The organism is Neobacillus cucumis (assembly GCF_016908975.1).
GTDB lineage: Bacteria > Bacillota > Bacilli > Bacillales > Cytobacillaceae > Neobacillus > Neobacillus cucumis.
Map to the genome: position 1 here is coordinate 172585 of NZ_JAFBEX010000007.1, position 110294 is coordinate 282878.

114 protein-coding genes, 5 pseudogenes and 3 riboswitches are annotated in these 110294 nt (G+C 38.7%); of the genes and pseudogenes, 30 read left to right on the forward strand and 89 right to left on the reverse strand.

The features are described from left to right. Positions 1 to 2: 2 nt before the first annotated feature. Both JOC76_RS11205 and JOC76_RS11210 read right to left on the reverse strand, forming a co-directional pair. Positions 3 to 797, reverse strand: a complete 795-nt coding sequence (locus JOC76_RS11205) for a hypothetical protein (RefSeq protein WP_239557698.1) — start codon at positions 795 to 797, stop codon at positions 3 to 5. Between the two features lie 139 nt (positions 798 to 936). Beyond that, complete coding sequence (locus JOC76_RS11210; protein ID WP_160718861.1) at positions 937 to 1137, reverse strand: cold-shock protein; 201 nt, start codon at positions 1135 to 1137, stop codon at positions 937 to 939. Positions 1138 to 1663: 526 nt separating this feature from the next. Between JOC76_RS11210 and tgl the strand changes: the two genes are divergently transcribed. Next, a complete protein-coding gene (gene tgl, locus JOC76_RS11215; RefSeq protein WP_205177697.1) occupies positions 1664 to 2392 on the forward strand; it encodes a spore coat transglutaminase TGL in 729 nt (242 codons plus the stop codon). Positions 2393 to 2461: 69 nt separating this feature from the next. On the opposite strand, the gene JOC76_RS11220 is transcribed toward tgl, so the two are convergent. From JOC76_RS11220 to JOC76_RS11315, 20 genes are all read right to left on the reverse strand, one after another. Next, on the reverse strand, positions 2462 to 3469 hold the full coding sequence (locus JOC76_RS11220; RefSeq protein WP_205177808.1) for an ABC transporter substrate-binding protein: 1008 nt from the start codon (positions 3467 to 3469) through the stop codon (positions 2462 to 2464). Between the two features lie 18 nt (positions 3470 to 3487). Continuing rightward, a complete protein-coding gene (locus tag JOC76_RS11225) occupies positions 3488 to 4258 on the reverse strand; it encodes an ABC transporter permease (RefSeq protein WP_205177698.1) in 771 nt (256 codons plus the stop codon). Beyond that, positions 4248 to 4985: an ABC transporter ATP-binding protein gene (locus JOC76_RS11230; RefSeq protein ID WP_205177699.1), complete on the reverse strand. Its 738-nt coding sequence runs from the start codon at positions 4983 to 4985 to the stop codon at positions 4248 to 4250. Before JOC76_RS11230 ends, JOC76_RS11225 begins: the two co-directional genes overlap by 11 nt. Before the next feature lie 7 nt (positions 4986 to 4992). After that, entirely contained in the window at positions 4993 to 5664 is a 672-nt protein-coding gene (gene tenA / locus JOC76_RS11235; protein WP_205177700.1) for a thiaminase II, read from the reverse strand. 10 nt (positions 5665 to 5674) lie between these two features. Further along, entirely contained in the window at positions 5675 to 6952 is a 1278-nt protein-coding gene (locus JOC76_RS11240; protein WP_205177701.1) for an acetylornithine deacetylase, read from the reverse strand. Between the two features lie 18 nt (positions 6953 to 6970). After that, positions 6971 to 7486: an energy coupling factor transporter S component ThiW gene (gene thiW, locus JOC76_RS11245; protein WP_205177702.1), complete on the reverse strand. Its 516-nt coding sequence runs from the start codon at positions 7484 to 7486 to the stop codon at positions 6971 to 6973. Further along, positions 7479 to 8186, reverse strand: a complete 708-nt coding sequence (gene thiE / locus JOC76_RS11250) for a thiamine phosphate synthase (RefSeq protein ID WP_205177703.1) — start codon at positions 8184 to 8186, stop codon at positions 7479 to 7481. The genes thiW and thiE overlap by 8 nt, the downstream gene beginning before the upstream one ends. A gap of 199 nt (positions 8187 to 8385) precedes the next feature. Continuing rightward, positions 8386 to 9183, reverse strand: coding sequence for a bifunctional hydroxymethylpyrimidine kinase/phosphomethylpyrimidine kinase (gene thiD / locus JOC76_RS11255; protein WP_205177704.1), 798 nt, complete (start codon positions 9181 to 9183; stop codon positions 8386 to 8388). Between the two features lie 14 nt (positions 9184 to 9197). After that, positions 9198 to 10004 (reverse strand): hydroxyethylthiazole kinase, encoded by an 807-nt coding sequence (gene thiM / locus JOC76_RS11260; protein WP_205177705.1) that lies wholly within the window; start codon positions 10002 to 10004, stop codon positions 9198 to 9200. A gap of 333 nt (positions 10005 to 10337) precedes the next feature. Next, a riboswitch (TPP riboswitch) is annotated at positions 10338 to 10447 on the reverse strand. A 65-nt stretch (positions 10448 to 10512) separates the two neighbouring features. Further along, positions 10513 to 10752 carry a glutaredoxin family protein gene (locus JOC76_RS11265; RefSeq protein ID WP_205177706.1) on the reverse strand — a complete coding sequence of 80 codons (240 nt, stop codon included), beginning with the start codon at positions 10750 to 10752 and terminating at the stop codon, positions 10513 to 10515. A 231-nt stretch (positions 10753 to 10983) separates the two neighbouring features. Further along, positions 10984 to 11421, reverse strand: coding sequence for a gas vesicle protein (locus JOC76_RS11270; RefSeq protein ID WP_205177707.1), 438 nt, complete (start codon positions 11419 to 11421; stop codon positions 10984 to 10986). A 15-nt stretch (positions 11422 to 11436) separates the two neighbouring features. After that, positions 11437 to 11700 (reverse strand): gas vesicle protein K, encoded by a 264-nt coding sequence (locus JOC76_RS11275; RefSeq protein ID WP_205177708.1) that lies wholly within the window; start codon positions 11698 to 11700, stop codon positions 11437 to 11439. Next, entirely contained in the window at positions 11672 to 11911 is a 240-nt protein-coding gene (locus JOC76_RS11280; RefSeq protein ID WP_205177709.1) for a gas vesicle protein, read from the reverse strand. Before JOC76_RS11280 ends, JOC76_RS11275 begins: the two co-directional genes overlap by 29 nt. Beyond that, on the reverse strand, positions 11911 to 12741 hold the full coding sequence (locus JOC76_RS11285) for a GvpL/GvpF family gas vesicle protein (RefSeq protein ID WP_205177710.1): 831 nt from the start codon (positions 12739 to 12741) through the stop codon (positions 11911 to 11913). Before JOC76_RS11285 ends, JOC76_RS11280 begins: the two co-directional genes overlap by 1 nt. Before the next feature lie 26 nt (positions 12742 to 12767). Then, a complete protein-coding gene (locus tag JOC76_RS11290) occupies positions 12768 to 13001 on the reverse strand; it encodes a gas vesicle protein GvpG (protein ID WP_205177711.1) in 234 nt (77 codons plus the stop codon). Beyond that, complete coding sequence (locus JOC76_RS11295) at positions 12998 to 13756, reverse strand: GvpL/GvpF family gas vesicle protein (RefSeq protein ID WP_205177712.1); 759 nt, start codon at positions 13754 to 13756, stop codon at positions 12998 to 13000. The genes JOC76_RS11290 and JOC76_RS11295 overlap by 4 nt, the downstream gene beginning before the upstream one ends. Then, positions 13753 to 14655 (reverse strand): gas vesicle protein GvpN, encoded by a 903-nt coding sequence (gene gvpN, locus JOC76_RS11300; protein ID WP_205177713.1) that lies wholly within the window; start codon positions 14653 to 14655, stop codon positions 13753 to 13755. Before gvpN ends, JOC76_RS11295 begins: the two co-directional genes overlap by 4 nt. An 83-nt stretch (positions 14656 to 14738) precedes the next feature. After that, entirely contained in the window at positions 14739 to 14999 is a 261-nt protein-coding gene (gvpJ, locus tag JOC76_RS11305) for a gas vesicle protein GvpJ (protein WP_205177714.1), read from the reverse strand. 273 nt (positions 15000 to 15272) lie between these two features. Next, complete coding sequence (locus JOC76_RS11310; protein ID WP_205177715.1) at positions 15273 to 15668, reverse strand: hypothetical protein; 396 nt, start codon at positions 15666 to 15668, stop codon at positions 15273 to 15275. A gap of 252 nt (positions 15669 to 15920) precedes the next feature. Further along, on the reverse strand, positions 15921 to 16502 hold the full coding sequence (locus tag JOC76_RS11315) for a TerD family protein (protein WP_205177716.1): 582 nt from the start codon (positions 16500 to 16502) through the stop codon (positions 15921 to 15923). Positions 16503 to 16770: 268 nt separating this feature from the next. Between JOC76_RS11315 and JOC76_RS11320 the strand changes: the two genes are divergently transcribed. Then, complete coding sequence (locus tag JOC76_RS11320) at positions 16771 to 17145, forward strand: nucleotide excision repair endonuclease (RefSeq protein WP_205177717.1); 375 nt, start codon at positions 16771 to 16773, stop codon at positions 17143 to 17145. A 51-nt stretch (positions 17146 to 17196) separates the two neighbouring features. Here JOC76_RS11320 and JOC76_RS11325 read toward each other — a convergent pair whose 3' ends face one another. The 3 genes from JOC76_RS11325 to JOC76_RS11335 form a co-directional block, all read right to left on the reverse strand. Then, positions 17197 to 18225 carry an ATP-grasp domain-containing protein gene (locus JOC76_RS11325; protein ID WP_205177718.1) on the reverse strand — a complete coding sequence of 343 codons (1029 nt, stop codon included), beginning with the start codon at positions 18223 to 18225 and terminating at the stop codon, positions 17197 to 17199. Positions 18226 to 18365: 140 nt separating this feature from the next. Beyond that, positions 18366 to 18860, reverse strand: a complete 495-nt coding sequence (locus JOC76_RS11330) for a flavodoxin domain-containing protein (RefSeq protein ID WP_205177719.1) — start codon at positions 18858 to 18860, stop codon at positions 18366 to 18368. 174 nt (positions 18861 to 19034) lie between these two features. Then, positions 19035 to 19949, reverse strand: coding sequence for an alpha/beta hydrolase (locus JOC76_RS11335; protein ID WP_205177720.1), 915 nt, complete (start codon positions 19947 to 19949; stop codon positions 19035 to 19037). Between the two features lie 248 nt (positions 19950 to 20197). Between JOC76_RS11335 and JOC76_RS11340 the strand changes: the two genes are divergently transcribed. Both JOC76_RS11340 and JOC76_RS11345 read left to right on the forward strand, forming a co-directional pair. After that, positions 20198 to 21472: an MFS transporter gene (locus tag JOC76_RS11340; RefSeq protein ID WP_205177721.1), complete on the forward strand. Its 1275-nt coding sequence runs from the start codon at positions 20198 to 20200 to the stop codon at positions 21470 to 21472. Between the two features lie 143 nt (positions 21473 to 21615). Continuing rightward, positions 21616 to 22020, forward strand: a complete 405-nt coding sequence (locus JOC76_RS11345; protein WP_205177722.1) for a VOC family protein — start codon at positions 21616 to 21618, stop codon at positions 22018 to 22020. A 200-nt stretch (positions 22021 to 22220) separates the two neighbouring features. Here the strand turns inward: JOC76_RS11345 and JOC76_RS11350 are convergent, their stop codons facing one another. The 3 genes from JOC76_RS11350 to JOC76_RS11360 form a co-directional block, all read right to left on the reverse strand. Next, entirely contained in the window at positions 22221 to 22568 is a 348-nt protein-coding gene (locus tag JOC76_RS11350) for a metal-sensitive transcriptional regulator (protein ID WP_205177723.1), read from the reverse strand. A gap of 53 nt (positions 22569 to 22621) precedes the next feature. Continuing rightward, the gene (locus tag JOC76_RS11355; RefSeq protein WP_239557699.1) at positions 22622 to 23119 is read right to left on the reverse strand and encodes a CBS domain-containing protein; all 498 of its coding nucleotides are present in this window, start codon (positions 23117 to 23119) and stop codon (positions 22622 to 22624) included. A 62-nt stretch (positions 23120 to 23181) separates the two neighbouring features. Next, positions 23182 to 23835: a TetR/AcrR family transcriptional regulator gene (locus JOC76_RS11360; RefSeq protein ID WP_205177724.1), complete on the reverse strand. Its 654-nt coding sequence runs from the start codon at positions 23833 to 23835 to the stop codon at positions 23182 to 23184. A gap of 260 nt (positions 23836 to 24095) precedes the next feature. Between JOC76_RS11360 and JOC76_RS11365 the strand changes: the two genes are divergently transcribed. Next, positions 24096 to 24257, forward strand: a complete 162-nt coding sequence (locus JOC76_RS11365; RefSeq protein ID WP_205177725.1) for a hypothetical protein — start codon at positions 24096 to 24098, stop codon at positions 24255 to 24257. Positions 24258 to 24306: 49 nt separating this feature from the next. On the opposite strand, the gene JOC76_RS11370 is transcribed toward JOC76_RS11365, so the two are convergent. The 6 genes from JOC76_RS11370 to JOC76_RS11395 form a co-directional block, all read right to left on the reverse strand. Continuing rightward, on the reverse strand, positions 24307 to 24873 hold the full coding sequence (locus JOC76_RS11370; protein WP_205177726.1) for a DNA-3-methyladenine glycosylase I: 567 nt from the start codon (positions 24871 to 24873) through the stop codon (positions 24307 to 24309). A 129-nt stretch (positions 24874 to 25002) separates the two neighbouring features. Beyond that, on the reverse strand, positions 25003 to 25860 hold the full coding sequence (locus JOC76_RS11375) for a DODA-type extradiol aromatic ring-opening family dioxygenase (RefSeq protein ID WP_205177727.1): 858 nt from the start codon (positions 25858 to 25860) through the stop codon (positions 25003 to 25005). 100 nt (positions 25861 to 25960) lie between these two features. Then, entirely contained in the window at positions 25961 to 26146 is a 186-nt protein-coding gene (locus JOC76_RS11380; protein ID WP_205177728.1) for a 4-oxalocrotonate tautomerase, read from the reverse strand. A 30-nt stretch (positions 26147 to 26176) separates the two neighbouring features. Then, entirely contained in the window at positions 26177 to 26959 is a 783-nt protein-coding gene (locus tag JOC76_RS11385) for a 2-keto-4-pentenoate hydratase (RefSeq protein ID WP_205177729.1), read from the reverse strand. Between the two features lie 24 nt (positions 26960 to 26983). Then, complete coding sequence (locus JOC76_RS11390) at positions 26984 to 27760, reverse strand: 2-keto-4-pentenoate hydratase (RefSeq protein ID WP_205177730.1); 777 nt, start codon at positions 27758 to 27760, stop codon at positions 26984 to 26986. A 195-nt stretch (positions 27761 to 27955) separates the two neighbouring features. Continuing rightward, complete coding sequence (locus JOC76_RS11395; protein WP_205177731.1) at positions 27956 to 29419, reverse strand: aldehyde dehydrogenase; 1464 nt, start codon at positions 29417 to 29419, stop codon at positions 27956 to 27958. 246 nt (positions 29420 to 29665) lie between these two features. Here JOC76_RS11395 and JOC76_RS11400 point away from each other — a divergent pair, with 246 nt between their 5' ends. The 4 genes from JOC76_RS11400 (at position 29666) to JOC76_RS11415 (ending at position 34102) form a co-directional block, all read left to right on the forward strand. Continuing rightward, positions 29666 to 30445, forward strand: a complete 780-nt coding sequence (locus JOC76_RS11400; RefSeq protein WP_239557680.1) for an IclR family transcriptional regulator — start codon at positions 29666 to 29668, stop codon at positions 30443 to 30445. A gap of 38 nt (positions 30446 to 30483) precedes the next feature. Then, the gene (locus tag JOC76_RS11405) at positions 30484 to 31419 is read left to right on the forward strand and encodes an amidohydrolase family protein (protein ID WP_205177732.1); all 936 of its coding nucleotides are present in this window, start codon (positions 30484 to 30486) and stop codon (positions 31417 to 31419) included. An 823-nt stretch (positions 31420 to 32242) separates the two neighbouring features. Further along, complete coding sequence (locus JOC76_RS11410; RefSeq protein ID WP_205177733.1) at positions 32243 to 33064, forward strand: Cof-type HAD-IIB family hydrolase; 822 nt, start codon at positions 32243 to 32245, stop codon at positions 33062 to 33064. Positions 33065 to 33337: 273 nt separating this feature from the next. Then, positions 33338 to 34102 carry a hypothetical protein gene (locus JOC76_RS11415; protein WP_205177734.1) on the forward strand — a complete coding sequence of 255 codons (765 nt, stop codon included), beginning with the start codon at positions 33338 to 33340 and terminating at the stop codon, positions 34100 to 34102. A 22-nt stretch (positions 34103 to 34124) separates the two neighbouring features. On the opposite strand, the gene JOC76_RS11420 is transcribed toward JOC76_RS11415, so the two are convergent. The 16 genes and pseudogenes from JOC76_RS11420 to JOC76_RS11485 all read right to left on the reverse strand — a co-directional run bounded on the left by JOC76_RS11420 (position 34125) and on the right by JOC76_RS11485 (position 46636). After that, a complete protein-coding gene (locus JOC76_RS11420; RefSeq protein ID WP_205177811.1) occupies positions 34125 to 35060 on the reverse strand; it encodes a manganese-dependent inorganic pyrophosphatase in 936 nt (311 codons plus the stop codon). Between the two features lie 158 nt (positions 35061 to 35218). Then, on the reverse strand, positions 35219 to 36427 hold the full coding sequence (locus JOC76_RS11425) for an iron-containing alcohol dehydrogenase (protein WP_205177735.1): 1209 nt from the start codon (positions 36425 to 36427) through the stop codon (positions 35219 to 35221). A 57-nt stretch (positions 36428 to 36484) separates the two neighbouring features. Beyond that, a complete protein-coding gene (locus JOC76_RS11430; RefSeq protein WP_205177736.1) occupies positions 36485 to 37378 on the reverse strand; it encodes a R2-like ligand-binding oxidase in 894 nt (297 codons plus the stop codon). Positions 37379 to 37400: 22 nt separating this feature from the next. After that, entirely contained in the window at positions 37401 to 37631 is a 231-nt protein-coding gene (locus JOC76_RS29975) for an AMP-binding enzyme (protein ID WP_307784711.1), read from the reverse strand. A 216-nt stretch (positions 37632 to 37847) separates the two neighbouring features. After that, on the reverse strand, positions 37848 to 38108 hold the full coding sequence (locus JOC76_RS30845; protein ID WP_372441933.1) for an AMP-binding protein: 261 nt from the start codon (positions 38106 to 38108) through the stop codon (positions 37848 to 37850). Positions 38109 to 38213: 105 nt separating this feature from the next. Then, positions 38214 to 38480: an AMP-binding protein gene (locus tag JOC76_RS30850; RefSeq protein WP_372441934.1), complete on the reverse strand. Its 267-nt coding sequence runs from the start codon at positions 38478 to 38480 to the stop codon at positions 38214 to 38216. Positions 38481 to 38862: 382 nt separating this feature from the next. Beyond that, positions 38863 to 39477, reverse strand: a complete 615-nt coding sequence (locus JOC76_RS11440) for an MBL fold metallo-hydrolase (RefSeq protein ID WP_205177812.1) — start codon at positions 39475 to 39477, stop codon at positions 38863 to 38865. Between the two features lie 202 nt (positions 39478 to 39679). Next, positions 39680 to 41341, reverse strand: coding sequence for a long-chain fatty acid--CoA ligase (locus JOC76_RS11445; protein WP_205177737.1), 1662 nt, complete (start codon positions 41339 to 41341; stop codon positions 39680 to 39682). A gap of 308 nt (positions 41342 to 41649) precedes the next feature. Continuing rightward, the gene (locus JOC76_RS11450) at positions 41650 to 42423 is read right to left on the reverse strand and encodes an SDR family oxidoreductase (RefSeq protein ID WP_205177738.1); all 774 of its coding nucleotides are present in this window, start codon (positions 42421 to 42423) and stop codon (positions 41650 to 41652) included. Between the two features lie 14 nt (positions 42424 to 42437). Then, positions 42438 to 43110, reverse strand: a pseudogene (locus tag JOC76_RS11455) (acyl-CoA dehydrogenase family protein); the annotation flags it as partial. Continuing rightward, the gene (locus tag JOC76_RS11460) at positions 43094 to 43243 is read right to left on the reverse strand and encodes a hypothetical protein (RefSeq protein ID WP_205177739.1); all 150 of its coding nucleotides are present in this window, start codon (positions 43241 to 43243) and stop codon (positions 43094 to 43096) included. The gene JOC76_RS11460 and the pseudogene JOC76_RS11455, both read right to left, overlap by 17 nt. Before the next feature lie 100 nt (positions 43244 to 43343). Further along, positions 43344 to 43745, reverse strand: coding sequence for a MaoC/PaaZ C-terminal domain-containing protein (locus tag JOC76_RS11465; RefSeq protein WP_205177740.1), 402 nt, complete (start codon positions 43743 to 43745; stop codon positions 43344 to 43346). After that, positions 43742 to 44191: a MaoC family dehydratase N-terminal domain-containing protein gene (locus JOC76_RS11470; RefSeq protein ID WP_205177741.1), complete on the reverse strand. Its 450-nt coding sequence runs from the start codon at positions 44189 to 44191 to the stop codon at positions 43742 to 43744. Before JOC76_RS11470 ends, JOC76_RS11465 begins: the two co-directional genes overlap by 4 nt. Positions 44192 to 44208: 17 nt before the next feature. Beyond that, entirely contained in the window at positions 44209 to 44973 is a 765-nt protein-coding gene (fabG, locus tag JOC76_RS11475) for a 3-oxoacyl-ACP reductase FabG (protein WP_205177742.1), read from the reverse strand. Between the two features lie 50 nt (positions 44974 to 45023). Then, positions 45024 to 45676: pseudogene (locus tag JOC76_RS11480) on the reverse strand (acyl-CoA dehydrogenase family protein). A gap of 192 nt (positions 45677 to 45868) precedes the next feature. Then, positions 45869 to 46636, reverse strand: a complete 768-nt coding sequence (locus tag JOC76_RS11485; RefSeq protein WP_205177743.1) for an SDR family oxidoreductase — start codon at positions 46634 to 46636, stop codon at positions 45869 to 45871. Positions 46637 to 47050: 414 nt separating this feature from the next. On the opposite strand from JOC76_RS11485, the gene JOC76_RS11490 reads away from it, so the two are divergent. The 4 genes from JOC76_RS11490 (at position 47051) to JOC76_RS11505 (ending at position 49964) form a co-directional block, all read left to right on the forward strand. Further along, positions 47051 to 47203, forward strand: a complete 153-nt coding sequence (locus JOC76_RS11490) for a YpzG family protein (RefSeq protein ID WP_205177744.1) — start codon at positions 47051 to 47053, stop codon at positions 47201 to 47203. Positions 47204 to 47389: 186 nt separating this feature from the next. Beyond that, positions 47390 to 47893 carry a GNAT family N-acetyltransferase gene (locus JOC76_RS11495; RefSeq protein WP_205177745.1) on the forward strand — a complete coding sequence of 168 codons (504 nt, stop codon included), beginning with the start codon at positions 47390 to 47392 and terminating at the stop codon, positions 47891 to 47893. Positions 47894 to 47920: 27 nt separating this feature from the next. Next, positions 47921 to 48172, forward strand: a complete 252-nt coding sequence (locus JOC76_RS11500) for a YpbS family protein (protein ID WP_205177746.1) — start codon at positions 47921 to 47923, stop codon at positions 48170 to 48172. Between the two features lie 130 nt (positions 48173 to 48302). Further along, positions 48303 to 49964: a PAS domain-containing sensor histidine kinase gene (locus JOC76_RS11505; protein ID WP_205177747.1), complete on the forward strand. Its 1662-nt coding sequence runs from the start codon at positions 48303 to 48305 to the stop codon at positions 49962 to 49964. Positions 49965 to 50008: 44 nt separating this feature from the next. Here JOC76_RS11505 and JOC76_RS11510 read toward each other — a convergent pair whose 3' ends face one another. Genes JOC76_RS11510 through JOC76_RS11520 form a run of 3 tightly spaced genes read right to left on the reverse strand, consistent with a single transcriptional unit; the run spans position 50009 to position 53965 of the window. Beyond that, on the reverse strand, positions 50009 to 51118 hold the full coding sequence (locus JOC76_RS11510; protein WP_205177748.1) for a GerAB/ArcD/ProY family transporter: 1110 nt from the start codon (positions 51116 to 51118) through the stop codon (positions 50009 to 50011). A 22-nt stretch (positions 51119 to 51140) separates the two neighbouring features. After that, positions 51141 to 52349 carry a Ger(x)C family spore germination protein gene (locus JOC76_RS11515; RefSeq protein ID WP_205177749.1) on the reverse strand — a complete coding sequence of 403 codons (1209 nt, stop codon included), beginning with the start codon at positions 52347 to 52349 and terminating at the stop codon, positions 51141 to 51143. Further along, positions 52346 to 53965: a spore germination protein gene (locus JOC76_RS11520; RefSeq protein ID WP_205177750.1), complete on the reverse strand. Its 1620-nt coding sequence runs from the start codon at positions 53963 to 53965 to the stop codon at positions 52346 to 52348. Before JOC76_RS11520 ends, JOC76_RS11515 begins: the two co-directional genes overlap by 4 nt. A gap of 136 nt (positions 53966 to 54101) precedes the next feature. Here JOC76_RS11520 and JOC76_RS11525 point away from each other — a divergent pair, with 136 nt between their 5' ends. Beyond that, a complete protein-coding gene (locus JOC76_RS11525) occupies positions 54102 to 54332 on the forward strand; it encodes a YczF family membrane protein (protein WP_504739416.1) in 231 nt (76 codons plus the stop codon). A gap of 415 nt (positions 54333 to 54747) precedes the next feature. Here the strand turns inward: JOC76_RS11525 and JOC76_RS11530 are convergent, their stop codons facing one another. Continuing rightward, positions 54748 to 55014 (reverse strand): phage holin, encoded by a 267-nt coding sequence (locus JOC76_RS11530; protein ID WP_205177752.1) that lies wholly within the window; start codon positions 55012 to 55014, stop codon positions 54748 to 54750. A gap of 178 nt (positions 55015 to 55192) precedes the next feature. Between JOC76_RS11530 and JOC76_RS11535 the strand changes: the two genes are divergently transcribed. Further along, the gene (locus JOC76_RS11535) at positions 55193 to 57295 is read left to right on the forward strand and encodes a transglycosylase domain-containing protein (RefSeq protein WP_205177753.1); all 2103 of its coding nucleotides are present in this window, start codon (positions 55193 to 55195) and stop codon (positions 57293 to 57295) included. Between the two features lie 326 nt (positions 57296 to 57621). On the opposite strand, the pseudogene JOC76_RS11540 reads toward JOC76_RS11535, so the two are convergent. The 14 genes and pseudogenes from JOC76_RS11540 to JOC76_RS11605 form a co-directional block, all read right to left on the reverse strand. Then, positions 57622 to 57760: pseudogene (locus tag JOC76_RS11540) on the reverse strand (transposase); the annotation flags it as partial. Between the two features lie 371 nt (positions 57761 to 58131). After that, entirely contained in the window at positions 58132 to 58824 is a 693-nt protein-coding gene (locus tag JOC76_RS11545; RefSeq protein WP_205177754.1) for an ECF transporter S component, read from the reverse strand. Further along, positions 58824 to 60443, reverse strand: a complete 1620-nt coding sequence (locus tag JOC76_RS11550; protein ID WP_205177755.1) for an ABC transporter ATP-binding protein — start codon at positions 60441 to 60443, stop codon at positions 58824 to 58826. The genes JOC76_RS11545 and JOC76_RS11550 overlap by 1 nt, the downstream gene beginning before the upstream one ends. Then, the gene (locus JOC76_RS11555; protein WP_205177756.1) at positions 60425 to 61303 is read right to left on the reverse strand and encodes an energy-coupling factor transporter transmembrane component T; all 879 of its coding nucleotides are present in this window, start codon (positions 61301 to 61303) and stop codon (positions 60425 to 60427) included. The genes JOC76_RS11550 and JOC76_RS11555 overlap by 19 nt, the downstream gene beginning before the upstream one ends. A gap of 18 nt (positions 61304 to 61321) precedes the next feature. After that, positions 61322 to 62119 (reverse strand): DUF4430 domain-containing protein, encoded by a 798-nt coding sequence (locus JOC76_RS11560; RefSeq protein WP_205177757.1) that lies wholly within the window; start codon positions 62117 to 62119, stop codon positions 61322 to 61324. A gap of 53 nt (positions 62120 to 62172) precedes the next feature. Then, positions 62173 to 64002, reverse strand: a complete 1830-nt coding sequence (locus JOC76_RS11565; RefSeq protein WP_205177758.1) for a DUF4430 domain-containing protein — start codon at positions 64000 to 64002, stop codon at positions 62173 to 62175. A gap of 130 nt (positions 64003 to 64132) precedes the next feature. Next, a riboswitch (cobalamin riboswitch) is annotated at positions 64133 to 64320 on the reverse strand. Positions 64321 to 64455: 135 nt separating this feature from the next. Then, positions 64456 to 64926 (reverse strand): 6,7-dimethyl-8-ribityllumazine synthase, encoded by a 471-nt coding sequence (ribH, locus tag JOC76_RS11570; RefSeq protein WP_205177759.1) that lies wholly within the window; start codon positions 64924 to 64926, stop codon positions 64456 to 64458. A 56-nt stretch (positions 64927 to 64982) separates the two neighbouring features. Further along, a pseudogene (ribB, locus tag JOC76_RS11575) lies at positions 64983 to 65597 on the reverse strand (3,4-dihydroxy-2-butanone-4-phosphate synthase); the annotation flags it as partial. A 138-nt stretch (positions 65598 to 65735) separates the two neighbouring features. Further along, a complete protein-coding gene (gene ribE, locus JOC76_RS11580; protein ID WP_205177761.1) occupies positions 65736 to 66395 on the reverse strand; it encodes a riboflavin synthase in 660 nt (219 codons plus the stop codon). Between the two features lie 166 nt (positions 66396 to 66561). Next, a riboswitch (FMN riboswitch) is annotated at positions 66562 to 66709 on the reverse strand. Positions 66710 to 66821: 112 nt separating this feature from the next. Next, a complete protein-coding gene (locus JOC76_RS11585) occupies positions 66822 to 67292 on the reverse strand; it encodes a GyrI-like domain-containing protein (RefSeq protein WP_205177762.1) in 471 nt (156 codons plus the stop codon). A 150-nt stretch (positions 67293 to 67442) separates the two neighbouring features. Continuing rightward, positions 67443 to 68903 (reverse strand): catalase, encoded by a 1461-nt coding sequence (gene katA, locus JOC76_RS11590; protein WP_205177763.1) that lies wholly within the window; start codon positions 68901 to 68903, stop codon positions 67443 to 67445. A 250-nt stretch (positions 68904 to 69153) separates the two neighbouring features. Then, positions 69154 to 69354: a cold-shock protein gene (locus tag JOC76_RS11595; RefSeq protein ID WP_205177764.1), complete on the reverse strand. Its 201-nt coding sequence runs from the start codon at positions 69352 to 69354 to the stop codon at positions 69154 to 69156. Positions 69355 to 69451: 97 nt separating this feature from the next. Further along, on the reverse strand, positions 69452 to 70204 hold the full coding sequence (locus JOC76_RS11600) for a Cof-type HAD-IIB family hydrolase (protein ID WP_205177765.1): 753 nt from the start codon (positions 70202 to 70204) through the stop codon (positions 69452 to 69454). A 153-nt stretch (positions 70205 to 70357) separates the two neighbouring features. Then, on the reverse strand, positions 70358 to 70660 hold the full coding sequence (locus tag JOC76_RS11605; RefSeq protein ID WP_205177766.1) for an iron-sulfur cluster assembly accessory protein: 303 nt from the start codon (positions 70658 to 70660) through the stop codon (positions 70358 to 70360). 380 nt (positions 70661 to 71040) lie between these two features. On the opposite strand from JOC76_RS11605, the gene qoxA reads away from it, so the two are divergent. The 4 genes from qoxA to qoxD are packed head-to-tail and all read left to right on the forward strand — an operon-like array spanning position 71041 to position 74884. Continuing rightward, the gene (gene qoxA, locus JOC76_RS11610) at positions 71041 to 72015 is read left to right on the forward strand and encodes a cytochrome aa3 quinol oxidase subunit II (protein ID WP_205177767.1); all 975 of its coding nucleotides are present in this window, start codon (positions 71041 to 71043) and stop codon (positions 72013 to 72015) included. Then, positions 72015 to 73994, forward strand: a complete 1980-nt coding sequence (gene qoxB, locus JOC76_RS11615; RefSeq protein ID WP_205177768.1) for a cytochrome aa3 quinol oxidase subunit I — start codon at positions 72015 to 72017, stop codon at positions 73992 to 73994. Before qoxA ends, qoxB begins: the two co-directional genes overlap by 1 nt. Then, on the forward strand, positions 73984 to 74589 hold the full coding sequence (qoxC, locus tag JOC76_RS11620; protein ID WP_205177769.1) for a cytochrome aa3 quinol oxidase subunit III: 606 nt from the start codon (positions 73984 to 73986) through the stop codon (positions 74587 to 74589). The genes qoxB and qoxC overlap by 11 nt, the downstream gene beginning before the upstream one ends. 1 nt (position 74590) lies before the next feature. Continuing rightward, positions 74591 to 74884, forward strand: coding sequence for a cytochrome aa3 quinol oxidase subunit IV (gene qoxD / locus JOC76_RS11625; protein WP_205177770.1), 294 nt, complete (start codon positions 74591 to 74593; stop codon positions 74882 to 74884). 71 nt (positions 74885 to 74955) lie between these two features. Here the strand turns inward: qoxD and pssA are convergent, their stop codons facing one another. From pssA to JOC76_RS11640, 3 genes are all read right to left on the reverse strand, one after another. Beyond that, positions 74956 to 75657, reverse strand: coding sequence for a CDP-diacylglycerol--serine O-phosphatidyltransferase (pssA, locus tag JOC76_RS11630; RefSeq protein ID WP_205177771.1), 702 nt, complete (start codon positions 75655 to 75657; stop codon positions 74956 to 74958). An 84-nt stretch (positions 75658 to 75741) separates the two neighbouring features. Beyond that, entirely contained in the window at positions 75742 to 76515 is a 774-nt protein-coding gene (locus tag JOC76_RS11635) for a TerC family protein (RefSeq protein WP_205177772.1), read from the reverse strand. Between the two features lie 264 nt (positions 76516 to 76779). Next, positions 76780 to 78315, reverse strand: a complete 1536-nt coding sequence (locus JOC76_RS11640) for a carboxypeptidase M32 (RefSeq protein ID WP_205177773.1) — start codon at positions 78313 to 78315, stop codon at positions 76780 to 76782. Positions 78316 to 78523: 208 nt separating this feature from the next. Here JOC76_RS11640 and JOC76_RS11645 point away from each other — a divergent pair, with 208 nt between their 5' ends. Beyond that, on the forward strand, positions 78524 to 80593 hold the full coding sequence (locus JOC76_RS11645; RefSeq protein WP_205177774.1) for a peptidoglycan D,D-transpeptidase FtsI family protein: 2070 nt from the start codon (positions 78524 to 78526) through the stop codon (positions 80591 to 80593). A gap of 598 nt (positions 80594 to 81191) precedes the next feature. On the opposite strand, the gene JOC76_RS11650 is transcribed toward JOC76_RS11645, so the two are convergent. From JOC76_RS11650 to JOC76_RS11680, 7 genes are all read right to left on the reverse strand, one after another. Beyond that, positions 81192 to 81350 (reverse strand): hypothetical protein, encoded by a 159-nt coding sequence (locus JOC76_RS11650; RefSeq protein ID WP_205177775.1) that lies wholly within the window; start codon positions 81348 to 81350, stop codon positions 81192 to 81194. A 255-nt stretch (positions 81351 to 81605) separates the two neighbouring features. Further along, complete coding sequence (locus JOC76_RS11655; RefSeq protein ID WP_205177776.1) at positions 81606 to 81809, reverse strand: hypothetical protein; 204 nt, start codon at positions 81807 to 81809, stop codon at positions 81606 to 81608. Between the two features lie 24 nt (positions 81810 to 81833). Beyond that, on the reverse strand, positions 81834 to 82292 hold the full coding sequence (locus JOC76_RS11660) for a (2Fe-2S)-binding protein (protein ID WP_372441931.1): 459 nt from the start codon (positions 82290 to 82292) through the stop codon (positions 81834 to 81836). 17 nt (positions 82293 to 82309) lie between these two features. Continuing rightward, complete coding sequence (locus tag JOC76_RS11665) at positions 82310 to 83149, reverse strand: FAD binding domain-containing protein (protein WP_205177778.1); 840 nt, start codon at positions 83147 to 83149, stop codon at positions 82310 to 82312. Further along, positions 83136 to 85466, reverse strand: coding sequence for a xanthine dehydrogenase family protein molybdopterin-binding subunit (locus tag JOC76_RS11670; RefSeq protein ID WP_307784713.1), 2331 nt, complete (start codon positions 85464 to 85466; stop codon positions 83136 to 83138). The genes JOC76_RS11665 and JOC76_RS11670 overlap by 14 nt, the downstream gene beginning before the upstream one ends. Before the next feature lie 22 nt (positions 85467 to 85488). Continuing rightward, positions 85489 to 86505, reverse strand: a complete 1017-nt coding sequence (locus JOC76_RS11675) for an XdhC family protein (RefSeq protein ID WP_307784714.1) — start codon at positions 86503 to 86505, stop codon at positions 85489 to 85491. A gap of 547 nt (positions 86506 to 87052) precedes the next feature. Beyond that, a complete protein-coding gene (locus JOC76_RS11680) occupies positions 87053 to 87418 on the reverse strand; it encodes a hypothetical protein (RefSeq protein ID WP_205177780.1) in 366 nt (121 codons plus the stop codon). A 263-nt stretch (positions 87419 to 87681) separates the two neighbouring features. Between JOC76_RS11680 and JOC76_RS11685 the strand changes: the two genes are divergently transcribed. After that, positions 87682 to 88032, forward strand: a complete 351-nt coding sequence (locus tag JOC76_RS11685) for a hypothetical protein (RefSeq protein ID WP_205177781.1) — start codon at positions 87682 to 87684, stop codon at positions 88030 to 88032. A gap of 290 nt (positions 88033 to 88322) precedes the next feature. Further along, positions 88323 to 89504, forward strand: coding sequence for a TIGR04053 family radical SAM/SPASM domain-containing protein (locus JOC76_RS11690; RefSeq protein ID WP_372441935.1), 1182 nt, complete (start codon positions 88323 to 88325; stop codon positions 89502 to 89504). Between the two features lie 41 nt (positions 89505 to 89545). On the opposite strand, the gene JOC76_RS11695 is transcribed toward JOC76_RS11690, so the two are convergent. From JOC76_RS11695 to JOC76_RS11705, 3 genes are read right to left on the reverse strand one after another with little or no spacing between them, the layout of a single operon-like run. Further along, complete coding sequence (locus tag JOC76_RS11695) at positions 89546 to 90646, reverse strand: Ger(x)C family spore germination protein (protein WP_205177782.1); 1101 nt, start codon at positions 90644 to 90646, stop codon at positions 89546 to 89548. Beyond that, positions 90643 to 91716: a GerAB/ArcD/ProY family transporter gene (locus JOC76_RS11700; RefSeq protein ID WP_205177783.1), complete on the reverse strand. Its 1074-nt coding sequence runs from the start codon at positions 91714 to 91716 to the stop codon at positions 90643 to 90645. The genes JOC76_RS11695 and JOC76_RS11700 overlap by 4 nt, the downstream gene beginning before the upstream one ends. A 22-nt stretch (positions 91717 to 91738) precedes the next feature. Continuing rightward, entirely contained in the window at positions 91739 to 93067 is a 1329-nt protein-coding gene (locus JOC76_RS11705) for a spore germination protein (protein WP_205177784.1), read from the reverse strand. Between the two features lie 221 nt (positions 93068 to 93288). On the opposite strand from JOC76_RS11705, the gene corA (JOC76_RS11710) reads away from it, so the two are divergent. Then, on the forward strand, positions 93289 to 94161 hold the full coding sequence (gene corA / locus JOC76_RS11710) for a magnesium/cobalt transporter CorA (protein ID WP_205177785.1): 873 nt from the start codon (positions 93289 to 93291) through the stop codon (positions 94159 to 94161). Between the two features lie 85 nt (positions 94162 to 94246). Beyond that, positions 94247 to 95203, forward strand: a complete 957-nt coding sequence (gene corA, locus JOC76_RS11715) for a magnesium/cobalt transporter CorA (protein ID WP_205177786.1) — start codon at positions 94247 to 94249, stop codon at positions 95201 to 95203. Between the two features lie 131 nt (positions 95204 to 95334). Here corA (JOC76_RS11715) and JOC76_RS11720 read toward each other — a convergent pair whose 3' ends face one another. The 3 genes from JOC76_RS11720 to JOC76_RS11730 all read right to left on the reverse strand — a co-directional run bounded on the left by JOC76_RS11720 (position 95335) and on the right by JOC76_RS11730 (position 101093). Continuing rightward, complete coding sequence (locus JOC76_RS11720; RefSeq protein ID WP_205177787.1) at positions 95335 to 97257, reverse strand: UvrD-helicase domain-containing protein; 1923 nt, start codon at positions 97255 to 97257, stop codon at positions 95335 to 95337. After that, the gene (locus JOC76_RS11725; RefSeq protein WP_205177788.1) at positions 97250 to 99139 is read right to left on the reverse strand and encodes an ATP-dependent nuclease; all 1890 of its coding nucleotides are present in this window, start codon (positions 99137 to 99139) and stop codon (positions 97250 to 97252) included. The genes JOC76_RS11720 and JOC76_RS11725 overlap by 8 nt, the downstream gene beginning before the upstream one ends. A 283-nt stretch (positions 99140 to 99422) precedes the next feature. Continuing rightward, entirely contained in the window at positions 99423 to 101093 is a 1671-nt protein-coding gene (locus tag JOC76_RS11730; RefSeq protein ID WP_205177789.1) for an SIR2 family NAD-dependent protein deacylase, read from the reverse strand. Positions 101094 to 101339: 246 nt separating this feature from the next. Between JOC76_RS11730 and JOC76_RS11735 the strand changes: the two genes are divergently transcribed. Next, positions 101340 to 102209 (forward strand): hypothetical protein, encoded by an 870-nt coding sequence (locus tag JOC76_RS11735; RefSeq protein WP_205177790.1) that lies wholly within the window; start codon positions 101340 to 101342, stop codon positions 102207 to 102209. 278 nt (positions 102210 to 102487) lie between these two features. Here JOC76_RS11735 and JOC76_RS30855 read toward each other — a convergent pair whose 3' ends face one another. Then, positions 102488 to 102814: a zinc-ribbon domain-containing protein gene (locus tag JOC76_RS30855; protein WP_372441936.1), complete on the reverse strand. Its 327-nt coding sequence runs from the start codon at positions 102812 to 102814 to the stop codon at positions 102488 to 102490. 56 nt (positions 102815 to 102870) lie between these two features. On the opposite strand from JOC76_RS30855, the pseudogene JOC76_RS11745 reads away from it, so the two are divergent. Then, positions 102871 to 103311 (forward strand): annotated as a pseudogene (locus JOC76_RS11745) (Nmad3 family putative nucleotide modification protein); the annotation flags it as partial. Between the two features lie 347 nt (positions 103312 to 103658). Here the strand turns inward: JOC76_RS11745 and JOC76_RS11750 are convergent. The 3 genes from JOC76_RS11750 to JOC76_RS11760 all read right to left on the reverse strand — a co-directional run bounded on the left by JOC76_RS11750 (position 103659) and on the right by JOC76_RS11760 (position 105268). Continuing rightward, positions 103659 to 104222, reverse strand: a complete 564-nt coding sequence (locus tag JOC76_RS11750) for a SadB/YajI family lipoprotein (RefSeq protein WP_205177792.1) — start codon at positions 104220 to 104222, stop codon at positions 103659 to 103661. Positions 104223 to 104643: 421 nt separating this feature from the next. Then, complete coding sequence (locus JOC76_RS11755) at positions 104644 to 105099, reverse strand: hypothetical protein (RefSeq protein ID WP_205177793.1); 456 nt, start codon at positions 105097 to 105099, stop codon at positions 104644 to 104646. A 22-nt stretch (positions 105100 to 105121) separates the two neighbouring features. After that, the gene (locus JOC76_RS11760; protein ID WP_205177794.1) at positions 105122 to 105268 is read right to left on the reverse strand and encodes a hypothetical protein; all 147 of its coding nucleotides are present in this window, start codon (positions 105266 to 105268) and stop codon (positions 105122 to 105124) included. A 403-nt stretch (positions 105269 to 105671) separates the two neighbouring features. Here JOC76_RS11760 and JOC76_RS11765 point away from each other — a divergent pair, with 403 nt between their 5' ends. Further along, a complete protein-coding gene (locus tag JOC76_RS11765) occupies positions 105672 to 106373 on the forward strand; it encodes a hypothetical protein (RefSeq protein WP_205177795.1) in 702 nt (233 codons plus the stop codon). 178 nt (positions 106374 to 106551) lie between these two features. Here JOC76_RS11765 and JOC76_RS11770 read toward each other — a convergent pair whose 3' ends face one another. Continuing rightward, positions 106552 to 107382: an ATP-dependent DNA ligase gene (locus JOC76_RS11770; RefSeq protein ID WP_205177796.1), complete on the reverse strand. Its 831-nt coding sequence runs from the start codon at positions 107380 to 107382 to the stop codon at positions 106552 to 106554. A gap of 177 nt (positions 107383 to 107559) precedes the next feature. Here JOC76_RS11770 and JOC76_RS11775 point away from each other — a divergent pair, with 177 nt between their 5' ends. The 3 genes from JOC76_RS11775 to JOC76_RS11780 all read left to right on the forward strand — a co-directional run bounded on the left by JOC76_RS11775 (position 107560) and on the right by JOC76_RS11780 (position 110012). After that, a complete protein-coding gene (locus JOC76_RS11775; protein WP_205177797.1) occupies positions 107560 to 107889 on the forward strand; it encodes a hypothetical protein in 330 nt (109 codons plus the stop codon). 375 nt (positions 107890 to 108264) lie between these two features. Continuing rightward, complete coding sequence (locus JOC76_RS30860; RefSeq protein WP_372441937.1) at positions 108265 to 108684, forward strand: CBO0543 family protein; 420 nt, start codon at positions 108265 to 108267, stop codon at positions 108682 to 108684. Positions 108685 to 109001: 317 nt separating this feature from the next. Then, complete coding sequence (locus JOC76_RS11780) at positions 109002 to 110012, forward strand: DUF3231 family protein (RefSeq protein ID WP_205177798.1); 1011 nt, start codon at positions 109002 to 109004, stop codon at positions 110010 to 110012. The last annotated feature ends 282 nt before the right edge of the window (positions 110013 to 110294 follow it).

Sequence of the window (110294 nt, forward strand, 5' to 3'; positions counted from 1 at the left end):
CCCTATTTCTTAACAATTTTTGAGGGGTTATTTATTTTATATAATACCGCTTCCTCAACGATGAATTCCTCTGCTGCGTCTTTCCCCTTGCCCAATTTTTTAGCCGCCACTTTTCCATCGAATTCAAGAACATCTCCAGATGCTAATTCAAACTTTTTCAAAGTTTTACTATGGCTACACCATGCAAGGCCTAAATCAAGAGGATTTTCCTGAACGATTTGTACATTCTCCAATACAACTACCTCATCATTTTCCTCATTAAATGGATTATAGACGAGAGCAAACTGTTTCACAGATGCGGTAAAATGAACCTTATCCACTGGAAGCTCTAATTTCGGTGCTTTCTCTTTCTTTGCTTTTGGTTCCCTAGCTGGTTTTGCTGGTGCCTTTTCCTTTTTTTGAGCCTCGACCGGGGCAGCGGTTTGTTTTGTTACTTCTTCTGTTGTTGCACCCCCCGAATCTTTTTCATCCATTTGGATCAGACTTTCCTTTCCAAAGCTAGACGACTGCATTTCCTTTAAAAAGGCCGGATGAATACAGGTTAGCTTGCCATCCTGAAACTCAATTACCAGTGTGTTAAACTCGTCTGTATTACCATAGGTTTCAAATCCTTTAATGATCACTTGACGCTGAAGCTTGCGCTCTTTGTACCAAAACTCTCGTTTAGCAGCTGGTAATCCCCACTCTTTTAGTTTTTCCTTAAAATGATCTTCATCACGAAAGGTTTGATAATCCCCTTTGGGCGGAATATATTGTGTTACTTCGGATTGTTCTATTTGTGAACGCAGAATGGCCATCACGACAATTGCCTCCATTATTATGTATTGTTTCTAGATTATAACATTTAATATTGAAAATGATAATGGAAGCAGATGCTTCTCTAAGAAAAGAAAAAAGACTCTCGCAATGAGAGCCTTTTGTTGAATGGCTTAAAAATTATATTTTACGAACGTTAGAAGCTTGTGGTCCACGTTGACCTTGTTCAACGTCGAAAGAAACTGCTTGACCTTCGTCTAAAGATTTGAAGCCTTCGCCTTGGATTGCTGAGAAGTGAACGAATACATCGTCTCCACCTTCGCGTTCGATGAATCCGAAGCCTTTTTCTGCGTTAAACCATTTTACTTTACCTTGTTCCATGTGTGGTTCCTCCTGCTGTGTGCTGTGCACACAATTTGTTACTATCCTTGCTCAAATCTTCAAGACAAAAAGCAGTTACACTTTAACGTTCTTTCCGACTCACAAAAATAATTCTTCTTTACTATAACAGAAACAAACTAATTAAGCAAACACTGTTGAAGCTTCTTTTGCCTTTTGATAGAAAAGTTATAGGTAAATATAGGCATTTTATACCATAATTTGTATTTCTAAATTGCATTTAGATAAGGCATTTTTGATAGTATAATAACAAAGGAATTTTAATAAAAGGGCTCTGTTAATTTGGCTGTTGAGCGATCGCCGCCCGGATATTTTTATTGAAGGGATGCACATCGTCTTTATTGGATCAGCAAGTATTTGCTTCGTTTCTGCTTTTCTGACCGGGATGCGGTTATTCAGGGCAAAGGTGGCGTTACGACAACATTAAAATTTCTTCAATAGACAAATATAATTTTTAAATGAATCATATTTTTAGAAGGAGTGGATTTTTGATATTCAGGAGGGGCCTATGATTAGAATCAATCATCAGGTTGTAGAACCGAGCGAGCTTAAAGGAATAACTATACCAGAACAGAAAAATATTATTCAATTAATGGCACGTTATCAAACGTCGTATGAATATCAGTCAAGTAGTCAACTGAAGTTTGAGCTCCTTTTTCGTACCAATATCATGAAGGCCGCCCGGGAACTGAACAAGAGCGGGGCAAAGTTTACCACTTTCACGTATGCGTTTTGCAATAAAACGTATTGGGATCGATTACCAAATGGCGGATTTTTATTAAAGCCTTCGGCTAGCCCGTCTGTGGCGATTTTAGACATTCTTAAAAATGGCAAACTCTATGCGTTTGAATGTAGCACTGGGAAAGCGATCGTTTTATATATCGCTACACTTTATACGATTGGACAGGAGCGCTTTGATGTCTTATTTGACCGGCTTTATTTAATGGATTGGCAATTTGATGATGACCTCCCCATTTATCAGGTGTATTCAGATGATTATCTGCCGGGTGATATTCTTCATTTTAACAATCCCGATTTTGACCCAAAACAGCCGCATTGGCGTGCTGAGAATGTGATCTATTTTGGCGATGATTCCTATTACGGTCACGGAGTTGGCATCCAAAACGCTAGTGCCATCATCAACTTCCTAAACAAAAAAAGAAAGCCTAATTCCAAGAATTCCGCCTACCTCATGCGCTTAATAACCCGTCCATATTTTCAATCTTTTTTATACTAAAATACGTAAAATAGGTGACAGGCACCGCCCAAGGGCGGTGCCTGTCACCATTTCTACTTTTATGAAGTTCTAAAAGTTGATAAACGCGTCTTCTGCTTTTACATTGGATTTAATGACTTTGTTGTCTTTTAGCCATTGGGCGACCTGTGACCATGTTTGTGGGTCTTGGTAGCCGAAGGATTTGTCTTTTGCCTCCATGAGTGGCAAGAGAATGTTTAAGCTCTTCGTTTCAATGTCTTTCTCTAATGGAGATGATTTATCTTCATGTTTTAGTAAAATAGATAAGCCGTCTTCTGGATGGTCCTGTACATATTTTTGACCTTCCCGAACCGCTGTCATAAACTTTTTGAACACTTCTTGTTTCGCTTTTAGTTCTTTTTCACTGCCGACTAATACTAGTTCATAGTAATCCGGTACCCCATAGTCAGCCGGATTTAGCGTGCGCATTGGATGTCCCTCTTTGTCGAGTAATAATTTCTCGTGATTAATATAACCGCCAATCAGTGCGTTTGTTTTCTTCGTAGCCATCGCCGGAATTAAGTCCCAGCCAACATCGACCATTTTAATCTTCGAAGCATCGCCTCCATCAGCTTTTACCATCGATTGAACGATTGCCTCATCTAATGGAATCGATGGATAGCCAATCGTTTTCCCTGCCAAGTCCTTAGGTGATTTAATGGAGCTGTCAGCTGGAACCATTAATTGATTAAGCGGGTGACGGACAATCGCAGCAAACGATTTTACGGGAATATCCTCGCCGCGAGCCACCAAGACCTGTGGTTGATAACTTAAGGCCATATCGACTTGGTTCGCTGCCACTAATTTTAACGGATCATTGGTATCTGCTGGCATTTGTATATCGACATCTAGACCCTGTTCTTTAAAATAGCCCTTCTCCTCCGCAGCATAAAGGAAAGAGTGGACCGCATTTGGATACCAATCTAGCATTAAGCTCACTTTCTCGAGCTTTTGGTCTGTCCCTGATGTACTCTTTTTAGTTGCACTTTGATCGTTTTTTCCGCAAGCACTTAGAATCAGCAGCAAAAGACTGATCATGATTATGGCACTTTTCTTCATTTTCACTTACTTCCCTTCTTAGATGTGAACTTTATTCTTTAATAGTTGTTTTTCAATCAAACTGATCAATAAAAACAAAACAATTCCTAATAATGATAATAGAAAAATAGCAGCAAACACGGCATCAGCCTGTAAACTTCCCGACATCCGCCGGCTGAAGTATCCAAGACCCTCACTGGCACCCAGCCATTCGCCAATCGTAGCCCCGACAACACAATAAACAACCGACATTTTTAATCCAGACATAAACGACGGCAAGGCAAGCGGCACTTGAATTTTTTTAAAAATCGACCAGCGGTTTGCCCCCATTGTCAACAGTAATTCACGGTACTCCTCGGCACCTGATTTCAACCCATCATAGGTACTAACGACAATCGGGAAAAACGCGGTTAAAATCGTGACCGCAATCTTGCTCCAAATTGAATAGCCAAACCACATGATGAAAATCGGCGAAATCGCAATCAGTGGAATGGTTTGTGAAATAACCAAAAATGGATAAAGGACTTTCTCTAAGGAACGGGAAAAGTGCATCCCGACTCCGAGCATAGTGCCAGCCGTAACCGAAATGGCAAAACCGATTAAAACCTCTTTAAGAGTCGCAGGCAGATGCACCTGAAACAACAGTTCTCGGTTGTTCATCAAAGAGCGCCAGATCGCAGATGGAGATGGCAAGATAAACGCTGGTATAATCCCCCGATTCACGATTATTTGCCATATGCTGACAATAAGAATCACAACGATGACAAATAAACCGTAATCACTTCCCCATTTTGTTAATTTAGTTTTCATGTTGTATCAGCCACTCCAGTTCTTTTCTCATTCTAATAAAATCAGTCTGGTAGATTAGTGCTGAATTTCTTGGTCTTGGCAGGTCGACCTTCCATTCCACAATTCCTTCCCCTTTGAGAACATAGATTCTGTCACTAAGCAATAAGGCCTCCTCCAGATCATGGGTGATGAATAGGACCGTTTTCTGTAATTCTCCCCACAGACCCAATAACCAGCTATGCATGTTTCGTTTTGTCATCGAATCAAGTGCCCCAAATGGTTCATCCAATAACAATAGGTCTTTTCCGGTCATAAGCGTTCGTAAAAAAGCAACCCGCTGCCGCATTCCGCCTGACAGTTCATTGGGATATGAATTTTCATAATCAGCCAGTCCAAAACGGGCCAGCCATTCACGGACTTCCGCTAATTTAGCTTTCTTATTTCCTTTGGCCATTTCTAGCGGCAATAGAACATTGTCTAAAACGGTTCTCCATGGTAAAAGCAGGTCCTTTTGCGGCATATAGCCAACTTGTCCTAATCTCTTGCCTGTCACTTTACCCTCGTTTATAAGGATTTCACCTTGATCTGGTTCAAGTAACCCTGTCACTAACTTAAATAGAGTACTTTTTCCAGAACCGCTCGCCCCAATGACAGAAACAAATTCCCCTGCTTTCACATCAAGTGACAATTGTTCAAAAATCGGTTTCTCCTTGCCAAAGGTAAAAAATAGTTCGTTAATCTGTAGCATCGATGAATTAGACAGGCCACTCGCCCCCCAGGTAGACCATATCCCAAAACATATATTCAAAACGGGAGGTTGTTAAGAAGTGTTCTTCTAAAATGGCTAATTCCCATTCCGGCTTACCTTCTGTTAATTGATCTAATAAATCAATGAGCCACTCAGCAAGAGCCCCAAACTCTAGGGAAGAGTACATGTTAACCCATTCACCATAGAGATAGTGCTCACTAGCACCTTGATAGTTAGCTGCTAGCATCTTGCCAATCTCCCAATAGCTCCACATACACGGCAATAAAGCGGAAATTAATTCTTCCAATGAACCATTTTGTGCCACATTTAACATATATCGGGTATAAGCTAAATTTATTGGCGTCGGCTTCGTCTCTTCTAGCTGCTCGTGGGTAATCTCAAACCTTTCAGCATATTGACGATGTAAGTCCATTTCCCCATGCAAGGTCTCATGAAGAAGTTTGGCAAAGCTAGCCATTGTCTCGATGTCTCTTGCTTTTACCGCTCCAAACGCAAACAGTTTGGAATAATCGATTAAGAACACGTAATCCTGTTTCATGTAGCGAATAAACGACTCAACCGGCAAGTCGCCTTTTCCCATTCCGACTACAAATGGATGCTGATGGGTTTTCTCCCATATATCACTTACTTTTTGAAAAAGTCGCTGAGAAAATTTCATGCTGGTCCTCCTATCTCTTCGTGTTGCACCACTCAGCAATAAAAATAGCGATTACCTTTGTAAAATCTAACAGCTGCTGTATGTCCAACTTTTCATTAACGGCATGCGCATCTTCTAACTTTCCAGGTCCAAAAATGGCAGTCGGAATCCCCGCACGGCCGAGCCAGCCTGCATCGGTGACAGTAGTGGACATTCCCACATTTGCCTTTTGCTCTGTCATTTTTTCAAATGAGCTGGTTAAAAGTTGGGTTGCTGGGTGTTCCTGATCGATTTCTAAGGATGGAAAAATCTCACCGCGATCGACAATCATCGATTTGCCACCCCAAACAAACTCTGGCGGATTGTCCTTTAGCCATGGATCTGCGGCGGCAACAGCATAAATGTGCTGCTCAATTTCATTTATCACTTCTTCATAATCTTCATTTGGATAAAAATGAACCGTTACCCATAATGCACAGCGATCGGCCACAAACGCCGCATGCCTTCCTCCCTCAATAACAGCAGGATTAATCGTATTCGTGCCTGGTGGGAATCCTTCATAGCTTTTGGTGACAGCCCAGTGGCGTTCTAATTCCTGAAGTCCAGCGATAATTTTCATCATTTTTTCAATCGCACTGGCCCCTTTGATCCCGCCGCCGGCATGAATCATTTTTCGGCGGATCCCATCGTGATGAGTTTCTTTACTTTGAATGGTGATCCAGCCGGTTATGACGCCGCCTTGTCCTTGAATATGTAAATCACTGGTATCAACGACTACCGCATAGTCTGCACTGTAGCCCCGCTCGACACAGGCCTGTGTCCCAGCTTCCCCTACTTCTTCCCCAATAACGGATTGAAATTGCAGATCGCCTTTTAAGGTAATACCAAGTTCTTTTAACAGCTTTATAGCGAAAAGAGATGCAGCAATACCGCCCTTCATGTCCGCAACACCCCGTCCAACGATGTGACCGTCCCTAATGACCGTTTCAAATGGCGGTGTCAGCCATTCTTTATCGTCTCCCACTTCGGCAACATCCACATGTCCATTTACGATTAAGCTATTAAAATGCTCTGAAGAATCCCCGCGTAAAATTCCGACCACATTAGGATCCCCTGGATAGACATCCCACATATCCGTGGTAAATCCTAAATTTTCTAAATAGGTCTTAATAAAATCCTGAACACTGTTGGTATTACGGGCAGGAGGGCTGACAGTTGGAAAGGCAACCAGCTGGGATAACAGGTCAAGCAATTCGTCTTTTCTTGCTTCCACTTCACTTGTCATTTTTTCCATTAGTTCCTCGTTCATGTTTCTCACTCCACCAATCTAATTTTTAATAGCTGGAGATTTGTTTTCGTCCACTGTTACTACTTTCTTTCTTAAGAAGATAACTAATACAACAAATCCTAATAGTGCACCCGCAAAAGAGCTGAAAATGAATAACGGGATAAATCCAAATAATGTTGCTTTTTGTCCTAAAATCAACGTAGCAATTGGATAGGATAGCAATGCACCAAGGACACCCGTCCCAATAACTTCACCTGCAAATGCTAAGTAAATCTTTTTTGTTTTTAAAAATAAGAGTGATGCTAGCAAAGCTCCGACCATACTGCCCGGAAAGGCAAAAATGGATCCTGTTCCCATAAGATTTCGGATAAGCGAAATACAAAAGGCCTGGGCAACCGCGTAATAGGGACCTAATAAAACAGCCGATAACACGTTAAAAAAATGCTGCATAGGAAATACCTTTGTAAAACCAATCGGAATGGCTACCATGTTACTTGTAATCGTACCCATCGCTATCATCATCGCCGTTAGTGTCAGCTTATACGTTTTACTCATGTTCTAGCGCCCTCCCATTCTCCACATTATTTTTTAATGCCTTTGCTGCATCGAATGGTGAGTCTGCATGGCTGATGGCGGTAATGACAGAGACACCATCGGCTCCAGCCTTGATGACTTCGGCGGCATTTTCACTTGTTATGCCTCCGATTCCGACGATCGGCATCGTGTTGCCTTGTTGGCGTAAGATTTCGATTAATTCTGTTCCCCGCACTGGTTTAGCGTCATCTTTTGTGCTAGTAGGGTAGATTGGACCAATGCCATAATAATCGGCTCCTCCGTTCAGAGCGGTCTCTGCCTCTTCTGGGGAATGAACAGAAACTCCGAGAATTTTATTGCCAATCTTTTTCCGGACCTCGCTTACTGGTTCATCCTCTTGCCCAATATGTACTCCGTCTGCATCTAGCGCAATCGCCAGCTCAATGTCATCGTTGACGATGAAGGGAATTTGGTTTTCTTTACAGATGTTTTGCAATTGTTTGCCCAAATCGTATTTGTCCGTTCCCGTTAATGCATTTTTCCCTTTTTCACGGAATTGAAAAAAGGTAACCCCACCGGCGATAGCTTCTTTTAATACTTCGGCAGGACTTTTAAGGCAGTTGGGACTGCCCATGATAAAATAAACCTTTAAAGCCTCTCTTAATTCATTCACGTCTTGAAACCCCTTTATCAAAACTTTTTTATAGGCTGTTTTAAACATGGATGTTGATTTCCGCTACAGGCGCTCAGCAAACCCGCGGGCGTGCAGGGCATTGAATCTTTGATTCTGCCCACGCACGAAGGAAATGCGACAGCATTTTCGAGGAGTCGAGCTTATCCGTTCCAATCAACATTGTTAAAAAAACATTAATTACCTTTCTTTAACACAGCTTTCTATTAAGAAACTTCTCTTTGTTTTCTTATCTTCTTCTTTTCCTTAAAGCCCCATGGTTTGTTGGTCCATGACCATGGCCGATTTCAATGCCATCCTCAATGGCAGCCTGGATAAATTCCTTTGCTGTCAACACAGCATCGTAGACCGTTGCTCCTTTTGCAAGCTCTGCTGTTAGCGCTGCTGAAAAGGTACATCCGGTCCCATGGGTATTTTTCGTTGGGATACGATTGTTCGTAAAGGTATAAAATTCTGAACCATCATAAAGTAAATCTGTCGATGCAGCATCATCTTCATCATGACCACCTTTAATGACTACCGCTTCCACACCAAGAGCGCACAACTTCCTAGCAGCTTCCTTTTTATCCTCAAGGCTGATTATTGTCATACCAGTCAGAACCTCTGCCTCTGGTATATTCGGTGTAATCAGCTTCGCAAGCGGTAAAAGGTGAGTTTTCATTGCAAAAACCGCTTCTTGCAGCAGGAGTGAGGCACCGCCTTTGGCAATCATAACGGGGTCTACAACGAGATTTTTCCAGTTGTATTTGCGAATTTGCTCAGCTACTGCTTCAATAATATCTGAACTAAACAGCATCCCTGTTTTTAAAGCATCCGTACCGATATCCTCACCAATCGCTTGAATTTGTTTAACAACAGCTTCCGGTGTCATCGGATATACACCATGAACACCTAGTGTATTTTGTGCAGTGACCGCTGTTATGACAGACATTCCAAACACCTCTAGTTCCTGAAACGTCTTGATGTCAGCTTGGATTCCTGCCCCGCCGCCGCTATCTGAACCGGCGATCGTTAAAGCTCTATTCATCTTACAAACCTCCACTAAATTTCCTTTATAGATACATTAGCCTTAAGATCTACTTCTGATACGAGGGCTAATTGATTTAAAAACTCAATTTGGAAACTGCCAGGTCCAGCTTCTGCAGTTCTCTGAGCCGCCTTTTCTGCCGCAATCCCGTAATAGGCTAACGCAGCCGTTGTAGCTTTGAGCACATTCTTTTCTACCCCTGCAAAAGCACCAATCACCGAGGTTAATAAACAACCAGTACCGGTTACCTTTGTTAAAATCGGATGCCCACCTGAAACAACATAAGTTGTTTCACCATCGGAGACAATATCCTCTTTACCTGTGATGACGACGACACTGCCGCTCGCTTTCGCCGCTTTGATTGCAAGCTCAACCGTGTTTCCATTACCGGCACCTGCATCCACACCTTTGATTTCCCATTTTTCACCAACCACATTGGCGATTTCAGCCGCATTTCCACGGACTACAGAAACTTTGACTTCTTTCATGATTTTATGGGCTGTTTCAGTTCGATATGGCGTAGCCCCAGCACCAACTGGATCAAAGATGACCGGTACTCCGAATTCATTTGCCGCTTTCCCTGCGATAATCATGCTATACACGTTTTGGGCATTTAATGTTCCAATGTTCAACACAAGCGCGCTAGCTATTTTTGCCATATCGGCCACTTCCTCGCTCGCATAGGCCATGACAGGCGATGCCCCCAAAGCAAGCAAGCCATTGGCAGTAAAATTCGTTACCACGACGTTTGTAATATTATGTACAAGCGGACTCACTTCTCTTACCTTTTGTAATGTTTCATATACATAGTTTGTCTCCAAAATACTATCCCCTTTTCTTTTTTTAAGGCTTTGTTAAAGGTAATGGTTGATTTTATAACAATGTTGATTGGAACGGATAAGCTCGACTCCTCGAAAATGCTATCGCATTTTCTTCGTGCGTGGGCGGATTCGAGGAAGAATTTCAATGTCCTGCGGGAGTACGGGACAGGGGCGACCCCGCAGACGCTTTCAGCGTCGAGGAGGCTCCCCGGCACGCCCGCGGGTTTGCTGAGCGCCTGCAGCGGAAATCAACATTCAATTTTAACACAGCCTTTTTGAAAAATAAAAAACCAGATCCATACGCAAGGACCTGGTTTTGAAAGCAACTCAAACATATCTAATTAACTACTTTCCTACGCTGGTATTACCCAGATCAGGTCCAAAGGGTTAAAAACTAAATGCTTCCTCTCAGCCTGAAACACAGGGCACCCCTAGTAGATCTATAATTATTAAATTACCCTCATCTTAACCCTATTTTTCTATCATGTAAAGAATATTCTTTGCCAAATTAATTTTTAGCTAATTCAATGATTTCCTTAAGGTCATTGGTAAAGCCCTTCACAGCTTTATCTCCAAGGACTGTGACCGGAACTCCTAAGAAGCCGTATTTTTCGACTTCTTTCTGGTAAGCTGGGTTTTGGGAAATATCTCTTGCTTCAAAGGCAATTCCTTCTTCTGTTAGTACCCTTTTGACCATTGTACATTCGATACAATCATTGGTGGTGTAGACAATAACGGTATTCTTCATGTAATTCTCCTTCATATTAAAAAAATCTGTTTTGCATCTATCGTATCACCTATAGAAAAAATCCAAAAGCGATACACATTTATTCCTCGGGAAAGCGCATGAACAGACAATTCTCGTGATTTCGTGTCGGAAAGTGAGGAAATTTAAGATGGCTAAATGGAAGATTTTTAAAATAATCAGGAAGACTATTTTAATATTTTTGTGATATAATTAAATGCTTGTTTAAAATTTTTACCAAGGTTCATCATCATTTTGTGCTAACCGTTTTTCAAAACTCTTCTTAATAGTGGTAAATAAATTATTATCTACCTCTTGGGGTGAATCAGGTTCACTAACAGGCGCAATAAAAGCACTCCTTCCCTCCCCTTCTAGTGGCAATGCTTTCGCTTCGACTAGTTGTTCTAACCGATTGATTCTTTCAAGTAATACAGCATTCTCTTTTTGTGCAATGCTGCCTTTGGAAGAATAATAAGGATCATGTTCCCACCAGTCCATCCCTATTTCTCTTGCCTTGTCAACAGAGGCTACAAGCAGCCTTATCTTAATCGTTAGTAAATCGACATCGGCTAACGATATTTTAATATCCCCTGCAATCACCACGCCCTTGTCTAAGATCTTTTCTAACACTTCGAGTAAATTTGATGAATTGGATGGATGTTGAATGGCCATATCCCTTCTCTCCTCTCACAGAAGTTTCCCAAGCGGTCCAAGTTCAATATTCAGTTCTTCATTCTCTAAACCAAAGATGATCTTTAATTCTGTCATTTTTTCTTCGAGCCGCATTAACGTTAACCCTAATTCCTCTAATTGTTCGTCTGTCAATGAATCATTTTCCACTCTCCGCATTGCCTGCCGTTCCATTAACTGGCGTAGTAGTTCAATTATAGTTAGAACTAGTTTCGCTAACCCTTGCTCGACATTACCTGATTCCAGCGGTAATCGTTCCATGGTTGATTGCCTCCCTGCGATTCTTGCTCTCATACTCTCCAAACGCACTTTCTATCGAAGAAATTAACAGCTTTAAATCAACGACAATTAAATCTATATTGGCAATGGAAATGAGTATTTCCCCACTAACGACAACGCCCGTATCAATAATTCCATCCAACAGATCCAAAAGAGTCATTTCTTTATTTTCAAGGAGTTGATATTGCTCCATTACAAGGTCTCCTTCCCCATTTTTGAAAAATGATAAGGAGGCCATGGTCCCGTTAGCTGAAAGCTGCAGCCAATTTTCGCATAATTCTTTTCCAAATCTTTCATTTTATGAAGGAATAGGTTTGCTGTCTCTTTAGCAATCAGGAAGTCGCAGTTTACCATCATTTCATCTTTTCGTTCGGTCACTTCTCTGCCCCAAATTTTCCGTAGATTTGCAGTTGTTATATAGGAAGCTAATTCATCACTTATTTCCTGCCACCATTTGGATTGCTCGAGTTCAACTTGTGAGGATATCAACTGCTCAAGCTTTTTCTTCATGATAAATTGCTTCCCTTTAGGCATGGTTATCATTTTTTCTTTTAAGTCCAATACAGTAGGGTTATGAAGATTAATATAATTTAGGATTTTTTCAGTATTATAATAAATTTTGAGATTCCACTCTTGTTGGTCCTTCAGACTGTGCAGTTTTTCTAAAATTTCATTATATTGATTTTTAAGAATGGCTTCCAAATTTTCCATCTTTTGAAAAACAGTGCAAAAGGACATCGGTAGAATGGTAAAATTCTTATGAATTTCAGAGATAATTTCGTGGTGATGAAAGGCTTTATCTTTTAACCAGTCTGGATCCTTTAACTGTAATTCAACTTGTTGTTGTGAGAAGGTTTGGGCATTTACAGGGGTATAGCAAGCGGCTATCCTTTTGTAAAATACGTCCGTGACGGCTTTCCCGTCGATCCCCATTATAGAAGGAACCTTTTTCGTCTGAAGTTCCTCTGCTAAAATGACTCCATACAAATATAAAAAATCCGTTGCAGCTCCTGTAGAAGCCATATTGTCTCCTCCTAAAAAAGCATTCTCTATTCCAGATTTTGTTCCCGATCTTTGGCTATCTTATATCTCCGCAGCAGTTCCTGTTCATGTTCTTCATACGTTTCGTCATCCAATTCGCCCAGTTCATACATCATATGCAGTTCAATCAATTGTTGTTGTATATATGGTAAATGGTACAGTTCTTGATCTACCTCCTCTTGAATTTTTTCCCCCAGTTTGAATAAGGAACGGATTGGCAATGTAAATAATTTGTGAATCATAGTTTCCCTTCTATCCGTAAGCGAATATTAACAAAGTTATAAGCTGGCCATGGACCAGAATACTTAAATTCAGCTTTTTCCTTCCAAAGTTCATATAACTCATTTACCTTTTGATCAAATCCTTCTTCCACCTTCCGATCAATTAAAAAGGCGGCATTTAATAGCACTTTACCCGGTATTGTATTATTTTGTTTGCCTGCATCAGCCAGCTCTAAAAGTGGACGATATATTTCTTCTTCCACTCTGTGTTCTATTCCCAAAACAAGATTTTGTGCACGTTCCCCTAAATGAATTTGATCATAAAAATTAGCCGGATTGGAGAGATCTTTTTTTCCCGTTTTCCATTCTCCTAACACTGCGTCCTGGTTTATTAATTGATCAAGCCATTCCTGTTTTACAACGACCTTTAATCCTACCTCCATTTTGTTGTCTAATTCTAAAAAGAGTTTTTCGAATTCAGGATTCAGATATTGCGCCACAAGCAGAGCGTCTTGCTCGGAATGAAAGACATTACCAAAACTCATGGGGATGATTGTGTATTGTTGCATGACTTTTGAGATGGTCTGCTGATGAGCCAATAGATTATTCCGATTAGGTAATACTTCGTCCGTTACTTTTGTTACTACCAGAGCAGTATTTTGGTGATGGATCGTATAAATTTCATTTTCTACACCGTTCATGGTGACCTTGCCAAATCGCTTTTGTTGTTTTTCAGGGATGACACAAAAAACATACAGACCACTATGTCGACTCAATGGTGTTCTTCCTTTCCTATTAATTCTTTAACAATTAACTCCTCTATTTCATTCCGACTCAATTCTGGAAAAATTTGTTTGGCCGGCCGTGTTAATACATCCAGGCACAGGGTCTGATATTGTTTATTCATCGGAACAATGGGGATATTAGCCTTTTTGGCAACAGTTGCGATCATTAGAGACGCCCTTAGACTAGGGCAAATTCCCTTTCCTTGGTGCCTTAACGTAGAAACAAGCCTGACGATTTCCTTTGCTTGTTGCAGGTTGATGGATGTTTTTTGGCGGATAATTTCGATTTCTGTTTCTTGATCACAATAATCCACATGAATGGTGACTAATCGGTCCAAAAGTGCATCCTGTGTATGATAGGTACCTGCATATTCATCTGGATTACTTGTAAAAATAACCGTGAAATCCGGATGACATTTAATAAATGATTCCTTTCCCTTTCCGTAGATAGGAAGCACGTTTTCCTCTAAGAGTGATAAAAATATATTATTCGTTTCTGGGCGTGAACGTGAAAATTCATCATAAATAACGACATGTCCTTTTTTTACAGCCTCTATCAATTGACCAGGAACCCAATTTGGTTTTACCTCTTGTTCTGTTTTATAAACCGAATGGATATAATTATCGATTACTTCTTTCTTAGAAAAACCAGCATAATGACCAATTAAATCATGATTGGATAACTCATGGTGCCCACGGATAATCGTCATGGGTCTGTTTAATAGTGCAGCGATATGTTCGGCGAGACTGGTTTTTCCAACACCAGAGGGACCAACAAAATGGACCGGATATCCAGCCTTTAAATATTGAAGTGACCTTTTAATGATATCCTCAAAAAAAGCTGTTTTGACAAAGCCTTCTGTTTGATTCACTATCCTTGACTGGTTCAATTTTCTTTCCTCCTTTTGTTAGGTTATTATCATACAAGAAGCCAAGGCAACAGTTCTGCCTTGGCTCCTCCTTAAGAAACTATTTAAAGCGCAGCCTCTAACCCTGCTTCTTCTCCATGATGGTGATCGTGGTCATGGTCATGGTGTTTTAGAAGACCAACTGCTTTGGCGTATTTTAACCAAGTATCCACACTTGCGATAACAATACGTGCATCAATTGTCAATAGTTCAATTCCCACTAATGAAACACGAGCCCACAAATCAATAACTACACCCTTATCTAGAATACGGTCGATAACTTCCGCTAAGCTCGAGGAGTCTACACTTTTTTGAATAGCAGCCATTAAATCCCCTCCTCTCATAACCGCTGCCAAAGCAGACCAACCACATCTTTAACAGCAATACTTATTCATATAAACGAAGTACTTTATTATATGAAACCATGGCATAAATTGGACTAGACAAGTTATTCACTTTCAATAATTTGTTATTGGTGCCTGACACCAATAAAGGACACTGTCCATTCCCTGTGTACATTTAACTGTTGCACGTATAATCAATATTCAAATAAAAAGGCTACACCTCTTATACAATACGAGGTGTAGCCTTTTGCTATTCTAGTGTTTCATTTGCGGCCTTGTGAAGAAAATTCCAAAACCTATTCCAATCATAGCGGCTAGGAGATGAACGGTGCCTGTTGAGATAGACAGGAATTTGATTGTACTTCCATAATATTCATTCGTTAATTTCAATAATACTCCCTCGAAGATTGGTTTATATAAAAATAAATACGGAATGAGAACAGGAATGAAGGCTGACCATTTTCTCCCCAGCAGGTACCTTGATATGACAAAATAAATAACGGCTAAAAGAAGCGCCAATCCAAACACAAAGGTATTAATATACCGCAAGGCCCTGTCTGGCTGATCTAAGAAAGCTAACACAATCAAATACACAATCCAACAAAAAGTTATCAATAAGGCAACTATTTGTGTCCTAAGCAAAAATTTCATCTAGTATCTCCTCTACTGCTAATTCATTGACCATTTAAACATACCATATAGAATTTGCGATGACTATTATCTTTGAAATAAACGCTTATTTTATCGATTCTTGATTACCTAAAGTTTTTATCAGTAATAATTTCAATATTTCAAAAAAAAATTACCTTAGAAATACAAAAGGACAAGGAGACATATTTTCTCCTTGTCCTTTTGTTATTACGATTCGACCTAGCTAGACAAACCAACCGGGTTTTCTCACTTTTATCCTACGTTAAGACCGAAGTCGGTAGCAATACGCGCAAGACCGCCTTGGTAGCCGGAGCCAACCGCTGAGAATTTCCATTCGCCATTGTGGCGGTATAACTCACCTACAATAATGGCCGTCTCGATTGAGAAATCCTCTCCTAAATCATAACGAATAAGCTCTTGATTTGTTTCTTCATTTACCACACGGCAGAAGGCATTCGAAACCTGGCCAAAATTTTGCCCTCTTGCTTCGGCATCATGAATCGTAATGACAAATGAAATTCGTTCTACTTGCGCTGGAACTGCCGCTAAATCAACCTTCACCTGCTCATCGTCGCCGTCCCCTGCGCCCGTCCGATTATCACCTGTATGTACAACGGAACCATTACCGCCTTCAAGCTGATTATAAAATACAAAATCCTTCTCAGAAGAACACTTTCCATTTGCATTTAACAAAAAAATACTGGCATCTAAATCGAAATCGTTTCCGCCATCATAACGGTTCGTATCCCAGCCCAAACCAATAATAACCTTCGATAAACCAGGATTGGTTTTGGTTAAATCAATTTTTTGACCTTTCGATAATGAAATTGCCATTCTAACAACACCCTTTCCATTACATATTAAATTACTTTCGCGGAACATTAGAACCCTAGAATAAGTTCCAATACCTTCCTTTATTCTACAAAAATAATACCCATTTTACTACTTTTAACTCATAAAACACTTCACAGCCATTAATCAGTTTCATTTTGAGAAAAATTGGTTACATTAAGAAATGTTAAACCTAATATGGCAAGATATGCTATAATGAAATCTTGGCAAGTTGAAGCCGGTTATTTTTTTGCAGGGAGCGAAGCATTTTATGATAAAAATTGAAATACCAAACCCAGATGTCGTTATTACAAAAAGCAGGCAAGTTGGTGAAAAAGTAGAATCACCCTTAAGCAGTGTCTATGGTTTTACCAATTATAATAAGATACCTCGCGACAAAGGCGGCATAATCTTATTTTTTAACAACAAAGACGAGTTATTATTTGTTGGAAAAGCTAGAAAACTCCGTCCTCGGGTAAAGCGCCATTTTGAAGATACTGTTTCACCCATTAAGGCACATCGTGATGATGTTTATAAAATTGCTGTCATCGTGGTGGATGAACCAATGGAAAGAGAAATCTACGAAACGTACATCATTAATACATTACAAGCTAAATACAATATCGAAAAAGTTTTCTATAAATAATAAGATAAGAGCAGGTTTTTACTTCGTTAATGAAGAACCTGCTCTTTTTCTTTAACTGATATCACCATATTTTAATATCATTTCTTTCTCAATATGACTAGCCCTTATCCCAAATTGGGGTCTAAAGTGTCCAATTTCTTCACCTAATAAGATCTTAATCGCCATATACGGAAAATTAATCCCGGAAAGACAGCTGAAATGCAGTCCGCCGCTCATCCGCGGGTTAATTTCAAGGAGTTTCGGGACACTATCAGTATATTTCACCTGGATATTAAATACATATGGCAATTTGTAGAGCCGGTGAAACTTGTGGGCTAGATCAATCAGCTCAGCACTTTCTACCAACTCCCTAACACGTCCATCCCCTTTCATTCGAGGAATCGCCGCATACAATCGGTCTGACGATGCCAGGCAATCAATACTGTACTCTCTTCCCTCTAGATACTCCAGCACCATTAAATCAGGAAACGTCTCCTGTTGTCCTAAAATTTCACAGGCATGGTTATAGGAAATTCGATAGCCTCCGCCACTATGGAATAGATGATGAATGGACTCCATCTCTTCCTTAATTACGCGAAAACCTTGTGCACCTTCGCCAACGGCGGGCTTAAAACAAACCGTATGCCCTTTTTCCTTCAAGCCACTATAAGCCTTTTTAAAATCATCAATATTATTGACAATATGATAGTCCGGAATTGTAAAAATCGGTTCTCCACTGATTAACGTTTGATATGCAGCTGCCTTATTATCCAGTGTTTCCATAAGGGCGGCATCAGGACAAACAAGGACCTTAACTCCCAATGCCTCAAATTCCGCCAACCGCTTCGATATGAGAACATTTTCTTTCCGTGGAATAAAAATATCAATCCCGTGCTTTTGGCAAAAATCCAGACAAAATTCTATATACTCATCCCCTGAAACGTCAGGTTCGACAAAAGCATAATCACAATTTTGTAGATACAGTGCATCTTTATTAGGACTTGTGCCATAAATCGTAAACTTGCGATGGTCTTCATTATCTCTGATCATGTCCATATAATGGGATACAGTCGTAAACCATCGATTAAACCAAATCTTCATTGTAAACCTCTCTTACTTTAAAAAATTGACTTTTCCATTATGGACAGGAATGTTAAATTTTATAATAATGTTTTCCAAAAAAAAAACGCTTCCACAAAATAGGAAACGTTCAGGGCCTTTATTATATATTATTCATGCACTTAAGCGTTGATCTTTAAATGATTAAATCGTAAAGCAAACTCCGAAATCGCTTCCAAATCTAACCTGGATTGGTCGGATGTAATGCCATCCACCTTTTTGACAACTTGTCTTTCAAAAAAATTTATTTTGGAAACGAGGAATTCTCCTCCAAATAAGCCGAGGGCAACCGCATTCTTGCGTAAATCTTGAGGAAAAGCATTATTAAATTGTTCAACAGCCATTTCTCCCTCACGCATACAAACAAGAAAAAGACCTAATTCCTTTCCTAATAGTTCTTCATGGTGGGCTTGAATAAATCTTTTTATTCTTCGTTGAATCATGCCGGCATGAATCGACCCACCTATAATCACCGTATCAAACTCTTTTAAATCAACGATGCTTTTATCGTGATTTAAATCTACTGAAACCACTTCTCCTGTAAGCTTTTCATTTAATACCCCAACGACCTTTTCAGTAGTCCCATGGGATGAGCAATAAACAATTAAAGATTTCATGATCAACAATCCTTTCTATATTAATAGAATTCAGCCGTTCTGACATTCTCCAACCAAGGTGCGAATATACTAATTTCATTATAATTCCTAAAACCCTAAAAACAGGTGTAAATATTGGCAATATTAGTACAATGGTGCCTAACACCAAATAACGTGAAGGCCAAAGTTCTGCCTTCACGTTTTAAAAATCTGTTTGATAAATTGGCCGATTTCTCTAGTGGCCTTCTTAGCTTCCGGCAATAAATCCCCACTAATTTGCCAAACATGCCACATTCCGTCCCATACCTTAATCGACACGTTAACATTTGCATCCTTCGCTTTGGCGGCAAGCATTGACGCGTCACTTTGTAATATTTCATGAGTCCCCGATTGAATGAAAAGTGGCGGTAATCCGGTAAGGTCTGCAAAAATAGGCGATATCAATGGGTGGTCAAGTGACTCCGTACCTGCATACATCCGTGCTGCTTCCATTACTGCCTTTACACTTAAATACGGATCGATTTCCCTGTTTTTTTGATAGCTTTCCCCGCTGCTGGTTAAATCTACCCATGGTGAAAGACACACAATTCCAGCCGGCAGCGGCTCATTTTGATCCCTCAACACGAGTGCGGTGGCCAAACACAAACCTCCTCCTGCAGAATCTCCTGCGAAAATAATATCATTTTCAGTGTACCCTTGCTTTAACAGCCAACGGTATACATTAACCGCGTCTTCAATGGCGGCTGGGAAAGGATGTTCAGGAGCCAATCGATATTCAGGGAACAGTACATTCACACCAGCTGCTTTCCCGATCCTCGCAGCGAGCGGTCGGTGAGTGTTGGCTGAGCAAAGGGCATAACCACCACCGTGAAGATAAAGAACCACTTTTCCTGGCAAAGTGGTACCAGTCGCGAGCCACTCTGCATATAATCCATCCAATTGGAGGGGAACAACCTGACAATTTTTCGGTAGCTTGCCCATCTTACTGGCAGCCATATCCAGCATCTCCCGCTTCTCCTCAATCCCTCTTTCCCTTATTCCTTTTTTCACCGCCTTTTTCACTGAAAGCTTAATTGCTTTTTCAAAAAAATAACTTTGAAAACTTGACATGGTTAAATTCCACCTTTTCAGCCAACTTCTGTTAATTTTATTATACTAAAAAAAGACGAACTATTAGAATGACCTTTATTCATTTCTAAAATTTTGTAAATATTCTATAACAATTCAACCTGCCTATAGTACAATTAGGTTAATAGGAGGTGTTCTAAAAAAATATCCATCAAGGAAGAGGAAGTTGAACAAACCGCTGATTCTGCCAGTGCCTCGGGAAAGTTGTTAACTTGAAAGGGGGAAATGACTTGGGTCCTTTATCAAAACAAGAAAAAAGCTGGGTATTTTATGATTGGGCAAATTCTGCCTATTCCATCCTGATTACAACTGCAATCTTTCCTTTGTATTTTAAAGCAGCGGCCAAACAAGCCGGACTTGCCGCCTCCACTTCCACAGCCTACTGGGGTTATACTAATTCGTTTGCCACTCTGTTAATTTCTCTTTGTGCTCCAATTTTAGGAACTATCGCCGATTTCAAAGGCTTCAAAAAACGATTCTTCACCTTTTTTTTAGCCCTTGGAATTATTTTCACCTTGTTACTCGCTGTTGTGCCAAGTAATCAATGGCTCATTCTCTTAATCTGTTACATGGTTACCGTCATTGGCTTTGGAGGTACCAATATTTTTTATGATGCCTTCTTGGTTGATGTAACGACCGAAGACCGGATGAATCAAGTTTCCTCCAAAGGCTTTGCCATGGGCTACATCGGCAGTACCATCCCGTTTATTATCGGCATCGCTCTCATTCTTTTATCACAGCAAGGTATACTCCCGCTTACTGTTACAGTTGCCAGTCAGTTTGCCTTTGCTATCACTGCCCTATGGTGGGGGTTATTTACGATCCCTATGCTAAAAAATGTCAAGCAGGTATATTACAAGGAACGTGTACCAAACCCAGTTGCCACCGGGTTTCGCCAACTTGTTCATACCTTTAAAAAGATCAGGCTTTATCGTCCACTCTTTTTATTCTTATTTGCCTATTTCTTTTATATTGATGGAGTCAATACAATCATTACGATGTCTACCACTTATGGGTCGGATATCGGGATTTCCTCCACTACTCTATTAATCATTTTATTTGCGACTCAAGTGGTGGCCGCGCCGTTTTCGGTTTTATATGGTAAACTGGCAGATCGCTTTAAGGGCAAAAAAATGCTGATAGTGGGGATTTTTGTCTATATCGTCATTTGTATCTATGCTTATTTTTTAAAAACAGCATTAGATTTCTGGATCCTCGCCATGCTTGTCGCCTCCTCACAGGGAGGAATACAGGCACTAAGCCGTTCCTACTTTGCTAAGCTGGTCCCAAAGGATAGTGTAAATGAGTTTTTTGGCTTTTATAGTATTTTTTACAAATTCGCCTCCATCCTAGGTCCCTCTTTAATGGGCGTTACCTCACAAATTACCAGGAATACCAATAGTGGTGTGTTTAGCTTGGTCATTCTATTTATCATTGGTGGAGTTTTGCTTTTGAAAGTACCAGAAAAAGAGCCTATCCCAACATCCAATTCTTTGTCACACTAGCTGAAAATAATTCTCCAGTGCCAGTCATAAATAAATTGGCACTTTTTTTTATTTTGATTGATTACAGAACTAACGTTCGGTTATAATGAATATATCAGCAATGATTCTAGCTTATCAGAATAAAATTTAAGGAGCATTTGAAAATGATTAGACCTTATTTAATGTTTAACAGAGAATGTGATGAAGCTTTTAAAATGTATCAAAAGGCCTTTGACGGTGAAATGGTGTCCATTCAGAAATATGGCGATATGCCACCTAACCCTGAATTTCCGGTTGCTGAAAGCGATAAGGACCTCGTGTTACATGCCCAACTGAAATTAACAGAAACTGGCTATATTTATGGTTCAGATGGAAGCCGTAATCAACAAGGCAGTCCAAAAGTGTCCATCAGTGTAGAACTTGATTCTGAGGAACGTGCTTTTAAAGCATGGGAAGTGCTGAAAGATGGCGGGTCAGTTTATATGGATCTTCAGCCAACCTTCTTCTCCAAACTGCATGGTTCCGTACAGGACAAATATGGAGTAACTTGGATGTTTACCGTAAACTAGAAAAGAGGAAGCGCCTTGATCAGCCCCGACCAGCACAAGACAAGCCGGCTGAAAGGTTGCCTTTTAACCTTTTGGACGGCTTGGCTTGTGACCTCGAGGGGCTAGGCGCTGGAGCTGGACAATTCACAAAGTCCGAATTTATAATTTCTTATTTTTTCAAGAAAAAGCACCCAGGTATTTTACCTGGGTGCTTCTTATCCTCATTTTTTCATTAATTTTTGAATCGTTACAAGTACTTCATCGAGGACCTCAAAATCGCCTTCTTGGATTCTCTCAACTACACAGCTTTTCATATGTCCTTCCAGCAATATTCTCGCAACACTGTTTAAGGCTGATTGTGTTGCCGCAATCTGATTTATCACATCATCACAATACGTATCTTTTTCAATTAGTCCTTTAATCCCGCGAACTTGCCCTTCAATACGGTTTAACCTAGTAACTAGATTGTTTTTAACCTTATCTGGATGATGACTTTTCCGCTGGTTTCCCTCATTTTCACAGCAAGAATCACTCGTTAACTCTTGATCCAGTTCTTCGTTATGAGACATTAAATAAATACGCCTCCTTTTTGGACTAATTATATCATACCACCGTATAGTATCTACATGCTTTCCACAATTGTTTGCTGGATGTTTCGAATAACATCTCCACGGCTAATAACACCAATCACACGATTTACCCCGTTAACTACAGGGAGTTTTTTAAAGTGGTGCTTGGCTAAGATATTAATGACGGTTTCCATTTCATCGTCAGGTCCAACGGTGACTATGCCATGTGTTTTAGCAATCTTGATAATTTCCCTATTAATGATTTCATCTAAATGGATATCCCGATCCTCTACCGCGATATATGTCATAAAACTAAAATAATCATGGATACGACGATCTAATGGTTTAAGAGCGCGCAAAATATCACCATCCGTTACCATCCCGATTAAAGTCCCATCTTTTTTCATAATCGGCACACCGCCGATTTTCTTTTCCACAAAAATGGACATGACTTCTTTAATTGTATTCTCAGGCCATACTGAAATAACATCCCACACCATAAAATCTCTTACCTTCATCATCTCACCGCTTTTTCTAAAAAATTTCTTCATCAAATGGTTCTATAATCAGGATTTAATGAATATAATAAATTCCATTATTCGTTGGATAGCATTTATTCTAAAGTTTCCAATGTGTTTCCACGCCATTTCTCTAATATGGAAGGCGGGTAAACCATTCGGCATACCAGCTTGGCAATCTCCAGACAGGTACACTTTTTCTCTGCATGGCCAGTTTGATCAAGTCCATTCTCCACGATTACCATAATCGCCCATGATACCGTATCTAAATCTAAATCATTCCAGACGTACCCTTTTTCTCTTGCTTTCTCTAATCCAGAATAAATCCTTGCATGAATCCTGGTTCTAGCATTTTTAAGGACACCAACAAGCTCTGGATCCTTTAATAACAACTCTGGCAATACACGTCGAAGCCCAAATTCATGAATTCGGTTATAATGGCTTTCTAAGGAAGACGCCAATGATGAAACAGGATCATTAGTAACCCAGCTTATTTCAGGTGGAAGAAAAGACTCAATTTTATCCTCAAGCAAGGACATCAGCAGCTGGCGTTTATCGGAAAAATAACGATAAAAGGTTCCCGTGGCAACCCCCGCATGAGCAGCGATTTCTTTCGCAGTTGTCTGTTCATAACCCTTTGCTTGAAACAACGCATATCCGCTTTCTAATAAGGCATTTCTTTTTTTCTGAGCACGGTCCTGTTTGGGCAAAAAAGGAAATTCACCTACAAGTTTTTCATCATCCGACATGTTCTCACCTCTAAATTTATCATAACACGAACCAATAAATTGAACCACAGTTCATGTTAAAATTGACACATTTAGCTGTCTATGTAATACTTGAACTATAGTTCACATTATGATCGAACTTGAATAAATAAATACTTGAAAAGTTATTTCACTAAGCAGGAATTTATGGTTTTAATGCGAATAATTTATAGTATTCTTTAATCATATTTTAATTTTTAAAACTATTTTAGTTTTACTATAATCGGAAGGTGTTGATTAATTTGGCAAATCAATCTGAATCCAAAAAAATATCTGTAAATTCCACTATTTCATTAAAGGGAATTGTCAAAGCCATATTCAACGAAACCGTTCATGTTCAAATAGGCGGAAAAGTCATTCCAGTTCCAGCTTCAGATTTTTTTAATGAAAAACCAACCAAGTAATATGATAAAGGGCCCGTCACTTTTGTGATGGGCCTTCCTTGTTAGAATTTTAGTGCTTGTAACATTTACAGGTCGTGATATGATCATTAACCATCCCCACAGCTTGCATAAAAGCATAACAAATGGTGGAGCCGACAAATTTAAACCCCCGCTTCTTAAGATCCTTGCTTAGCCGATCGCTAATATCGCTTGTTGCCGGGACTTCACTCATTTCCTTGAAATGATTTTGAATCGGTTTTCCATCTACAAAGGACCAAATATAACCCTGGAACGATCCGAATTCTTCTACAACCTTTAAAAATGCTTTTGCATTTGTAATAACCGCATTTATTTTCAATTTATTCCGGACGATTCCTACATTTTGCAACAGTTCGTTAATCTTATTTTCTTCGTATTGGATTATTTTCTCAGGTTCAAAATGATCAAACGCTTTTCGGTAATTCTCCCGTTTTTTTAAAATTGTGTACCAGCTTAATCCCGCTTGCGCCCCTTCTAAATTTAGATATTCAAAGAGCAAACGGTCATCATATACCGCTACCCCCCATTCATGGTCATGGTAATCGATATAAAGTGGATCCTGATTAACCCAACCGCATCTTTTTTCTAATTCGTTCATGACGTTTTCTCCTATACACTTAAGGTCATATATAGTATGACATAGATCCTTTAAAAAAAGTATCGGGTTTATGGTTGCATTAAAAAAGCCTGAGTTTGGTCCATCTCAGGCATGATTTTAAATGTTCTATTAGTTATTTTGCACGTATTCGTTCTCTGCTGCCAACTCGCTCTCAGGTAGAGTAACTTTACTAAAGGTAATCAAGACGTTCCAGCTGCCTGAAGATTGCCCGTCAGCATAAAACGTTGGTTTACAATCTTTGTCCAGCATACTTAATAGCATGGCGAGATGGCGGCCGCCTGATTCAACTCTTGCCATTCTTGCGTATTCAGGTAGCATATCATAGGCTGCCTGAAAATTTTTACTCATCACAAATTCAAGGAATTGCTTATCCATCGCATGTTCGGTTACGGTTGGCTTGTTATGTCTGCCTCTCACCAAATTATGAGATAAGGCACCGCTTGAAACAAAGACGACTTTTTTATCGGTTTCCTGTAAAACTTTGGCGATTACTTGACCCCATTTATACGTTTCTTCGATACTTGCTGCCAAAGTAACCGATAAATTAATAACTGGAATTTTTTCATCTGGATTTAAGTAGCGTAATGGTACAACACTTCCATAATCCCACAGATAATAAGGATCATTCACTCCTTGAACTTGAAGACCTGCCTCCTCCCCTGCCTTGACCAGTTGGTTGGCTAGTTCTTCATCTCCCGGGAAGTTGTAAGGAACGTCCTTAATTAAGTCAGGTGCTTCAAATGCTGTCAGTATGCCTTTATGAACAGGTGTACAATCTACATAATGGAAAAAAGTCGATGGCCAATGACATGAGACTAAAACAATCACATCAGGGTTAATTTCCTCGATTTGTTTGGCTACAATCATCTTCATGGCTGCAGCCATATCTTGTTGAAAATTCGGCACTTGATCTTCATGACACATGCTAGGAACATGGGGAGCTATCAAACTAAACTCAATCGTCATAATACCCTCCTGGAATTTTTATCATTCTTTACCGAGTTAACGCTTACAATAATGAATAATCACAGGGAGCATCGATATCCCCATGCTCCCCTGTTGTGTCCTATCTTTCTGAAGCAGGTACTCCTGCAATTCCCCAATGGGTTTTTGGAATTTCAGTTACGATTACGCGAATACTTTCTCTTGGTGCGTTTAAGGTTTCCTGAACTGTATTGGTAAGATTCTGGATTAATTCTGTTACTTTCTCAGGAGGTCTTCCCTCCATAATCTGCACATTAATAAGTGGCATATCTTATCATCCTTTTTATAAAAAGATCCTTTAATCCGTTACTGTAAACGTAACTTCACCTAGTCCATCAAATTTTCCGCTGACCACATCACCGTATTTCAGCATTACTGCGCTGGTGATACCACCTGTTAAAATAACATCACCCTTGCGCACTTTTTGTCCCTTTTTGGCAAGCATATTCGCTAGCATGGCAATTGAATGTGCCGGGTGTCCTAATACAGCTGCACCTGCCCCAAGCTCCCTAATTTCACCATTAATCGATAGTGTTGAACCAAGTAAATCTAGTTCAAATTGATCTGGTCTCTTTAAAGTTGTACCAAATACAACCCTTGAGGTCGAAGCATTATCTGCAATCACGTCCGGTAAGGTAAAGTTGAAATTTTCATAGCGGCTGTCAATGATTTCTAATGCAGGCAGTACATAGTCCGTTTTAGCGAGAACTTGAGCACCTGTTACACCAGGACCCTCGATATCTTCTCCGATTACAAATGCAATTTCCGCTTCTACTTTTGGATGAATCATCTCATGTAATGGCAGTTTGCCTCCATTCTCAATCAGCATATAATCAAACACATATCCATAGATGGGATCATCAATCCCCATTTGTTTCATCTTGGCAAAACTGGTTAAACCCATCTTTGGACCAACTATTCTTCTGCCTTCCTGCAGTTTCATTTGAACGATTTCTTCCTGAACCTGATATGCTTCCTCTACCGTTAAATCAGGCCATAAATTGGAGGTTACCTTCTCGACCTCACGTTGTTCAAGCTCGGCTGCAACTAGATAATTGGCTATTTCCTTAATTTGACTCACTGTTTTCCCCTCTTTTTCTCCATATTAAAAGTGCACACTAACTTGACCGATATGAGCAAATCTCGCCGTAAATGAATCTCCTTTATTTGCTGCTTCCGCAGCGGACAACGCACCGGAAAGGATTACTTCCCCTGCACGAAGCGGGATATCAAATTCTGATAGTTTATTTGCTAACCATGCGACACATGTAGCCGGATTTCCCAATGCAGCTGCACCGACACCTGTATTAACGAGTTCACCGTTTTTCGTTAAGACCATGCCGACTAATTCCAAATCAATATCTTCGATTCTAGTTGGTTTTCCGCCTAATACGTAAAAACTTGAGGACCCATTATCGGCAACCGTATCCTGCAGCTTTATCTTCCAATCTTGGACTCTACTATCGACGATTTCCAGCGCTGGCACGACATATTCAGTTGCCTGAAGAACATCAAGAGTGGTTACATTCGGTCCGCGTAAGTCCTTTTTTAAAATAAAGGCAATCTCAGCTTCTACCTTTGGCTGGAGAACGGATTCAATTGAAATGGATCCGCCATTTTCTACTACCATATTATCTAGTAGATGGCCGTAATCTGGCTCATCAACGCACAACAGGTTCTGCATGGCTAATGACGTTAACCCTATTTTCTTGCCAACGATTTTTTGTCCTTGCGCAATTTTTTTATTAATATTTTCAAGCTGAATATGATAAGCCTCTTCTACTGTAAGCTCCGGCTCAACGGATGTTAAAGGGGCAATGCCTATTTTGGTCGTTTCTGCTTCGGCTAACTGTTCTGCAAATTGTTTTACTTTACTAGTCAACGGATTTACTTCCCTTCTTATAGTTTGGCAATATTGATTTCCGCTACAGGCGCTCAGCAAACCCGCAGGCGTGCCGGGGAGCCTCCTCGGCGCTGAAGGCGCCTGTGGGGTCTCCCCTGCCCCGTACTCCTGCAGGAGTCGAGCGCCTTCCGCTCCAATCAACTGCTATAAAATCATCAAAAACCTTAACTCAACCTAAAGTTTGATTGTGACATTGGAAAGTTCAGAGTAGAAGTCGATACTGTGCATGCCGCCTGTTCTGCCGATTCCGCTATGCTTCATACCGCCAAATGGTGTTCTTAAATCGCGTAAGAACCAAGTATTGACCCAAATGATTCCAGCCTCCAACTGATGTGCCACTCGGTGAGCTCTTTTTAAGTCGTTTGTCCAAATGGTTGCTGCTAACCCATAATGAGTATCATTTGCCTGCATCACCACTTCTTCTTCCATATCAAATGGTAAAACCGTAACAACTGGTCCAAAAATTTCCTCCCGAACACAGCGAGAATTACGATCAAGCCCCGTGATAATCGTTGGTTCTAAGTAATACCCTTTTTGATATCGACTTGGGCGTTTCCCGCCTGTCAGAATGGTACCGCCGTCTTCTCGGGCAATCTCAATATAGCTGTTGACACGGTCATAATGTTCTTTGCTGACCAATGCACCTACATTCGTATCTGCTTCAAGCGGATGGCCCACTTTTAAGGTTCTAACTCTTTCTGCAAATCTAGTTAAAAATTCTTCGTATACAGGGCGTTCCACATAAATCCTTGAACCGCATAAACAAACTTCTCCTTGATTCTCAAAGCTGGATTTAATTGTTGTTTCAATTACTTCATCTAAATCAGAATCAGCAAAGATAATGTTTGGATTTTTACCGCCTAGTTCAAAGGAAAGCTTTTTCAAAGTGTCAGCTGCCGATTTCATGATAGCGGTCCCAGTTCTTGGCTCACCAATAAATGAAATGGCATCCACATCCGGATGTTCCGAAATCGCGGCACCTGCGGAATTAGGTCCAAATCCATGAACAAGATTGACCACTCCATCCGGAACCCCTGCTTCTTTACAAATCTCCATTAATACGGTAGCCGTCATTGGCGTCCATTCTGCCGGTTTAATGACAGCCGTATTGCCCATTGCTAAACATGGGGCTAACTTCCAAGTTAACAATAATAACGGCAGGTTCCAAGGCTTAATAATACCAACAACACCGACAGGTCTGCGATACGTATAATGAAGGGCAATATCATCCTGCATATTCGCATCGGTTCCAACAGAAGTTATATAATCAGCGAAAAAGTGAAAGTTAAAGGCTGCACGCGGTACATCTACACTATTGGCTAATGAAAATGGTTTTCCAGTATCCATAGATTCGAGATGGGCCAGTTCTTCCTGTCTCTCAAGAATTAAATCCCCAATGCGACGTAAGATTTTAGAACGTTGCACAACACCCATGGTCTTCCATTTTCCATTTAGAGCTCTTCTCGCAGCCGCTACCGCAAAATTTACTTCTTCTTTCCCTCCTTCGGCGACCGTTCCTAAAACTTCCTCTGTTGCTGGGTTAATATTTTCAAACGTTTTTTGATTTTGTGATTCGACAAATTGGCCGTTGATAAAGTGTAAACAATTAATGGCTCTTACTCTAGTTTCTACTTGCATGTCGAAATTCCTCCTAGAAAAAAGTTGATATTTTGATATTTTCATAACATTATGGTAACGCTTCCGAATTTCATAAACAACGCTTCAGTTTCTCTATATGCAACAAACCCAATTTTTTTATAAATTTTTTAAATAATTCACAATTTTTTAAAATACTGTTTTCATTTTGCTTTTTTTCTGGTATATTGCCGACTATAGAGCAACTATGTTTTACATAGTGAAACACTTCTGAAGGAGGGATTTCATTTGACCGAAAAGATCGACAACGAAAGTCACCTTTCATCCGTTAAAAATGCACTTCGGATTTTACAATGCTTTACCATGGATGAACCTGAAAAAAAGGTCAGCGAAATATCTGCTGCCCTCGAACTTAACAAAAGTACCGTCAGTCGAACAATGACAACGCTTGCAAGCGAAGGGTTTGTTTACAAAGATCCAGAATCAAAAAAATATCGGTTAGGTCTTTCGATTCTATCATTAAGCGGGATTGTCAGCAGTCAGATGGATATCTACCGAGAATCACAACCTGTCTTAAATCGGTTAGTAGAAAATATTGGCGAAACAGCCCATATTTCCGTTTTGGACCATTTAGATGTTATCTATCTTCAAAAGGTGGAATGTAACCATCCAGTCAGATTCTTAACCCATATTGGAAAGCGAAATCCTCCACATTGTACAAGTTCCGGGAAGGTCTTACTAGCACATTCTCCTGAAGACGTCGTCAATGAAGTTATCGAAAAAGGCATAAAAAAATTCACCAAGAATACCATCACGAATCCACAAAAATTTCGGACCCATTTAAAACAAGTAAAAGAGAACGGGTATGCAAGTAGTACAGAAGAAATTTTAGAAGGAGTGACCTCCATTGCCGCCCCTATTTTTGATTATCGTGGCAAGGTTATTGCTGCCTTATCTGTGGTTGGTCCAAACCAAAGAATACAGCAGCATAAAATTCAAGGACTTGCCAAAAAGGTAATGAGTGCTGCAAAAGAGGTATCAACAAGAATGGGGTATCGAGGTTACTAGTCTACCAATTTATTAATTGTAAAAAGGGGTTGTTTCGGTTGTATGATTTCCACACTCATTTTATCCCATCAGATGTTTTAGCATGGTTGAAGGACAATCAAAGAACAGTAAATGCAAAGTGGATCAAAAAGGAAGAAGGAAAAGACGACTTCTTAGTCGTAAATGAAAAATGGGGATTTGAATTAAAACGTGCTTTTATTGATGAAAATAAATATTTAGCTGAACAAGAAATGGCCGGTGTGACTCATTCCGTTATCTCGCCGATACCACAGCTGTTTATGTATGATTTTCCTGACGAAATCGTCACAGAGATTTCAAGTGTTTATAATCGCTCCTTAGCAGAATGGACGCATTCCGCACCAGAACGCCTATCGGCTCTAGGAACGGTTCCGCTAACCAATCCAGTTTTAGCAGCCAAAGTCTTACATGATGCGATGAACTTAGGGCTAAAAGGGGTAATCATCGGGCCTGGGTTAGAGGGTCAGATGCTATCAGACGAATTTTTTATCCCTTTCTTTGAAGAAGCCAATCGAATGAAGGCGATTGTATTTATTCATCCCTTATTATGTGAAGACCCAAGGTTAAAAAGAAGGATGATGCCAAATTTAATCGGGGTCCCTTGGGAAACAACAGTCTGTGCAACCGACCTCTTGTTGAGTGGCTTGATTGACCAATTTCCCGATGTAAAAATAGTATTTGCCCATGGCGGCGGGTTCCTGCCTTATCAGATTGGCAGGCTCGATAAAGGGTATGAACAATGGACATTGGTTTCCTCTAAATTGAAAGCGAAACCATCGGAATATTTAAAACGTTTCTGGTATGACACTGTACTTTGGAATCAAGATAGTTTAGATTTTCTAATTAAAAACGTTGGAGATGAACGAGTGGTCCCTGGTTCTGATTACCCATTTGATCTTTGTGTATGGCCTCCAACTGGAAAACATGAATTAGCGGGGCGTTCATTACTAGAATAATATTTTCACAAAGAACTCTTTCAAGGAGTTCTTTTTTGATGGGTTACTATGATCGTTACCTGGATAAAACCTGAAGCAGAACCCTTTCTGATTTCTAAAGGACAGCAAACTAGTCTTTTAAGGGGTGTGAAACCTTTCATAACTCCTGTAGGACACCGCGCTTGCTCCGTTCGGGGGTTATAGACCTTTCATAACCCCTGTAGCTCATCGTTCTTTCTCCGTTCGGGGGTTTTGAACTCTTCATAACCCCTGTAGGCGCGATTGCTTCATTCGGGGGTTTTGAACTCTTCATAACCCCTGTAGGTCGACGCGCTTGCTCCATTCGGGGGTTTTGAACCCTTCATAACCTCTGTAGAACGACGCGCTTGCTTCGTTTAGGGGTTTTAAACCTATCATAACTCCTGAAAAGTAAGTAGCAAATCTCATTCGGATGTTATGAAACTTTTACGAATAATTTTTCGTTGGACCTCTCAACACAAATTCAAATCCTACAAAACCAATTAACCTGTTTTAAAAAATTGTAGGTTGAAACTATTTTACTTTTCGATAAGCCCTTCTCTCAGCATACTCTGAACAAGAAATACAAACCTTCACCATGTCACCTTTGTCAGTAATATACGTCCTTAAAGGACTCACCTTCCTTTTACAAATCGCACATTTATTTTTAAATAGATTAAAAATAAACATCACTGCACACCTTCCATTTCCCTATTTTCAATATCTTATTAATGAAATCTGTAATTGGATTCATTTGTATCAAGTTTTTTTCCTAGAATTATAGTAAGATGGGATAAGAAACTTAACAAAGAAAGGACGCATCAAATTGTCATATAAAATGATTGTACTAGATTTAGATGATACTTTATTACAAGATGACCACACCATTGCCCCTCGTACGAAACAAGCCTTAATGGAGGCTCAAAAATTGGGTGTTAAGGTGGTACTTGCATCCGGGCGCCCGACGTCTGCCATGTATGATATTGCAGATGAGCTTGAATTGAAGGAATATGGAAGCTTCATATTATCTTTCAATGGGGCAAAAATCACCAACTGTCAAACAGGTGAAGAGCTGTTTAGCAGCACCTTATCACCCGAAACAGCGCACCGCTTATATGAATTAAGCCGTCGTGAAGATGTATGGATCCACACCTATGTTGGTGACTTGATTGTAACGGAAGCTGGAAATCAATACACCAATATCGAAGCAGAAATAACAGGCTTAGATATTTTTGAAGTTGACAGTTTTATAGAGTCAGTAAATGAACCAGTTGTTAAGGTGTTAATGGTAGATGCACCGGAAAAACTCGCTGAAGTGGAAAAAACCCTTCAACAAGAATTAGAAGAAGAACTTAGTGTCATGCGCTCCAAACCTTTCTTTTTGGAATTTACCGAAAAGGGTGTAACAAAAGGTACCAGCCTCGAATCTCTAATTGGACAACTTGGTATTACACGAGAAGAAGTGATTGCCATTGGCGACAGTTACAACGATCTAGCGATGATTGAATTTGCTGGGTTGGGTGTTGCCATGGGCAATGCTCCACAAGATATCAAAGACAAAGCCAATTATGTAACAGACACCAATATGAACGACGGTGTAGCGAAAGTCGTTGAAAAATTCGTCTTAAAAACACCACAGTTGGTTTAATGCAAACTGCTTGGATCATTCCAAGCAGTTTTTTGTTTAAGAATAAGAAATTTCGACTTTGAGAATTGTCCAGCTCCAGGCGCCATCGGCTCGAGGTCACAAGCCAATCCGACCAAAAGGTTAAAAAGAAACTTTCGTCCGGCTCGTCTTGTGCTTGTCGCCGATAGGCAGGCGCCCTGCGCTTTTCCACTGTGATCTAGCCCAATCATGTCCCCTGTTTGAATTTGTTTGCATAAACTATCACAACAAAAAAAATTAAAGGCGGAGAGAGGTATGGGATTATTCATCAATAAAAATAAGCACCCAAATTTATACAGAAATAATAGCCATTTAGCTGAACCCAATCAGGTAGAATCAAGACAGGATTTCCTAACTGAACTGATGCAGGAGCAGCAAAAGGCTTATCAAGCAATGAAAGAGGCATTAGCTGAAATGAAAACTCGTTATCAGCAGCAAACAGATGCCCAAAATACCCAGTGGCAACAAGTGGATTATCAATTGAGTGATTTAAAAAATAATACAATTAGGCAGCAAAAATTTGAAAACGAAATGGTCACTAATCTATATTCCCTTCATGAAAAGAATATCCAATTAGAGACTATGGTTGAAAAGGAATTTCAGGTAAGCGAATCCTTGACCGAAAAAATCACTCAAATTAGCAAAACATGTGATAGCATTTCGGATCGCTTAGAAAAGAACGAAGAAGCGCATCTGCAGCTAGCAGAACAAATGAATGAACAGCTTGACATGCAAAAACAAGCCGCCGAAAAATTAACGAAACAAGAGGAAATTTACGGGGGGATGTTAAAACGGCTTGATACCCAGGAGGCACTGTTGGATAAACTAGGACGCCAGTTAAACCATGTCCGTTCCATCCTATTTGAGCGAACTAATTACTTGGTAGATAAGATTGACGAAGGCTACAAACTTACCTCATCTTATGTGTACAAATTGATGACCGGTTCCGAACAGCCACTTACTTTTTTCTTGATGAATCAGAAAAAAGAAGAAAATCCGGATAAAAAAAGTTCACAGTGATGCCACTGTGAACTTTTTTTGATTAAATACCTTGATTAAAAATGTCAGTTAATACAGGTACGATTTGTTTCTTACGTGAAACAACACCTTTTAAGGTTGCTGTGTTATTTTCAAGTGTAACATTGTACGCTTTTTCAACAGCAGCGGTTTTGCTTCCTAAGGCTAAACCAACAGAGTCATTTGTTAAAATATCTGTTACAACAAATAGGAACAAGTCTAAGTTCTTTTCTGCAATGATGTTTGAAATAGCAGCTTCTAATTCTGCTTGACGCTCAAGGACATCCGCTGTGTCTACTACGTTTACTTGAGCGATTTCTACTTTGCTTGAACCCATTTCAAATCCTTTAGCATCAAGGCTTAAAAGTTCAGCAATTGATTTATCGCGAACGTCCGCGCCTGCTTTTAACATTTCCAAACCATATGTTTCCGCATCAACACCAGCAATTGCCGCTAATTCCTTCGCTGCTGCAACATCTTCAGGTGTACAAGTTGGAGATTTGAACAATAAAGAGTCAGAAATAATGGCAGATAACATAAGACCAGCAATTTCCTTCTTAATTTCTTTACCGTTTTCTTTGTACATTTTATTTAAAATAGTAGCTGTACAACCAACTGGCTCGCAGCGGTAGTATAATGGATCGCTTGTTTCAAAGTTAGCGATACGGTGGTGATCGATAACTTCTAATACGCGAACGTCTGTAATATCATTGGCACTTTGCTGACGCTCGTTGTGATCCACCAAGATAACAGAATTTACTTCAGAAGCTACTGCTTCAACTAAACGTGGAATTTCAGCGTTAAATGTGTTTAGCGCAAATTGTGTTTCTCCATTAATTTGTCCTAGGCGAACTGGTTCAGCGTCTACGCCTAATTGTTTTTTCAAATCTGCATAAGCAATAGCAGAACAAATGGTATCGGTGTCTGGATTTTTATGACCGAAAATAAGTACTTTTTCCATTTTACTACCCCTAACAATCAAAATTTTATGTAGATCATGTCTCTGGACTTAAATGACCCTATTGCAAATTATATATCAAGATGTTTTGGGATACAAAGAAAAAAATACAAAAAGAAACAAAGGTTTTGACCATGATAACCTTTGTTTCTCATCATTTGTTATTTCACTGTTATTGGGACAACCTTTTGTCCAATCGTAGCAATTAATTCAGCCGACATTGGAAAGCTTACCGCGGCAGGGTCCTTCATTACGGCAGAAATGGTAGCATCCAATGCCTCTTCAGTGATATTGTACTGCTTGAAATCTGCCGGCAAGCCGACGCTTTGCTGCAGCAATCTTATTTTTTCAATGACTTTGGTCAGCGTTGTTTCTGGTGTATCATCGTTCGCCTCTACATCGAGTGCCTGTGCCAGCTCGAAAGCCTTTGGTAAATATAACTGCGGAACCAGCTCCATTACAACGGGTAAAAAGACTGCGTTAGCTAAGCCATGTGGGATTCGAAACATGGCGCCATAAGCATGGGCCATATTATGAACCGGAATGGCATTAAGCGCGAAGCTAAAGGCGGTAATCCCCATTAGACTGGCTTGCAACAGATTCATCCGGGCATTCAAGTTACCGCCATCTTCAACAGCAATTGGAAGATTTTTTTCAATTAAGCGAATCGTATGCAATGCATAGGCATCGGTTAGACTTGTTGAGGTAGGTGAGGCCAGTGCTTCAATCGCATGTGTTAGAGCATCAAAGCCGGTGAAGGCTGTAATCAATGGGGGCAACCCAACGGTTAAATCAGGATCCAATATCGCTATATCAGCATTAATAAATGGATTTATAATGTTGGTCTTCATTTGAATGTCTTCATTAAAAATCACGGCAATTGGTGAAACTTCTGAGCCGGTTCCCGCCGTTGTTGGGATGGCGATATGCGGGAGTGGAATATGATTCGCTTTTGGGAATTGTTCGTAAAGAAGCCCGCCTGGAGTCGCCTCTTTGATATCCTCTAAGCCTTTATGGAGAGCATATTTCACCCCTTTTACTGTATCTAAAACACTTCCGCCGCCAACGGCTAGTAAACTATCTGCCCCGACTTCCTTGGCATAGCGGATGGCATCGTTAATAGAGCTGCTTTCCGCATCCTGGGCGATATCCAAGTAGGTTCCGACCAGCTGTGGTCCTGATCCATTTCTCGTTAAATCAAAAATCGAGGCCACTTTTTTAACGATACCGGCCTTTTCTAAACCGCGGTCACTTAAAAGCAGGACCCGCTTGGCCCCTAGACCAGCAAATAAACTAGGTACCATCGCTCGTGAATTTGAACCACTGTAAATGCCTGTACGTAACATAAACTGTGATAAGGTTGTTTTCATATTAATTCTCACCTTTTCATTCGTTTTGGTCAAATAGGGCAACATAACTCCATTCCACTACAACACACCTAACTCACTATCTGTATATCTATAAATCTCATCGATTTTTTTACCCCTCGCCCTTGCTAAAATTTCCATTCGGACTGATAACTGTTTAAGTGTAAAATTCATAATGTCATCTGGATTTCCGCCGAACGAGCTTACCTCCCTTCCCGCGATACCCTCCTGGTTGAGCTTAATGGCTAATGGGGTTAATTCCCCCATTTTAGCCGTAACAAAATCAAATAAATGCGGGTGTTCACAAATTAATCGCTGCAAAAGGAATGTCCCGTAACCAATATGACGTGATTCATCCTTCTTTAAATGGCCAATTCCCTCTAATAAGCCAGGCATAATACCGGCTGTTTCCAATGCGTTATAAAAAGAAAAATAGCCAGTTTCCGCCAAAACTCCCTCGACAAACATGTTATATACGACTGATGCTTCGGCAATCGCCTCAGGTGATTGGTCGGTTACAAGGCGTGCCATCGTGTTTGGGAGGATTTCATAGAAAATCTTTTGATAGGTCGTTGTATGAAAATGAGATAAATCCCCCTTTTCACTCAATGCATTCAATACCAGCCTAAAAAATTCCGTGTGTTTTGCTTCCTCAAACAAAAAAGTCGTTAAAAACATTTCCTCCTCCAGCCGACCCTCTTTTGCAATTGCCATAATTAACGGAAGCAGATCCAGTGTCACGGCCTCTTCGCCTGCTTGGAATTGAGAAATTAAGCGGAGTATATCTTCCCGCTGCTCGTTAGTCATCGCACTCCAGTCCTTCTGGTCCTGTGTAAAATCAATATCTGCCGGATTCCATGTTCCTATCCGTTTTGCCTTTTGGTAAAGACGATAGGGAAAAGAATCCTCCAACAATCCCCTCGTACTAGTCGTTAAAATCCTTCTTTTTTCCATCATAAATTCTCCTTTCTGTTCTCTAGCTAATCACAATATCCAAGGCAGTTTTTCGAAGCTGGGTCTTTAAAATCTTGCCCACTCCATTTCGCGGCAGCCTATCAAGGAAAACGACTCGTTTCGGTGTTTTGTTTTTCGCCAAATGAGCCTGACAATATCGAATTAATTCATCCTCCGTCACGTCAGTTCTCGGTTTCTTCACAATACAGGCGACAAGTTCCTCTCCCATCCGCTCATCCGGAACGCCTACCACTGCGGCTTCAAATACGGCATCATGACCGTTGAGTAGTTCTTCGACAACCGAGAATACACATTAAATCCGTCGCGTATAATCAAGTCCTTTTTCCGGTCGACAATGTACACATAGCCTTCGTCATCCACCCGGCCCATGTCTCCTGTGTGTAACCATGAATCCTTTAACACCCGGTTGGTTTCTTCCTGATTTTGATAATATCCTGGTCTGATATTATCACCGCTGACCACTAATTCGCTCAATCGCTTTTAACACGGCTTTGACATCAAAGCTGGATAATATCACAATGGCACTGCCCGTGAGGTAACATACATTTGAAACCGTTAGACCATAGACATGGGCAAGCGGCAGAACTCCCAGTGTGGTGCTCTGCTCTGTTTCATTGTGTTTGGCAGAATTATATGCATTGGAAAACAAATTTTTGTGTGTTAACAGAACACCTTTTGGGTTTCCAGTAATCCCAGATGTGTAAAGAATAACGGCTGGGTCGTCTGCTTTTAATTAATCACAACTGTTTTTTCGACCCGTACTAACAGATCATAAAAGTTATGATATTTTCATTTGATGGTGAATCTGTTACGATTACATTTGTCTCTCTGGCAGGGCTTCTAATGCTAATACTCTTTCGACATTTTGGAGGACATATGAAGAGGTTATGATGGATTTGGATCCGGAATTACGGAAAATGTAATAAATTTCTTTTGGATGAAGTGTAAACATGATTGGCACGATGATTGCTCCCGCCAGGGTCACCCCTTGATAGGCAAAAAGGACTTCCGGGCAGTTTGGCATACAAATAATCACCCGGTCTCCTTTTTGAAGTCCTTTTTCAACCAAACAGACGAACAGTTGTTCTGCATACTGCTTAGTCTCGACGTTTGTATATGTTTTTCCTCTAAAAAAAGAGAAGGGTACTCACCAAATTTAACTATATTTGCATCGAGCAGGTCTTTCAGATTCACACAATCCTCTCCTTCGGCAGATAGTCGAGTCTCACTATCAAGCAAAATACTCTACAATGGGTCCATTTTGCAAAAAGCTGACTTTTTGACGTTCTACGAGTAAATCTAGATGCCCTTGGATTTGCGATAAACCTAAAAAAATCATCCTTCCTTTTAAACGGGGATACATTTCTTAACATATTGCAAAGATACTTTTGCTACCATTCGCAAGAATATTTAAGATCTGTTCGCAGCGTATTTCCTGTTCTTCCAGCCTTTTTTGAATCAGTTTAATATGTTGGGTAAATGGCTCTCCGTGGCCTGGATAAATGGTGGTTAACGGCAGTTCGCTGACTTTTTCTATAGAGTCTCGATTGTAATAATGGCTTGGGTCGGCTTTGGCCCATCATAGTAGGAGATTCAATGAACGCATTAACTGAAAATGCTTTAATTAAGTGGTCCCCAGCAAAGGCATCCCCTGTTACAGGGTTCCACAATAAAATATCTGATTGACTATGCCCCGGGACATGAACCACTTCATAATCACTGCCACCTATTGAAATCTTGTCTCCTTCGTTCACATACCTTATATTTTTCCAAATTTCCTCCTGAAAGCGGCGCTGTACCATGTGCTTGGAAGCGTCCGCACCACATGACTGCAGGAAATTCTGAAAAAACTGTAGGTCTCTATTAAACTTATCGATGCCTGCATTGAACGATTCTTGTGCCTGTTCATGGACAAAAATAGGAATATCCGTTTCGGCCTGGATAAAAGGTATACCTCCTTCGTGATCAATATGGATATGGGTTAGGACAATGTGGTCTAAATCACGAAAGGTAACGCCATGTTTATGTAGTTCGGATTTAAGCTGCTGAAAGGACTCTTTACCGTAATTTCCCTGTATCGATTAAGGTTAGTGTATCGCCTATTGCCAAAAAAGCATTTACAGTCCATTCGGCAAAATCAGTTTCCAATACAAGGGGAATAACTTTAAGCAAGGACAGTCCCTCCCTTCTTTTTACTTTTTGCCCCAAATCTTCAGCCGATGAATGCTTTAGGTTGAGGAGCATTCCTGTTGGATTTACTCCTCACCTTTTGGGCTAACGTTATGCTTTTACTTTTTCCTCTTCCTGAAGGGTCCGCCAGAGGATTTTTCCACTTGACGTCATTGGGAATTGCTGTCTAAACTCAATCTGCCTTGGGTATTTATAGGCAGCCATATGCTGTTTGGCCCAATTAATAATTTCTTCCTCCGTGATTTCTCCTTCAAAACCATCATTTAAAATTACAAAAGCTTTGACCGTTTCACCTCTTTTGGGGTCAGGGACCCCGACCACACAGGCCTGCTGTATAGCTGGATGTTTATAAAGATAGGATTCTACTTCGGTTGGCCACACTTTATAACCAGAAGCATTAATCATTCGTTTGACCCGGTCAACCATAAAGAAATATCCTTCTTCATCATATCGGCCAATATCGCCAGTTCTAAAAAACGTTTCCCCGTCGATGTCGATAAAAGAGCTTTTATTTTCATCATCGCGGTTATAATAGCCGACCATCACCTGCGGACCGTTCACTATGATTTCGCCGATTTCCCCCATGCCGAGTTCCTTCTCTGTTACGGGGTCAATGACTCTTGCGTCTACATCAAAGGAAGGGATCCCTAGGCATTGCATCTTTGGACGATTTGGTGGATTAAAATGGGTTTGGGCAATCGTTTCTGATAGTCCATATCCTTCGACAAATCGTAATCCGGTTAGTTGATATAATTTTTCACCTACCGCCTCTGGTAATGCCGCGCCACCTCCAGATATAAAAGTTAAAGAAGCTATATCTTCCTTCTTCAAATGAGGATTAGCTAAAAAATCTACAATCATGGTGGCAATCGTCACCCAATGGGTACATCCTACATTTTTAATCAATTCAACAGCTACGTCACGGTTCCATCTAGTCAAAATCACCATTGTACTACCACTAAAAATTGGCATATGCATACTATGAACCATGCCAGTCACATGGAAAAGAGGCAGCGTCATTAAATGAACGGCATTCGTGGTGGTGGATGACCAATGATAAGATCCTACTGTATTGGCATTGATCGTTTTATTTGTATGCATACAGCCCTTTGGCAGACCTGTTGTTCCGGAGGTATAGGGCAGACAGGCCAGATCGTCTCCCTTTGTTGTATGTACGGATGGGGTCAGTTTTGCTTCAATCGCCTGATTCCAAAGGTAGTGTCCAGGCTGGGTCAAATGAACGCGCGGCGCTTCCACCTCTTTTGGAAGAAAACCTTCAAACCCATGGCCAACATAATCGGAATAGGCTGCAATCACTATGTTCTGTAGGGAAGTTTTACCAAGCAGCGGTCCGACTCGGTCGTATAATTCTTGACCTGTAAGCGCAGTCTTAATGTCGCAATCTTTCACATAAAATTCTAGTTCTTCAGCAACGAGCATCGGATTAATGGGAACCACAACGGCATTGATCCTTAGGATCGCGTAATAACCGATGACAAACTGCGGTGAATTCTGCATGAAGAGTAAAATCTTATCCCCTTTTTGGACACCTAACTTATGCTCTAGGTAGCCGGCAAATGCATTGACCTCTGTGTCCAGCCTTTCGTAAGATAGTTTATTACCATAGTAAAAAATAGCATCTTGATCGGGATAACGATTTGCACTGACTTTGAGGTTGTCATATAGCGAAGTGGATGGAACTTTTAAAGATTTAGAGATTTTTGGCCAAAATGGATAATGAAGAGTCACCATAAACATCGCTCCCTAGAAATTAAATTAATTGATATAGATATAGATTATTTTTTTCATGGATGCTGAAGTTCCCTCTCTACTAATGGCTACTTCCGTTCAATAATGGTAGCGATACGCTGTCCGGACTGCGGAAACGATGACAGCGTCTCTGTGCATTAAGCTGTCCCTCCTATAAAAATATTGTTTTGACCCCCGCTCAGTATATTTTTCTAAGTTTTCTAAAAGACCTCCTGATTTTCCAATCCATTTCTCTCTCTTTTTTTTATAAAATCGTGTTCTAGCAAAATCTCTCTCCCTATCTCCGTCGATTACATGGCATGTGCGCCACCGTCGACCACTAACACATCTCCCGTTACAAAATCCGAAGCTGCCGATGCTAAAAACAATGCTACGCCTTTTATATCGGAATCTGAGCCAAACTTGCGTAACGGTGTACCTTCGAGAATAGTCTTTCCGCCAGCTTCTAAGAGTCCTTTCGACATCTCCGTTGGAAAGAAACCGGGTGCAATAGCATTCACATAAATCCATTTTGGTCCCCATTTGGCCGCCAGATCTTTTGTAAATGTAATGACGGCACCTTTACTAGCGTTATAGCCAATTGCATTCATCAGCTTCGGATTGGTCCCCTTTAACCCAGCAGTCGAAGCAATATTGATGATTTTTCCAGATTGCTGTTCGAGCATCACTTTCCCAACTGCCTGAGACATTAAAAATGTCCCTGTGACATTGACATTCATGACCTTTTGCCAAGCCTCAATCGGCATCTCCTCAACTGGAGCTCCCCAGGAGGCGCCGCTATTGTTAACAAGAATGTCGATTCGCCCAAATTTTTCGACCGTCTGCTCTACCACATTCCGGACTTCCTCAGGATTAGAGACATCACATTGCAATGCAAGGCTGTCCACACCAAGATTTTTCAAACCCTCACTAACTTCCTCACACGCCCCTAATTTTCGAGAACAGACGACCACATTGGCGCCTGCCTCTGCAAACCCTTCAGCCATCTGCTGACCAAGCCCCCGGCCCCCGCCTGTGACAATTGCCACCTTGCCTGTTAAATCGAAAAGTTGTTTAACATGCATACATTTGAACCCCCTTATCGATATTTTTTTAGCTCATATCTGGCAATGGCACGCTTATGAACTTCATCGGGACCATCTGCTAATCTTAATGTGCGAATATTAGCCCAGCTGGCAGCAAGCGGCGTATCCTCACTCACACCAACGGCACCGAACGCCTGAATCGCCCGATCGATGATTTTCAGTGCCATATTTGGGGTGACTACTTTAATCATCGCAATTTCAGCCTTCGCGTCTTTATTGCCGACTGTGTCCATCATATAGGCTGCTTTCAGTGTCAGCAATCTAGCTTGACCGATTTCAATTCGGGCATCAGCAATCCATTCCTTCCAAAATCCACTCGATTTTGAACACGCTTACATAATTCTTTGAGTGCCCGCTCCGCTGCCCCGATTGTTCTCATACAATGATGAATTCTTCCCGGTCCAAGCCGACCTTGTGCAATGGCAAAGCCCTTTCCTTCTCCCCAAAGTATATTTGCAGCAGGTACACGAACATTTTTATATTCCATTTCGGCATGTCCATGTGGGGCATGATTGTATCCAAACACTGGTAAAGTTCATTTAATCGTGACCCCTCGAGTATGTAATGGAAACTGAATCATAGATTGCTGTTTATGAATCGGTGCTGACGGATCATTTTTCCAATTACGATCGCCATTTTACAACGGGGATTACCGGCGCCAGATGCCCTGAACCTTTTCGGAGTAATCAAAATTCATCGTTTCCCCCTTCACATACCCACCAGTCAGTATGGCACTACTCAAATCATAATGGATATGATGACAGTACTCAACACTCAACCTTCCGACAATTTTCAACATAACCTGATTGAGTTAAGATACACTCCCATTCTCATCTAGTAATAAACCCAGCATGAAAATAGCTCTATCCACCATGCCGGGTTCTATAAAAATCAGTTTTTTAATATTGATAATAGACAATTTTGCCTTTTAAGACCTCATTCCCTTGCTGGTTTACCGCTTGAACGGCAAACTTTAAGATTTGACCCTGTTTTTCTTTCAGGTTCGCCTTTAGTGTTATCACATCATTTAGAAAAACCATCCCTTTAAAACGAATCGAGTAATCCTGAATAAACCCTTCTTCATAGTATGAGGAAAACAGCTTCGCCAAATTGCCCATTGTCCACATTCCATGGGCAATGATTCCAGGTAGACCTACTTTTTTAGCCTCATCATCAATCGTATGAATGGGGTTAAAATCACCTGAGGCTCCTGAATATTTGATCAGATCCATCCGTGAGACAGGAGAAAGCTGCACCTCTGGCAGCGACTCACCCACTTGTAATTGTGTTAGTGTACTCATTTTACCAACACCTTCCTTACCGCTTCAGAAATGACAATGGTAGAGGTAGAACTGAAAATCACATTCCCTGCTTCGTCTTCCCCAAGGCTTTCTAATACTAAGAATCCCATTTGCCCAAAATTGCCCTTTTTCTCAAAGTAGTTTTTTACTTTGGAATAACAGTAAACTTCTTCGCCGACTACCAATGGACGTTTATAATGAAAGGTTTGTTCCCCATGAATGAGACCCTCGATAGTCAAATTTAACCCTTCAATCACCCCATAATCAAATACCCGCGGGAAGGTAGGCGGAGCAATATTATTTTTGTATCTGGAAAGTTTGCCTGTATCTTCATCAACAAAGATTGGATGAAGGTCAACAATCGCTTCAGCAAATTTCTTTACCGCTCCTCTTTCCACGGCATTTTTCACTTTGTTGGATTGTTTTCCGATTTGATTGTTAAACAAGATTCTTCACCTCACCTTTAGCATTTTGGTCCGCCAGCCACATAAATGACCTGGCCATTGACAAACGAAGATCTTTCATCCGCAAAGAAGGCAACAGCATTAGCGATATCTGCCGGTTTACCGCTTCTGCCTACCGGAATACTCGCGACACTTGCTTGGACTAACTGATCAAAGGTGATACCAATTCGGGCTGCAGTTTCTTTCGTCATTTCCGTTTCAATAAAGCCAGGTGCAACGGAGTTAGCTGTGATGCCATATCTGCCTAACTCAATCGCTAATGTTTTGGTAAATCCTTGTAAGCCGGCTTTGGCAGCAGCATAATTGGCTTGACCACGATTTCCCAGCGCTGATGTGGAAGAAATATTGATAATCCGTCCATATTTTTGCTCAACCATGTATTTTTGCGCGGCACGAGCAACATTAAAAGAGCCTTTTAAATGCACATCCATGACGGTCTGCCAATCAGAATCTGTCATTTTGAACAATAGATTATCTCTGATGACCCCGGCATTGTTAACTAATATATCAATCGAGCCAAACGTTCCATAAGCTTCTTTAACGGCATTTTCGACCTGTTCTGAATCGACAACATTGGCAACTTTTGAAAAAACTTCATAGCCCTTTTCCCTTAATTCACTAGTTGTTTCATTTAATGCCTCTTCATTTAAGTCAATTAACGCAACCCTTGCCCCCTCTTCAGCAAAAAGTTCGACAATTCCTCTGCCGATTCCTCGACTGCCGCCCGTCACAAATGCCACTCTTCCTGAAAATCTCCCTGCCATTTTTCTACCTCCCATTTCTTCAATTCACATAGATGACGCTTACATTAATTCTATACGTATTGCCCCACCTTGACATGACCTTTAATTAAATTTCTGACGATAATCATCCGCTGAATTTCATCCGTCCCGTCGTAAATCCGCCATAAACTTGCTTCACGGTACCATCTTTCAATCGGCAGCTCTTTGGTATAGCCCATTCCTCCATGGATTTGCAGGACACGATCGACCACTCTGTTCCCCATATTAGAGCCGTATACTTTTGCCATTGAGGCCAAATGACGGTTATCTTCGCCATGATCCAAAGTAAACGCATCATTAAGTACTAACCATCGTGCTGCTTCAATTTCAACTGCAGAATCATCAATTTGCCATTGGATCGCTTATCTTTCAGCAATCGGCTTCCCAAAGGTAATCCGTTCTTTTGAATAATCAATGGCCATTTGCAGCAGGCGTTCGGCTGCTCCAACCGCTCTAGCCCCGATAATCCATCAGGCAAAGCTCAGTTTTTCTGGTGTATTAATCCCCCAGAAACCGGCTTCTTTTGCCTATAACTGCAGCTCTTTTAACACACCTGGAGGGAGACTTGGTCTGCCTTCACGTTCATTTCGCAGTACTTCATTTTCAAGTAGAATGAGTTCTTTTCTACAAATTTTCTAATCGTTTTTTGCACCATTTCTTGTTCGTCGGTAAGGCTTAAATGCATTTTTTTCACTCCATTCTTCTTCTGGGGATCTAGTTTTGTCCTTAAGAGTATGCAGTGTCTAGTCAATACATACCTACCGGTTGGTATGTAACCTCATTTTATTCTGAACTTTTAGATATAACAAGCAAAAACTACCTTTAATGTTAAAAATCCTCAAGCCCTAAAATGGCAAGAGGATTTTTTAGCACTTTTTTAACTACGGAATCCGGGATTGTTTTTTAAAAAGTTCTGCCAGGCTCCCTTAATGCCCTGCATAACTTCATCTCGTGTAGCAAGAAGTCTCTCTTTGGTACCGCCATATCCGATTTCAACCTCACCTTTTTCAAGTTCAGTAAAGATGCTGTCGGCAAAATCCATTAATGGCGCACCAAAGGTATGTAATCCTGCTCCGCCTAAATCTGTATTTACCGCTGGAGGAAGAACTTCAATCACCTCGATGTTTGTTTCAGCCAGCTGATGGCGCAGTGAGGTTGTGAAAGAATGCAGCGCCGCTTTTGTTGCACTATAAACAGGCACCCATACTCCAGTCATAACAGCCAATCCAGAGGTTACATTTATAATAGCTGCCTGTTCTTGTTTTTGAAAATGAGGTGTAAACAGCATACTCAAATGGATCGGTCCGTCAACGTTAATGGAAATTTCATTACGATAATAATCCCAATTCTCTTTCGCATTAAGCAAATTGACCCTTTGTTGGATACCAGCATTGTTAACAAGGACATTTAATTGAGGAAATTCTTTTATTGCCCATTCGAACAAATCGATTCGCTCGTCATCTTTGGAAACATCGCAAACCTTTGTATGTATCGCAGGATATTTCTCCTTTACTTCACGCAATTTTTCTTCGCGCCTGCCGACAATGATGACCTCATTGCCTTTTTCTAAAAAACGCTCGGCAAACGCAAAACCAATGCCGGACGCTCCGCCAGTAATTAATATCGTATTCCCGGTCATCTTCAATTTTGATCATCCTTTTTTATTTTTTAGCTCTGTTAAATTTGGCTGTTGATTTCCGCTCCAGGCGTCAAGCTACCCGCGGGTGTGCCGGGTAGCCTCCTCGGCGAAGACAGCGCCTGTGGGGTCTCCCCTGCCCCGTACTCCCGCAGAACATTGAAATTCTTCTTCGAATCCGCCCACGCACGAAGAAAATGCGATAGCACTCGAGGAGTCGAGCGCCCTCCGCTCCAATCAACAGAGTAAAAAAACAACAATTTCGTTAACAGAGTCTATTTTTAAATGCTTTTTTATTTTAACGTTTAGGGCAATTTTGATTCATCAATAAGATTATTGACTATTTTCATTCATTATTACAAATAATAAGGGTGATATTCTTTTGAATATCCGTTTCATAATCCTATGATGAGGTGATTGTTGATGAGCTACAGAGACACTTTAGATTCACAGTCGGAGCTTTTTCACTACACTTTTACAAGACCGAAGCACACAAAAGCACTGGTGAACGGTCAGACAAGAGTGTCGCAGAACCAAATCATCTTAAGGAGTAATGCTAAGGCCCATCGCTGGTAAGATAGCTCTTAGCATCAAGAAACGAGTTGGCTGCTTTCGGCAGCCAACTAAGCGGACCCTTTTCAGTCTTGGAAAGGGTCTGTCTTTTTTATATGTCTTTTTGAATAAAATATTTCTTGAAAAGAAAGGGTTAGAACTATATCATAAAATCTAATTATAACTTTAACCAACGGAGTGACATTCACCATGTATGAAAATTTTACAATAAGAGATGCAGATAAAAAAGAAATGCCAGTGATCGTTGATATTTATAATTCCACCATTGCCGGCAGAATGGTTACGGCCGATTTAGAGCCCGTTACGGTCGAAAGCCGAATGCCATGGTATTTCGAGCACACCCCTACATTTCGTCCATTATGGGTAGTCGAAACAAATGGGCAAATTTGTGCGTGGGTCAGCTTTCAGTCGTTTTACGGCCGGCCAGCTTATAACGCGACAGCAGAAATAAGTATTTACATTCATCATGATTTTCGCGGGAAAAAGTTAGGGAAATTCCTCATCCAAAAGGCAATTGATGAATGTCCGAGACTGGGTATTAAGACTTTGCTTGGGTTTATTTTTGGACATAATGAACCTAGCGTGAAGTTGTTTGAAAGTTTTGGTTTTGAAAAATGGGCTCACTTGCCAAATGTGGCAGAGTTAGACGGTGTTGAACGAGATTTACTGATCCTTGGTAAAAGAATTTACTAAGAAAAATAACAAAAGAGGGGTAAAAAAATGAGTGTTCATAAGGCAATTTCGGAACATGTGAATAAACAAAATAAGAAAATTAACGATTTCCTTTCTCTTGACCATTTAAGGGAACTTTATATTGAAGAAACTGTCACATTATGCAAAGCAGGACAACCATTTACAACGGAAAAAATCAATCATGTTACAAACCAGATTAATGAATTGGCTAGACAAGGAATCATCCCGACACGGAAATTAGTTACTGTTGAGATGGTTAAAGAATATGCACTAAGATAAGGCTAATCTTCCATAAAATTGAATTTAGCTTTTTATTATTCCAAAATAGGTCATTTTCTTGTACTATATAATAGAATGTTTTCTATTATTCTTGGAAGCTTTGTTTTCAAGAAAGAATTTGGTGAATGAGATGGATAAAAAAAAGTTAGTTATCCTTTATATAATCAGTAGTATCATCTGGATATATGGTTCCAATTATTTAATTCAAGAATTTCTTCCATCGCCTTACATCTTCATTGTCGAGAGAACAAAGGAATTCTTTTATATTATTGTCACTGGCGCATTTATTTATTTTTCCTACAGTAAACAACAGGAATTAACACACTCCCAGGAGGATAAACAGAGGCTTTCGACGCTCATTAATTCCATGGTTGACATTGTTACCTTCAAGGATGGTGAGGGCAGATGGATTGAGGCAAATGAATTTGGGCTGCAATTGTTTGGTCTCGAAGAGGTAGATTACAGAGGAAAAAAGGATTCCGAGCTTGCTAATTATTCTAAGTTTCATACGGATGCGCTTATGTTTTGTGAAGAATCGGACGAACAGGCCTGGAAAAATGCAGGAATTACCCGAGTCGAAGAGGTACTCCCTATGCCGGATGGAACAAGAAGAACATTCGATACCATCAAGGTTCCGCTGTTCCATTCTGATCAGAGCAGACAAGGTTTAGTTGTAATTGGTCGAGATATAACGGAGAAAAAGGAAATGGCCTTACAACTAGCTGAAAGTCAACAGCAATATAAATCGTTATTCGAATATAGTCCTGATATTGTCTATATGTTGGATTTAGCCGGCACAATTACCAAATTAAATCCTCATTTCGATGTGATTACTGGTTTTAAGCGAGAGGATTTTTTGGGTCAAAACGTAACAAGTCTATTGTCTAAAAAGTATCAAAAATTCGTCACTCACTTTATTCAATCTGTTGTAGAAGAAAGTAAACCGATTATGTATGAAATTAAGGTTCCTCACCGTAAGGGTCATAGTATTACATTGCAATGTACATCTGTACCCATTATCGTCAATGGAAAAATTTCAGGTATCATTGGCTATGGACGAGATGTAACCAGCTTAAGAAAAACAGAGGAACAGCTAAGAAGAACAGAAAAACTTTCGGTAGTGGGTGAACTCTCTGCAAGTGTGGCACACGAAATCCGAAATCCGCTTACCTCTTTAAAGGGTTTTGTTCAGCTTTTACAAATGGAAGACCCAAAACACCAGTTCTACTATGGGATCATGATTGATGAATTAGATCGGATTAATTATATTGTGGGTGAATTACTGTTACTAGCTAAGCCACAACATCTTAAATTTTCGAAAGCTTCTATCCAAAAACTTTTAGGTGATGTGGTTTCATTATTAAACACGGAAGCCATTTACCATAATGTTCAAATCGCCCCTTCTTTTCCGGAAATAGACCATTATATTGAATGTGAGCCAAATCAGCTTAAACAAGTATTTATAAATATCATCAAAAATGCGATTGAGGCTTCTTATAAAGGAAGTATAGTTGAGATTTCCCTTCTGCCTGTAACAGGAGAACAAGTAAACATTGTGGTAAAAGATAATGGTTGCGGCATTTCTAAGGAACGATTAGAAAAACTTGGTGAACCGTTCTATTCTTCTAAAGAAAAAGGAACGGGTCTTGGATTAACCGTTAGCTTTAAAATTGTTCAAGCTCACAATGGACAAATACGGTTTAACAGCCAAAAGAACCATGGAACATCCGTGGAGATTTCCTTGCCAACAATACAAAATACAAGTAAGGCAAAGCTTCAAGACATCTCATAATAAAAAAAACTGCCACTTGCGTGAAGCATGTTTTGGCAGTTTTTTTATGCTTGTTCATTTTTCCCTTTACCTCTATTTCGAAAAAAGGCAATCATTAATAAAAACGATGGAATCAAGATTTGAAATGGCCAATGTAAAAAGATTGGAACAATCTGTAGTCCCTCTTTTATATGCTCGGCATAGTTGGAAGCAATGGTAATCGACGAAAACAAAACAAGGGCACCCATAGGAAAACTGAGCTTCCTATGGTTTTTAAAGCCAAATATATCGGCAGTTCCTATTACGGCTGCATAGAAAAATATGGAGATTTTAAAGAACCCGCCAATCACCAAATACAGCATAAACAGAACATCCAGCCGTTCAATAAAATTTGCCAATTGAATCTTACTGATCGTGGATAGGAGCGGAAAGTTCGCCCTTGCAAATAAATCAGCACCTAGTGCGGCAACATTAATAACTGCTGTGATGGTAATATTTATTCCACTAAGGACCATCCCACCTAAACACACCCATTTTGCCTTTTTAGCATCATTTAAATAGGGCAGCAACATCGTAAAAACCACCATCTCTCCAAATGGGAAATTAACAGTTTCTGTTAAGGCGGTTTTTAAAGCAGGCTTCAAGCCATTTTCTAAAATGGGTCTTAGGTTTTCCAAATGGATTAAACCCGAAAACATGATTAACCCAAAGCCAACCACCGCCATCATATAAACGATTAAAAAAAAGAGCTCACCCACCCTTGCAATTACCTCAAATCCCTTATGAACACCATAAATAATCGTAAAGATCATTAAACAATTAATGACAATTAAAGGAGTGGTGGTGTAGATCGTTGTAGTTAACAATTCCCCAAAATCCCTTAATACCCTCGAAGCGCAATAGAGAAAGTAGATGATATAGCCTATTCCGATCATGCGTCCAATCCACTTTCCGGTAATTTTTTGAATATAACTGGTAAGGGGGAGGTCCTGATAATATTTATATAATTGATAATAGATTAGGAAGACTCCTAACCCAAACCCAAGACCTAAAATAATGGCAATCCAGGCATCCTGTTTGGCTTGGGCCCCAAGTCCAACTAGAATCGCACTCCCCATTTCAAACAAAACAACCAGTACAAATAATTGATAGGCCTTAATTTTTGCGCTTTCCATACACTCCCCCCTTACCCGATATTTATTTCTCCATGGTAGACCAAAATGGTATGGTCCTAATTCCTTCACGGCGAACATAAAAATCTACGCTCACATTCACCTTTAATGATGCGAATTCCTCGTCCCAATTTCCTTGATACTTTTTCCATAATTTTGGATTGGAAATATGAACTTTGTCACCAAATCCTAATATGTCCGTTTTTAATTTTTGTGAAGCTTTCACTGAGTGTACTATTTGTCTTTTGATTTCCTTTTCCGCTAGCTTATCGATTTGATTTATCACATCGGGGTTGTTTAAATCAATGGCTGTATTTGCTTCACTAAGCCAGCCTTCACTATCAATTTTAATATTGATAATAGGTTTTTGATTAATAAACTGAACAGAAACTTTTGTTTTCGATCGAATCGGTGCCACAACCAGGGCCTTTTTCTTGTTCTTCCAATCAATATAAATATCGGTACTTTTTACCTTATCCTGAATCCATACTACTCCGCGTGCATCATTATTACTCATCCAGCCGAGTAATTTTCCGTCTTTAAAGATTGCTAAACCATCTGAAGCAAGAAAGGCATCTGTTGTGGTTTTTTGCAAGTTTTCCCCTTCCCTAGCTTTCGATTTAATACCAATTAAACGGTAACCATTTAAAAAAGGCTCTTTCCCCTTGCTCACAAGTTCCATCAAAAAGTCATCAATATTTACACTCATATTTTCACCAAGCATGACCTCTGAAGCTTTGATCTGTTTGGTAATCTTGTTAACCGGAAGCCGATCAAGAATCGTAAGTGTTGTCACAATTTGTTCTGCTGTAGAACCTCTTGCTACAACCATTTCCGTAGTGGTTCGAAATTCAGGGTCGCGGTCAAGAGCATCTAAAATATAGAGCAAATCTTCTTTGGCCACTTTTTCACTAATCACAACTAAATTTGTGTGAGCATAATAGAGGCGCCGTGATACCTTTTTCGTAGCCTTTCTAGCTGCCTCTGTTAACGTATCCCCAGTACTACGATAAACGGCAATGGGCAGACCTTGACCTCCCCCGCCGCCTTGTCCGGTTATCACATTACCTGGATTGACAAGCTGATAAGAGACCTTAAATTTATTGTCCTTCCCTTTATCGATGCCCATCGCCATAACAAAGGCCAATTCAGTCAATTCTTTTTGATTCCAACATCCACTAAGCAGCGGCAAAAGCATAATTAATATCGTTACTATGTGAAAGCCTTTTTTCATGACTCATCACCATTATTATTTTTTCCTTTATCCGGATTTGGAGGTCCAGGCTTTTGATTTTCTCCCGTTCTCTTAATATTCCCTTTACTAATAAAGGGTGGTCTATTTTTAAATGCCCAGAGTGGAAAACGCACAAAGGCGTCTGCCTGATTACTAATATTAAATGGTGCTAGCGGCATCATATATGGAATTCCAAAACTGCGGAGAGAACATAAATGAATGGCCATAAACATAAGCCCGAGCATCATGCCATAGAAACCTAAAATAGTTGCCAAGCCCATTAAGACAAAGCGAAGTAATCTGGCCGCAATCGCCATGGCAAAAATCGGTGTAGAAAAATTCGCGATGGCGGTAATCGATACGACGATAACCATAACAGGTGAGACAAATCCAGCTTGAACAGCAGCCTGACCAATAACAAGCGCACCTACAATGGACACTGCCTGACCGACTGCTCGAGGAAGCCTAAGACCAGCCTCCCTCAAGATTTCAAAGGTTATTTCCATCACCAAGGCCTCAACAAAGGCAGGGAATGGCACATTCTCCCTTTGAGCCGCAATGGCAATCGCCATGGTGGTAGGAATCATTTCTTGATGAAACGTTGTGGCCGCTATATAGGTAGCAGGACCAATAAGGGCAACTAAAAAGGAAATAATCCTTAGGAGCCTGATCCCTGTTGAAATATCAAACCGGGAATAGTAATCATCTGGCGCTTGAAAAAATTGCACGAATAACGCAGGCGCCGTAAGAACAAATGGTGTCCCATCGACTATAATAGCAATCCTGCCTTCAACCAGCTGGGAGCAGACTACATCGGGTCTTTCAGTGTGAAAGGTGGTCGGAAATGTTGTCCATGTTTGATCCTCAATTAACTGTTCGATATATCCTGATGCAATAATGGCATCAATATCAATTCGCTTTAATCTCTCTCTGATTTCATCGACAATTTTTTCATTGGCAATTCCTTTTATATACACAAGCGCAATATCCGTTTGGGTCACTGTGCCTAATTTCAGCGATTCCACCCATAAATTAGGACTTTTTAACCGTCTTCTGAGTAAAGCCGTATTGGTTCTTAATGTTTCGGTAAATGAGTCCTTTGGTCCTCTGATGGATAACTGTGTAGTTGGCTCTGTAATAGAACGCTTATCCCATCCCTTTGTTTCAGCGCCTATTGCCTTATTGCAGCCGTCGATAAAAATCACGCTATTTCCTGAAAATAACGAGTCATAGACAGTATTCCAATTATCGATGGTTTGGACGCTTCCTAATGCTAATGCATGATCCATGAGAAATTGAAAAATATCCTGTTGCGCAGGAAGGATTTTCTCCATAAAAGGTTCTAACAGAAAATCACTAATCATTTTGCTATCAATCAATCCATCAATATAAACTAACGCTACTTTATGACCGCTAACTAAAAATTCCCGGATGGTAACATCCGTACTATTCCCACATTCACCTTTAATACGGTCGATATTTTCTTTATAATGGCGAAGGATTGGTAAATCTTCTGGTTTAAGTGGATCTTGTTTTTGTCGATAATTATCATTCTGTCTCTTCTGCTGTTTTTTCTTCAAAATTTGTGACAGGATTGACACAAGTCTCCACCTCATTCCAAGAGTTAATTATGGTTATTTTCCCCAAAAGGGACACGAATATCCAAAAATCCATGAACCTCCAAGTATAAGGAATCTAAAAATCTAAATAATAAGATAGAACATGGAATGAAGGTGACGGCATTTGAAAGCGATGTTTGTTATTTTTATACTGGCAGGCGGAATGCTAGGCTTAATTATATTCTTAGATATTTTGCTGGGGACTGAGCCCAAAAGACTTTTTGGGAAGGCCTTAAACCCCTTCCGTGTAATGGAACCAGCTGAATACGTAATCGTGTTTTTATTCGCCTTTTTCCTTGCTGTCAGCTTTGTTAAATCTTTCATAAAAAAAAGAAAAAAGCAGAATAAACCACAAACGAACTAACATCTCAATTTATTTTCTAACCTAAAAAGAGAAAAGAACTCCGATTATTCAACCGGAGCTCTTTTCTTGGTTATGATGGTCCATAACTATTTTCTTTTTCCTCTTCCTAAATGTTAACATGATTTGAAAGCGAGTCATCCATTTTTTCCTTAACTCAATGTTTTTCCCGTACAAAAAGCGGCTCCAACAATTGTAAATGAATTCCTCTACAAAAACTATCAATATGATTGCCGATATAATCTTAAACCAGAAACTCATTTCAAGGACCCCTTTTCGTTGAATCCATCTTCGTATTTGAAATTTCATTAACAGAAGACCTTCATGTATTACATTTATTTCTTCCTACCATTATTTTAACAAACCCCTTCCAACTTTGGATGGATTTTAATAACATTCCTATATTTTCCACTAAAGGTTAATTGGGCTTTTCGTACTTTAATGCTTGATCGCTGTCCCTATACCCTTTCGTTGTGGGATCTTGGATAATTCCCAGCATCGATAATAACACAAACACGGCATTAACCACTGTTAGAATGGAATTTTGAATGCTATCAGTTAATTGAAAATGAATGAGCCCCATTGAATGTAAACCCGACAAAACCATTTCAGCGACAATCATGATTTGTGAAAGAAAGGCTATAACCCAATTTCGGTTTTTGAAGCGGACTTTCCAGTTAATCAATTTCTCCCCACCCTATTCTTTTATTTTAGTCTCTAATAAAATATGCTAACTTAGCAGAAAGGTTGTCTACGGTTATCACCGTTTTCTTACAATAATAAAATACACAATGTTGGTCTTTTTTCTTGAGAAATTTTATAATAAAGAAATCGAAAATTCCCATTGAAAGTTAGGAGATAACATGGAGAAAATAAAACCCATTTGGGGGTTCATCATCCGTTTTTGGAAAAAAAGACATCTAACACAAATATTATTATTACTCATACTAGTCGTTGTGCTAGCCACCATTGCCTATTTTGGCTGGCTTGCATCAAGAGCAAACGTTGATCAATTAAAACAAGGATTAAGCCAACCAACCGTTATTTATGATAAAGATGGACAAGTGGCCAGCAATGTTTCGACCAATCGAACGCAGGGTATAACTATCTCGGAAGTACCTAAATATGTTCCCAATGCGGTTGTTGCCATTGAGGATGAACGTTTTTATGAACATGGCGGTTTCGATATAAAAGGAATTGCTCGGGCCTTTTTCGGAAACCTTTTTGCCGGAAGGGTTACTGCTGGCGGAAGTACCTTAACACAACAGCTCGCAAAAAACGCACTGCTCTCCCCTGAGAGAACCTATAAAAGAAAAGCAGAAGAATTATTTTTAGCCGTGAAAATTGAGAAGGTTTATACAAAAAATGAAATCCTACAAATGTATTTAAATCAGGTTTACTTTGGCGGCGGAGCATGGGGGATTGGTAACGCCTCGAAAAAATATTTTAATAAGGATATTAAAAATGTAACGATCAGTGAAGCAGCAATGTTAGCAGGCCTTTTACACTCACCAAACTATCTTAATCCCTATAATAACTATGACTTAGCAATGAAACGTCGTAATGTCGTTTTAGCTAAAATGAAAGAACAAGGGATGATAACGTCCGCACAGTACAAAACGGCTAAGGCAGAAAAAATTGTATTACACGATGGCGGCGGTAGCAATATTGAGCGTAAGTATCCATATTATGTGGATGCCGTCTTAAATGAAGCTATTTCAAAATATGGATTAACACAGGACGAAATATTAACAAGAGGCTATCGGATTTATACAGAAATGGATCAAAATCTGCAAGCTGGATTAGAAAAAGTTTACAGTCGTAATTACTTATTCCCACAAAGTATGGGAGGAAAGTTAGTGCAAAGCGGCTCTGTACTAATGGACCCTGCATCAGGTGGTGTCCGAGCCCTTGTTGGCGGTCGTGGTGAGCATGTCTTCCGCGGGTTTAACAGAGCTACACAATTGCAAGCCCAACCTGGTTCTTCGATTAAGCCATTGGCCGTTTACACACCAGCACTAGAAAACGGCTATACGTATTCATCTGAGCTTGAAGATAAACCAATGACAATTGGAAATTATACACCGGAGAATTTCTCAAAAACCTTCTCAGGTAAGGTCCAAATGTACAAAGCCCTAGAAGAATCACTCAATGTTCCAGCTGTTTGGCTTTTAAATGAGATGGGCTTAAATAAGGGCTTGAATTCATTAAAGAAGTTTGGGATTCCGGTTGAAAAAGCTGACGAAAACCTCGCAATTGCTCTTGGTGGAATGAGTAAGGGTGTTTCACCAATTCAGATGGCCGATGCCTTTTCTGCTTTTGCTAATGGCGGAGTACGAGAGGATAGTCACTTAATTACCAAGATTGTTGGACCAACTGGGAATGTGATTGCAGAGCATGAAACCAAGTCAACCAAGGTAACATCGAAAACGGTAGCCAATGAAATGACTTCGATGTTATTAAATGTAGTCGAGACGGGGACTGGAAGAAAAGCTCATATCCAAGGTGTTCAGCTTGCTGGAAAAACTGGTTCAACCCAGCTGCCATTCAGCGGGATAAACGGTACAAAGGATCAATGGATGGTCGGCTATACACCAAACCTTGTCGGAGCCATTTGGATTGGTTATGACCAAACCGACAGGCAGCATTATTTAACAAGTGCAAGCTCATCTGATGTGGTTCCAATCTTTAAAGAGATCATAAGAGAGTCCATTACCCATTTGCCTAATGAAAGTTTTGAAGTAACCTCCATTAACGACCAGCTTGCAGGAAAAGCTGCAGCGCAAAAGAGTATCAATGACAAAGCGAAGGCTATTGGAGAAGAATTAAATCAAAATGCCAAAAAAATAGGCTCTACTATTGTAGAAAACGCTCCGAAATGGAAACAGAATGTGGATAAGGCGCTATATACGATTGGTGAAGGAATCAATGCGTTAATCGATAAAGCAAAAGGACTTAATCCATAAAGAATAACTCCAGTGAGAACTGGAGTCAGATTGTCGAGAAAGGGTAACTTTCTCGACAATTTTTTTATTTAGTCAGTATCTAATTACCTAATTTATTTATTGCTCTACTATTGGGCCTGTTGATTTCCGCTACGGGCACTCGCTTTCCGCGGGGAGGTCCTGGAGCCTCCTCGGCGCTTTTAGCGCCTGCGGGGTCTCCAGTGACCTCTCTATCCCGCAGGAGTCGAGTGCCCTCCGCTCCTATCAACAGGGAGGCAAATCAACCTAATGTATTGCAACTCACTTTTCTAACCTTCCAAGTGTGTTGCAATCTTTATTATATTTTGTCAGGCTGCTGTAAGAAGAGCCTGTTCACTTGCATTTTTTAATCCCCATAGCCAGCAATTGCGAAGCCCGTGTAGCTCTTCCCGAGTCTGCGAAGCTACGCTCAATTTTTTCCTTTCTAAATTTATAAAGCATTTTACCTAATTTAGATAATCGTTTTCACCTAACTAAATAAAATAAGAGTATCAGTAGGGCGTCATTTATCATCACTATAATATGACTAATATTCATTAGTTCAGCTGAAGTTCTAATTGAAAACACTCTGTTGATTGGCGCGGAAGGCACGAAGACTCCTGCGGGAGTACGGGTCAGGGGAGACCCCGCAAGAGCGAAGCGATGAGGAGGCTCCCCGGCACGCCCGCGGAAAGCGAAGTGCCTGGAGGGCCAATCAACAGACTTATTAAAAAGCCAAAATATATAACAAATTAACACGGTGAATTATTAAAGTAATTGAATAAATAATAGGCTGTCGAGGGTTCGACAGCCTAACTCCAGTGAGAACTGGAGTTTTTTTATTCTAATAATCCATATTTCCTCTTAAACCGGTTGAGGATTTTGATCCAAATTCCGCCAAATACGAGTAAAAAGAATACATTGGAGATGGCGTGAAAGGTATCGAAGGTGGCACTTCCGATCATATAAACAATAAACGCCTTCAATGTATCTGCACCGCCTGATTGAATGATTGCTAAGAAACCCCAAAGATTCATAATCCAGCCAAAAAGGTACCCCCAAATTACTCCAAACAAAATTTGCCCCCATTTATGTTGCATTAAAAAAGTATTTTTTAACCAACCAGCCGTTAAACCTACCAATCCCCATGCCACCATTTGCCATGGTGTCCACGGGCCCTGACCTAAAATCATATTCGAGGCAAGGGCTGCTACGGCACCAATCACAAATCCGCTTTCCGCCCCGAAAACATAGCCGGACATCATAATGACAAATGTAGTTGGCTGAACACTTGGAAGACTAGCAAATGGGATCCTTCCAACAGCTGCAATCGAGGCAAGAACCGCTAAAAGCACCAATTCCCGAGGTTCCACATTTCTAGTCTCAAACCGGAAGATAAAAAAAACAATTGCTAAAAAAATCAAACCGATGCTAAACCATATATAGGCATCTTCCCAAATATAGTTAAGTCCTAAAACCACAAAGATCATGATAAAAAGAAAACTGCCTACGATGGTCTTGTTCTTATGCATTACTGAACGTCCTCCTCGAGCGTCATCGGGATTTCTCTCTCTGACAATCCGCGAAACAGCCTTTGGATCATGGTCGTATAAAAAAAGTTTCCTTTGAAAAACTTATCAGGTATATCTTCCGCAGTAATCTTACCTTGAAACATCATCCCACACTTGGTTGCATATTGTGCCGCAAACTCGACATCATGTGTGGACATAAGAATGGTCATTCCAGCTGTATGTAGTGCCACGAGTATATGGGCCAAATTCTTTTTTGAAATGGGATCCAACCCCTTTGTCGGTTCATCCAATAAAAGAACTTCAGGCTTCCGTACTAAAATACAAGCCAAGGCCGCCTTTTGTAGTTCTCCTCCACTCAGGTCATAGGGATGACTAGACATCAAATGGGCAATCCCTAATTTAGTTAATAACTGTCCTGCTTCACTCACAGGCAAATTCCACTGATCAAGCGTAGTATTCATCTCTTTTTCAACCGTATCATGCAAGAAAAAAAGCTTCGGGTTTTGCGGCAAATAGCCGATTTTTTTCGTTAATTCTCGCTGTTTATATTTTTTCAAAGGGATTTCATCTATAAATACCGTTCCACTTTCCGGTTTTAAAAGACCTGCCAACACCTTTAATAGCGTGGATTTCCCTGAACCATTGCCCCCTAGCAATGCATAAAACTCGCCTTGTTTTATGCTAAGTTCAAGTTCATTTAAAATATAATCTGTTTTTTTATCATATTGAAAGAAAACATTCTTTACTTTCAAAAGCTCTGCCCCTTGGGGAGAAACTCTCTCAACACCCATTTGGGTTGGCTCAATTTGGTGTTGTTGTACCCATTCCTTTCCTTCTTTAACGGTTAACGGCACACTCCCCTGACCGCCCATTCTAAAAAATAAGGAAGGAATCTTTGGAACATACGCCTTATAGTTTGTATTCCAAATCTTTTGCAGCACCTCTTTAGGTTCACCAGAAAGTTCTACCTGCCCATTTTCCATCAAAATGATTTGATCCGCTAAGGTAAAAACTTCTTCCAGGCGGTGTTCCGCCATGACAATGGTCATGCCAAATTCTTCATTCAGCCTTTTTAGCATATCAATAAATTCGCGTGCACTAACTGGATCCAGTTGGGCCGTTGGTTCATCTAATAATAAAAGATCTGGCTGCATTAACAGTACAGAAGCAAGATTAATTTGCTGCTTTTTCCCGCCAGAAAGCTCCTGAGATTTTCGATTCAATATCGATTCGGCACCAAAAAAATGCACCATTTCCGCCACTCGATTTCTCATTTCATTCGTATCAAGACCGATATTTTCTAACCCAAACACCATTTCATGAAGAACATCATCTGCTACCAGTTGATTTTCAGGATCTTGAAAGACAAAGCCAATCCGCTTGGTACCCTCTTTTGTCTCTTCAATCAACTGCCCATTAATCGAAATACTTCCAGAAACTTGACCATGGGGTTGGATTTCTTTTTTTAATAAACGTAAAAGAGTACTTTTACCTGAACCGGATGCCCCAAAGACAACCACAAATTGCCCTTTATTAATCTTAAAAGAAAGATTTCGAATGGCTGGTTCTGTACAATCAGGATAAGTAAAGCAAACTTCATTTAATTCAATAAACGCCATCGAAACATTCCACCTGCTTCAACTATTAATGGAAAACTTAAAAACATGATGTAACAAATCAGAACCGCTGTGTCCATCGATGATAGACCCCAAAATTCCATAACCGGGTAAATGGTTAATACACCAAACCCTAAAATTCGTTCAAGTAAAATAAAAACGATGAGGCATAGCAAATAAAAACACGCAATTCGATCTGATTGGTTCATTTTATAATATTCATAGGAAGAGCGTGGGCCTTGACCATAGCCCCTGGCCTTCATGGAATCTGCCGTCTGAATTGCTTCTTCTAAAGAAAAGGTTAATAAGGTTTGAATGTATAGCATACCAGTCTTTGCGCGGGAGCTAAAGCTCCCATGACTTATCGAAAGTCCTTTACTTCTTTGAACAGTATATATTTCATCCAGTCTTCTTCTCATTAATGGAATAAATCGAAGGGTCAGCATAAGAAGCACAGCGAATTGTGGTAACAATTTTGAAAATAAAAATAATAATTTGTTCGGTGTCATGATGACATTATAGGAAACAAATAAGGAGATAATGCCAATAATTGAGAGTGCATTCATTCCACCATAAATAACTGCTTCCGCTGTTACACGTTGTTGGTTGATTTCAAATAACAAATACCTCCCCCTCTCATTGAAAAGTGGATTCATGATTAACATAAGGAGGAAGGTGGTAAGTAAAAACCATGACCATCGACGTAATCCCAATAAACGATCATGGAGTAAATTAATAAAAAAAACAATTGCCGCAGCAAGGGCCAAAAAAATGGGATGTAGCATAAGAATAAGCAGGGAAACCGCCCCTGCATAATAAAGAAAAGTCACAAGTGGATGAAAGCGGTCAAACCGTGTTTTCATCCTTTGTTCCTCCAACCATTATTCAGTATAGTAGCATGCAATTCGATCACCAGCTTTAACTTTAATCACACCAACACTTTTGGTAATACTCGCACCATTTAGTTTAAAAACCCAACCGCTTTTTGCCCCATAGTCGAATTCATATATATTGTTTATTCCTTCAATATAAGCCGTTGCCCCGCTGCCGCTTGAATCAATCGTAATACCATTAGCGTGTTTAACGACATCGAAAATAGTATACCCATCTTCTATTTTAATCTTTGTTGCAGCAAGGATGGTTCCTTTGTCTTTTGGACCCACAATCGAGAGCGTTACTGTCGTTTCTGGCTTTGGAGCCGTAACCGGCTTTGGAGTAGTTGTGGTATTGGTTGTTGTAGGTGTTTTGGTTGTTGTACTTATTTTGGGTGTTGTACTTGTTTTGGGTGTTGGATTGGTTGTCGTACTAGTCGTTTTATTTGCTGCCGTCCCTGCAGGCTTTGTTGTTGATGTTCCTGCATTTTTATTTGTTGATGCATTAGTAGTTGTTTTTGGTGCAGCAGTAGAAGTTGGCTGAGTCGTCTGTTCGCTCTCTGTTTTCACTACCGCTGGTTGTTGAGCCTTTGTTTCCGTAGCAGGTGCGGCCTTCTTGGTTTGGTCGGCAACCGCCAATGGTTTGGAATTTTCCTTTTGTTTCGTCTCTGCTTTGGTTGTAACCTCAACAGATTTCGTTTCTTTTGTTGATTGTTGCTTGCTGCTAGAACTCGAACTGCAGCCAGCTAAGCTTAACATCATACATAGTGCAGATAAAAGAACTGTAATCTTAAAGTGTTTCATCATGTCGTACCTCCAATCAATCCCCTCATGGAAACCACGAGGGGATTAAAAGTTTTTTATGCGTTTTGTTTTCTTTGTCTAATATACAGAATAGAGCCAGCTATGATGAGCAATATTCCAATTGCCATAAGATTATACATGTTCGTAGCTGTATTTGGAAGGGCATGACCAGAAGCGTTACTAGATTCCGTTGCGGCGGCAACCACAGTTGCTGTTGGCTGTTCTGTCTTGGAAGTACCAACAACCGGTGTCTCTGCAACTGGAGTGCCTGCTGTTAAAGTGAAATGATACAATGAGCCTTTCCCCTCAGTAAACAGCTGGTAAGCAACTAATCCTTGGAAAGCTTGAGCCGTTGTAAACGCATCACTCTCATCACCGCCCTGCCAGTCAAAACCGCCATCTTTATTCTGATAGGTTAAAAGATATTGAACAAGACCGCTATTATCTTTCATAAAATCTCCACTGTTGGCATCCGTTCCAAGAGCCGATAAGGCAATAATCACTTGGGCAGCAGTAGAGCTATTATCTATTTTAGAAGCTTGATATTGGCTAGATAAATAGTTGACGGCAGCATTTACCTTTTCCTTTACTCCAGCCTGATCCTTGTATGGTGCAAGTGCAGTTAGAATCATGGCAGTTGTATCAATATCACTTGTTGCACTTTCATCCCATGCCCAACCGCCATCTTGATTTTGTTTTTCTATTAAATAACTAACCAATTTTTGTTTTGTCCATTGGGCTTTGGTAGGAACAGAGAAATTCGCACTGTCTAAAGCAATCAGTGCATACGCAACTCCATTTAAACCTTGCTTCGTAACATTTCCATTATAGATTGCTTCCATTAAATTAAATCCAGCCACATTTTCTGGGTTGCCTCCTGCGGCTAATACTCCTAAGGCATACCGTTCTGTATCGGTAATTTTTGAAAACTTGCCTTGTTTATCTTTGACTACTGTTTGAACTCCTGGAAGATAACTTTCAGGAATCGTTTTACCTGCCTTCTTTAAGGCAATAGCTTGCCATTCTCCAATATCGTTTTTTAATACATAAGCACTTGAAGAATTAATCCCCTTCTGAAGATCCCCAGCTGAAATAGTCCCAGTAGTTGGGGTTGGAGTTGGCGTTGTTGGGGTTGGCGTTGTTGGGGTTGGCGTTGTTTCGCCCCCTCCATTCCCTGGATCGGTTGCATAGGATTCTAGTTGAAAGCTGATTTGGTTTCCATTCTGAAGCTGATAGCTTTCTGCTCCTACAGGTGCCATACTGCCATCCACATAAAAAGCCCAGTAGTTCGTGCCTTCCGCCTTAATCCCTTTAAGTGAGGTAATCATTTTACCGTATTGAGTATCTTCAAATCCAACTTGATCATTTCCTAATGCTACTTGTAACAACTGAAATGCATTTGGACTGCCTATCACTTCAATCGATGAAAGATTGGCTATGGTATTCTTTTTATCATCCACGACTTTCAGAGAAACAGTCGCTGATGCCGGTTTTGTATAATCGGTTAAACGAAATGTAATTTTATCACCGGTTTGTACTTTATAAGAATCCGGTCCAACCTGTGCCGAAACCCCATTAATGAAAAAAGCCCAATATTGAGTTCCTTCTGCTTTCACTCCGTTAATGCCGGTTAGCATCGGCCCATAACTTGTATCAGTAAATTCAACATTTTCATTACCAACTGCAGCCTTAAGTGCCTGGGTTGCCGTTTCATTGTCACCGTTTGTAATTGTTTTTTCCGGCAAGATTTCTTTACTATCTAGTCCTAGAACAGTTACAGAACTTTGATTCCCTACTGTCGCTGCTAATACTTGTGTTTGCCATCCGCTTGTCCATACCATTAAAACAAGCAGTATCGCCAACCAAAGATTCTTTCTTTTTAACATTCACACTTGCATTCCTTTCATTGGAAAATGGCATAAAAAAATCCCCCTAATAGCAGGAGGAGTGTTATGTAATGGAAGTGGAAGCCAGAAGCGGATTCTACTTTATTAACACTCTCCTATCCGCGTAGGCTGTTGGTGTCCAAAACAGGCAGGTTTCCTGGCTCATGGTCATCGCTCCCTATGTCTTCCCATCTTTCGACAGTGACATCTATAGGTTGCTCCCATTTACAGTGGCGGGACCGCGTTGGCTTTCAACCAACTTCCCTATTAAGCTAGCAGTCTCGTAAAGACTGCAGCACCTGTTTACCGAGCTATTTTTTTATGTACATCTATTATATAGATAAATGGATGGGTTTGTATATACCTAGATGTAAATGAATTCTATTTTAAAATAAGGACAGGCATTACCATAGCCTGTCCTTTTTACATAGAAGATTCTTTTTTAAGGTGTGATTACTGTTCTAGAGACCTGCACAGATTAGCCATTTCAATCGCTGCGGTTGCAGAATCCCACCCCTTATTACCGGCCTTAGTTCCAGCGCGTTCAATCGCCTGCTCAATAGAATCCGTTGTAAGAACGCCAAAAATGACTGGAATACCACTTGATAATGCTGTTGCGTTAATTCCTTTCGCAGCCTCGTTGCAAACATAATCAAAGTGTGGTGTTGCCCCGCGAATAACAGTTCCAAGTGTAATGACCGCATCATATTTTTTGCTGAATGCCATCTTTTGCGCGATTAAAGGAAGTTCAAACGCCCCTGGAACCCAAGCAATATCCACGTCTGATTCGCTAACTCCATGTCTTTTTAAAGCATCTAGTGCACCATCTAATAATTTGCCAGTAATAAATTCATTAAATCGACCTACAACAATTCCTACCTTTAACCCCGTACCTACTAAATTTCCTTCAAAAAAATGCGTCATTGTAATTCCTCCATATTTTGTTTATTAATCTGCAGCCAGATTTACTACTTTTTTGTTTTTAAAGGACTTTCCATTTCTTTTAAATACTTAATCAAAGCTTTAATTGTAATCATTTTAAGGTTCAATTCATCAGCTATTTTTCGAAGCTGCGGCACACGTGCCATCGTTCCATCTTCATTCATGATTTCACAAATAACCCCGGCTGGCTTTGCACCACATAATTTAGCAAGGTCCACAGCAGCTTCCGTGTGACCGTTCCTCTGCAAGACGCCACCTTTTTTCGCAATAAGCGGAAACATATGCCCCGGACGTTTGAAATCCTCCGGCTTTGCTTCTGGGTCAAGTAAACTTAACACAGTAGCAGAACGCTCATAAGCGGATATTCCTGTCGTCGAGAATTTATGGTCAATGCTTACAGTAAAAGCCGTTCCATGATAGTCTGTGTTCGTTTCAACCATTGGCCTTAGATCCAGTTTCTCAGCCAATTCTTCCTCAATTGGGGCACATACTAACCCTCTGCCATGCGTAACCATGAGGTTCATTACTTCTGGAGTTGTTTTTTCGGCTAAAGCAAGAAAATCCCCTTCATTTTCCCGGTCCTCATCATCACAAACAATGATCACCTTGCCTTCTTTTAAATCTGCTAGGGCTTCCTCTATTGTATCAAACACTATTTTCACTCCTTTTAAACAAAATGTTATTGATTGGCTGTGTTGAACATGGATGTTGATTTCCGCTCCAGGCGCTCGCTTTCCGCTCCAATCAACATCATTCCATATTCAACAATAACCTGTTGCACAGCTTATTGATTAATTAAAACCGTTTTCTTCTAAAAAGCTTTGGGTAATTCCTGTCTTGCTCTTTTTGTTTGGATCCTTGCCAAGGTTTTGGAGAAAATGGCTAACATATCTGCCAATCATATCACTTTCCAAATTGACCCTATCCCCTGGGCCTTTCAATCCAATTACCGTTTCTGACAAGGTATGCGGAATAAGCGAAAGTGTAAAACTCGTATCCGAAACATCAAATACAGTTAGGCTTGTACCGTCTACGGCAACAGATCCTCGGTGAATGACATATCTCAATAAATCTGGTTCCGTCTCAATTTCGTAATAGACGGCATTTTCTAAAGCCTGTTTTCTTTTAATAATCCCCGTTCCATCAATATGTCCGGAGACAAAATGACCGCCAAATCGACCGCCTGCTGCCATGGCTCTTTCTAAATTAACTCTTGTGCCACTTTGTATATTATTTAAACTGGTGGCTTTAACTGTTTCCGGCATGACATCGACTGAAAATTGCTTGCCTGAAAAAGAAGTAACCGTTAGGCAAACCCCATTTACAGCAATGCTATCACCAAGATGTACATCCTGTAGTATTTTTTCAGCTTCTATCGTTAATACATACGAATTGGCCGTTCGCTGAATTTTTGCTACTTTACCTATCTCTTCAATGATTCCGGTAAACATACTTCTTCTTCTCCTTACTATTTCAGCCATCGTTCTATTAAATCTGTCTAGTTCCTTCTAGGAATAAAAAAGACCCTAAAGAAAAGAAATTCTTTAGGGCCTTAATAATGACAATAGGAAATAAAGGTTTGAAATTGGGACTTTTTCACCCATTTCATAACCCGTTTTTATCCTTCTCCCATCCAGACTTTAACTGTCGGCTCTGGAGTTTCACCAGATCCACCGCTTAACCAGTAGGTTAACCGGGTCACGGACTAAGAAGCAAAAGCTTCATCACCGCCGGTTAGGAATTTCACCTGACCCCGAAGGAAATATTAAGATTTAATGATAATGTTATTATACCTAAAGAAAATAGTAAAGGGAAATGCACCTATTTGATCAATTATTCACATAAACTTCAAAAAAGGAGTTAAAAACTCCCATTGCCTACTCTTTATAAGTTTTTACCGGTAAGTAAATCTCAAAATGGAGTTCTCCTAATTGATTTTGCTGTTTATGTTCTTCTTTAAAAATTTCCAATCCTAACGCTTGGTGGTCTTGTTCAAAGCCATACTCTTCCATCCAAGTGAACAGTCGCCGATATGTATTTTCTATTTCTTCCATACTGCCGTTGTGTGTCGTATACACATAGTTTTTCCTTGGAATCGAAAAGCCAACCATTCCTTCCGGTACATTCTCAATTTTTTCAACGGGTTTTGTCACATAGTAGGTCAATTCTGTTTCTCTGCCATGAAAAGGTGCAATCACAACAGGCTCATTTGACAAACAAGCAACCTCTTTTATCCGTTTCTCCATTTTGTTAAACAGACTCGGGATCGTTTCTAATTCTGAGTATGTACCTGTCCACGGTATGCCGACTACTTTTATTTCTTCTTTTTCTATTACTTTAATTCCCACTTTAAGGCCCCCTTTTTTAGTTCCATCCTAATTCGTATAATTCGAAACACATCCTTGAATTCCTGCCAAAACTTTTCGACATATGACAAATATTTTTCTGAAAAAATAAAAAAAACAGGCTGTTCCTTCATTGAACAGCCTGCAGTAGGATTACTTTACTCCTTGGGGGATTGCCAAACCTAATCCTTTTGCGACTCGCTCGCCATATTCAGGGTCTGCTTTATAGAAATGCTGAATTTGACGTAATTTAATATCTTCTCTCTCTACCGGTTTCATCGCTCCAACAATCGTTTCTACTAATCTAGTACGTTCATCTTTAGACATTAATCGGTAAAGGTCACCAGCTTGTGTGTAATGGTCATCATGGTCATATGCCACTTGTGCTGCAGCACCTGTTACCTCAAATGCTGTTTGCCGGTGTTCAGTTACTTCACTAGGACCACCAAAGCTGTTAGGCTCATAATAAACAGAGCCGCCGCCATTGTTATCAAAACGCATCGCACCATCACGCTGATAATTATTCACTTCCGACTTTGGCCGATTGATTGGCAGCAAGTTATGGTTTGGACCTACCCTGTAACGATGCGCATCAGAATAGGCAAATAACCGGCCTTGAAGCATTTTATCTGGTGATGCTTCAACCCCAGGTACCATTGTCCCAGGCGAGAAGGTAGCCTGCTCAACTTCTGCAAAATAGTTTTCTGGATTACGGTTTAAAACCATTCTTCCAACCTCAATTAAAGGATAATCTTTATGAGACCAAATTTTTGTCACATCAAATGGATCAAACCGATACGCATTGGCATCATCAAATGGCATTATTTGAACATGCAGCCTCCAAGCCGGGAAATCGCCTTTTTCAATCGCATTAAATAAATCCTCTGTGTGATAATCAGGATTTTCACCAGCTAATTTTGCTGCAATATCGGCTGACATGTTTTTAACACCTTGTTCACTCTTAAAGTGATATTTAACCCAAACCGCTTCTCCATTCTCATTTACCCATTTAAATGTATGGCTTCCGTATCCGTTCATATGGCGCAAGGTAGCTGGTAAACCGCGGTCTCCCATTAAATAGGTTACTTGATGCAAGGATTCAGGTGATAATGACCAGAAATCCCAGACTGCATTCGGATTTTTTAAGTGAGTCTTAGGATCCCGTTTTTGAGTATGAATGAAGTCTGGAAACTTGATCGCATCACGGATAAAGAAAATAGGCGTATTATTTCCAACCAAATCATAGTTTCCTTCTTCTGTATAAAACTTCACTGCAAAACCGCGTGGATCACGGACTGTATCAGCTGAACCCAATTCACCGGCAACAGTTGAGAAGCGGATAAACATTGGAGTGCGTTTCCCGACCCCATTGAACAATTTGGCTTTTGTATATTTAGACATATCATTCGTTACTTCAAAGTACCCATGGGCTCCTGCACCCTTGGCATGTACGACACGCTCAGGTACTCGTTCACGATTAAAATGGGCCAATTTTTCTAGTAGATGGACGTCTTGTATTAAGGTTGGTCCGCGTGAACCAGCCGTCATTGAATTTTGATTATCCCCGACAGGGGCACCTGTTCCTGTTGTTAAATGTTTGTTTTTGTTGCTCATTTCATCACCTCTAAATCTATTTTTTTAAACTTTAAACAGATTATAATATAAATTTAGTAAAAATCAATACTAAATTATAATAATTATAATCTAATATGAAGTATAAATATCGTCTTGTCTTCACTATTACAATCGTATTAATAAAAGAAGGACGTTATTCCCCTATTTAAGAAATAACATCCCAAATAATTTAATTTCAGTTCCCCAACAAAAAAACAGACCCTTTAAGAGTCTGTTTTTATTGAGTGGTCTATTGTTTTTGAACGTTTACCGCTTGTGGTCCACGTTGGCCATTTTCGATTTCAAATGTAACCTCTTGACCTTCTTCTAAAGTTTTGTATCCTTCACCTTGAATAGCTGAGAAATGAACGAAAACATCTTCTCCACCTTCACGTTCAATAAATCCAAAACCTTTTTCACCGTTAAACCATTTTACTTTACCATGTTCCATTTTTTAGTGCCTCCTAGCATGTAGCCATTACGTAATTTTGCAAAATATGCTTGCAGACCTAGTATTGCCCGAGTAAAAGTTCTTTATACAAGCCAATTTAATCTAGTACCCATTTTTGTATGGCCTTAGCAACTCCATCCTCTTCATTAGATGCCGTAATCCAGTCCGCTGCTGCCTTTACCACATCTTGAGCATTACCCATGGCAACTCCAAGTCCAGCCTCTTTAATCATCATTAAATCATTTCGGCTGTCGCCACATGCCATTACATTCTGCATATCTATTCCGATTTTAGAACAGACAACAGATAGCCCGCGCGCTTTATGTATTCCAGCAGCATTGACTTCAATGTTTTTTAACGTGGAGTTGGTTATTTCAAATTCACCACGTGCCGTCAATTCCTTTAACACCAATTCTCTTGTTGCATCATCCTCAATCGTAAAACCAAATTTCAGCCAATTGAGTTTATGTAAGTCTTCAGGCATTTCATTATGCCACGTCTGTTCCGTATTAATTGCCCAGAACTTCGAATTATGTTGTTTGGAAAGGTCCCACATCCACTGGATATGCTCTGGATTAACTATGTTTCTTTCTACTAGTTCTCTTTTTTCATCCCAGATCTCACTTCCATTGACCGTTACCAAATACGAAGTAAGCTCTAAATCATCTGCATGTTCGCGAACTGTCAATAATGAGCGTCCAGTACTTAAGACAACATATACCCCTTTTTCTTGTGCAGCCCGAATCGCATCACGGTTTGCACTTGATACCTGTCCATTATTATTTAACAGTGTCCCATCCATATCCAGTGCAATTAACTTGATATCCAAATCCTTTTTGACATTTCCCATTTACGCATAAACTCCCTTCACCCTTATTCTCTTATAAGATAACACTTTCAAGCGTAGGATTACAAAGATGTAAATCTTGTTTACATAATATGATTATTATATATAAAAAAAGACCTGCTAGTTTTAGCAGAATCTTTTCTTAAGGTTAATTGATTAATGATGGTGATGATGTCCGCCCTTTGATGGATTCGTAATCAGCCATTCTTCTTTTGGAACATGGAAAAATTGAATCCAAACCCCGTCCAAGTAATCATCATTTTTGTCTAGGATAAAATCAATATCCTTATCCGTTTGGACCACTTCATCATTTTCCGTTGGAGTATCCAGCTTTAAATCATAGTGGGCATGGTCACCATGAACATTTGTCACATAAACACGAAATAGTTTGTCTTCTTCTTGCTCATCCAATATTTTCTTTAATGCCTTTGCCGCATTACGGTTAATTTTTACTTTCATTTTGATGCTCTCCTCTATTATGTATTCCACTTTATTATCTCACTATAAATTTAAAATAGACAGTTTAAAATCAGAGATTCATCTTATAAAAATTATATAATGGATGATCATTATTTTAATTTCAAAAAAATACCATTATTAACATTTTAAAACCTTAACAAATTTGTCACATTTAATTCAAAAAACCACTACCAACATTATGGCGGAATTGTTAATATTATGTTACAGATAAGTGAACTTCTAATTAGTATTAGATGATAATCATTTCAAATCCATTTGCTTGTAATTTTAAAGTAATTGTATTATTCTTATGAAGTTTGTGAATACATTCACTTTGAAATGTGAACAAATGAACAATTTTTTGGAGGGGAAATACGAACATGTCTAAAAAGAACTTTTTTGTTCCACTTTTGGCTTTATTGCCAGTGCTGCTAAGTGGCTGTGATTCAAAAATGCTTGTTTTTGATCCAAAAGGTCCTGCAGCAAGAGAAATTCTCGGCCTAATCAATTGGTCACTTGTTTTTATGGCACTTGTGGTCGTTGTAGTCATTGGCTTATTCGTTTATATCGTTTGGAAATACCGTGCCACACCCGAGAATAAAGACTACCAGCCGCCTGAGGAGCATGGCAGTACTAAATTAGAGTTAATTTGGACATTTATTCCAATTCTAATTGTTATTGCCCTTACGATTCCAACGGTAAAAACCATTTACAGTCTTGAAAAAGTTCCAGCAGGTTATGAAAATAAAAAGCCAATTACAATCAATGTAACATCTGCTGATTGGAAATGGATTTTTAGTTATCCGGAACAGGGAATTGAAACAGTCAATTATGTTAACATCCCAGTTGGCACACCTGTTAAATTTGTTTTAACATCTTCCGGTACTATGCAATCTTTCTGGGTCCCACAATTAGGCGGTCAAAAGTACACCATGAATAAAATGGATACTCAGTTGTATCTAACTGCTGATGAAGCTGGAGAGTATTTAGGAAGAAATACGAACTTTAATGGAAGAGGCTATGCAGATATGGAATTTACCGTTGAAGCTAAGTCCACAAAAGACTTTGCGCAATGGGTTAAAGATGTAAAATCCAGAGCTCCTAAATTAACGGAAAAGAAATACATCTCTTTGTTAAAACCAACAAACTTAGGTCGTGAAACATTCGTAGGTACACATTTGCAATGGGTTGACCATGGACAAATGAACTCGAAAACATATTTAAATCCTAAACTATACGAAGTTCATGGTGTGAAAGGTCAAATTTTTAAAGATGAAGAATCAACTTCTCTAACATCAGATAGCACATCTAAAGGTACGACTTCGACTGACAAATCAAATGGAGGTGAACATTGATGGGCAGAATAAATTGGCATGATTTCTTTATCGTTGGAAACCCGCTCATCTTAGGTTCCCAGATTGCTATTTTACTAACAATGATTGGTATTGTAGCTACGGTTTCTTATTTAAAAAAATGGAAGTGGCTATGGCGTGAATGGCTAACCACTGTTGACCATAAACGTATTGGGATTATGTACATCCTATCCGGTGTCTTAATGTTTTTCCGCGGTGGTGTGGATGGACTATTAATGAAGGCCCAAACATCAGCTCCAGATTTAAAGTTTTTAGATGCACAGCATTACAATGAAATTTTCACAACACATGGCGTCATCATGATCCTTTTTGCAGCAATGCCTTTATTAATTGGTGTCATGAACGTTGTTGTTCCATTACAAATCGGGGCACGTGACGTTGCGTTCCCACAATTAAATGCACTAAGCTTTTGGTTATTCTTTGCTGGTGCGATGCTTTTCAACATCTCATTTGTTGTCGGCGGATCACCTGATGCCGGTTGGACGGCTTACTTCCCTCTTGCAGGTAAAGAATTTACACCAGGTATCGGGAACAACTATTATGCAATCGCGTTGCAGATTGCCGGTATCGGTACCCTGATGACGGGAATTAACTTTGTGGTTACAGTTCTAAAAATGCGAACAAAAGGCATGGGCCTTATGAAAATGCCGATGTTTACATGGACCTCTTTTATTGCGTCTGTTATCATCGTATCAGCTTTCCCAATATTCACAGTTGCCCTTGCGTTAATGACGTTTGACCGTCTTTTCGGTACTCACTTCTTCACAATTAGCGCAGGCGGTATGCCTATGATGTGGGCTAACCTATTCTGGTTATGGGGACATCCTGAGGTTTACATCGTGGTACTTCCAGCGTTTGGTATGTTCTCTGAGATTATTTCAACGTTCTCTCATAAAATGCTTTTCGGTTATAAGTCAATGGTATTCTCCATTGTCGGAATTGCAGCGTTAAGTATGTTAGTTTGGGTTCATCACTTCTTTACAATGGGTTCAGGCGCTGCTGTAAACTCGTTTTTCTCGATCACTACCATGATGATTGCGATCCCGACTGGGGTTAAGATGTTTAACTGGTTATTTACAATGCGTAAAGGTCGTATTGAATTTACGACTGCGATGCTTTGGGCATTAGCATTTGTTCCTTGCTTCCTTATTGGCGGTGTTACAGGTGTCATGTTAGCAATGGGTGCAGCGGATTATCAATATCACAACACCCTATTCCTTGTTGCTCACTTCCACTATGTATTAATTCCTGGTGTCGTGTTTGCGGTATTTGGAGCTCTTTATTACTGGTGGCCAAAAATGTTTGGTTTCATGTTAAATGAAAAGCTTGGTAAAATTCATTTCTGGTTATTTACTATTGGTTTTAACGTAACATTTATGCCAATGTTCTTCCTTGGATTAGATGGTGCGGTACGTCGTTCCTACACTTATTCAGCTGAATCTGGATTTGCACCATTATTCATGGTATCAACGATTGGTGCGGTTATCTTAGCTGCTGGTTTTGCGGTTCTTTGCTATAACATTTACTGGAGTTTCAAACATGCAGATCGTAACATTTCTAACGATCCATGGGATGCTAGAACACTAGAATGGGCAACTGCATCACCTGTCCAATTCTATAACTTTGCGAAACAACCAGAAGTTAAATCAATTGATGCCTTCTGGTATATGAAGAAGCACAATGAAGGACTTACTTTAAGTGAAGACGAAATTGAAGAAATTCATATGCCTAGCAATTCTGGATTACCATTCATTATGGGTATTATCTTCGGAATTGTCGGATTCTTACTTATTTTCGAATGGAAATTAGCAGCCCTTGTGGGAACAGTTGGAATCCTTGTTGGTTTAATCGTACGTTCTTTCGATTATAACGACGGCTTCCATGTAAAAGTCGATGAAATTAAAAAGATTGAAAAGGCATGGCGCGGTAAAGATAAAGGGGTGAATAACCATGTCAGCTAATGTAAATACAGCTTTACCACTTGAATATCAAACAGAACAAAACCGAATGAACATTCTTGGCTTCTGGGTTTTCCTCGGAGCCGAGATTATCCTTTTTGGAACACTCTTTGCAACATTTTCTGTTCTAAATGCAAGGTATGCAGGCGGCCCTACGCCACATGATCTTTTTGAAATTAAAGGTGTCATGATTGAAACCATATTGTTATTAACAAGTAGTTTTACCATGGGTCTTGCTATTTATGAAATGCGCCGCAGCAATCGTAATGGGTTAATTCTATGGTTTGTCATTACCCTGCTGCTGGGTGCAGGCTTCGTATTCTTTGAAATCACTGAATTTATTTCATATGTACATGAAGGTGCAACATGGACTACAAGTGCCTTCCTATCAAGCTTCTTTGTCTTGCTTGGTACCCACGGTCTTCACGTTAGTATGGGTATTGGTTGGGCAACAATGGTTATTATTCAATTACTGAGAAAAGGTTTAACACCTGTTACTGCACGTAAGACGTTTATTATCGGGCTATACTGGCACTTCTTGGATGTTGTTTGGATCTTTATCTTCACATTTGTGTATTTAGCAAGGATGGTGGCGTAAGATGGCTAAAAATACAAAAGGATTTCCTTTAACTCACGTCATTGGCTTTATCGCTTCGTTGGTACTTACCTTCGCAGCTCTAGGTGTAGCCTTAAAAACATCCCTTCCCTTCAAAACGATTATTTGGGTGATCGGCAGCTTAGCCGTCATCCAAGCTGCCCTGCAGCTCTTCATGTTCATGCACGTGAACGAAGGAGAAGACGGCAAATCAAATATCATCAACATCGCTTCCGGAGTATTCATCGCATTCGTAGCGGTAGCCGGATCCATCTGGGTCATGTCTTTTGGAATGTAGTTATAAATAGTGAAAACATAAATAAAGGTGACAGGCACCATGTGAATTCTTCACATGGTGCCTGTCACCTTTTATTTTGGTACTTGTTTACGTTTTGTTCGGATTAGTTGGTATCCGATGAAGGCTACATACAGTGGAATGGCGACATAGATGAAGTATGGAAAGCGATGCTGCTCTTTTTTGAAAACAATGTATAGGGCATACCCCAAGAAAAGGGTTATGATAATTCCATATTTCGGAAGTGGGATTTCCTTTAAGCTAGGAATTTTCAAAGTACTAACCATCAAAATACATAAAACGAAAAAGGCAATGACAAACATAAATCCAGGCATTTTTAATTGAAACAACGTTAATAGAGTTAACAAGCCACCTGCTGCTGTAATGGGAACGCCGCTAAAATACTTTAACGAAGACTTGACCGCATTAATATTAAACCGAGCTAACCGGTAGGCACCGAACAGCGGGAATAAACCGGCAACAGCCATCCCAATAATGCCAAAGGAAGAAAAATACGAATAATAGGCCATCATTGCTGGCGCAACTCCAAAGGTAACAATATCTGCCAAGGAGTCTAGTTCCTTTCCTAATTCACTTTCAACCCTCAGCATCCGGGCAATCCGCCCATCCATACTGTCTAGCATCATACCAATCAAAATCAAAATCGCTGCATTCTTGTAATCCCCCTCTGCAGAGCTCATGACAGATAAAAACCCAAAAAATAAATTTGCAAGGGTAAATAAGTTAGGAATACTGTTTCTGATAATAGCTATCACTCCAAAATATAAAAAAATTCATTTCTCTTTATTATACCGTTTTTCATAATAAAGGAAAACTCGCCAATTGGCGAGTCTCTATATTTAAACATTTGCTTTTTTCGTTTCCTTTTGTGGTTTAGAAAAGAACCAACCTGCGGTCGCCATTCCAATCAAAATTAAATAAAAGCTTAGTTTCCATTCAGTTGAATGAGCAAATGCTTCATTTAAGATTCCTAGAACTGGATGTGATAAAGTATATACCGCTAATTTTACACCAACCCACCCTACAATGGTAAAAGCTGCGATTTCAAGACCAGGTCTCATTTCTAATAATTTTACAAACTGGTTGGCAGCAAAACGCATAAGCACTAATCCGATTATTCCACCAGCAAAAATCACCAGGAATTTCCCTGCATCAAGACCACCGATATTCGGGAGCGGTGTCTCAGGAAGAACGACGGCCATCGCTACCGCAGCCAAAATCGAATCCACTGCAAATGCGATATCAGCTAATTCAACCTTCAAAACCGTTGACCAGAATCCACTGCCTTTTCGAACTTTCCTTTTCTCCTTTTCTTCCCCTTTTCCTTTTACAACCTTTCGAAAAATATGATTGGCAGCCATAAAGATTAAGTACAGGGCGCCAATTGCTTGAACCTGCCATACATCAACGAGGAACGAAATAACAAACAAAGAAGCAAAACGGAACACAAATGCTCCAGCTAAACCATAAAATAAGGCTTTCTTTCGCTCTTCTTCCGGAAGATGTTTAACCATGATCGCCAGTACAAGGGCATTGTCTGCTGCTAATAGTCCTTCTAAGGCAACTAAAATGAGCAAAACCCAACCGTATTCCATAAATAAAGTTAAATCCATTGATGACTCCTCCTAAAAGTAGATTTATTTAAATACTCCTTATGCCATAAAAATAGGCCTTTACTGTATACAGTAAAGGCCTAAATAAACACAAAAAGACCTTTACAGTAAAGTAAAGGTCTTGCTAACAACATTCATGTTGCCAATAAAGCCGGAGAAATGAATCCTCGAAATGACGACTTTATTGTAGCAGCTACTCCCCTTTAAAAGGAAATATTTAATTACTAATAATATATTAAACTATAATAGTTAAGTCAACTCTTTTTATAATTCATACACATCTGAATACTTCTTCTCTAAATAATCAATAAGGTATTCCGCATTTAATTCCTCACCGGTTACCTTATTGATCAATTCATTTGGTGTATAAAGCTTACCAAATTGATGGATATTTTCCTTCAGCCAGCTTTGAATGACATCGAATCTTCCCGTTTCAATTTTCTTGTAGAAGTTTGGAATTTCCTTTTGGATCGTACGGAGTATTTGTGCTGCATAAAGATTCCCTAAAGAGTATGATGGAAAATAACCAATTCCGCCAAATGACCAATGGACATCCTGAAGAACACCCTCAGTATCAGTTGATGGTGTAACGCCAAGGTAATCCTTCATTTTCTGATTCCAAATGGCTGGTAAATCTCGCGCTTCAATCTCCCCGCCAATAAGACCTTTTTCAATTTCATATCGGAGCATGATGTGCAAGTTATAGGTTAGCTCATCTGCTTCCACCCGAATCATTGATGGTTGGACAGTGTTTACAGCCCGATAAAATTCTTCTACCGATACATTTGTTAATTGGTCCGGAAAATACTCCTGAAGCTTTGGATAAAAGAAATGCCAAAATTCCTTACTGCGCCCAATCATATTTTCTAAAAATCTGGACTGTGATTCATGTATACCGAAGGATGCTCCGCTTTGTAGAATGGTCTCCTCATAGTTTGCATTAACATGCTGTTCATAAATCCCATGCCCTGCCTCATGAATCGTCCCAAACAAAGCGGACCGGACATTATTTTCTAAATAACGAGTCGTTAATCGAACATCTCCGATATTAATAGTCTGCGCAAATGGATGTACAGTTTCATCTAGGCGACCAGCCAGCATATCAAAGCCGATTTGTGGCAGAATAAACCGATTAAATGCTTTTTGTTGTTCGATAGGAAATGATTGTTCAAACACTTCCACTTTTGTAGATTTGCCATTTTTCCTAATCCGGTTTAATAAATTCACACTTGATTCGCGTAATTTTGCAAATAAAGGATCGAGCATACTCACAGTTAATCCCGGTTCAAATTCATCTAGTAATGCATCATAAGGATGTTCATCATAGCCAAATATTTCAGCAAATTGCCGTTTGTATGCAATAATTTTTTCTAAAAAAGGCAAATAGCTGGCAAAATCATTGTTTTCCCTTGCTTCCTCCCAGGCATCATTAGCCTGTGCTGTAAGAATACTATATTCTTTAAAAAGATTAGTTGGTATGGCTTTAGATTTATGATAATAGCTTTTATATTCTCGAACCCTTGCCCTTGTTGGTTCATCCAATAGAGAATGATTTTCTTTTAAGGATAATAGCTCTAGTAATTGGCCCATTTCTTGTGAGATCGATAGTTTGAATATTTCGGTCCGTAATGTCCCTATAGCCTTAGCAAATACGTTTCGGCCTTTTTTGGGGGCCATTACCTTTTGGTCCCAGTCAGCCAAACCTATAATACTAGAAAAATGTGTAATTTTCTCATCTAACTCGTTAAATTGTTCCACGGCATTTCGTAAAAGCGTTTGATGATCTACTTTTTGCTCCATCCAATCCCCCCTATCTGATCCTCTACATCTTATTTATTATAAATTAAAAATTCTAATAATGGAAAAGATTTAAAAAATTTAAACAGACAAGTTATTTTGATTTTCTCAAATTTATTATTGGAGCAAAATTTTTCCTTTTTATTATTTATCCTTTTAAAATACAGGCATAATAAAAAGGATATTATTTGAAAAAGGATGTGTGATAGCTTTGGAAAAGCAGAAAAAGAAAAAATCTCATTTTCCCTTTCGCTTAAATATGCTGTTTTTTAGTGTGTTTTTTCTATTTTCTGTCCTCATTCTAAGACTTGGTTTTGTACAAATTGTTTATGGAGAAAACTTTAAAAGAGATTTGGAGAGAAAAGAAGATATTACCGTAAGTAACCCCGTTCCTAGAGGAAATATATTTGACAGGAATTTCCATATAATTGTTGATAATGTCCCAAAGAATGCGATTACGTTCACAAACGAAGGATACAGTCAATCCGATATGTTAATTACAGCCCAAAAATTGGCCAAATTCATTGTGAAAAAAACCGATATGGTGACTGAAAGAGACAAGCGAGACTATTGGATGATCAAAAATCCTAAATTGGTCGACGCAAAAATTACAGACCAAGAGAGAGCTTTATACGCAAAAGATAAACTTACCGATATGGACCTATATAAATTAAAATTAGATCGAATTACAGCGGCTGAATTAAACCAATTAACAAATGAGGATCTTGAAGTACTAGCCATTTACCAGGAATTTAGCAAGGGCGTTAAATTTATACCCGTAATGGTTAAGAATGAAGGTGTAACTGATAAAGAAATGGCTGTTGTAAGTGAAAATCTGCAATCCCTTCCAGGCGTTGAAACCACCACTGACTGGGACCGCTCCTATGCCTTTCAAAATACATTAAGGTCTGTACTAGGAAATGTAACGAAGTCTGGCGAGGGTCTTCCAGCAGATCAATTAGAATATTATTTGGCAAGAGGTTATAGCCGTAATGACCGGGTTGGAAAGAGCCAGCTTGAAATGCAATATGAAGATGTTTTGCATGGTAATAAATCAAAGACAAAAAATATTACAGATAAAGCAGGGAATGTAATTGAAACACATACAGTCTTTGCTGGGAATAAAGGGAAAGATCTTGTCTTATCTATTAATATGGATTTACAAATGGCCGTGGATAAAATTATCGAAGAAGAACTATGGTCAGCTAAAGGAAAGCCTGGTACCCAGTTAACTGACCGTGCCTATGTGGTCTTAATGGATCCCAACACAGGCGAGATCCTAACGATGTCAGGAAAAAAATTGGTTAGAGATAGTAAGACGGGGAGAACGGTGATGACAGATGATGCCCTTGGAACTTTCACCACCACTTATAGCGTGGGGTCAACGGTCAAAGGGGCTACCATTTTAACGGGTTATAAAACAGGTGCCATCTCGCCAAATACATATTTTGATGATAGGGGTCTAAAAATCAAAGATACTCCCCTCAAAAAATCGTATGCCTACTTAGGTCAATTAAATGAAATTAATGCTTTAAAAAAATCCTCGAATGTTTATATGTTTCATACAGCCATAAGGATTGGGAAGGGGCACTATGAATACGACAAGCCTTTAAATTTCACCAATAAAATGGCCTTTGAAACGATTCGGAATTCCTTTGCCTCCTTTGGTTTAGGCACCCGAACAGGAATTGATTTACCCAATGAACAAACCGGATTTAAAGGTCAAAGTAAGTTACCCGGTTATTTGCTTGACCTCGTTATTGGACAATATGATACCTATTCGGCTATGCAGTTAGCTCAATATGTTTCTACGATTGCCAATGGGGGATACAGGATGCAGCCGCATATTGTAAAACAAATCCGGGAACCTGGGAGGGATGGGGAAAACATTGGACCTGTCCTAAAAGAAATCACACCTACTGTCCTCAATACGGTTGATGGCAAAAAGGTTTGGCTAAAACGTGTTCAATTAGGGTTTAAAAAAGTCATGCAGGAGCCTGGAGGAACCGCCTATAAGTTTTTTAAAGGAGCTGAATACTCGCCTGCAGGAAAAACTGGAACCGCAGAGGCCTTTTATGATGGACCACTAAGAAGTCATTTTGGAAAAGAGCCTCCTCCCGTTATGAATTTAAGCCTTATCAGTTATGCTCCAAGCTCCCATCCGGAAGTGGCCATGGCTGTTTTAGTGCCCTGGGCATATGACGGTAAAGACGATAATCGAGCCAATCTTAAAATTGGCCGCAGAGTATTGGATACGTATTTTAAGATGAAAAAGAAATAGGGTGCATCATCTGCACCCTGCCTTGCTTTCAACTTCGTATTCGTGGTGGTTTTAGATCGTTTTCGGCTGGTCTAGTCGTTTTTTTCAACTAGAGTTGAGGATGGGTTCATTCGGACAACTGATGGGATTTCCACCCTGCTCATGTCCGAATCCTACTTCTATTCGGACTACTATTACCATTTTCCTCACCTGCTTGTCCGAAGTTAAGCCAGGTTCGGACAGATCAAGCCAAAAATCATACAGAGGTGTCCGAAGTTAAGCCAACTTCGGACAGAACAAGCCAAAAATCATACGTGCTGTCCGAAGTCTAGCCAGGTTCGGACAGATCAGGGCAAAAATCATACAGAGTTGTCCGAAGTCTAGCCAACTTCGGACAGATTAAGCCAAAAATCATACAGAGTTGTCCGAAGTCTAGCCAACTTCGGACAGATTAAGCCAAAAATCATACAGAGTTATCCGAAGTCTAGCCAAGTTCGGACAGATCAAGCCAAAAATCATACAGTGCTGTCCGAAGTCTAGCCAACTTCGGACAGATCAAGCCATAAATCATACAGTGCTGTCCGAAGTCTAGCCAACTTCGGACAAATCAAGCCAAAAATCATACAGAGCTGTCCGAAGTTAAGCCAACTTCGGACAGATCAAGCCATAAATCATACGTGCTGTCCGAAGTTAAGCCAACTTCGGACAGATCAAGCCATAAATCATTTGGAGCTGTCCGAAGTCTAGCCAACTTCGGACAGATCAAGCCAAAAATCATACAGAGTTATCCGAAGTCTAGCCAAGTTCGGGCAGATCAAGCCAAAAAATCATACAGATCTGTCCGAAGTCTAGCCAACTTCGGACAAATCAAGCCAAAAATCATACTGTGCTGTCTGAAGTCTAGCCAAGTTCGGGCAGAACAAGCCAAAAATCATACAGATCTGTCCGAAGTTAAGCCAGGTTCGGACAGATCAAGCTAGAGATCTCTTAGTGCTGTCCGAAGTAAATTATAGTTCACTACACTAAGTTGTTCTTAATAGTTGATAATCATTGTTGACCCTTTTACACAAAAGTGACTTGACTCATTTCCCCCTTCTCCTGCCCGAATCCTACCTCCTTCTCGCCCCATTAAAAAACCTTTGATGATGCTGTTCAAATCAATCCATCTAAAATTTTTGCCCAGAAAATAAAAAACACGATATTTTCCTATAGAAAAAATACCGTGTTTCCAATCCATATAAAATTCAGAAACCACTAGGCCTCATTCATTCCTTCCTAAAACGGATTTAACCGCTCTTTCAATCTCCGCATAACTCGTGCAACGACAAATATTGGATTCCAGCCATTCTTTTATTTTTTCATCACTCGCATCTGGATGCTGTTCAATTAATGAGTGGCAATTCATGATAAATCCAGGTGTACAATAACCGCATTGAAAAGCAAAATGATCGATAAACGCTTGCTGTATGGCCGTTCCATGCAATCCCTCAATGGTGGTAACCTTTTTTCCTTCAGCTTCGACTGCCAACATCAGACATGACTTCATCGGCCATCCGTCTATATTAATCGTACATGCTCCGCAGTCCCCGTTTAAACAGCCAGGCTTCGCTCCTTTCAACCCCATATAGCTGCGAAGCGTATATAATAAAGTATCTGCCGGACTAACCATCAAAGTATAAATCTCCCCATTTACATCTAATGTAAGTGAATAGGTTCTCAATAGCTTCTCCTCCCCCATCAAAATACAGCACTGTCAAGGGTACCGACTGCATCCGCCAATAAATTTCGCAGCACAAAGATCCGATATTCTTTAGATCCCTCTATATCATCCAAAATAGGCTGTGGTAAAGCCGCAAGTGCTCCTTCTATCCTTTCATCAACTGAAGAATCTTTTCGATTAATAGCCTCCTCGACAAATGGAGACCGAAACGGGAAGGGACATAATCCGCTAATCGCTACCCGTATCTTTTGGTCGATTTTTAAAGCGGCGATGGTAATCAATGGGTACCCGGTGTCCCATTGCTGCCTTCTTTTTACGGTAAAAAAAGGGGCATGTATATAACGGGTTTCGGTTTCCAACTGGACTAAAAATTCACCTTCTTCCAAACGTAAATGTCCTTGAAACACATCATTAATCGGGATAATCTTTTTCCCCTCTGCCCCAATAATCAAAACTCTGCTATCGGCAAGTAAAAATGGCAAAACGGCTTCTCGGTAAAAAATTCGTGCACAAATATTGCCGCCCAAGGTAATTTTTCCGCGAGCTGTATGATCTGCCACTTCACTCGCTGTTTTCGTTAATAAAGGAAATAGATTTGCTTCTTCCACCGCGGTTAGTGTGAGTGAACTGCCCAGTATTAAATGATCCCCGCTCACCTGCATGACATTACACTCAGCAATCCCTTTAATGTCAATAACAGCCTCTGTATAGGCTAAGTCAATTCTTCCAAGCGTTAATAATTCCGTTCCCCCGTTAAAATAAAACGGCTGCTTCCCTTGTTGCTCTAAATATTGAAATAAATCGACCGCTTCTTTTAACGTATTGGGACGATAATAATCAAAATCAAAAGGAAGCATGTTGTGTTGCCCCCTTTGCCTTCCAGATTAATTCTGGTATAAGTGGCAGATTGCGAAGGGAAACACCTGCTGCAAGCGATAATGCATTTCCAAGAGCACCTGGCATCCCCATTAGTCCATGTTCACCGACTCCGCGTGCCCCATATGGACCGTCTAGCAGAGGGGTCTCTACAAATCCAACCAAATATTCCGGATGTTCGCCGTAACGCAGCGGTCTGTAAGTCCGAAGCTGAGGGTTCAAAACCCGGCCAAGTTCGTCAAAGTAAAAAGTTTCTCTGCCGGCAAAGGCTATCCCCATGCTCATAGCCCCCATCACTTGACCAAGAGCTGCTTTTTCATTCATGACCCGCCCAATATCAACTACCGTGCATGCTTTTAACACTCGATACGTATAATCCCTTTGGTCTAATTCAATTTCAATCCCATAAGCGGCAACTGTCCATTCAGGACCAGGCTTTCCTTCCCCTGTTTCCGGATCCAAGTGGCTTATGTGGCGTAAAATATATTTCCCCCGCCCAATGATTTGTCCACCAATGGCATTCCCGTTTGGATATTTATAACCGTACCCAATATCCTTAAAATCAAGGCCGATAGAAGGATCATCCCGTAAAAAAACACGACTGTTGGCTACTTCAAAATCTTCTTTTGGTGCTCGAAGGACGCATGAGGCAATTTCTATTAATTGTTTAATCACATCATCAGCCGCCATAAGTACGGCTCTGCCTGCCATGAACGTCCCTCTGCTTGCTACCGTTTTCCAATGTTCTGGTGTTGTTTGTGTATCCACTTCCATTCGGACATGAATTTTATCTACATCCATTTTTAATCGTTCAGCTAAAATTTGAGCAAGAATGGTTTTTGTACCAGTACCAATTTCAATAACTCCTGACATTAGATTAAGACTGCCATCGCGATTAAAAGTGATGATCGCCCCCGAAGGTGCATTAGCATCAATCGTTGAGGTTTTCCAGCTGCAGCTTACCCCTTTTACCCTAATAAACCGCTCATTGATTTTTTTTATAGCTCCTTCTTCCCATTTCATTAAGTCTCGAACCTTGTCAATACATTTTTCCAAGTCTCCTACATTACTTTTATTCAGCTTAACCCTAGTAGGGGTTGTATGACCAGGCTTGATTGCATTAATCGATCTTAGCTTGAGCGGATCCATGTTTAATCTTTGAGCAAGTAGATCCATCGTTCGTTCGATGCAAAAGGACAATTCCGAATGACTGAATCCCCGAAACGGTGAAGCATAGGGGTGATTGGTATACATACAATAGGAATCACACCATACATTTTCAATATTATAAGGTCCTGTGCAATCTACTGCACCTGATCTCGTTACATCAATGGCCTTATCCGAATAAGCCCCGCCATCCCATAAAAACTGGATTTCTGCTGCCGTTATTTTTCCATTCCTATCAGTCCCTAACCTGATAGTCGCATCTAATCCAATATGACACGGAGAAGTAATGATATCTTGTTCTCGGTCATTTAAAAGTTTCACAGGCCTACCGCCGACTGCCTTTGACGCTAAGTAAGCAAGTACCTCTAACTGTACAGCGGCTTTTCCTCCATATGCTCCGCCAACCAGCGGGGTTTGAACAACAATTTTCCCCATATCTTCGTTAAAGTATTTGGCAATCAATTGTTTGACCATAAATGGAGCTTGAGATGAGGTCATAATCATGATTGTCCCATCTGACCTAATTTCCGCAGTTGCACATCTGGTTTCCATAGCTGCATGATCTGACGGTGCAAAGGAAAATTTCTCTTCTACAACAATCTCGCTCGCAGCCCATCCAGTCTCCATATTTCCTTTACGAATTTTAATGAGGGTAGCAATATTGGTCCCAGAAACAGGGAATGAGTCCTCATCCTTGTCATAGGAATCAAGTTGTTCATGGACAAGCGTAGCCCCCTCAGTAAAAGCCTGGGTTGGCGAGTTTACAACTGGAAGTAATTCATATTGAACTTTAATTAGATCTGCAGCCTTTTTCGCCTGAGCCGGGTTATCGGCCACAACAAGTGCCACAGGTTCGCCATGATAACGAACTTTATCCACTGCAATCGGCGGTCGATCCCGAATTGCCTCTCCGGTTAACGGAAAGTGCTGACCCGCTAGGATGGCCCTGACACCTTGGACCTGAGAGGCTGCACGAGTGTCAATGCTGATTATTTTTGCATGACCATAGGGACTGATGACCATTTTTACAGATAACATGGGTATTGATTCATAGTCATTCGTGTATTTGGCCCTGCCCGTCACCTTATCGAGTGCATCTTTACGAATCACACTTTTCCCAATAACCTGCACAGTAATACCTCCTAACATGCCGCTAATCTGGGATGGTCCATAGCAGCTCTACCCTTTCATGCGATGGTTTTCTCCACACTTCAATCATTTGAGCCATCACACTAACCGCTATTTCGACTGGACCCTTAGCACCTATGCTTGCACCTATTGGTGAAAAAATCCCATGCGGAATTTCCTCGTAATTTAATAATCTTCTTGTTCGTTCTCTCGGTCCCAAAACACCTAAATATTTGATATTTTCATGTAAAATTTTCGTTAACAGCTCTTGATCTCTTTTAAATTGATGGGTCATAATCACAACAAAATCATAGGGAGAGAAGGAAATTTGTTTTAGAAGTTCCTTAGGAAATCCTACTAACAGTTGATCTGCTGCAGGAAAGTTTTCTTTCTGACAGTATGCTTCACGCCAATCACATATTACAACGGAAAAACCAATTTCAGCCGCTAAGGCTGCCAAGGGTTTTGCATCAGGCCCTGCCCCGAAAACAATTAAACGTGGTTTTGGATGAAAGGTTTGTTGATACACCGTGGAACCATCCCTTGACACGATACCGCTTTTTGAAGTGAACTCAATAGTCGGGAGCGAACCCGACCACTGACCGAACGGTTCACCATCCTCTTCAATGAAAATATATTCGCCAAGGTCATCCAGTTTTTTCAAGACGATAACAGGCTTATGCTGCTTAAGAAGGTCCTTAACTAAAAGTAGGTCCTCTGTTAGCTGCTCAGTAACAGGTTCGAGTAGAATTTCAAGAGTACCATTACATCCCGATCCCTGTCCCCAGTTCAGATCATCCTCCATATATAAGTCGTATCGTAATATCATGGTTTCCTGTTTTCTAAATATCTCCCTCACCTTTAAAGCAAGGTCCTGTTCTAAGCAGCCTGCTGTTAACATTCCGACCTGTGAACCATCTGAAAAAAACAGCATTGAGGAACCTTCTTTTTTATACGCAGTACCTTTTACACTGATAATTGTCGCTAGGACCTTTGCTTCAGGGCAATCAAGAAAATCTAGAATTTGATAAAAATCCTCCACACTTTTCCCCCACTTTTTGACTCATAAATTTCCTATTGTTATTTATATTAAGTGATGAGCTATTCCTAGAATATCTATTTTCTTATGTAATAAGCGGCAATCATTCTATCAAAAACCTTCTCAAACTATTAATTATTCATTCATAGTTTGTTCATATTTATCCTTTAAGATTTAAGTAGGTTCTAGGAAGAACCTTTTAACCTCCGCCCCCCTTAATATAGATTAGGTTTGAACCCGCCCGGCAATTGCCGGGTATTTTTTTGGAACAAAAGCGCAAGCGCCTTGAACAGCCCCGACAAGCATAAGACGCTCAGGAAAAGATGGCGTTCTTTGCCTTCATTTCCTGAGTGGCTTTTGGCCTAGAGGGGCTAGGCGCTGGAGCTGGACGTCGACAGCCCTTATATTAACAGTTATCCAGAAGCGAAAATTTTATAATTTTGTCACTAGCATTGCATAAAAAAGCTGCTAAAGCTTTATGCAACGCTAGTGTAATTTCGTAAACGATAAAAAAAGCGTGCACATGGATATGTGCACGCTTTTTGAACGTTTATCGGATATTTTGGGGCTGGTATTGTTGATAGGTTTGGGTTTGGAATGCAGGATTTACATGTGAAACGGTTTGATATCCCAATGACCCCATTTGTCCCGATAATTCTCTCTCCAATTGATTACACTGTGCAATCACTTCTTGGCATCGCTGGATGGCCATCTCATGCCCTTGTAAGCTTTGCTGAATCGTTTGAACCGCCAGTCTCTCTTTTTGCAGCATTTGTTCAAGCATATGAACATTTTGCTGTTCGTTTTGCAGCATTTGTTGATATTGTTGACTGCCTAACTGTGTTTGTTGAATGAGCTGCTGTGTAATCTGACGGCATTGATTAATATGTGTAATCGAATGTTGAGTTGTGTTCATTAAGATACCTCCATTTTGTTGGATATCAAGATGCTGTAAACCCTTTTTTGTCAATGGATTGAACCTTCAACCCAAGAATTATATTTCACACTTTTCAAGTTTTTCATGCCATACAAAAATGCCAATTACTGTGAGGTGTTTTAGCATTAAAAAAGTAAAAAAATAAAAAAAATGGCAGTACTCCTTAAACATTTTATTCTCTGAGTATACTTCCACCTCACCCTGTCAATAACAATATCAAGGAAATTAAAAGGGTGGTAAGAATGAACGGAATTTATTTTATAAACGAACGCATAAGCATTAATGATCAATCCTGGGAAGAAAGTATTCTCTTCCAAGAACAATCTATTAAGAACTATCTTTTGGAACAAAATATTCAAGCTATAACGCTGAATCCTTTACAATTAAAAAAGTATTACACCAACCCCCATGCCCTCCTGTACGATTTACGGAAAGTAAAAAGCCCGATTGACCGCTTCATCTATTTTTCATCCCAAACAGTTGAGGATTTCATTTATAGCTATCCTGCAAAATGGCTTATTCTTAAGAGCTTTTTTAACGAAATCGTCCTCATTGAACAACCAATAGAGAGGGACCAACAACAAGCCATTTAATGTTACCCCTCTCCCTCTGCACCCTCTTTTTTTAACATTTTTTACGCTTCCATATGTAATTAGATTAAAAGACAACTAAATAGTATAAAGAGAACCAATCCATTCTTAAAGTAATTAGTTTGTGATTTTCATAATTTAATCTTAACAATCATGTCATATTTAATGAGAGTATAGACGAATGTAGAAATATTGTAACAAACCCTTAATCCAAAGCGTGGAGGCCTATTTATAATTAAACTGTAGAAACAATTTAAATGGTAAAAAAATAATAATGAATTCTGGTGATGAAAATGCAAGGTTTCAGTAAAGGACATCCACATGCTATGGGACACCCACATGGTGCAGGTAAAAAAATAGATTATGAGCAAAACCCGTTTATCGTTATTTGGGAAGTAACAAGAGCCTGCCAGCTTAAATGTGTACACTGCCGGGCAGACGCTCAGCTTACTCCCGATCCAAGAGAGTTATCGCATGAAGAAGGAATCAATTTAATCGATCAAATCTACGATATGGATAATCCTATGCTTGTTTTCACTGGCGGGGATTGTATGATGCGGGAAGATCTATACGAACTTGCGGATTATGCGATTAAAAAAGGTATGCGTGTCTCTATGACACCAAGCGCCACAGCAAATGTCACAAAAGAAAAAATGAAGTTATTTAAAGATGTTGGCTTATCACGCTGGGGCTTTAGCCTAGACGGACCTACTCCCGAAATTCATGACCATTTCCGCGGAACTCCTGGATCTTTTGATTTAACAGTAGAAAAAATAAAGTACTTAAATGAACTTGATATGCCATTACAAATTAACACCGTCATTTCTCGTTATAATTATGACTCACTAGAAGAAATGTCAAAATTAGTCGCCGAGCTTGGGGCAGTTATGTGGTATATTTTTCTACTTGTTCCAACAGGCAGAGGTCAAATGGATGCTTGTATTTCACCTGCTGAACATGAAAAAGTATTCAGATGGCTTTATGAACTAAGTAAAACAGCACCATATGATATTAAAACAACGGCAGCACAGCATTATCGCCGCGTAGTTTTGCAACAAAAAACACGTGATCACCTCATTGACAAGGGAGAAATTCATTACGAAGATTCCATTACAACGGATTTTGCTTCCATGCACGATGGCTTAAAGCGTGCTCCAAAAGGAGTAAATGATGGAAATGGCTTTGCCTTTATTTCTCATATTGGGGATGTTATGCCAAGTGGCTTATTGCCAATCGTAGGTGGAAATATCCGCGAAACTCCGCTTGCTGAAATTTATCGTGAAGCAAAAGTATTTAAGGAACTTCGCCAGCCTGACAATTATAAAGGTAAATGTAGAGTTTGTGAATATAACAAAATTTGCGGTGGTTCTCGTTCACGTACCTATGCCGTAACAGGTGACTATTTGGAAAGTGAACCATTCTGCGTCTATATTCCACAAACAATGAGAACGAAAGATACAGCACCTACTGCATAAACGCATACATCCTAGGCATTCCGAATCGAGGAATGCCTTATTTAATTGATCAAACCGGTATCCTCAATTTGAATATTTGATTGTACCTTAAATACTATGTTTGGATAGATTCTTTTCCATTGTTTCCAATCATCATCATTAAAATGCCTTGATCGGTATCTTAGACCAAATCCGAGAGGGTCAAGGTTTGCTTTTTGAAGCTTAATCAAAAATTTTTCAATTCTTTTATTTACTGATTTTTCAGCAGTGTTCTCATAAGCTGATAATTTTGCAATTGGGACCCGTTTTGATGCTTCTTCCAAATTGCCTTTCATCGAAACATTTACCTTGATAAAAGGTGTTTTACCTATTGGGGTATATAGTTTGAATTTTGTCTTTACTTTATGAGTATCAAAGACAATAGTTGTATCTCCCTTTGTTACCCTCATAGCACTCTTTTCTTCACGATTTCTAAGAAAATTCAACATTTTGGTTTCCTCTGGTTTTAACGTTAGTTTCAAGTGACTTTTGTTAAAAATCCCAGCTGTATTAATTTCTAATAAATCTTTTTTGGCCTTCACAATCGGCATGATAGGGTCTATTCCTCGTTCAATTAACCTGTATTTTAGGTCAAAAAGGAATTCTGATGTAATATAGGGAGTCTCTGAACCTTCCTTCCCTAGTGCCAAAAACAAGGCATTTGAAGGCAGATATTCAGATTTTGGTTTTACTTTTAATACATCTAATGCGGTAGGCTTGCCAATATTTACCCAAGCAATTTTTTGTATATCTCTTCTTCGGGTAAACCAATAGTACATGCCAGCATTCCCCTTTTTTTTCACCACATCATCACTAAACACAATTACTTTTGCATGGCTAAAATCAATTTCCTTATCTACTTTCGTTTTGATAATTCTCACAGCTTCGGACATGGAGTTAGCATTTTGTGAAACTATTTGATATTCACCTTGATTTTCTTTGGTAGCACCAGGCACGGCAAACTTTAAACTAACCAAATATTTTTTTGTTTTGTCTTTGGCCAAATCGACACCAATACTCACAACAAAAAAACGCTTTTCAATATCTTTAAATCCACAACCGTTTAAGCATAAGACAGCAACTAGAATCATGATCGTGAATCTCCATTTGTAACGGGTTATCATGCCAATTTCCTCCTAACCCAGATAAAGAAAATAAAGACGACCAGAATCTCGAAGACAATCCGAATGATGAACCAGTATATTACTAATTTCAATAGGAGAATCGTGTTTAAATAAATAATTCCTACTATCGAAAATCCCGTGAAACAGCTAAGGATCATCCAAACATTTTTTTTATTATCCGGTTTTTTAAATGTTCCTTTTAATAGCTCAAGAGACACATGCCAATGAATCGAAATACTAATTAGTGAAATGCTCATATAAAACATAAGAAATAGAAAGATAACTCGTTCAATGGGACTGTATACTAATCTCAGTGAATCAGCGGTGGAAATCCATGGATAAAGATATTCCTGTGCCCCATCAGAGCCATGAAATCCAATCGGAATGAAGAAGGCAGTAAATAGGTTTAAGGTACCCAAAACTGCAAGAATCATAAAATTCCAAACCTTTAATTTTCCTTTTATTACTCGATTAAAAATAATTAAGTTTCCATATCCTGAAAAACAATAGGTGGCCGCAGCAAATGCCTTTAAACTAGGCCATTGAAACATATGGGTCCCGACTTCAAGAATAGAGTCCCAGTTAAGATACTCATTTGTATAGGCCTTAAAAATAATAAATCCAATCAGAGGGATATTGAGAAATAAAACAATTTCGAGCAGATACATAACCCTTTCAGTTGGCATTTGAATGATTAAAAAAATAGCACCTAAATAGATAGAAAGCAGTAATAGCTTCGGCATTTCGGGGTTAACAAATCGGGCTAAAATATCAATAAAGCCGATCAACGTTATAAGACCTGCTGAGAACCATAAAAGTTGGACACTTGATAAATGGATGGTTTTCAACCAACGTTTCTTTGTGTTAGAGAGTATTTCAGGCAGTCCTTGTTCTGAAAATCGGTTAATCGATATACTGTATAAGTAACTAAGGACAATGCCAACCGGGATTGCCAGGATAACCCCCATTACTGCCCCTTCAAAACGATATTCAATCAACACTTTTGGAATAAAAATAATGACATTGATGATCATGTTTAAGAAGACCAAATAGAGATAATAACGATTCATTGCCTCCCCTCCTTGTAACGAATTATTTCTTATTTGGTTTACTTTGGACTAAGGTAAGAAATGGGGTGCCAAAGCTATCAAGCCTAACCATATATGCTACAAGGATCGTGAAACCTACTACAACTCCCACTAACCCGAATATAGTTCCCAAAGCCAACACGATATATTTCATTATTCGCAATGTAAAACTAAAGGCATTAACTGGGACAACAAAGTTTGAGATGGCAACTGTAGAGGTAATAATAATCATAATATTACTAACAAGACCCGCCTCAGTTGCAGCCTGCCCTAATATTAATCCTCCTACCGTTGTAGCAGTTGGCCCAATTGCTTTAGGAAGACGGATACTGGCCTCGGTTAACATCTCCATCATGATTAACATAATCGTTACCTCAATAAACGATGGATAAGGGACACCTGTTCTGCTGCCGGCTATACTTAGAGCTAATTGAACCCTAAATAATTCAGGATTATAACTGGTTATCGCTACATACAATCCAGGAAGAACAAGACTGGTAAAAAAGCCGATATATCTTAATAACTGCAAGAATTTTGTGACCCAAAAGGTTTGATAAATATCCTCCATTGATGCCATAAAATCCTTCATGACTGTAGGTAGAACAACAGCAAATGGACTTCCGCTTACAAGCAGAATAATTTTGCCAGCCGCTATATTGACAACTACGCGATCAGGTCTTTCAGTCACAAGCATCATCGGAACAAGGGCCCTATTACTCTTTTTAACTAAATCAAGTAGCTGCTCACCCGTTTCGAACATCTCAACATCGATTCGTGATAAAAAATCCTTAATTTTCTTGAGTGTATCGGGGTTAGCCAGCTTTGAATCATGGACAATCATTACCTTTGTTTTGGAGATCTTGCCAACAGTTGTTGATTCTACCTGTAAGGACGGCTCAGGATAACGATGTCGAATCAATCCTATGTTTGTCGGCAAACTCTCGCTAAATCCAGATTGAGGTCCTTGTATAGTTGTTTCCACCGTTGTATCTAAGACAGAATTATTCCGGTCGGCCTTGCTATCCAATACAAAAACAGTATCAAGGTAAAATAGAATGGTCACGCCCCTTAATAATTCTTCAAGTGCCTTTTCTATATTTTCAAATGGGTTGATGGCCGGCAAGGATTCCAGATACGCTAAAAACGGGAGCGAATCCTTAATTTCATAAAACGGGATTAATATCTTTTGATGAAAGATATTTTCATCACTAATCGTTTTTATATATAGCGCTTCTATTCTTTTTTCTTTTGTATGAAGTTCTTTTAAAATTACATCTTCGGAATGGGTTAAACTTTCAATAAGGCTATCTTTAATGCTTTTGCTAGATTGCATCTTACTACCTCTCGTGTGTCTTTCTTCATAAGTTCCCACGTTCTTTTCCATTTTATTCTAACAAGGTGTTTTGGACTTGTAGGTTAAGTTTCGTTCAGTATGGGAAAGTTGTTTTTAGACTTATTAACAAGGGATTTTGCTTTTCTTTTTCCGAGATTCCTTTATAGTTAAGATGTAGATAATGTTAACAACAGATTTTATTGCTAAAAAGGGTGTTTTTAATGATCAGATTCATAGGAATTACGGAAGAACATAGGTTAGAAAAACAATTTTCAATCGAAAATTTGAATTTTAAAAAATATAAACGATTTTGGGTGGATTTTGATGCTCCCACTGAAGAAGAGGCAAAATGTTTAGCGGACATATTTCATTTTCATCCTCTTGCTATTGAAGATTGCATAAATAAAGTACTTCAAAGACCAAAATTAGATTATTATGATGACCATACTTTTTTTGTTACACATACTGTTCGTGAGGAAGACAAAGAAATTTTAAAGGATGAATTAGACTTTTTTGTTGGAGAAAATTTTATTGTTACTTTTCATCTTCATTCATCAAAAGAGGTTTCACAGGTATGGGATCAAATAGTTAACCAAGAAAATGTCGATCAATTTGGTAGTTTACATGTGTTTTATAAAATTTTAGACAAATCGGTTGATAATTACTTCCCCATCATTAACAGTATTGAAGATAAATTAGATGAAATTGAAGAAAATACATACAACAAACCCATGAACAATTTATTAAATGAATTGTTTAAAACACGATATTTATTACTGAATTTAATGCACACCGTAAATCCCATGCGTGATCTTCTGTATCGGATGTTAAATTCACATCGTCTAAGCGATATAATCAATCGAAAAGAATATTTCTCAGATATTTATGACCACCTTTTAAAGCTATCGGATTTGGTTATGTCAAATAGAGAAATAACCGCAGACATTAGAGAAAATTATCTATCCATCAATTCACATCAAACTAATAATGTCATGAAATTCTTAACAATCATGACTTCTATTTTTGCTCCATTAACGCTGATTGCAGGAATATATGGGCAAATGAATAGTTGGTATATGCATAAAACGGTTTGATTCTTTTCTCTCCTAATTTAAAAGGGATTTATTGTTCAATTAAGAAAAATGGTATATTGATATTTTGTAAAAAGGATGTAAAAAAATGATTAGCTTTATTGGAATTACTGAAGGAAATAAACTAGTACATCACAGTTCGATTGAATCTCTAAATTTTAAAAATTTTAAACGCTTCTGGGTCGATTTTAATAATCCGACAAACGACGAAATAAAACATTTATCTGAAACCTTTCAGTTTCATCCACTTGCTATCGAAGATTGCACCAATCATGTTATTCAAAGACCGAAATTGGACTATTATGAAGACCATACTTTTTTCATTACACATATTGTAAGAGAACATGGAAATGAATTATTTAAAGAAGAGTTAGATTTGTTTGTAGCCGAAAACTTTATAGTGACTTTCCATCTGAGTCACAGTGAGGAAGTCTCTGAAGTTCTAGAAAGAACAATTTCTCTAAAAAGTCCTGATAAATTTGGTAGCACTCATGTGTTTTATGAAATATTAGATAAAATTGTAGATAATTACTTCCCGATTGTTTACAAAATAGAAGATAAACTGGATGAAATTGATGAAAATCCGTATAAGAGACCTATGAATGCTTTATTAGATGAACTTTTCGATACAAGATCCATGTTATTGAACCTAATGCACACAGTTAATCCTATGAGTGATTTATTATATCGATTGCTAAACTCACACCGATTGAGTAACATTATCAGAAAAAAAGAATACTTTTCAGACATATACGACCACTTATTAAAGTTATCTGAAATGGTGATGTCGAACAGGGAAATTACTGCTGACATTAGAGATAATTATCTCTCCTTGAATTCGCATCAAACAAATAACGTAATGAAATTTCTTACCATCATGACTACAATGTTCTCACCAATGGCCCTAATATCAGGTATCTTTGGTATGAATTTTAAATACATGTCTATTTTAAATTGGAAATATGGGTTTCCATTGTCTCTTGTGTTTATGGGGGCTATAGGGCTAGCGTTATATTGGTGGTTTAAGAAAAAGGGATGGTTCTAAATAGAATACGGGGGAACTTTCCCTGTATCATTTTCACCAAACTGTGAAAAAATACGCATTAATTTTTGATTGGTTTTGATTAGGAAAAAAATAAAAGACTATAGTCCAAAAAGGCGGAAATTCCGCCTTTTTTAATCCTTTATATATAAAAGATTCCATCCTGCTTTTTTCAGGTCCTCCTCATTGCCATCGATAGTTTCTTGCCTCATCGATAAACAAAGTAAATGAGAAGGTCTAGTTAACCCTACATATGCAACACACAGGGCATTTATTTTTTCTTTTCCTTTAGGAAACGTGTGGTTCTGTTTTAAATAATCCATTAAGTTAGATAGGTCATATTTTTTATAAAATGTCTCTAAATATAGAGTTGCAGTATGAGTTTCCCCTTTTACGTTATAAACGGTATCCAGGTTGATTTTGAGCTCACTCCCACTTTTAACCGCATGAAAATAAGAATTTTTTTGTTCTGTTTCTTCAGTTTCAACCGCATTATCCACACTGTTTTTGGTAATCGTACAAAAATCTTTAAGTTCTTTAGTTACCTGTTTACTACCTTTTATAAGAGGGACAAATTTACTGGTTAAAAATTCAGCTATTTCATTATGAATTGGTTGGCCATTTTTTGCGTTTAATACCCATTTTGCAATTAATCTGTTTAAATTAATGGCAATTTGTTCATTTTTCTCAGTCAATGTCTGTAAAAGTGCCTTCTCCGAATACCATTTATCATCCTTCCTTATCTCTTCAATTCTGAGTGCATGAAGCATGCAATTAATTAAAAGTCTACGATACTCATTTACATTGTGGTCTTCAATTTGATTAATAGCATCTATGTACTCCTGTAGCGAACTGTAACTAAATCTTACGCTTTTGCTATTTCTCTTATTAAAGGTTGGATAATAGCTAGGGAGTGTTATTTTACCTTCGGGATGAGGCTTACTCACTCGCCCCACTGCTTTAAAGACATTCCTGTCATTTTGATGAAGATTGTTCTCTATGATCAGTTCAGCAAAGGTTGGTAGCACTTTTTCAATGTTATGATCATTAAATACAATGATGGTTGGTTCAATAATTGGGATAGTGTTATTACCCGTAACCCCTTGTGGTTCAATGCATATTTTATCTATACATTTAGCGATCGCAGCTGAAAATCGCTTACTCTCTGTTAGGGAGAGCGACCTCTTTTCTGGCTTCCAACTTAATTCTTCACTTGAACTTTCAAAAATCGCTTGATTTGTATCTCCAATTCGTTGAATTGTTACTTGGCTTTTATCAAAGACTTCGTTTAACAATTTCATTTGGATTGGAGATGTATCTTGCATTTCATCTATAAATAAAAATTTAAACCTAGCAGAGATTAAATCCCTTATCTCTGGATATTCTTTAATAAATTTAAAGGCCATTACATAAGCATCTCTAAATGAAAGGATCCCTTTTTCTAAAAGACCTTTCTTTAAATCTTTTAAGTATTGATAAGTGGGTGTGGTGTTACTATAAACATCCTCTAGTTTTTTAGCTCCCAAATAAATGGTTCCATCATCTTCAAAATCAAAAACGAGCTTTTGCCATAGGTCTTCAACTGGAAATTTACGTTCTATATTTTGCCTATATCCCCTTGAAATTTTATAAAATAGTTTTTTAAAATTCTCAATATATGTATCCATATCAATACTATAAACATTATCTAGAAAAAAATGTTTGTACGCAGGAATCGCTAAGTATTTATTAACAAACACTTGGATAGTAGAAATATGATTGGGGTATTGAAACAACCTACCTCCTTCTTGTTGTGAACTTCTTCTTTTGATTTCATTTACTCCAACATTCGTATGAGTTAATACGCAAATGCCTCTATTGTTTTCTAGTGGAAGTTTCTTTTCAAAAATTAAAAGTTTAGCAATTAAAGAAGTCGTCTTACCACTTCCAGGGCATGCTTTAATATCGACCGTATCAAGATTTTTTATTACTTTTCTATGGCTTTCATTAAACGTACTCCCGTTAGGAAAAAGAATTGTTTCAATAGCATCAATATCCTCATTGGTAATCTCAATCAATGTTGCCACCTCCTTGGGAAGTAGCATAGTTTATTGCATCTACAAGGTATTTAATATATTTATCTTCCAATATGAGTTTTTTTAAATTCTCTCTATTTTCATATTGTTCAAGTAAACTAGCGAAACATTGTCCAATAATTGCCTTAGAGACCTTATTATTCTTTTTAGTTATGATGTTTTTGTATATATCATAGGCTATTTTATATTCATTAAATCCTTTTGTATTCCATTGTGCTTCAAGGATTTTTATCTCTTCATCGACCGTTTCATTTTTCTTATCTGTTAAACCATATTCGTCGCTGTTTTGAATTTTTTTTGCTTGTAATACTGCCTTAACCAGCAACGGTCGGAGTCCGCTCAATGCTATATCATGCTCTAATGTCCAATATGGTGAAATGAATGTTTTAACCAATTGGCCATCTATCCTGCTCTGAATACTTTTTACTTTCTCTGTCCGTTTTTCATAAAAAGCTTCACCTAGCTTGTCATCGTCTAAATACTTTTCAGTATCAATATCTAAATCAGTTATACATGCTACAGGGATTGTAAATTGACCATCTTCAATATTCTTGCGTCTAAAAATTCTTGAGTACCTTAAAAAGGCCGTGCTACCGACATTTAAAACGGTTACCCCGTACTGCGAAAGTGGTTTGTCTATTACCCTACTTAAGGCTGGAATGATCAGGTTCTCTGCATCACCCTCAACCATTATCACTCCCTGAGCAAAAAACATATCAGCTTTAGTTGCATCCAAAAATCGTTCTAAAAATAGATAATCACCGTTTAAAAGTTCTGTTTCATCTGGTCTCATTGAAAAAATATTGTTATTGTTGCAAATAAAAAGATTTTCTAATTTTATTTTTGACGACAATCCTGTGCTGTGAGTGGTTAATAAAAGTTGAATTTTCGAGTTTTCTGCTTCTTCCTGCAAATATTCAATAAGTCTTATTTGAGCTTGTGTATGTAGATGAGCTTCAATTTCTTCAATTAACGCTAACTTCAATCCATCAAACTCTTCCCTTTTTAATAATAAAAGTTCAGTTGCAATAAACAAAATGTTGTGAGAACCTAGACCTGGTTTTTCGCTTGAAAACTGCAGACTTAATCGTTCAAGTATATATCTTAGTTTTAAATCTGATACTTTAAAACCCGACTCAAGTACATTGTTTTTATTGGAGAATTTTTCAAGGTAAATATTTATTTCCTCTAATAGATTTTTCCCTTCTTGATCTGTCAGCTCACTCTCATCAAAATTTTTCCCTTTAAAATATAAATCTATTTTTTTATTGGCTTCTTTAAAAGTCTCGATTAAAAAGTGGCTATCTTCATTTTCAAAGGCAGAATGACTGCTCAGTATTTGAGAAAGTCTTGAATTTTTTCTTGGAGCTAATTCAGTATTTGCATCTCTTAAGGGTTTTAAATATGTGGCTTTAATACGGTTCCTAGCCTCACTGTTTAATAACTTTGCACCTTCACCCATGCCTGCTTTAACATCGAAAAATATTCTCTTTCCTTGTCTTATTGCGTTATATGTAAGATGGAGTACGTACTCTGTTTTGCCATTATTCTTTTCGAACGACAACCATTCTAAAAGATGTTTAGCTTCATCCAACGCTATATCTCGTATAATACAAGAAATCTCTATTTTGGTGGCCCTATCGTTTTCCGAAGACAATTCACTCGGAATATGAAAATCATCAATCTCAATTCTATTAAAATCGTTACTTTGAGTACCCAGCACTAATTTAATGGCATCTATTATAGTTGTTTTGCCAGAATCATTTTCCCCTACAAATAAATTAAATCCTTTATTTAATTTTAAATGGAGACCTGGGTTTCCGAATTTTCGAAAATTTGTTATCAATACTTCTGCAAGATACATTTCTCCTACTCCTTTTAATCTATTATTATTAAGTTTAGCTATAAATAAAAGTTAAGTAAATAAATAACCATTTATAGGGATTTAAGACTTTGCTTTCATCCATTACGATTCTTCATAATGAAATAATTCATAATTAAGAAACTATTTATGACAGAATCACTTGCGGTTAAGAGTTTTAATGTTACTTTATTATTTTTTAAGTGTCGCATTCCAACTACTCCTACTTTAATGGCAAAATGCATAAAAAAACACTGAAAATTTTTCAGCGTTTTTTACTTTGATATTATATTTCTTCTTCCATTTCCTTACGTTTTTTTCGAATTTCATCAATTTTTTCTATAACTTCTAATACCGAAGGTTTTCCTGCTGCTTTTTCTCTGATTCTTTCTATCCAATACTTTTGTATATGGTTTATTGGTAAATAATACTCATCTTCTTCAACATCGTGAATAATAAAATAAAGATAGCTAAGAAGATAGTAGCTTGGAATCTGATGAAGATGCTCTAATAGAAACCTTCCTCCAGGATTAGAATATAAATATTGAGTGGGGTGACAAGAACCAAACATTTGGTACATCAATTTACCAGTTTCTATCTCATAATCATCTCTATTTATATGTTTTGAAAGTCCGATAAATCTTTCAGCTCTATACCTTTTACCATGGAAGTCTGTGGTTTCATCTACATACTTTAAGGATTTTTTTACAAACTCCAAATATGTATCTTCGCTTGCTATTTCGGGATTAATTCCCAAAATTTTTATCGTGTAATCCATGATGGAATAACCGATTTTTGAATTCAAATCTACGAGTTCTTTTTTAAATGGTTCTTCATTTAATATAAAAGGACTTGTAAAAATTTTAATAAAAGCTCTTATAAAATCTAAATTCAGACTTTTATTATTAATTAAATCAGGCTCTTCTCCATTTATTACTTTTACCAGAGTTTCGGCAAACCTTGGCTCATCAGAAAGAGTATCGAATAAAAGGCTCAAATCAGCACTTTCTTTTTCATTTCTAATAGCATTAGATAACTCTTCAACAAAAGATGGAAGATTTTCTGCCTCAATCACGTTTATCTTATAAGACTCTAAAAACCTTTTATAATAGCTAAAGTAAGTCCCCCACTTTTCTTTATCGTAGGAGCTTAATACCATATAAAACTTATTGTTATCAACCTGAGTACCATAATCCCTTATAAACTGGAAATAGGTTTGATGGATGTTAATATCATTAAACCCATACCCCATCATTAATATTACATTACTAGAGAATAGATTATATAACTTACTTTTAAAATAACCGAAATCATGCATAAATTTATAATATTGGGAATGTGTAAAAATAATGCCTTTTTCAGAATCAATATCTCCATGAATTTTAATAATTGTTTTATCTTTTTCGTTCCAGTTCAATTCTTCTCCCTTACCAAGAGACTGGACTAAATAATTTTTTCCCTTCATTATTTCTTCTTCAATAACTCTGTCATAATTAGTAGTGAGAAAATAACTAAAATCAATCTCGCTCAACTTTTTTAATTTTTCTACATCTTCAGTATTTACCTTAGTTTCATCAACTTTTATCAGACCTAACAACTCTTTGGTAAAATCCAGCTCAAGTTTATTATCAGTTTCTTCTTGAACAATTTTTTTCAATGGACCGTTTAAAAAATCTTTTTTATCGTAGTTTTCACCTAATCCAAGACCTTCAATAACATCCTTTTCACACGTTTCCCAATTTACCTCTTTATAGTAACTTAAAAAAGATTGAGCAATTTGTAATGGATCGCCATTCCTCATATCCCCAAATTCTAAATCTATGATACCTATCACATTTTTTAATTCTTCTAATAAGTCCATCCATCCAGGATACCCAAAGCTTCTGCTAAATCCAGCTCCGATAAACGGCACTACTTTATCTAAAATAACTAACCTAACTAACTCTTTTGGAATCATAAAATAACACTACCTCCCATAATTAATTATAAAGAAAAAATAAAAATAAAGTTGAATAAGAAATCCCCTCTTTTCGACATAAATAATAATTAAAAAGACCTATATATTTATATGAGTAAGATTGTCATGTATTACAAATCTCAAAGTATATAATTTTTCAATAAAATAATGATGGTTATTTCTACCACAAATATCTATAATTTAAATATATATCAAACAACAATTTAGAATTTAGAGGAGGAAAAAATGACGACATTAATAGCTTTCAGTTCAGTTGATAGTGAAGGGGTATCGGCTATATATTTAGCTAGTGATAGTAGGTTAAGTTGGGATACTACGGATGGAGGCATACTTTCATGGGACCATGGGAAAAAGGTCTTTTATTCTCAACGTTCTCCCTTGATAATGGGCTACTGTGGGGATGTATTATTTCCTACTCAAATCTTATCACAAATCATTGATTTATTAGATAATAATCTATTATCTTTAGATAACTTAAGTCCAATAGATGTATTTTCAGAAATTTCCAACCTAATCAAACACTCATTTGACAATTTCCCAAAAATTGTTATTACTAAGTCTTTTACGATAATTATTTGTGGGAGGGATAATGCTTCAGGAGATTTTTATTGCTACGAACTAGCTTGGAAAGAGGTAAAAGTAGAAGAACAGGATAAAAAGGAATGGAAATGGGTAGATAAACCTAAAGATATAAATAAAATTCAATCTGATGTAATTGCAGCATATGGATCGGGTGGAGACAACTTCAATAACTTTAAAACATTGTACGCAAAGAGTGATTTTTATGGTAAAACTAGAGGGATTTTTAATTGCTTCTATAATGCTATTAAAAGCCAAAAGGATTCTCGTAGCGGTGGAGTACCACAACTTGTTGGGATATACGAAGACAAGGCAGGAAAATGTTTAGGCGTTATTTCAGAGGGACAAAGATATTTAAATGGTATGCATATTAACAATAATTGTAATTATAATAATATCAAATGGGTGAATGAGTTATTTGAGGTGTGTGATGGAGATACATTAGAAAGAGGAGAAAATCAACAGCGTCATATAAAGCCTAATAATATAAAAGCTTATAGTGATGTTTATGAATGAAAAGTGGAAATTCTCGCGAAGAGCTTTCATTTCACGAGAATTTCTGACAAGGCAGGAAGGCTTTGCTCCTCCATCTCCTGATATGGACTCAGGCGTTTTTATCAACTTAAACTACTGCAAGATAAATATACTATAAGATTTAATAAAAATCAAAGCTAAATTTTTAGAACTATTTAAATTCAATTCTAAAGCACATTTATTAAGTTGGATTAGGAGTTGACCAAGATTTATATATATTTTTCTCGATTTGCAAGGTGCTCTTATTATAAACTAAATTATTAATGCTTACTTCTTTTCCGTGAACTTATAGGACAACCGCTACCTTTATTTCTGTTTTTAACGGGTATATTCCATGCATGTATGCAAACAGAACATAGCCACCAAACTCTTTTATTTGAACCTTTTGTAACATTAGTAGGTTTTAACTCACCGTTTTTCTCTTGATGCCACTCCTTCGCATGCTTTGGATTAGTAGTTTGCAAATCATTATGTCCAGCATATACAGTGTTTTTGCTTCTACAGGCAGGGCATCCCTGACCACGAATTGCTCTTTTATACACAGTTGTTTTCCATTCATATTGACAGTCACTACATTGCCACCAGATAGTTTAAGGAGGCCAAACGAGTAAATGGAACATGGAAATTTAGGCACAATGCTCCAAATATACACGCTATTTTTGGTTATTTAGAAGTTGATGATGTTTTTAATATTACTGGAGGAGATTTAATCCCCTCCTGGGCTAAGTATCACCCGCATTATAAAAATAAAACCGATTACAAAGGTAAAGGAAATGCTATTTATATGGCTACAGAATCAATTTCTGGTTGCCCAAATCATCCTGGTTATGGGATGTTCAATTACCATAAAAATCTTGTGTTGACTAAAGAAGGTGTAAAACAAAGATCAGTATGGGAGTTACCAGAATGCTTTAAGGAGGAGAACCACAATTTCAAATGCGGACTTAAAAAGTGGGAAATAGGGAAAAATGGATTAATAGAAACGCAGCCATTCGGGCAGGTGCAGGAAGTATTTATTAGCGAAAACCCCGAAGTGATTTCTTGGGCTGAAAAACTGATAATTACTTGTTCCTTATTTGATTAGTATTTATAAAAATTACCAAACTAGTTATTACATAACTTTATTTTACTCTTTATCTCGTGTGATTTTCACTAACATGATGGATAGTAATATCAAGGGTTGCACCCCCATTTCCTTTTACGCTCATGAAAAAGGCTTCTACTATCCAATGTTCTTTTAGGTCATATGTGGGTAAATAACAGTTGATCTCTTCTCATTTTGTTGAAACAAATAGGGAAAGCAAAAAGACTAAAGATAATACAAAAAGTCTGGAAAGTCTCGGATAGAAAAAAGTGATGTAGAAAGCGGAATAAAGATAAAAAGCTCTGGACACATACGACCAGAGCTTTTTATTATGATATGTATGTATGCTATACATCATACCAAATATCAAAAATCGTCCAATCCCCATCCACTTTTTTAAATTTCAAATATAAGAAAGTGGTAGGTGATACCTCTTCTCCATTTTTATCCTGATACATCTCTGTGATTTGAATCAATGCTTCGTTTTTTTTATGGTCGAAGGAGTAGTTGCTAACATCCCATCCAACAAATCCATCCTCTGTTTTTTTGGTATGTAAGGGGAATTTCCCTTGACTAGTCACCACATACACCCCATCTTCCATCTCTGTAAGTGATAGTTCATCAGATAGCAACGTTCTAATTTGTTCTTTGTTTCCTTCGTGTTTTGCAGTTACGAATTGTCGAGATAGATTTAGTAGGATTGGAAGGTTTTTATTCTCTTCATCAAGGGATTCAACTTTCTTCTCTAAACCTTGTACTCTCTGATTCAATTTTTTAATCTCTTGATTTTTCTTTTCAAGCTGATTGTTTGATGCTGCTTCCACCTTTTTTGTCTCAGATGAAACATTTTGTGAACATCCCGATAACAAGGCAAAACCAACTACAAGAAGAAACCATTTTCTCTTTTTCATATTTTCCCCACTTTCAAGTCTTTCTGAAACACAATTATTTTATCTCATATCTATGGAGCTGAAAAGAGACACGCCTTCGTACCTTATGGAGAGATTTTAATTAAATTGCGTTCCATCTTTTATGAATCTATTGCTAAATACAGTTAGAAAGAATTGGTGACAAAATTTCGCTTTGGGATTCTGATTAATCGGTATGTAGCACTTTTCTACAATTATATATCTTACTAGCTCACCCCTTCTCTCTTTCCTTCTTCCCCTTGGCCGTTTCTGACATTGGTAAAATGGTAAGTACCTTTCCTGTTAATTAACAACAAGAATGAACATGTACTTGTTGATGACGGCAAAGAGAGGTAATAACTAAAATATCAGGATAAAATTGTCTTTTTATAAAAAAAGAAGTGAGGCTGTGCCATCACTCTCTTCAATCAAATATGTATTTTCTATAGAATTGAAAGATTAAAAAATAATTAGCAACGAAGAAAGGGATATATATTGGTACATTCCATAAGCGAATGTTTTCACCTTCAGGATACACCAATAGCAATAACCCTGATTGAACAAAGAAATAAATCAATCCCAACCCGACGAACCTTACGATGTCCGCTGCCAAAGGACTGAAGTTTTGAAAACTTACTCCCTCTTCCTCTTCTTCTAACATCGATTCTATAACCTCATGTGCAGCTGGTCCCACATAAAGGCTGATCGCTATAAAAATCGGAATAAGTATGAACCAAACTAAAAGTGGTACATGTAAGTGGAGTGTTGGGCCAAGACATCCTTTTACACTTGCATATAAAAAGAAGAATATACAAAAGCAATACAATAATCGCCTAAACCGTTTTTCCATTTTAACGATTGAAGATTTCCCAAATTCCATATTTCACCCCCCTTCACAGAACCTACTTCAGTTCATTATCCTGATTTCTTTTCTTGCGATCTCGGTCTGGGTTTTTAAAATAATAGCCAAAAATAAATACTAAACCAATCGTAACTACCCATCCACCTATATTTTCACCTAAAGTAAATCCTAAAACTAGATGGTCCATACCGTTCACTCCATTTCCCAAAATCATTCTTTTGTATCGGTTATACATTACCTATAATCTATTAGCTTATCAGTTTATTCCATTTTTTATTTTATCTATATTTTAACATGGTGCAAATTAAGTAAGAATAATTTTGTTTCAAAAAACAATAGAAAAGGACAGTCATACTTATGGGTTCCGATACGGGGTGCAAAAAGGTAAATCACATTATGTTTCTAGCGTGAATTCGCATAAGAATTCACGCTTTTATTTTTATCGATATATCAACATTCTTCCTACTTTTATAATTATTTCTCTTGAGAATTCACATCACTTTTCTTGAGGGTGACAATACTTATTGTTCAGTGAGATTATTTGTGTGAAAATAGTTGTGAAATAGTGTGCGAAATGGGGGAACGTAACAATGAATTTTATCTTAGGAGGGTATTACATCATAACTCCTGCTGTAAGACCTGATTATATGGATAAACAGTTAATTCCAGATACCGTATTATCGGTTAGTGAGTGTATTTGTGATTTTCACCCAGAAACAACTGTTTTATGGAGTAGCTCAAATGAAGAAAAACGCATTTACGCCGAACAACTAAATATTTCTCAAGACACCTATGTTGAAATAGAAAAATGGATTGAAGATAAGTTTGAAGCAGGAATTTTTGGATTCCCACAGGTATTTAGCACGATTGAACTTGCTAGAGAATTCCTATCCAAATTTCTTTCCCACTTATCTGATTATAAAATTATCGGAATCGGATTAACAGAAGAGCGTGTCGAAGAATTTATCGAGTATGAAGAGTCTCTAAACAAACAAGAAGAAAACTTATACGGCATTGAAAAATTATTAATAAACAGAATCCCCATTGAAGAAAAAGATTCAAAAATAATGGGCTACGAAGTGCTTGGATTTGAGTCTGGAACATTTCACTCATATTTATGTAATGGCTTAGAAAAAGATTTTAATAAACATTTTAAATTCACTTTGAACCAAAATGGATTAATACCTTCTCTTGAAGAAGCTAATCGATATTGCGATTATAGTAATGATGATGATTTGGGAACTGAACCTGTTTTATGGCTTCCTTGGGCTATATTTGAATACAGTAAATAAAAAGCATTGGAATCTGTTGCTTCCAATGCTTTTTTGTATGTGATTTTTACTGTGATTTGGTATGAGAAATCATATGTGAATTGATATGATTTTTCCTATGCTTGCACCTCAAAACGGAACCGTTCCGTCATACTGGGGCCTTTTCTTTCGTTTTTTTAGAATATAAAAAAAACTCTAACTAGGAAATATATTCAACAAACGATGGGATTCGTAATAACCCTTGTTTTGTATAATTTCTAAATTTTACTCGGCACTGTATTTCTGGCTTGATAAAAACAAACTTCTTATCTTCTCCGATTATTAAATCCTGGTATCTAGCATAGAACTTCATCTTTTCCTTTTGGTTAATGAATTCCATTACACCTGAAGGTTTTAGACTATCCCCTTCAGACGTGCTTAATAGGAGGCCAAAATCATCTTTCCTTAACCCTGTTATATAGACATCTGCATATTTATAATTAATCACTTTTAACCAGTCGTGGGATCGCTTATTATCTTGATACATAGAATTGGCTCTCTTAAGCACTATTCCCTCTAAATCATGCTGCTGAATAAGATTAAAGTACTCTTCCCCATGTCCGACCATCCACTGAACCAATACGATCTCATTTGATTGAGGTAAGAAAGATTCCAATAGTTTTTTTCTTTCTACTAAAGGCAGGTTGGTAACTTTGTCCCCTGCATAATAAATGACATCAAAAACACAATATTGAATCCTGAGAGTTGATTTATTAGACTGAAATCTCTCCATTGCTGCCTCAAAATCAGGTTTTCCATCTCGGTCTGGTACGATAAGCTCCCCATCCAAAACAGTCCCATCAGCAATGTCGATGTCTAGTAACTCAGGATACCTCGCTGTGACCTCTTTATGGTGTCTTGTATATAATCGTACCTTTCCATTAAACTTGGAAAGTAATAAACGAATCCCGTCTAATTTCAATTCTGTAATAAATTCTTCATCATTAAAGGCATTTTCACTCCGCTGAAGAAGCATTGGTGCTACAAACATAAAATCACCTCTATAGTAATTTTATCATGGTTCCACCAAATACTAATCTGGTAATAAAGTGAAATAACCTGAATTATCAACTCTAAAAGTGTCAAATATTGCTCACAATTTCAAATATAATCGATGGGACTTCCCTCTTCTTTTGTCGAATATTGTTAAATAAAAGGAGGAATGTTCGTGAACAATCATTTATTAGCAATTAATGTTGAAAAAGCAAAAAAAAGATTAGTAAAGTTACAAAGCCAGGTTATTGATTTAGAAATCTTTATAGGTGAAGCGGAAAATTATTATGCAGAAAGTTTTGAACAGAAAGTGATAAAGGAATACGCTTATTTAGGCAGTTTGTTCAAAGTAACCGCAAAACTCAATAAAGAACTTCTTGAAATGGGTGAAGAAAAGAAACTGAAGATGTCTGATATTTCTAGTATCATTGACAGTAAGCCTATTGATGAACTCCATAAAAATGTGAGGAAAATTTATAGAATAAATAAGAAGATTATGCACTGAAAGTAACGAGTCAGCATTTGAGAGAGTAAGAAAAGGACTTTTGTTTAGGGTCCTGGAGCGATCGGCTCTGTGTTCAGTCCGATATTGCGACCTAGAAGAAACAACTGATGTTAATAATGAGGGTTTAATCAACAAAGGGTCGTCATGAGATGATCCTTTTTCTTGTAGATTAACATTGCCTACTTAAGCATATTGTGAAGAAATGTACTTAAAGTAACGGGGCAGTTACTTGAATAAGCACAAAAGAATCGCACTGTGTAATGGCTATATGGCGAATGAATTATTCGATTCTGTTGGAAAATATAGTGAAGGACGTGAGGTGACGTGTGGTTCTTAATACTAACGGTTATTGTACTTAATACCGTGTTCTGGTTAATGCCTAAGAAGCTGACTAAAACTGAGATATTCGCAACCTGTATGTTTGCATGCGTTTTTGAGCTGATAGTGAACATCTATTTGGACCTAAAACTCGATTGGTACGGCTACTTCCAGAAAGGTCCTCAATGGGGATCTTTAATTGTCATATTCGGCATTTATCCTGCAGCTAACGCTATTTTTCTGAATTACTATCAGTACATGAAGAATGTTGCACAGAAATTTTGGTACATCATAGGGTGCTCGGTTTTCGCCGTAGTTTATGAGTGGTTAGCGGACAAGTCTGGATACTTTTATTACAATCAATGGAAACTTTGGTACTCTGCAGTTCTTTATCCGTTCATATTCCTGATACTGTTGGTGGTTTTGAAGTTGGTTCGAAAGCTGATTCACAGTCAGTACGAGCGTATTTCTCAATAAGCGTGTACGAGTTGACTATAAGATTGTGAAAAATTGTTCTTAAAAAAACGGGTGCGTGAGTGAAAGACCATTTTCTGGCAATGATCGCTGCGGCGGTCATTTTTGCTTGTTGAACTAAAGGGGCAGGTTAGTGTAATAACCGATAAGGACATAACTAATATTCAGATGTGAATTTTAAAATGGTTATGTTTTTTTTGTAATGTACAAATATGTGTAATTCATCATAAAGGTTTAATTCTATAAAGTGTTTCTGAGAGCAGAATTTTTAAAAATAATTTGGAAAAAATACTTTGTAAAGAAAAAAGGAGATTGCCTTTATGACAGACCACACAAAAATAAAGATGACTTCAGCAGAAATAGGAACATTGTGGAAATTGTATATGTTTGAAACCTTAAATCGGTGTATTTTGAAGTATTTTATAGCGACAGTAGATGACACTGATATACAAATGCTTATGCAAACTAAACTGGAAGCAAAAGAAAAGCGAATACAAAAAATAACATCTTTTTATATCCAAGAAGGAATTCCCAAGCCAATGGGATACACTGATATGGATGTCAATGTTAAAGCACCTAGACTTTTTACGGATGTGTTAATGGCTCAATACATATTCTTTATGGCAAGGGCAGGAATGGAACAGTACGGACTTGGAATGTTTGCTTGTCCTCGTTCCGATGTACATCAATACTGTTATGAAAGCCTGACCTTTTTTACTGAAATTCAAAACAAAATTATGGATGTTCTCCTGCAAAAGGGAATTTATACTCGTGCACCATATATACCGTATCCGAAACAAGTTGATTTTGTAAAAGAACAGAGTTATTTAACAGGATGGTTTGGGGAACGGCGACCTCTTCACGCCATACAAATCACTGACTTATTTCTTAATTTGCAACGAAATGCTCTGGGAAAAGAGATAATAACTGGATTTAGCCAAACAGTAAAGTCAGAAGAAATTTGTAAATATCTGTTACGAGGGAAAAAGATTACATTGAAATTAATAGAAGAATTCAGTTCAATTCTAAAAGACGACGAAATTTCAGTACCTGCATTTGGAGGGTTAGGTGTTACAGAATCAAAAGAAGCTCCGTTCTCAGATAAATTAATGCTTAGTTTAATTAACTTTCTAAATCACTATGCTGTTTCTGTTTGTGGCTTATCATTAAGTGAAAGCACAAGGAGAGATTTATTTGTCCATTATACAAATATAATAGCTGAAATTGGGTTATATGCTGAAGATGGAGTCAATTTGATGATTAAAAATGGGTATATGGAAGAGCCACCAAAAACACCAGACAGAGAGGAATTGGCTAGTAGAAAAGATTAGCATCCCAGGTGTAAAACGGTGGTTATTTTTCTATCGAGGCATATTTTTTAACAAGGATAGCTACGGCTTTCTTTTTTGAACTAATGGGTGCAAGAGTTAAGGAAAGTGATCGCATTGGCGGTCTTTTTTCTTGTTGTACTAACTGGCGGGTTTAGCATTCCTGTAGATCGTTATTTTTCGACTTTGAAAAAAATAGGGCTCCTCAGTAAGATATGAGTATAGACACCACTCTAACTCACAACTTTAGGAGGAACCCTACTATGAAGTTTAAAATGCAAAACA

Bases quoted from the DNA above. Each gene is read 5' to 3' on its own strand.
- JOC76_RS11205 (WP_239557698.1), bottom strand. From the start codon at position 797: ATGGCCATTCTGCGTTCACAAATAGAACAATCCGAAGTAACACAATAT.
- JOC76_RS11210 (WP_160718861.1), bottom strand. From the start codon at position 1,137: ATGGAACAAGGTAAAGTAAAATGGTTTAACGCAGAAAAAGGCTTCGGA.
- tgl (WP_205177697.1), top strand. From the start codon at position 1,664: ATGATTAGAATCAATCATCAGGTTGTAGAACCGAGCGAGCTTAAAGGA.
- JOC76_RS11220 (WP_205177808.1), bottom strand. From the start codon at position 3,469: ATGAAGAAAAGTGCCATAATCATGATCAGTCTTTTGCTGCTGATTCTA.
- JOC76_RS11225 (WP_205177698.1), bottom strand. From the start codon at position 4,258: ATGAAAACTAAATTAACAAAATGGGGAAGTGATTACGGTTTATTTGTC.
- JOC76_RS11230 (WP_205177699.1), bottom strand. From the start codon at position 4,985: ATGCTACAGATTAACGAACTATTTTTTACCTTTGGCAAGGAGAAACCG.
- tenA (WP_205177700.1), bottom strand. From the start codon at position 5,664: ATGAAATTTTCTCAGCGACTTTTTCAAAAAGTAAGTGATATATGGGAG.
- JOC76_RS11240 (WP_205177701.1), bottom strand. From the start codon at position 6,952: ATGAACGAGGAACTAATGGAAAAAATGACAAGTGAAGTGGAAGCAAGA.
- thiW (WP_205177702.1), bottom strand. From the start codon at position 7,486: ATGAGTAAAACGTATAAGCTGACACTAACGGCGATGATGATAGCGATG.
- thiE (WP_205177703.1), bottom strand. From the start codon at position 8,186: ATGTTTAAAACAGCCTATAAAAAAGTTTTGATAAAGGGGTTTCAAGAC.
- thiD (WP_205177704.1), bottom strand. From the start codon at position 9,183: ATGAATAGAGCTTTAACGATCGCCGGTTCAGATAGCGGCGGCGGGGCA.
- JOC76_RS11265 (WP_205177706.1), bottom strand. From the start codon at position 10,752: ATGAAGAATACCGTTATTGTCTACACCACCAATGATTGTATCGAATGT.
- JOC76_RS11270 (WP_205177707.1), bottom strand. From the start codon at position 11,421: ATGGCCATTCAACATCCATCCAATTCATCAAATTTACTCGAAGTGTTA.
- JOC76_RS11275 (WP_205177708.1), bottom strand. From the start codon at position 11,700: ATGGAACGATTACCGCTGGAATCAGGTAATGTCGAGCAAGGGTTAGCG.
- JOC76_RS11280 (WP_205177709.1), bottom strand. From the start codon at position 11,911: ATGGAGCAATATCAACTCCTTGAAAATAAAGAAATGACTCTTTTGGAT.
- JOC76_RS11285 (WP_205177710.1), bottom strand. From the start codon at position 12,741: ATGGCTTCTACAGGAGCTGCAACGGATTTTTTATATTTGTATGGAGTC.
- JOC76_RS11290 (WP_205177711.1), bottom strand. From the start codon at position 13,001: ATGATTCACAAATTATTTACATTGCCAATCCGTTCCTTATTCAAACTG.
- gvpJ (WP_205177714.1), bottom strand. From the start codon at position 14,999: ATGGCTGCTATTCAAAAAAGTGTAGACTCCTCGAGCTTAGCGGAAGTT.
- JOC76_RS11310 (WP_205177715.1), bottom strand. From the start codon at position 15,668: ATGAAATTTTTGCTTAGGACACAAATAGTTGCCTTATTGATAACTTTT.
- JOC76_RS11315 (WP_205177716.1), bottom strand. From the start codon at position 16,502: ATGGCAATTTCATTATCGAAAGGTCAAAAAATTGATTTAACCAAAACC.
- JOC76_RS11320 (WP_205177717.1), top strand. From the start codon at position 16,771: ATGATAAAAATTGAAATACCAAACCCAGATGTCGTTATTACAAAAAGC.
- JOC76_RS11325 (WP_205177718.1), bottom strand. From the start codon at position 18,225: ATGAAGATTTGGTTTAATCGATGGTTTACGACTGTATCCCATTATATG.
- JOC76_RS11330 (WP_205177719.1), bottom strand. From the start codon at position 18,860: ATGAAATCTTTAATTGTTTATTGCTCATCCCATGGGACTACTGAAAAG.
- JOC76_RS11335 (WP_205177720.1), bottom strand. From the start codon at position 19,949: ATGTCAAGTTTTCAAAGTTATTTTTTTGAAAAAGCAATTAAGCTTTCA.
- JOC76_RS11345 (WP_205177722.1), top strand. From the start codon at position 21,616: ATGATTAGACCTTATTTAATGTTTAACAGAGAATGTGATGAAGCTTTT.
- JOC76_RS11350 (WP_205177723.1), bottom strand. From the start codon at position 22,568: ATGTCTCATAACGAAGAACTGGATCAAGAGTTAACGAGTGATTCTTGC.
- JOC76_RS11355 (WP_239557699.1), bottom strand. From the start codon at position 23,119: ATGAAGAAATTTTTTAGAAAAAGCGGTGAGATGATGAAGGTAAGAGAT.
- JOC76_RS11360 (WP_205177724.1), bottom strand. From the start codon at position 23,835: ATGTCGGATGATGAAAAACTTGTAGGTGAATTTCCTTTTTTGCCCAAA.
- JOC76_RS11370 (WP_205177726.1), bottom strand. From the start codon at position 24,873: ATGAACGAATTAGAAAAAAGATGCGGTTGGGTTAATCAGGATCCACTT.
- JOC76_RS11375 (WP_205177727.1), bottom strand. From the start codon at position 25,860: ATGACGATTGAGTTTAGTTTGATAGCTCCCCATGTTCCTAGCATGTGT.
- JOC76_RS11380 (WP_205177728.1), bottom strand. From the start codon at position 26,146: ATGCCACTTATTAATGTGCAGATTATGGAGGGAAGACCTCCTGAGAAA.
- JOC76_RS11395 (WP_205177731.1), bottom strand. From the start codon at position 29,419: ATGCAAGTAGAAACTAGAGTAAGAGCCATTAATTGTTTACACTTTATC.
- JOC76_RS11415 (WP_205177734.1), top strand. From the start codon at position 33,338: ATGGGATTATTCATCAATAAAAATAAGCACCCAAATTTATACAGAAAT.
- JOC76_RS11420 (WP_205177811.1), bottom strand. From the start codon at position 35,060: ATGGAAAAAGTACTTATTTTCGGTCATAAAAATCCAGACACCGATACC.
- JOC76_RS11425 (WP_205177735.1), bottom strand. From the start codon at position 36,427: ATGAAAACAACCTTATCACAGTTTATGTTACGTACAGGCATTTACAGT.
- JOC76_RS11430 (WP_205177736.1), bottom strand. From the start codon at position 37,378: ATGGAAAAAAGAAGGATTTTAACGACTAGTACGAGGGGATTGTTGGAG.
- JOC76_RS11445 (WP_205177737.1), bottom strand. From the start codon at position 41,341: ATGGTGACTCTTCATTATCCATTTTGGCCAAAAATCTCTAAATCTTTA.
- JOC76_RS11450 (WP_205177738.1), bottom strand. From the start codon at position 42,423: ATGCATGTTAAACAACTTTTCGATTTAACAGGCAAGGTGGCAATTGTC.
- JOC76_RS11460 (WP_205177739.1), bottom strand. From the start codon at position 43,243: ATGTTGAAAATTGTCGGAAGGTTGAGTGTTGAGTACTGTCATCATATC.
- JOC76_RS11465 (WP_205177740.1), bottom strand. From the start codon at position 43,745: ATGAGTACACTAACACAATTACAAGTGGGTGAGTCGCTGCCAGAGGTG.
- fabG (WP_205177742.1), bottom strand. From the start codon at position 44,973: ATGGCAGGGAGATTTTCAGGAAGAGTGGCATTTGTGACGGGCGGCAGT.
- JOC76_RS11490 (WP_205177744.1), top strand. From the start codon at position 47,051: ATGAGCTACAGAGACACTTTAGATTCACAGTCGGAGCTTTTTCACTAC.
- JOC76_RS11495 (WP_205177745.1), top strand. From the start codon at position 47,390: ATGTATGAAAATTTTACAATAAGAGATGCAGATAAAAAAGAAATGCCA.
- JOC76_RS11500 (WP_205177746.1), top strand. From the start codon at position 47,921: ATGAGTGTTCATAAGGCAATTTCGGAACATGTGAATAAACAAAATAAG.
- JOC76_RS11505 (WP_205177747.1), top strand. From the start codon at position 48,303: ATGGATAAAAAAAAGTTAGTTATCCTTTATATAATCAGTAGTATCATC.
- JOC76_RS11510 (WP_205177748.1), bottom strand. From the start codon at position 51,118: ATGGAAAGCGCAAAAATTAAGGCCTATCAATTATTTGTACTGGTTGTT.
- JOC76_RS11515 (WP_205177749.1), bottom strand. From the start codon at position 52,349: ATGAAAAAAGGCTTTCACATAGTAACGATATTAATTATGCTTTTGCCG.
- JOC76_RS11520 (WP_205177750.1), bottom strand. From the start codon at position 53,965: ATGAGGTGGAGACTTGTGTCAATCCTGTCACAAATTTTGAAGAAAAAA.
- JOC76_RS11525 (WP_504739416.1), top strand. From the start codon at position 54,102: ATGTTTGTTATTTTTATACTGGCAGGCGGAATGCTAGGCTTAATTATA.
- JOC76_RS11535 (WP_205177753.1), top strand. From the start codon at position 55,193: ATGGAGAAAATAAAACCCATTTGGGGGTTCATCATCCGTTTTTGGAAA.
- JOC76_RS11545 (WP_205177754.1), bottom strand. From the start codon at position 58,824: ATGCATAAGAACAAGACCATCGTAGGCAGTTTTCTTTTTATCATGATC.
- JOC76_RS11550 (WP_205177755.1), bottom strand. From the start codon at position 60,443: ATGGCGTTTATTGAATTAAATGAAGTTTGCTTTACTTATCCTGATTGT.
- JOC76_RS11555 (WP_205177756.1), bottom strand. From the start codon at position 61,303: ATGAAAACACGGTTTGACCGCTTTCATCCACTTGTGACTTTTCTTTAT.
- JOC76_RS11560 (WP_205177757.1), bottom strand. From the start codon at position 62,119: ATGATGAAACACTTTAAGATTACAGTTCTTTTATCTGCACTATGTATG.
- JOC76_RS11565 (WP_205177758.1), bottom strand. From the start codon at position 64,002: ATGTTAAAAAGAAAGAATCTTTGGTTGGCGATACTGCTTGTTTTAATG.
- ribH (WP_205177759.1), bottom strand. From the start codon at position 64,926: ATGACGCATTTTTTTGAAGGAAATTTAGTAGGTACGGGGTTAAAGGTA.
- ribE (WP_205177761.1), bottom strand. From the start codon at position 66,395: ATGTTTACCGGAATCATTGAAGAGATAGGTAAAGTAGCAAAAATTCAG.
- katA (WP_205177763.1), bottom strand. From the start codon at position 68,903: ATGAGCAACAAAAACAAACATTTAACAACAGGAACAGGTGCCCCTGTC.
- JOC76_RS11595 (WP_205177764.1), bottom strand. From the start codon at position 69,354: ATGGAACATGGTAAAGTAAAATGGTTTAACGGTGAAAAAGGTTTTGGA.
- JOC76_RS11600 (WP_205177765.1), bottom strand. From the start codon at position 70,204: ATGGGAAATGTCAAAAAGGATTTGGATATCAAGTTAATTGCACTGGAT.
- JOC76_RS11605 (WP_205177766.1), bottom strand. From the start codon at position 70,660: ATGAAAGTAAAAATTAACCGTAATGCGGCAAAGGCATTAAAGAAAATA.
- qoxA (WP_205177767.1), top strand. From the start codon at position 71,041: ATGTCTAAAAAGAACTTTTTTGTTCCACTTTTGGCTTTATTGCCAGTG.
- qoxB (WP_205177768.1), top strand. From the start codon at position 72,015: ATGGGCAGAATAAATTGGCATGATTTCTTTATCGTTGGAAACCCGCTC.
- qoxC (WP_205177769.1), top strand. From the start codon at position 73,984: ATGTCAGCTAATGTAAATACAGCTTTACCACTTGAATATCAAACAGAA.
- qoxD (WP_205177770.1), top strand. From the start codon at position 74,591: ATGGCTAAAAATACAAAAGGATTTCCTTTAACTCACGTCATTGGCTTT.
- JOC76_RS11635 (WP_205177772.1), bottom strand. From the start codon at position 76,515: ATGGATTTAACTTTATTTATGGAATACGGTTGGGTTTTGCTCATTTTA.
- JOC76_RS11640 (WP_205177773.1), bottom strand. From the start codon at position 78,315: ATGGAGCAAAAAGTAGATCATCAAACGCTTTTACGAAATGCCGTGGAA.
- JOC76_RS11650 (WP_205177775.1), bottom strand. From the start codon at position 81,350: ATGATTTTTGGCTTGATCTGTCCGAAGTTGGCTAGACTTCGGACAGCT.
- JOC76_RS11655 (WP_205177776.1), bottom strand. From the start codon at position 81,809: ATGGATTGGAAACACGGTATTTTTTCTATAGGAAAATATCGTGTTTTT.
- JOC76_RS11665 (WP_205177778.1), bottom strand. From the start codon at position 83,149: ATGCTTCCTTTTGATTTTGATTATTATCGTCCCAATACGTTAAAAGAA.
- JOC76_RS11680 (WP_205177780.1), bottom strand. From the start codon at position 87,418: ATGAACACAACTCAACATTCGATTACACATATTAATCAATGCCGTCAG.
- JOC76_RS11685 (WP_205177781.1), top strand. From the start codon at position 87,682: ATGAACGGAATTTATTTTATAAACGAACGCATAAGCATTAATGATCAA.
- JOC76_RS11690 (WP_372441935.1), top strand. From the start codon at position 88,323: ATGCAAGGTTTCAGTAAAGGACATCCACATGCTATGGGACACCCACAT.
- JOC76_RS11695 (WP_205177782.1), bottom strand. From the start codon at position 90,646: ATGATAACCCGTTACAAATGGAGATTCACGATCATGATTCTAGTTGCT.
- JOC76_RS11700 (WP_205177783.1), bottom strand. From the start codon at position 91,716: ATGAATCGTTATTATCTCTATTTGGTCTTCTTAAACATGATCATCAAT.
- JOC76_RS11705 (WP_205177784.1), bottom strand. From the start codon at position 93,067: ATGCAATCTAGCAAAAGCATTAAAGATAGCCTTATTGAAAGTTTAACC.
- corA (WP_205177785.1), top strand. From the start codon at position 93,289: ATGATCAGATTCATAGGAATTACGGAAGAACATAGGTTAGAAAAACAA.
- corA (WP_205177786.1), top strand. From the start codon at position 94,247: ATGATTAGCTTTATTGGAATTACTGAAGGAAATAAACTAGTACATCAC.
- JOC76_RS11725 (WP_205177788.1), bottom strand. From the start codon at position 99,139: ATGTATCTTGCAGAAGTATTGATAACAAATTTTCGAAAATTCGGAAAC.
- JOC76_RS11730 (WP_205177789.1), bottom strand. From the start codon at position 101,093: ATGATTCCAAAAGAGTTAGTTAGGTTAGTTATTTTAGATAAAGTAGTG.
- JOC76_RS11735 (WP_205177790.1), top strand. From the start codon at position 101,340: ATGACGACATTAATAGCTTTCAGTTCAGTTGATAGTGAAGGGGTATCG.
- JOC76_RS11750 (WP_205177792.1), bottom strand. From the start codon at position 104,222: ATGAAAAAGAGAAAATGGTTTCTTCTTGTAGTTGGTTTTGCCTTGTTA.
- JOC76_RS11755 (WP_205177793.1), bottom strand. From the start codon at position 105,099: ATGGAATTTGGGAAATCTTCAATCGTTAAAATGGAAAAACGGTTTAGG.
- JOC76_RS11760 (WP_205177794.1), bottom strand. From the start codon at position 105,268: ATGGACCATCTAGTTTTAGGATTTACTTTAGGTGAAAATATAGGTGGA.
- JOC76_RS11765 (WP_205177795.1), top strand. From the start codon at position 105,672: ATGAATTTTATCTTAGGAGGGTATTACATCATAACTCCTGCTGTAAGA.
- JOC76_RS11770 (WP_205177796.1), bottom strand. From the start codon at position 107,382: ATGTTTGTAGCACCAATGCTTCTTCAGCGGAGTGAAAATGCCTTTAAT.
- JOC76_RS30860 (WP_372441937.1), top strand. From the start codon at position 108,265: ATGCCTAAGAAGCTGACTAAAACTGAGATATTCGCAACCTGTATGTTT.
- JOC76_RS11780 (WP_205177798.1), top strand. From the start codon at position 109,002: ATGACAGACCACACAAAAATAAAGATGACTTCAGCAGAAATAGGAACA.